This window comes from Sanguibacter biliveldensis (assembly GCF_033798665.1).
In the GTDB taxonomy this organism is placed as follows: Bacteria; Actinomycetota; Actinomycetes; order Actinomycetales; family Cellulomonadaceae; genus Sanguibacter; species Sanguibacter inulinus.
This window is the reverse complement of sequence record NZ_CP138359.1, coordinates 1,321,510-1,432,277: the sequence shown is the minus strand read 5'-3', so window position 1 is coordinate 1,432,277 and position 110,768 is coordinate 1,321,510. Positions and strand designations below refer to the sequence as shown.

Sequence of the window (110,768 nt, the reverse complement as noted above, 5' to 3'; positions counted from 1 at the left end):
CCAGGCCGGACGCCCTCGCAGCGGTCGCAGCGATCGTCCGGGCCGTCGAGGTGCCGGTCTCGGCCGACATCGAGAACGGTCTCGGCGGTCCTGCGGAAGAGGTCGCGCGCACTGTCGCCGCAGTCGTCGAGGCGGGCGCGGTGGGGATCAACATCGAAGACTCGATGCGTCCGGTCGCCGAGCAGGTGACCCGGCTGGCTGCGGCCCGCGCGGCCGCCGAGGACGCGGGTGTCCCGCTGTTCGTCAACGCCCGGATCGACACGCACCGGCTCGGCGGCGTGGGCAGTCTCGCCTGGTTCGACGAGACGCTCGACAGGGCGCTCGCCTACGCCGAGGCAGGAGCGAGCGGCATCTTCGTGCTCGGCGCGCTCCAGGCCGACGTGGTCCGGGCCCTCGTCGCCGCGTCACCGGTCCCCGTCAACGTCGCCTTCGGCCCCGGTACGCTCTCCGTCGGGGAGCTCGCTGCGGCCGGCGCGCACAGGATCAGCGCCGGGTCGTCGATCGCCGAGGCCGCGTACAGCCTGGTCGGTGAGATGGCCGCGACCATGCTCGGAGACGCCTCGGCGGCTCCCGGGCGTGCCCCGACGCTGGGGTGGTCGGCGCTCAACGCGCTCGCCGAGTAACCCGAAGTCAGCCAACCCCCAGCCGTGCTCGGCGGGCGGCCGAGAGCAGCTCAGCCGAGGAGGAGCGCCAGGACGATCGCGACGAGCGGGAAGAAGCCCTGGACGGACCCGGCGCGGAGCTTGGTGCTGTCGCTCGTGATGAGCACGAGGGCTGCGGCGACCATCGACCCTGTCGCGAAGAGCAGGATCGACGAGCCTGCCACAGCGGCCGTGCCGTCGGCCGCGAGCGCGAGGACAGCCCCGCCGATCGCCCCGACAGCCAGGAACAGGTTGTACCAGCCCTGGTTGTAGGCCATGGAGCGTGTGGCGAGCGCCTCGTCCTCGGAGGTGCCGAAGGTGCGCCGGGTAGCGGGCGCGGTCCAGCGCAGGCTCTCGAGCACGAAGATGTAGACGTGCACGAGCCCCGCCAGGACGGCGAAGACTGCGGCGGCGACAGGCAGGTTCTCGAGCACTGTGGTTCTTTCGTCAGGAGGATCCTCCGCCCGGACGGGCGGACGGCACGTGGAGCACGGCCGTGCGGCGGTGCCGCTGCGCCCAGGGTACGCCGGACGCCCGCTCGTCGGAGGTGCCCGCGGCGTCGTGGTGACCGCTCCGGGCGGACCTGGGCCCCGCCAAGACCTTCCCGCGCCGGTCCGTCGTCGCTAGATTGCGTCTGTACCCAGCCGTCGGCCACGGCGGGGCCACGTCACCCCCGAGGAGGCACCATGCGCTATCTGCTGCTGATCTGCGACGACCCGACCGGTGAGCCATACGACGCCGACGGCGACGACGCCGGAGCGTGGGTCGAGCGCCTGCAGGCAACCGGGTCCTACGTGCTCGGTGACCGCGTCCGCCCCGAGGACGACGCGGTGTCTGTGCGGGTCCGAGGAGGGCAGTGCACCACGACAGCCGGACCTGTCACCCGGGGCAGCGAGCGGGTCGTGGGCTTCGACGTCATCGACGCTGCCGACCTGGACTCCGCGGTCGCAGCGGCCGCTGCTCACCCGATGGCCCGGTTCGGGGCCGTAGAGGTGCGTCCGGTGTGGCCCTGGGGGTGAAGACATCTCCCCTGGCCGACGGCGCACCCGGTCAGGCCAGCGTGAGGAACATCTTCTCGAGCTCGTCGACCGTGAGCCTCGCGGGCCCGGACGTCGACTCGTCACCGTCCGGCTCGTCGCCCTCGCTGATGCACTGCCGCATCGCTGTCGAGATGATGGCGAAGCCGGCACGGTCGAGCGCGCTGGAGACGGCCGCGAGCTGCGTGACGACCTGACGGCAGTCCCCGCCGCCCTCGACGGCGGCGATCACGGCCGCGAGCTGGCCGTGGGCGCGCCGGAGGCGGTTGGCGACCTTCTTGACGGCCGCTGCGTCGTGCAGCGCCGCAGCGGAGGTCTCAGGACCGTCGGTCTGGGTCTGGCTCATGCTCTCAGGGCCTCTCGGGGTAGGAGTGGGGGCCGGCTCATGCTCTCACCCCTGCGGCGACCGACGCTGCGGTGGCGTGCTCGCCAGCACGGCGGGAGGCCGTCCCGGCGGCCCAGGTCTTCCACCCGCCGTCGAGGTTGCTGACCTCGTAGCCGAGCTGCGTGAGCAGACGAGCCGCGGTGTGACCTCGCTGCCCGACCTGGCAGTGGACGATCAGCGGGCCTGCCGGCAGGTCGTGGAGACGGCTGCGGAGGTCGTCGAGCGGGACGGACAAGGCACCAGGGATCGCACCGCGGACGTGCTCGTCGGCGGTGCGCACGTCGACCAGCGTGGCTCCGTCTCGCCGCTGCTCGTCGAGCTCGTGCCACTGGACCGTCGCCACGACACCGTCGGCGACGTTCTCCGCGACGTACCCGAGGAGGTTGACCGGGTCTTTGGCGGAGCCGTACTGCGGGGCGTAGGCGAGCTCGAGGTGGGCCAGGCCCCGCGCGGTGATGCCGCCTACCATGGCGGTCGCGATGACGTCGATCCGCTTGTCGACCCCGTCCGTCCCGACGATCTGCGCCCCGAGGATCGCGTCGTCGGCGGGGTCGACGAGGAGCTTGATCGCCATCGGCGCCGCGCCCGGGTAGTAGCCGGCGTGGGAGGACGGGTGGGTGTGCACGACCCGGTGCGGCCGCCCCGCCGCGGTGAGCCGCTTCTCGTTCCAGCCGACGGTCGCGACCGTGAGCCCGAGGATGCCGATGATCGAGGTCCCGAGAGCCGGCAGGGCGTCGTCTGGGTCCAGCCCGGCGATGTCGTCAGCGGCAGCACGTCCGTGCCGGTTCGCCAGTCCCGCCATCGTCACGAGCGTCGGCTCGGCCGAGATCGCGTCGACCTTCTCCACACCGTCTCCGACAGCCCAGATCGACGTGTCGCTGGTCCGCTGGCGCCCGTCGACGGCGATCCCGCCGGTCGGCCCGATCGTCAGCCCGGCCGCGACAGCCAGGGTCGTCTCTGGCGTGACACCGGAGGCGTCGACGACCAGATGAGCTGGCAGACGGGAGCCGTCGCTGAGGTCGACGTGACCTGCGCCGCTCGCGACGACCGTCACGCCGGTCCTGACGTCGACACCGGCCCCGCGGAGTGTCTCGACGACAGGCTGCGCCATCTCCGGGTCGAGCGGGGAGAAGATCTGCGGCCCGCGCTGGACGAGAGTCACGTGGACGCCCCGTGCCCGGAGGTTCTCGACAGCCTCGAGGCCGATGAACCCGCCTCCCACCACGACGGCTCGCGCGTCTGCCCCGGCCGCGCCCAGCAGCGCGGCGATGTGGTCGACGTCGTCGATCGTGCGGAGGGTGTGCCAGGGCAGGTCGCCCGAGCCGGCGCGGGGGGTGGCCGACGACCCGGCGGCGAGCACGAGCGTGTCGTAGGTCTCGGTCGTCGTCTCGCCCGAGGCGAGCTCGCGCACGGTGACCGTCTTCGCCGCGGGGTCGATCGCCACCACCTCGTGCCCGACCCTGACGTCGAGGGCGAAGCGAGCAGCGAGCGACTCAGGCGTCTGCAGGAGCAGCGAGTCGCGGTCCTCGATGACGCCACCGACGTAGTACGGCAGCCCGCAGCTGGCGAACGAGACGTACCGTCCGCGCTCGAGCACCACGATCTGGGCGTGCTCGTCGAGCCTGCGCAACCGTGTGGCCGCGGACATGCCTCCGGCCACCCCTCCGATGATGAGTGTCTTCATGTGGAGCATGGTATACCCCCGGGGGTATATTGTCAGCAGTGCCGACGCCCCGTCGGCACCACCACGAGAGATGGAGCCACCATGTGCCGAGCGACCCGATGCACGACCTGCGGGAAGACCACCTGGGCGGGGTGCGGGCAGCACGTCGACCAGGTGATGCAGGGCGTCCCCACCTCCGACCGCTGCCCCGGCCACGACCAGCCCCCGGCGAAGAAGGCGGGGCTGTTCGCACGCCTGCGGGGCCGCTAGCGAGCAGGGTCACGTGCTCGTCCCCGCCGTCGGCCCCCTCGACAGGGCCGGACGGCTCTGGGCAGGGTGGCCGCGTGAGACACGTCGGACCCTCTGGACACCTCGGCAGGCTATGGTGCCCAGCAGCACCCCCTCCTGACTGTCTGACGACGCCAACCCGACCGGAGCCCGCGATGACCGAGACAGTCCCGCACATCACCTTCGTCTGCCAGAAGAACGGCGGGAAGTCGCAGATGGCGGCGGCCCTCCTGCGCGACCTGGCCGGGGACGCTGTCGTGGTGACCTCCGCCGGGACCGCGCCGGGTGCCTCGCTCAACGCTCAGTCCGTCGAGGCCCTCGCGGAGATCGGCGTGGGGGTCGGCGACGAGCACCCGAAGGCCCTGACCGCCGAGATGGTCGAGGCCTCTGACGTCGTGGTCGTGCTCGGCTCCGAGGCACAGGTGGTCGTAGGTCCCGGGACACGGCTCGAGACGTGGATCACCGACGAGCCCTCCGAGCGCGGTGTCACGGGGATGGAGCGGATGCGCCTCGTGCGCGACGACATCCGTCCCCGGGTCGAAGACCTGCACCGGAGGATCCGCTGAGCCTGACGACGGCTCCGGCGCCGTCCGATCACCGGCCGCCCCGGACGACCGACCTCCGATGACCGTCCCCGCTCCCCTGGCCCGCAGGCTCGGGACCACCGACGCGGTGGTGATCGGGCTCGGCTCGATGCTCGGCGCCGGGGTGTTCTCGGTGTTCGCGCCGGCGGCTCAGGCAGCCGGGGCGGGCCTGCTCCTCGGTCTCCTCCTGGCGGGGGCTGTCGCCTACGCCAACGCGACGGCCTCGGCCCAGCTCGCCGCGCAGTACCCGACGTCGGGTGGCACCTACGTCTACGGCCGCGAACGTCTCGGCCCGTGGTGGGGATTCGTGGCCGGGTGGGGCTTCGTCGTGGGCAAGACGGCGAGCTGCGCCGCGATGGCCCTGACCTTCGCCGCCTACGTGGCGCCCTCAGGCTGGGAACGTCCGGCTGGTGTCGCGGCTGTCGTCGTGCTGACGGCAGTCAGCTGCCGCGGCATCACCCGGACGGCCCGCCTGACGCGGGTCGTCGTGGTCGTCGTCCTGGTGGCGCTGGTCGTCGTGGTGGTGTCCGCGCTCGTGGGCGGCGCACCCCGGTGGTCGCGCCTGGACCTGACCCTCAGCCACGCCGACGGCTGGTACGGGGTCCTGCAGTCTGCGGGGCTGCTGTTCTTCGCCTTCGCCGGCTACGCACGGATCGCGACCCTCGGTGAAGAGGTCCGTGACCCCCGCCGCACGATCCCCCGCGCTGTGCACATCGCCCTGGCCGTCACGGTCCTGGTCTACGGGACTGTTGCCGTCACGCTGCTCTCGGTCCTCGGACCTGACCGGCTGGCCGCCTCGGCCACGCCGCTCGCCACCGCCGTCCAGGCCGGTGGGTGGACCTGGGCGGTCCCCGTCGTGACCGTCGGAGCAGCCGCGGCAGCCCTCGGCGCTCTGCTCTCCCTGCTCGCCGGCGTGGGGCGCACGAGCCTGGCGATGGCGCGCCACGACGACCTGCCGCGGTGGCTCGACGCGGTCGACCCCCGTCACCAGGTGCCGCTCCGCGCCGAGGTCACGCTCGCCGTCGTCGTGTGCGTCCTGGTCCTCATCGTCGACCTGCGCGGGGTGATCGGGTTCTCGTCCTTCGGTGTGCTCGTCTACTACCTGGTCGCCAACCTCGCCGCCTTCACCCAGCGGCAGCAGGACCGCCGCACGCCCCGAGGGCTCCAGGTGGCTGGAGCCCTCGGGTGCGTGGTGCTCGTCGCGACGCTTCCACCGTCGTCCGCGGTGGCCGGCACCACCGTGCTGGCGGCAGGCGTCGTCTACAGGCTGTGGCGCACGCGGGCCCGCGCCCGTCCGCAGCAGTGAAGGCTGACCCGCTGCGTCAGCCGGCGTAGCCCTCGACGTAGGCGTCGACCTCGGCGAGGAAGCGGGCTCGGTCGGCGTCCGAGACCCACGACGCCTCGAAGGAGTTCTTCGCGAGGGTCACGACCTCCTCGCTCGTCAGGCCCGCCTTCTCGACGAGGGCGACGTAGTTCTCGGCCACGTAGCCGCCGAAGTACGCGGGGTCGTCCGAGTTCACCGTGACCTTGACGCCCGCCCGCAGCAGCTGGGCGATCTCGGTGGCCTTCATGTCGTCGGTGACGAAAGAGTTGGACACCGGGCAGCACGTCAGGCCCAGGCCGCGCTCGCGCACGACCTCGACGAGAGCGGGGTCTTCGACGACGTTGGTCCCGTGGTCGATCCTGTCCACGCCGATGTCCTCGAGCACCTGGCGGATGTTCTCGATGCTCCCCACCTGGTCGATGTCGCAGTGCATCGTCAGCCTGTAGCCGAGCTCACGGGCGCGGGCGAAGACCGCACCGAACTTCGACGGCGGGTTCTCGCGCTCGTCAGAGTCGAGACCGACGCCGAGGATCTTGTCGGCGAAGGGCACCGAGGCCTCGAGGGTCTCCGCGGCGCTCTCGGCCGAGAAGTCCCGGAGGAAGCAGAGGATCAGGTGGGCGTCGACGCCGAGCGCCGCACCGTCGACAGCGGCCCGGTGGTAGCCGTTGACGACGTCCGCGAAGGGCACGCCTCGGCTCGTGTGCGCCTGCGGGTCGAAGAACATCTCGACGTGCGTGACACCGTCCGCGGCCGCCCGGCGCACGTACGCCGTGGCGAGGTCGTAGAAGTCCTGCTCGGTGACCAGGACGTCCATCGCCGGGTAGTACACGGCGAGGAAGCTCGCGAGCGAGTCGAAGACGTAGCTCGCCTGGACCTCTTCGACGGTGCTCTGGGCGAGCTCGATGCCGTTGCGGCGCGCGAGCTCGAGCTTGAGGTCGGGCTCGAGGGTGCCCTCGAGGTGCAGGTGGAGCTCGGCCTTGGGCAGGCCGGTGACGAACTCACGGGTGGGGGAAGCGGGCAGTGCCACAGGGGGGTCCTCTCGGTCAGGGGGTCCTCCCAACTTATCCCTGCGGAGCCCCGTCGCTCATCCCTGCGGAGCGCCGTCGACGCCGTCGAGGTACAACCACCGGCGGGAGCCGTCGTCGGCGCGGACGAACCGGCTGACCTCGGTCTGCGTGCTCCGCTCGCCGTCGTGGCGCGAGTGCGCACGGAAGGCCACGGTCCCGGTCTCGTCGGTCTCGCCGCCGTCGACCGTCTCGAGCACCCGCAGCCGGGTGAACACCGTGTCGGGGTCGAGGTCGAGGGTCTCGGGCCGGGTCTGCGGGTGCCAGGAGGCGAGGAGGTGGTCGACGTCCCCCACGACGAAGGCCGTGTACCGGGACCGCATGAGGGCTTCGGCGGTCGGGGCCTGCACAGCCCCGGAGTGGACGGGCGCGCAGCAGGACTCGGCGAGGCGCCCGGTGCCGCAGGGGCACGGGCTCGAGAGGTCGAGGGCAGGGCTCATGGGACCAGTATCACCGCAGGTGCGCCCGGTGACGAGAGGTCTGCGCGGGTCCAGGCCTCAGAGATACATCCCCGGGCGCGGGCGCTCGGGGGCCACCGGGAGATCGCCGGGCACGTCCTGCGGGGTGATCGTCCGGATGTCCTGCGGGGTCGGTGCGTCGAGGGCGACCACGCGCTCGGCCTGGATCGACGCGGCCTCCTCGAAGACGTTCCGCACGAAGCGCCCGTTGCCAAATCCTGCCGGGCGCGGGTGCGGCAGCAGGGCCCTGATGCGGTCTTCGACGCCGTCGGCGAGCACGAAGCCCTGCTCGGCCGCCATCCCGCGCAGGATGGTCAGGAGCTCGTCGTCCGAGTAGTCGTCGAAGACGAGGGTCTTGGGGAACCTCGACGCGACCCCGGGGTTCGACTGCAAGAACCTGTGCATCTCGGCTGGGTAGCCGGCGACCACGACGACCACCTCGTCGCGGCGGTCCTCCATGAGCTTGATGAGGGTCGCGACGGCCTCGGCGCCGAAGTCGCGGTGCGAGTCGGCAGGCATGAGGGCGTAGGCCTCGTCGATGAACAGCACACCGCCCGACGCCCTCTCGAACACCTTGCGGACCTTGGGGGCGGTCTGCCCGATGTACTCGCCCACGAGGTCCATCCGGCTGACCTCGACGAGGTGGCCTCGCGAGAGCAGCCCGAGCTGGGCGTAGGTCCGGGCGAGCAGACGCGCGACGGTGGTCTTGGCGGTCCCCGGGTTCCCCGTGAAGACGAGGTGACGCGAGCGGCCCGAGTCGGGCATGCCCGCCTCGGCGCGCAGCTGGTCGGCGCGCGCCTCGGCCTCGAGCCGGCGGACCTGGACCTTGACGGGTTCGAGGCCGACGAGCCTGGCGAGCTCGCCCTGCGGGTCGCCGATCTCCACGGCGTCCGGCAGCAGGTCGTCGGTCTCCTCGTCCTCGGTCTCGTCGCTGTCGCGCAGACGCATCGGGCGCCCGGGGACGGGGTGGCGCACAGGCTTGACCCTGCGCGCGAAGTCTTCGAGGAGCGGGTTGCGGGCGCGGCTGCTGCGCGCCGTGTAGGTCTCCTCGACGTCCTGGATGAAGTCGACCAGGCTCGGCGAGGCGGACGCGACGGGAGCACCGGGCAACCCGGCGAGAGACACGGCCGTCTGGCTGGTCGACGCGAGCCACGTCCGGCACACGTCGATCTCGCCACGGAGCAGACCGCGCGCCACCCAGTCCCGGGTGCTCGACAACCAGACCTGCTTGTCGAAGGACGCCTGCCGGTCCGCCATGTCGGCGTTGACGGCGTCGGCCCGCTCGCGGCCCAGTGCGACGGCGGCCGCCGCGGGCAGCGCGGTCCGGCCGTCGGCGAGGGCGATCGAGGCGAGCACCTGGTCCGAGGTCTGCGAGCGCTCGAGCATCGAGGCGAGGTGGTCGTGGACGACCGTGAAGCCGGCGACGGACCAGGAGAAGGTGTCGGCCCACCCGCCGAGCTCGGGCAGGACGGCGCGCTCGTCGTCGGTCAGGAGGTCCTGGCGCCAGAGGCGCGCGAGGTCGGCGTAGGGGCTGAAGGCGTGCAGCCTGCGGAGCTCCCGGTCGTCCATGACACGCTCGAAGATGCCGCGGAGCGCGTCGCGACGCGCAGCGAAGGGCTCGACGTCGTCGAAGACGGCGAGGGCGTCGACGCTGGCCTCGAGGGCGTCGAGGCGCGCCTCCGGGTCTCGTCCGGCGTGGTCGAGGAGGCGGAGCGGCCAGTCTGTCGCCGACGGGAAGTACCTGTAGACGGGGCTCTCCCCCAGCCTGGACACCGGAGGCAGGTGGTCGGCGATGACCTTCTGCGGGAAGGTCGGCTCGGTGCCGGACAGCAGGGCGCTCCACCCGCCGAGGCGCTCCCCGAGGACGAGCAGGTAGATGGCCATGTGCGGGGTCCCGACGGGCCAGTCGTTCCACGCGGTCTCCCGGCGCCCGACGCGCTCGTCGTCGACGAGGGCCTGGACGTGCGCGCGGGCGGTCTCCCACCAGCCCTCGGGGAGAGGCCACGGGGTCGACCCGATGACGTCGAGGTGCGGCCGGGTCGACTGGAGCACGGCGAGGTGCTCAGGAAGGGCCAGGGAAGGCACGGGACTCCTCGGTCGAGTTCAGATGTCCTGCAGCATAGCGACGGCGGGCGCGACCCTGCTCCGGACCCACTCGGGTCCGCTCGTCGGGGGTGTGGCCACGATGACGGTCTCCACGCCGAGCGCCGCGTAGGGGCGCAGGCTCTCGGCGAAGGCTGCCGGGTCCCCGGCGTGCAGCTCGTCGCCGCTGTGCATCATGGTCACCCGGATCTGCGAGACGTCGCGGCCGACGTCGTCGCAGTGCCTCTTGAGGACGTCGAGCTTGTGCGCGATGCCCTCCGGGGTCGTGGCGAAGAGGTTGCAGGCGTCGGCGTACTGCGCGACGAGCCGCAGGGTCTTGCGCTCTCCCCCGCCGCCGACCATCACCTCGGGGTGGGGCGTGCTGAGGGGCTGGGGCGAGCAGAGCGTCTCGGCGAGCTGGTAGTGCTTGCCGTCGAAGGGGCCGTCGTCTGCTGGGTCCCACATCTGGTGGCAGATCTGCAGCGTCTCCTCCAGGCGCTCGAACCTCTCGGCGAGCGGCGGGTACGGGACCCCGAGCGCCAGGTGCTCGCGCTCGTACCAGGCGGCCCCGAGACCCAGGGTCGCCCGGCCACCCGAGAGCACGTCGAGGGTGGTCGCGATCTTCGCGAGGAGGCCGGGCTGACGGTAGGTGACGCCCGTGACGAGCGCTCCGAGCTGTGCCTGCTCGGTGCGCCCGGCGAGGAAGCCGAGCGTCGTGTAGGCCTCCAGCATGGGGTCGCTCGCGGGGAACCCGGCGCTCTCCATCTGGAAGTAGTGGTCCATCACCGACACCCACGAGACCCCGGCCGTCTCGGCCTCGGCTGCGGTCCCGGCGAGCTCGGCGCGGAGACGGGCGGGCTCGACGGCGTCGAACCGCCAGAGGTGGACTCCCAGGCGCATGCGCTCTCTCCAGACCGTGAGGGTGACCCGGCGGCGGACGCGCCGTGCCGGAGTCCATCATGTGCCTGGTCGCCGGGGCGCGCCACGGGAGCGATGCCCGGGATCGCCCAGGTCGCCAGACGGGGCTGCCTGGTGGCCGAGAGGCAGAGAATGGGCGCCATGACCTCGTCGCCGGCCTCAGGCCCCGCAGACCTCGCACCCCCCGCCCGCACGGCGCGCTTCGGCACGGCGCTCGCCGTCGCGATCACGAGCGGCGCCGTCATCGCCGTGCAGGGAAAGCTCAACGGCGAGCTCGCGACCCGCGGTGCGGGTGCCCTCGTGTCGTCGTGGTTCGCCTACGTCGGGGCCTTCGTCATGGCCGTCGTGCTGCTCACGGCGCTCGGGCGTCTCGGACCCGCGGTGCGCGCGCTGCGCGGTGCGCGGTGGTGGTGGTTCGCGGTCGGGCTGTGCAGCGTGCCACTGGTCATGTCGATGGCCGTGGGCATCCCGGTCGTCGGGGTGGCCCTCGCCTCGGTCTGCTCGGTCGCCGGTCAGACGGTGTCCGGGCTGGTCCTCGACTCGCGCGGGGTGGGCCTCGACGCACCGATCCGACTGACGGTGCGTCGCGCGGTCGCCGGGCTCGGAGCGCTGGTGGGGCTCGTCGTCGCGGTGCTGTCGAGCCCTGGTCCGAGCACCGGGACCGTGCTCGCCGCGATCGGCACGGGTCTGTTCCTCTTCGTCGGGGGTCTGCTGCTGTCTGTCCAGTCCGCCGGCAACGGCGTGGTGGCCGCCCGCACGGGCGACCCCCTCGTGCCGACGGTCGCCTCGGTGGTCGGCGGTCTCGCCGGGATCTCCCTCGTCTGCGCCGTGGCCGCAGTGGTCGGCGGGCTGTCGGAGGTCACGCTGCCGCCCCTGAGCACCGACTGGTGGGTGTACCTCGGCGGGCCGCTCGGGGCGATCATCACGGTCTCGGCCGCGTACTCCGTCCGGACGCTCGGTACCTTCGCACTGACCCTGTCGATCGTCGGTGGGCAGCTGGTCATGGCCCTCGTGCTCGACATCGGCGGCGGGGTCGGCGCGAGCTGGTCGACCATCGTCTCGGTGCTCATCATCGCGGCGTCGGTGTCGCTGACCGTGACACGGTCGCGTGCGGCGGGGACGGACGACCGCGTGGCGTGACCCTCGGCACCTGCGCAGCGGGAACACGACCCGCGCTCGCTCTGTTGACGCAAGCATGACGCTCCCTCTCTCGATCCTCGACCTTGCCCCGATCGCTCCCGGAGAGACGGCCCGCGACAGCTTCGCGGCGTCTGTCGCGCTCGCCCAGCAGGCCGAGAAGAGCGGCTACAGGCGTGTCTGGTACGCCGAGCACCACAACATGGCGTCGATCGCCTCGAGCGCCACGTCGGTCCTCATCGCCCACGTGGCGAGCCAGACCTCGACGATCCGCCTCGGCGCGGGCGGCGTCATGCTGCCCAACCACTCGCCGCTGACCATCGCCGAGCAGTTCGGGACCCTCGAGGCGCTGCACCCCGGACGGATCGACCTCGGTCTCGGGCGCGCTCCGGGCGGCGACCAGGCGACCTTCCGGGCCCTGCGCCGCGACCCTGCAGCCTCGGACCAGTTCCCGCAGGACGTCGTCGAGCTCCAGGCCTTCCTGTCCGGTGACTCGCGCGTCCCCGGGGTCAGCGCGACCCCGGGTGCCGGCTCCCACGTGCCGCTGTACATCCTCGGGTCGTCGCTCTTCGGTGCGCACCTCGCCGCCGCGCTCGGCCTGCCGTACGCCTTCGCCTCGCACTTCGCCCCCGACGCGCTCCACGCAGCGGTCGCCGCGTACCGCAGCGAGTTCCGCCCCTCGGAGCAGCTGCAGCAGCCCTACGTGATCGCCGGGCTCAACGCGATCGCCGCGGACGACCACGACGACGCGCTCGAGCAGCTGACGCTCGCCCGCCGGTCGCGGCTGCTCATGATGCTGCGGCAGAGCCGGCAGATCCCGGTGACCCAGACCTTCAGCGACGACGAGCTCGACATGCTGCTCGACTCCCCGGCCGGTGCGCAGGTCGCGAGCATGATGACCTACACGGGTGTCGGCACCGGGGCCGAGGTCGCCGACTACGTAGCCCGGTTCGGTGAGAGCGTCGGCGCCGACGAGCTGATCGTCGCGCACGCCTCGCTCGCCACCCCGGCACGGCTGCGCTCGGTCGAGCTCCTCGCCGAGGCGTACGCCACGGTGCCTGCCTGACGCAGCTGTCCCGTCACCGCTGAGCGGTGCGCCCTGCTCCGATGGAGCCGCCTCGGAGCGACAGGCTCTGCGCACTCTCCCCCTTGAGGCCCTGCTCCCCCTGCCGGAGCAGGGCCTCTGGTCATGAAAAGGGCTCGTCGTGACCGTGGCTGGCTGCCAGGATGGCGCGATGACGTCTGCCATCCCGATCAACCTCTCCACCTGGCCCCGGCGACAGCACTTCGAGCACTACAGGTCCGTCGTCCCGTGCACCTACGCGATCACGGTCGAGCTCGACGCGACGGTCTTCGTCGAGACGCTGCGGGCGTCGGCCCGGAAGAGCTACGTCGCCCAGGTGTGGGTCCTCGCGACCGCCGTGAACCAGCACGACGCCTTCCGCATGTACCTGAACTCGGACGGCACCCCGGCGACGTGGCCCGTGGTCCATCCCTCGTTCACGGTCTTCAACCCGGAGCTCGAGACCTTCGCGAGCATCTGGGCACCGTACGACACGAGCTTCGCGACCTTCCACGACACCGCAGCAGCACTGCTCGCGGAGCACCGTACGGCGAACGAGATGTTCCCGCAGGGGCCGGCGCCGCAGAATTCCTTCGACGTGTCGAGCCTCCCGTGGACGTCCTTCACGGGGTTCACGCTCGCGGTCCAGCAGGGCTTCGACCACCTCGCGCCGATCATCACCCTCGGTCGCTACGTCGAGCGGGGGGGCAAGGTCCTGCTCCCGGTCGCGCTCCAGGTCCACCACGCTGCTGCAGACGGGTTCCACGCGTCGCGTCTGCTCGGGACAGTCCAGGAGCTGCTCGACGACCCCGCCTGGGTCGACTGACCTGCTGCTGCCGGGCCCGCTCTGCGAGCCCGGCGCCGTCGACGCACGGCGCCAGTCAGCGCCCCCGCGACCGGTCCAGCGTGTCCCTCTCGCGGCGCGGGAGCCGGTCCGCCACGGTGTCGTAGGAGTCGCGGACGAGCTCCTCGACCAGGCTGGCCGTGACACCGGGCCCCGGGGCGACCGACACCCAGTGCCGCTTGTCGAAGTACCGGGCCCGGCCGACGCTCTCGTACTGACGCACGAGGGCGCCGGCGTCCTCAGGGTCGACCTTGACCGTCACGAGCGGGTCGTCGGGGTTCTCGGTGACGACGGCGAACACCCTGCCGCGGACCTTGTGCACCAGCAGGCTGTCCGTGAACGGGTACCCCTCGGTGACCCCGTCGAGCGCACGCGCCACCCGGTTCGCGACGGCCTCGAGCTCGGGCCCTCCCAGGCTCACGAGCCCGAGCCGAAGGTCGTCGGGTCGACAGGTCGGAGCCTGCGGGGCAGCCCCTCGACGACCAGCAGGTACGACTCCGTGACGAGGTCGTCCACGAGCTCTTCGTCGAGGTCACCGCCGGGGTGCAGGGTGATCCAGTGCTTCTTGTTCATGTGATAGCCCGGGCTGACGTCCTCGTGTGCCTCCCGGAGGCTACGGGCATCAGCGGGCGCGGCCTTGAGGACGACGATGGGCTCCTGCGTCACGGCGGTCGCCAGCATGAACACCTTGCCGCGCACCTTGTACACGTCCCAGTCCTCACCGAAGGGATGGGTGAGCCCCGCCCCGGGCAGCTCCTGCGCCCGCTCGGCGGCGCGCTCCTGCAACATCGTCCCGTGCACAGACCTCACCTCTCCAGCTGCTCTCCGCTCCCGGACCTGCCCCACGGTACGCACAGCCTCAGACACCGCGGACCGTGGGTCGCGAGAGGGACGGAGAGCCGCTGCGTCCTGCCTGCGATCCCTCGGGGCTACACCCCGACAGCAGCCGGCCTCCACATCGACATCGGACGAGCACCGGGGATCCCGTCGATCGGTGCGACCTCCTGGAAGCCCTCCCGTGCGTACAGCCGACGGTTCCGCTCGTTCGACGACTCGAGGTAGGCGGGCGACCCCTCGGCGTCGATCCGCGCCAGGCGTGAGCCGAGCAGCGCAGAACCGATCCCGGTCCCCCGCGCGGAGGTGGCCGCGCCGATCTGCGCGAGATACCAGTGCTGCGCAGCCGGGCGGTGCGCGGCCATCCGGCTCTGGACGCGGACGGCGTGCCGGAGCCCGCGCAGCCCGAGCGCGGCGACGAAGGCCGGGAGCTCGAGCACCTGGCTCAGCAGGTGAGAGCGAGTGCCCGGAGGCTCCCAGACCGCCACGCCGACGATCTCGCCGTCATCCCGGCGGGCCAGGTCGACGCCTCCGAGCGGTAGCGCACCGCTGCGGAGCACGGGGGCGAAGAGCCGGACGAGGAGGTCCGCCGTGGGTAACGGCCGTCCTGTCACGGCAGCCAGGACGGCGTCGCCGGCGAAGGCCTCGGCGAGGACTGCGGCGGCTGCGGGGACGTCGGCGGGGGACGCCGGGGTGATCGTGGGCATGGTGCTCCTTGCGTCGAGGGGTGGCTCTACCTAAACTTGGTCACGCGACCAAGTCAAGCGACCAAGTCTCATCGACACGGTGTCTTCACGACCCAGGGCGGGCACGTGAGACGCCCACCGCGACACGACGGGAGAATGACCTGCATGGCAGCAGAGAAGACGTCACGACGCCGGTCCGCGCAGGAGCGACGCGACGACCTGATGGACGCCGCGATCCTCGTGATGAGCCGGGGCGGGGTCGCGGCCGCGACCACCCGAGCGATCGCCGAAGAGGCCGGTGTGCCCCAGGGCATCTTCCACTACTGCTTCAGGTCGAAGGACGACCTCGTCACGGCGCTCTTCGAGCGCGAGATCGCGCGGTCGACCGACCGCACCGGCAGCGCGCTCTCCACCTTCCCCGACGTCCGCCGCGGCGTCGCAGCTGCGCTCGAGGCGCAGCTCGCGCTGGTGCGCGCCGACCCGGACTACTACCTCGCGATGGCCGAGCTCTCCCTCACCATCGCCCGGACCCCCGCCGGCCCCGCCCTCGCCGTGTGGGAGCAGGAGCAGTACCGCACCCGCGCCCAGGCGGGCCTCGAGGCCTGGTCGGCCGAGCACGGGCTGACCTGGTCGGCGCCCCTCGACCACGTCGCGTCCTTCCTCGTCGCCCTCGGCGCCGGGGTGACGAGCACCTGGCTCGCCGACCGCGACGACGCACGGGCCGAGAGCGCTGTCGCGGTCGCGACCCAGGCCCTCGACGCCCTCGCGCAGCGCTGACGACACGAGCCCGCGTGCCGTGATCGCTCACGTCCCCACAGGGACCGTCCATCGCCGGACTAGCTCCTCGACGTGACCCGCGTCAGTCCGTGGCCTGCCGCGGCCGCGGACCGCTGAAGACGCGCGTCGACCGCTGCCTGCCGGTCAGGCTGGTCAGGCGGTGACAGCGCGCAGGAGCCCGGCCACGAGGTGGACGCGTCCGACCACGGTGTCGACCAGCACGTGCTCGGTGTCAGCGTGCGCCCCGCCCCCGACAGCACCGAGCCCGTCGAGCGTCGGGATGCCGAGAGCGGCCGTGAAGTTGCCGTCGCTGCCACCGCCGACCGAGACCCCGCGGATCCCGGGCTCGAGCGAGGCCGCGAGCGCGAAGAGGTCTGTCGACGTCTCGGGGGTCATGGGCGGGCGGGCGACAGAGCCCGTGACGGCGAGCACAGCCTGCGGGTCGCGCGGGGTGAGCGAGGCGAAGGCCGCCTCGACGCGTGCTGTCTCGTCCGCAGTCTCGACCCGGACGTCGACGACGATCGTCGCCGCGTCGGGTACGACGTTGCTCTGACCTCCCGAGCGCAGGACCGTCGGTGTCACGGTGGTCCCGGCCTCGGGGCGGTTCAGCGCCGCGATCTCCAGCACCTGGTGCGCGGCCTCGACGAGCGCGTTGACACCTGCTTCGGGTTCGAGGCCGGCGTGCGACGCCCGCCCGGTGACCGTGACCTCGAAGGTGCCGCAGCCCTTGCGCCCGACCTTGAGGTCGCCGCCGTCCCCGGCACCCTCCAGCACGAGGACAGTCCCGCAGGCCTGGGCCCGGTCTTCGAGCAGCGCCCTGGACGTGAGGCTGCCGTTCTCCTCGTCGGCGGTCACCAAGATCTCCACTCCGGACCTGTCGTCGAGCAGGGCCACAGCGTGGACCGCCTGCACGAGCCCGCCGAGCATGTCGAAGACCCCCGGGCCGGTGATCTTCCCGTCCGCCACGGTGAAGGGGCGGCGGGCGAGGGTCCCGAGCGGGAAGACGGTGTCGTGGTGCCCCAGCACGAGGACCCTCGGTTCTCCGCCGCCAGACCAGTGGACGTGCGGGCCGGCCGGGCCGTCGACGAGGACGGCCCGGCCGCCGAGGCGCCGCTCCAGGAGGTCGGCGACGACGCGCGCCGAGATGGTCAGAGACTCGACGTCCCCCGAGGGTGACTCGACCTCCACGAGGGTGCGGAGGTCGTCGAGGATCGTGTCGAGCGAGACGGCGAGAGTCATCGGATCACCGTAGTGGTGTCAGCAGCTCTCGCCGGACACGGAGTCTGGACCGCAGAAGGGCGGCTGTGCCTCGGGCGCGGTGTCGGCTGGCCCCTGCTCGATGAGGGTGGTGCGCCAGACGACCGTCCCGTCGGCGTCGATGCTCTGCGCCTCGAGGAGAGTCCCGTCGCTCGGGTCGAGGATGTACAGCTCTCGGTACCAGTTGTCCTCGAGCTGGTCTCGCTCGACAGCCACGCCCGGTCGCCCAGCAGCGTCTGTCATGTCGCCCAGCAGCTCGACGTCGGGGATCGAGGCTGCGACGTTCCAGGCAGCACGTCTCAGCGACGGGGAGGCAGGACTCTCGAGCAGGAGCTCGCCGATGCTCTCCCACAGCACGTCGTCCACGTCTCCCCCGCTCGTCTGGGCCACCTGCCTCAGGTACGAGCCGAGCTCGCCCGCGTCGGTCGGGAGGGCCTCGAGCTCGTCCCAGGTGATCTGCTGGTTCGAGATGAACACTGCAGGGCCGCCGAACGACTCCGGTTGGATCGTCCTGACCTGCTCGCCAGGAGCACCGTCGTCGGTCACCGGAATCCCGTCGATGATGATGCTGTCGGCCGTCCGACCCAGCCAGACCTCCCGCGGGAACTCCCCGGTCTCGGGGTACTCGACCTCGGAGACCACGTGCCAGTACTCAGCACCGGCTGCCTCGTCGACCTGCTCGCCGGCTCCTTCCGCAGCGGCGAGAAGCACGGACTCGGCCGACGCCGGGGTGGCGACGACGAGGGGCACGGCGATCAGCGCGGCGGTCACCGCCGCTGCACCGGCCAGGATGCTTGCTCCCCATCTGCGGGGGCGGCGGTTGCGTCGCACGGCGGCGACACGTGCGCCCGCCCCGGCGATCGCCTGGTCGAGCTGGCGGCGTCCGGCGAGGAGGGACTCGGTGGTGGGGTCTGCGACGTCGCCAGCGGTCTTGGCCAAGGTGTCGAGATTCATGATGGTCCTCCGTCAGACAGCAGAGATGGGAGTGGTGCTCAGGACGGTCCGGGCACGCTGGCGCGCCCGGGTGAGCCGGGTCCGGACCACGGTCGGGTCCACGCCGAGGGTGCGGGCCGCCTCAGCGGCGCTGAGCCCTTCCCAGGCGACCAGCAAGAAGGCCTCGCGCTCGGCGGGGCTCAGCGATGCCAGGGCCAGCCGGAGCTGGTCCCGGGCGGAGCGTGCGTCGACGCGGTCGTCGACGGCGTGCCAGTCGACGCCGACGTCGGCGTCGACGACAGCGCTGGGACGCTGCCGCCGGAGGTAGGAGCGCACCACGTTGCCGCTGATCCCGTACAACCAGGGCAGCGCAGACCCGCTGTCGTGCGGCTTGTAGCGCACGCGGGCCTCGAGGGCGGCCACGAAGACGTCTCCGACGAGGTCTTCGGCAGCGGCATGCCCGGCGCGCCGGGCGATAAAACGAGACACCGCGACGGCGTGGCGCTCGTAGAGCAGGCCGAGGGCCTGCGGGTGCAGGACCGATCGGGCCAGCAGCTCGTCGTCGGTCGACTCGTTGGTCTTCATGTCTGGTCTATGCAGCGAGCGTCAGAAGCGTGACACCCGACGTCCAGCTCGCTGCGGTCCTGCGCCCGGGTCTCGCCACTCCCTGCCGAGACCCAGGTCAGGACGATCAGCTCGAGAAGTCCGCCACGAGGTCGTCGTACTCCTCCGACGTGATCGCCTCGAGCGCACCGTAGGCCGTGCCCGCGAAAGACGACTGCAGGCTGTCGATCTGCCAGTCGTCCCCGTAGCGCAGGACCCCGACGCCACCGAGGTACGTCTCGCCGTCCAGCTCGTAGAGGACGACGTACTCACGGCGCTCGTCGGCCCCGACGAGCTTGGCTGCCTCGGCGAGGTTCTCGTCGAGCTTTCCGGGGCCCTTCACCTGGTCGATGCGTTGCGTGGTCAGACCTGCGAGACGAGCGGAGTCGAGTCCGTCGACGATGTCCTGGGCTGAGACGTCACCCTTCTCGAGCGGGGTCGTGGAGTTGAGGTCGACGTCCGGCAGCAGGAGGCTGATGGTCATGCGGCGGTACTGCTCGGCGGCGGCGCCGGCGCGGGTGGTCTTCGCGAGCTCGACGAAGAGCTCGTCGTCGGACGGGAGCGACGAGGTGTCGGCGGGCGTGAAGGCGCGCAGCCTCTCGAGCGTGCCGACGAGGTCGAGGTTCTCAGCCTGGGCATCGGTGGCCCACGCGGCGAGAGCACCGGCTGCGTCTCCCTCGGCGATCCGCTCGGTCGAGGTCTCGACGGCTTCCTCAGGCGTCGCGAATCCCTGCTGCTCAGAGTCCCCGGCGCCGACGGACCTGACACCCAGCAGCACCCCGAGGACCACGGCGACGACGGCCAGGACGGCGACCAGGACCCAGGGCAGCGCACTGCCTCGGCGAGGCCCGGCGGGCGGTGCGGGGGGACCGGGGACCTGGGCGGGCTGTCCGTAGGCGGCACTCGAAGACGTCATGCTGCTGGACGCTACCCGCCCCGGGCTGCGGGCACGATGGTGACCTCTCCCCGGGGACCTGAGCCCCGCACGACCGCACACGCTGCGAGGACACGCGTCGAGGCCCCTGCCGACCACGCGGGCTACGAGCCGGAGCGCCCGGCTCCTCTGGTCAGGTGCGGGCGTGCCAGGTCGGTGTTGTCGAAGACCCAGGTGGCCCTCCGGCGCGGGTCAGCCTCGGCGAGGTACAGGCGCTGACCGCCGACGTACCGCCGGTTCGACGCGGCCTCGGGGTCTGGGTCGTGGGAGCCCTGCAGCCGCGCGTTGCCCCGCGGGACGGTGACAGCCAGCGGTGCGTCCACCCAGACCACGGCGTCCCAGACGTCGGCGAGCTCGGGCCGCTGCAAGAAGATCCCGTCGACCAGGAGGATCCCGGCAGGCGGGACCTCGAACGCCGGGACGGTGACAGGCTCGTCGAGATCCACGTCCCAGACGGCCGGGACCACAGGCTGCCCGGCGCGCAGGGGGTCGACGACGGCAGACCTGAAGGCCTCGTAGCGGTACGACCCGCGGTAGAACCCCTCGGCTCCGAGACCCGCAGCCCGGCGCTCTGCTCGTGGTCTGTGGAAGCCGTCGATGCTGACGCGCACCAGGGGGCGCTCGTGGCGCGCTGCCGACAGCCCGGCGAGCTCGTGGGCCAGGTGTGTCTTGCCGACCCCGTCGACGCCGTCGAGGGCCACCAGCACACGCTCGCCGGGGCGCACGAGCTCGATCTCGTCGAGCAGGGCGGACACGACGGGCGATCGGTGGTCTGGGACGTGCATGCGCACGACTCTACGAACGACGACCGGCGGCGAGGCGGCGCGTCCACCTGCCGTGCGGACGACCACGGCACCGTCGTCGAGAGGCCCCCGGGGAATACCGGACGACCTCTCACCCTTGTCGCCCTCATGAAGGCAATCGTGTACTCCAGCACAGGTCCCTCGTCCGTCCTCGGCCTCGTCGACCGTGAGGTCGCCAGCCCCGGCCCCGGGGAGGTGCGCGTGCGGGTGGTCGTCTCCGGCGTGAACCCGACCGACTGGAAGGCGCGCACCGACGGCGACCTCGCCTTCCCCGAGGTCGTCCCGAACCAGGACGGCGCAGGGGTGGTCGACGCTGTCGGCGACGGTGTCACCGAGCTCTCCGTGGGGGACCGCGTGTGGCTCTACCTCGCAGCTCACCGTCGTCCGACCGGGACGGCTCAGGAATTCACGGTCCTGCCCGTCGACCGGGCCGTCAGGCTGCCCGACGGGATCGACCTCGACGTCGCGGCCAGCATGGGGGTGCCGGCGATGACGGCCCACCGCGCGCTGACGGTCCACGAGCACGGTCCCGCCCGCCTCGCACCCGGCGCGCTCGAGGGGCGTGTGGTCCTCGTCCAGGGTGGCGCCGGCGCCGTCGGGCATGCCGCGATCCAGCTCGGCGTGTGGGCCGGGGCGACGGTCATCACCACGGTCAGCAGCGACGCGAAGGCCGAGCTCGCCCGCGCCGCGGGCGCGCACCACGTGGTCCAGTACCCCGACGACGCTCTCGCCGACCGCATCCGTGAGATCGCGCCGGAGGGCGTCGACCACGTCGTCGAGGTGGCCCCGGCGCAGAACGCGGCCCTCGACGTGGAGGTGCTCGCCAACCACGGCAGCATCGGCTACTACGCCAACAACAACGGCGACGACTTCAGCGTCCCGATCGTCCCGAGCTTCATCAAGAACGCGCGGTGGCAGGGGCTGCTCCTGTACACGGTCGGCGACGAGGCGCTGCACGCCGCTGCGCAGGACGTCACGGACGCGCTGCGCGACGGCGCACTGCCGGTCGGTGAGGCCGCAGGCCTGCCGATCACGTGGTTCCCGCTCGAGGAGACCGCCGCGGCGCACGACGCGGTCGAGTCCGGCGTGACCGGGAAGGTCCTTATCCGGGTAAGCGACTAGGCACTCGCGTAGCAGCCCTGCCCGGCCTCCCTATTGCGAGGCCGGGCCGGTATCCAGCCGGTCAAAAACTACCGAAACGTCATCCGGAGAGATATTCGATCACCGCAATTATGGCGGCATTCCGGATCTGCCTGGCGCGAACGTCACCGACATAATGAAGCGTCTTGAACTTTGCTTCTGATGCGCCAAGCACCTGACCAATGGTGTCGAGATTCAACTCTTGAAGCTTTTGCTTCTGAAAGTACGTGAGGTCGAGAATCTGGGCAGAAGCATCCAGCCTCGCTTCCAATGCCGCATTTCCATCGCGATTCAATTGTTCGAGTGGGACATCTTGAATCGCTCGGTATGCAGAATGATTCGCCCCGAACTCTTGCATGCGCTTTATACTGAAAGATCTGCGGATTCTACTACCATACGACAACGGATCTGAATCTTGAGCGAAGCCGCATCCGAAATTGACCATATACCGCGTGCCAACCTCACTGCGCGTCGCCCGAATGCCGGAAACACCTTCCTGAAGGATTCCGCTGTAGCAGAGCAACCGTAGAGCTTCTCGCACGGCTTGTGGCGCATCACGATGGATCCAAATCGCCGACGACGTCTCGTTATCCCGTTGGTTTCTTGCGTGGAGAGCCGGAAGCACCTCAGACTCCAAGAACGTCCTCCCCCAGTCGATCAGTTGGCGATGACCCGGATAACGGTCCGCTAATGCCGAGTGCTCTGACCAGATCTCCTCACGGTAGTACTCCCGAATGCTAGCCTGAACGCGCGTGGCATTTATCGGCAAACTCCTCGATAGAGTCTTCAAGAGGATTCGAGGATTGCCCGTCGCGGCGAAAGACAGGGTGTCGAAAATGTCGCCGCGATGCTCGATTTCGCGCCGCAAACTCGGGTCTTGTTTCAGCACAATATCACGCATCGATGGCGCGTAGCTATCATCTCCTACAAGACGCTCGACATCCAAAATTGTAGCGTCGTGGCTTGGCTGAAAAGACTCACCATAAGCCGTTGCCCCGGGATAAACCGAAGCCTTGACTGACAAGTAAGGGCTTCGCAAGTCTCGCATCAGAGTAAAGAACTGCCGCTGCTGCTCCGGGATGAAAACGTGAGCGGCCTCATCCACCAGCAATGCGATCCTCGACAAACCCTGCTCTTCACAGAGATCTTCTATCGCATGGCGAAGGGCCTCGGGATCGGGAACACCAGCAGCCCCGGTCACTTGTCCGCCCCCCTGCCAAAACTCTTCGTAAGCCGCCTCAACATCTCCAGCGCCGCTCCCGGACTCGCCCGAGACCAGGCGAACCAGAGAAGAATTACCGCTCGCAACGAGCCCGTATGAAGTAAGCGCTCGAGTGACACTCGTTGCAATCTTTGAAACCATCCAGGGAAGAAAACCCTCCGGGGTTTGGCGGATAAGCCCTGCGCGCGCAAAAGTCACGTAAACTGGCAATATTCGGTCTGCAGTAAAACTGGCTTTCATCTCGGATTCTGCAACTCTAAGCAAGAAGGACTTGCCAACGCCTCTGCTACCCCTCAATACAATCGGAGAGCGGCCCTTCAACTTATCTACTATGGCCCGGTCTTTCGCCGTTTCAACGAAGTACTTCTTGAGCTCTTCGAGCTTCAAGTCTTCGGTTCGGAAGAATAGTTCCTGTGACATCAGTTCCCCGTAAGTCCGACGTATTCACGGATACCGCTCAGATGGCTGAAATTACCGACCAGTACATCCGAGAGGTTCTGGTTTTCGCGGGCATCTAGCTCGATCCCGTACCGAACAAATAGCAAAAAGAGAGCGGAAATTGACGCCTTATGGGCGGTCTCACACCAATCATCTAGCACCTCACCACTAAACTCAATCGTATCTGGAATCAACCTTGAAACCCGGTCTTTTCCATGCACAAACTGGGAGCAGTGCCTGTAGGATGCCTCAGCATCTTTCGAATAGGTCAGCGCGGCCTCGGCCATCGATGGAAAGAACTCTTGAACGAAACTCCGCGAGAGGACGCCGCCATCGCTACTGAGTGCAGCGGACCACGAAAAATCACTTCGGTCCGACATCCATCGTCTCCGCTCGAACTCGTTGACCGAAAAATAGACGGCCGCAAAGGTTAACTCCAGGAACAGGCGCAGCCCAACATAGGCCTGCCTGTATAACCCGCTCGCTACGCAGTATTGGGAGAAGGCCAACTCTCGACGCGCGGACTCCAGCTGGCTGCGCACCGGTCCATTGACCTCGGCAATCCATGTCCCGAAGTCCGAATCGATTTGGTGCACCGCCCCCAAACTCTCCCGTCGGTTCTCTAGGGTCTCAGCCACGCAGGCTTGCGTGGCCTGAGCGACATCACCGAGTTGGGTCTCATAAAAAGAACCGCTGATCTTGAACTCAGTCTCTTCTGCTTGACTCACGCTTCGCCCCCAGGATTGTTTGGATTATGATATCGTCTACCTCCAGACTTTCTTCGAGATGTTGCGGGTGAAATTTCAAATTGGGTTCCGCGTCATCGCTCACCCAGTGGGCGACTCTCCGATCAGCCGACGTTTAGTCCCGACGTACTGAGCGACGGAACGATATTCAGAGGCACACCCCTTGATGCGCCTCGCGCCATCGTCGTGGGAGACGACCTCAGCCAGCCGAGTAGACCGTGTTGACGAGCACGACGTACAGCGCGGTCCCGCCGAGGATCGACAGCAGCGCGTTGCGACGCCACAGATGCAGCCCGACGGTGACGACGAGGGCGAGGAGCTCGGGCACACCGTGCCACCTGTCGCCGAGGGAGACGTCCTTGAGCGTGTAGACAACCAGGATGAGCATGATCCCCACGGGCATGTACCGGCCGAGGAACTGCACGAAGGCCGACTCGCGCAGCGGCCCGATCACCAGGAACGGCAGGGCGCGCAGCCCGAAGGTCACCACGAGGATGGTCGCGAGGGCCGCCAGGACGTAGCCGTCGTCAGGCACGGGCCACCCGCTCTCCGCGAGCGCGCCGGAGCGCGAACCTCACGGTCAGGGCCGCGAGGAAGAGCAGCATGCCCACCACGAGCATCTCGTCGCGGGCGACGAGCAGTGCCACGAGGGCGGAGCCGATCGCGAGCATCGGCGAGGTGAGGTCGCGATTCTGGCGGAAGGCGTCGAGGGCGAGGACCGTGAACAGCGCGGTGAGGGCGAACCACATGCCCTGCGGGACCTGCGGCAGCGCCCGGCCGAGGAGCGCCCCGGCGACTCCGCCCGACACCCAGTAGGTCTGGCAGAGCACCTGCATCCACACGATCCTGGCGGTCGTCCGCTCGGCTGCGGGGATGTGGTGGGCGAGGGCGTAGGCCTCGTCGGTGAGGGCGTACATGCTGTACGTCTTCGCGAGGGGGCCGCGGACGGCGTGCAGCGGGAAGGACAGGGCGTAGAAGACGTGCCGGAAGTTCACGAGGACCGTCGACAGGGCGATGCTCGCGAGCGATGTCGCGGCGACGACGAGCCCGATCGCGAGGAACTCGAGCGACCCTGCGTAGATGAAGGTCGAGAAGAGGGGTGCCCACCACCAGGAGAGCCCGGACTCGATGACGAGGAGCCCGAAGGCGACCCCGAGCGGGACCATGGCGACACCGACCGAGATCGTGTCCTTGAGCGCTGCCGCGAGAGCGTTCGCGGGGACGGGAGTGGTGTCAGGCTCGGGTGAGAGCTCGTCGGGGTTCGCGGGCACCGCACCACGGTAGCCGCGGGCTGACTGGAGGACGGCAGGTGTCCGGGCCCCGAGCAGGACGAGCCACACGAGGCGCACGAGGCGCACGATCCGCACAGGGGTTCAGCCGAGGTGCGCCTTGAGCGCGAGGAGATGGTCACGGGTGAGCGTGGCGGCCGCCGTCCCGTCGCGGTCCGCGATCGCCTGGACGATGCGCAGGTGGTTCTGATGGTCGGCGTCGCCGCCGTACTCACCGCGCAGCCGGAGCAGGTCGATCATCGCCTGCCGGCTCCGGGGGGTGAAGGAGTCGAAGAGCTCGACGAGGATCTCGTTGTGCGCTGCGGCGACGATGCTCCTGTGCAGGGCGGTGTCGGCGTCCACGTGGATCTCGATGCTCTCCTGCCGAGCCGCCCTCTCACGCGCCGCAGCCTCCATCGCCTGCAGCTCGTCGGACGTGCGGCGCTCGGCTGCCAGGACCGCAGCCTCGACCTCGATCGCGATGCGCGCCTCGATCACGGCGGCGACGTCCGCCCGCCGGACCACGCGGTCCCAGTCCTCGGGCTGCTCGAGCGCGGTGACGAAGACACCGGCCCCCTGCCTGCTCGCGAGCACACCCCGGCCGGCGAGGTCCCGGATCGCCTCGCGGACCGTCGACCGTCCGACCCCGAGCTGGGGCGCGAGCGTCGTCTCGCCGGGGAGCTTCTGCCCGAGCGCCCACTCTCCGCGCCGGATGCGCTCGAGCAAGTGGTCGGCCGCCTGCTCGGCCAGCGGTGTGCGGTTCAGCTGCGTCATGGCACCATCTTCTCGCACTCCTCAACTTCTCTACTTGTCTGAGGAGTTGTGCTAGCGTCACGAGCGTGGCTCCTCGTCTCCTCCTTGGTCGCCGCGGCGAGGTCTGATCCGACCGGTCCCTCGCCGCGGGGCTGCGACGCGCGCCGGTCGACCACATCACGACCCGAAGGACCGACCATGAGCACCACCTCTCGTATCTCGACCCCCGCAGGCCCCGTCCCCGACGGCTCCCCAGCCTGGAACCGGCAGCGACGCTCGCAGATGCCCTCGCACCGCTACACCGACGCCCACTCCCGTGTCGAGGTCCCGCTCCAGGAGCGCAGCTGGCCGCTCCACAGGCTGACCGCAGCACCGCTGTGGGTGCCTGTCGACCTGCGCGACGGCAACCAGGCGCTCGCCGAGCCGATGGACCCGGCCCGCAAACGCCGGTTCTTCGAGCTCATGGTCCAGATGGGCTACAAGGAGATCGAGGTCGGATACCCCTCCGCCTCGCAGACCGACCACGACTTCGTGCGGCTGCTCGCCGAGAGCGACATCGCCCCGGAGGACGTGACGATCGTCGTGTTCACCCCGGCTCGCCGGGACCTCGTCGAACGCACCGTCGAGTCGGTCCGCGGCATCCGCAACCCCGTCGTGATCCACATGTACACGGCGACCGCCCCGACCTGGCGCGACGTCGTGCTGCGCCGTGACCGCGACTCCTTGCGCGAGCTGATCCTCGCCGGGGGCCGCGACGTCCTCGAGCTCGCCGGGCACCTGGAGCACGTGCGTTTCGAGTTCTCCCCCGAGGTCTTCAACCTCACCGAGCCCGACTACGCCCTCGAGGTCTGCGACGCCATGACCGGGCTGTGGGACGCGACCCCTGACCGTCCCGTGATCCTCAACCTCCCGGCGACCGTCGAGATCGCGACGCCGAACGTCTACGCCGACCAGATCGAGTACATGCACCGGAACCTCGCGCGGCGCGACGCGGTGATCCTCTCCGTCCACCCGCACAACGACCGCGGCACCGGGGTCGCGTGCGCGGAGCTCGCTGTGCTGGCCGGGGCGCAGCGGGTCGAGGGCTGCCTGTTCGGCAACGGCGAGCGTACGGGCAACGTCGACCTCGTCACCCTCGCGCTCAACCTCCACGCCCAGGGTGTCGACCCGATGATCGACTTCTCGGACATCGACGAGATCCGTCGCACCGTCGAGCACAGCAACCGCATCGAGGTCCACCCGCGCCACCCCTACGCCGGCGACCTCGTCCACACGGCCTTCAGCGGGACGCACCAGGACGCCATCAAGAAGGGCTTCGCCGAGCACAGGCAGCGCGCAGCGGCCGAGGGTCTGGCAGAGGACCAGACCCCGTGGCGGGTCCCCTACCTGCCGATCGACCCGGCCGACCTCGGTCGCAGCTACGACGCTGTGATCCGCGTGAACTCGCAGTCGGGCAAGGGCGGCATCGCCTATCTGCTCGAGTCCGACTACGGCATCGAGCTGCCCAGACGCCTCCAGGTCGACCTCGCCGGACGCGTCCAGCAGCATGCGGACTCGACAGGTCTCGAGGTCGACGCACCGCAGCTGCTCGAGATCTTCGAGCACAGCTATCTGCCGTCGGCCGACGGCCTGCTCGAGCTGCTCGACCTGTCGACCGAGACCCGCGACGGCACGCGGACCCGGGTCGCGCTGCGCATCGCGGGTGTCGAGCGCAGCGGCTCCTACGAGGGTGTCGGACCCGTCGAGGCTGTGACGTCGCTGCTCGGAGAGCACGGGATCGACGTCGAGATCCTCTCGCTCCACCAGACCTCCCTGCGGGCCGGCGCCTCGAGCGAGGCCCTGACCCTCGTCGAGCACGTCGGCCCTGCCGGGACGACCTGGTCCGGTGGGCGGCATCGCTCGGTCCTCACGGCGAGTGCTCACGCCGTCCTCGGCGCGGCGCGGGTCGTGATGGCTGGTCAGGGCACCTCTCCCCAGGCAGAGCAGCCCATCGCCCTCCAGCCGGTGCGCGGATAGCGTCACCCGCGTCAGACTCTCGCCCGACGGAAGGCCCGCTCATGCCCGCACACCACCCGCTCCGCGCCACGGCGCTCCTCTCGATGCTCGCGGTGGCCTGCGGGGTCGTGCTGTCAGGGTGCTCGGGCTCGTCGGACCCCGGACCGGGCTCGTCGGCGATGACCGGGACTCTGCGCTACGAGACCGGTTCGGTGCCGCCGCCGTACCACTACGAGCTGACCCTCGAGCTCACGGACGACGAGTTCACGCTTGTGTGGTCCGGCTACGACGACGAGGTAGGCCGCACGACGGGCACCCCCGTCGACCTCGACGCGGCACGCGAGATCCTCGACGGGTCCGGCCTGCTCGAGGGCGACGACGACACCGGCGACTGCACGGGTGGCGCCCAGGCCGAGGTCGACCTCGTGGTCGACGGCGACGAGGTGCGCACCTCGGGCGGGACCTGCGGCGGCGAGGGCGGGGCGGGTGACGTCGCCGACGCGATCCGGGCTGTCGCCGGCGACGACGTGGTGGACGACGCGATCGACGAGGTCGAGAGCGCCAGCTGACCTGCACGGTCCGTGAGGTCTTCGCGGTCACCGGCTCAGAGGTCGGCGAAGCTCCCCGTGTACCCCAGGAAGAGCGTCGTGCGCCGCGTGAGCACGTCGGCCAGGCGCGCCCACGCCGGGGTCCCGGCGAAGCCGTACACCTCGGCCAGGTCGGTGACGAGGACTGTCGCCCGGTCAGGGTCTAGCGGATGGTCGCGGAGGAACCCGACCCAGGACGCGCCGACCCCGAGCGGCCTGTAGCCGTACCTCTCACGGAGGTGCCGGGCGACGGCGTGGTTCTGGAACACGTCCCAGTCTTCGCTGAAGTAGCCGTTGGGCAGGCCCGCGATCGCCGCGGTCGGGTCGGCGACGGGGACGTGCAGGACGAGGACCACGTCGTCGAGGACACCCTCCGGGGCGTCGTTCACGGTGACCAGGGCCTCGATGTCACCCTCAGCACCTTCCAGCGTGCCCCGCAGGTCGCTCCACGCGACCCGCAGGCCGGGGGCGGCGAGCTGAGCCGTGGTCCGGTCCAGCTGCCGCCGCTCGCGGACCTCGTCGGCGTACGGGTCCTCGAGGAAGTCGAGGTCGTCGGTCGAGATCTCGAGGCTGTCGCTCTCGGTCGCGTGCATGCTCGTGTACAGCGCCTGGTCGAGCTGGTCGAGGGTGACGAAGACCGCGACGTCAGGGTGCTCCGCCTGCTCTGCCCGGACCAGGTCGAGCAGGTCGTCGACCGCTGTGACGTCGCGGACGACGACCCGGGTCAGCACACTCTGGTAACGCGGTGGCAGCGACCCGGGCGTCCGGTCGGTCTGCACGTCAGGCCCTGGCGGCGTCGCGGTGCGCGGTGAGCGCCTCGACCATGAGGTCGTGGTCCTCCTGGTCGGTCAGACCGGAGACCACCGCGACCCCCACGAGCGACCCGCGCACCCGGAGCGGGACACCGCCGCCGGCGAGGACATGGACGGCCGGGTCGAGCCCGAGGCGCGGCTCGGCCTGGGTGACGCCCTTGCTGCGGAACCGGAGCCTGACCGCGAGCGACGGGGCGTCGAAGCGGCGCACGACAGCGTGCTTGCGGTCCATCCAGCTGTCGTTGTCGGCGCTCGTCCCGGGCCTGGCCGCCTGGAAGACCCGCTGGTCGCCGAGCCAGATCGCCACCGTGATACCGAGGGCGCGCTCGGTCGCCAGGGCGACCACGCGCTGCCCGAGGTCCCACGCCTCGTCGTGCCCGAAACGCTCGAGGTCGAGCTCGCGGACCTCAGCCAGGATCTCCTCGGCGCGAGCCAGGTCGGAGAGGGAGTCGTCGGTCATGCCAGGCCTCCCTCGGCGCTGATGCGCGGCACAGAGCCGGCGACGTGGGCGGTGGGCAACGGCTGCTGCGCGACGAGCATGGGTCGTCCTCGGTCTCGGGGATGGGTCGGGCCACGAGCACTCTACGGCTCGCCCGGCACGGGGTCGAGGGATCGCGAGCGCAGTCGCGACCGCAGGCAGTCAGGCAGGCACAGACGCAGGTGCAGGTCGTGGTCACGACGAGAGGCGTGGTCGACGACGTGGCCGGATGCCCCGCAGGCGGACCGCGGGTACGTTCGCCCCATGGGACGGATGGTCGACACGTGGCGCTCTCACCTCCTCACGACCTTCTCCGGAGACGACGCCGGCAAGCCCGCCTGGGTGGAGAAGATGGCCGACGGCGACGACGCGGGGTTCTTCGGACCCGGGTCGGCCGCCTGGGCCGTGCACGGCGGGACCGCGACGCTCATCGCCGGGATCCGGGCCCTGCTCCTCCAGACCCTCCACCCTGGCGCGATGGCCGGGGTGCACGACTGGTCCCGCTACCAGGAAGACCCTCTCGGCAGGCTGTCGGGGACCATCCGCTGGTTGCTCACCGTGACCTTCGGGGACACCGCGCAGGCCCGGGCGGAGTCGACCCGCGTCGACCGCTACCACAACCGGGTCGTCGGTACCTACGTCGCGGCCGACGGGACCGAGCACCCCTACACCGCAGGTGACCCGGAGCTGTTGTCGTGGGTGCACGTCGTGTTCACCGACGCCTTCCTCACGTGCGACGAGATCTGGGGTGGGACCATCCCCGGGGGCGCTGACCAGTACGTCCGCGAGTGGGCGACGGCTGGTGAGCTGGTCGGGGTCGTCGATCCGCCGCGGTCGAAGGCCGAGCTGACAGCGGCCTTCGAGACCTTCCGACCGTCGATGAAGAGCGACGAGCGCGTCGCCGAGGCTGTGCGGTTCATCCGCAACCCGCCGTTGCGCCGGACCATGATGCCCGCGTACAGGATCCTCTTCGCCGGGGCCGTCGCGTCGATCCCGGCCGAGCAGCGCCGCATGCTCGGGCTGCGCCGTCCGTGGTGGCCGGCCATCACCGCGAACCGCGCCGTGCTGTGGGGGGTGGGGATGATCCTCGGGAGGTCCTCGACCTCGGAGGACGCGGCGCGGGCGAGGCTCGCGCGGCTGGCGAGGACAGCGGCCGACGACCCGACGTGAGGACTGGCGCGGGCTACGGGATGTCGAGCGGGTCGACGAGCAACCCGACCCTCTCGTCGACGTAGGCCGCGACGTCACGCACCGCGCTGTCACCGAGGGCGGCGTTCCACCGCACGACGAGGGAGCCGTCGGGCGCGAAGACGACCGGCCCCTCGCCCGACCGCAGGGAGGCGGCGTCGAGCGGGATCTCGCGCCAGCCGTGGTTGACGGTCTCGCCCGTCTCGAACTTGCCGCGCAGGGCGGCCGCCCGCAGGTCGCGGCGTTCCTCGGCCGACTGCGACTGGTAGTTGCGTACCCCGGCCTCGCGAGCCCGGACGATCGCACCCGTCGCGTAGAGCGTCCCGTCGCGCCCGAGCATGAGGGCCCCCAGCCGCCACGCCCGGCCGACCGGGCGCAGCACGGGGTTGCGCTTCACGAGCAGCACCCGGTGCGCCTCGACGTACTCCGCGAGCGGCTCGTCGCGCGCGTCAGCGGCCTCGAGCCGGACGACGGCGCGACGCAGGACCTCTCGAAGGGCGTCGACGGCTCTCTGGTCGTCCTCGTCGGCGGCTGACGTCTCGCTGCTGGGCACCCGACCATGATGCCGTGAGGGCCGTGGCCACGCACGACGCCCGCGGAGATCGTCCGGGGTGCTAGGACACACTCGAAGGCGTCATCGACGAGCTAGGGTTCGACAGCTCCGACGTGACGAGTTAGGCCAGCCTAAGATCGCTCCATGATCTCCGCCTCAACCTCTCGACGACGCGCTGCCGCTCTCGCGGCGGTGCTCGCGCTCACCGTCTCCGCCTGCTCGTCCTCCGAGGCCTCGTCGGGCGCAGGCACGACCAACGCCGAGGCACCAGCCCAGCAGCAGACCGGCGCGTCCGCACCGGCATCCACCGAGGATGGCTTCGTCACGCCCCGGACCATGCCCGAGGGCCTCGGCAGCGGCGCCCCGGACGGGGCGTTCCCCCGCACGGTGGTGCACGTCGCCGGAGAGACGACGATCGACTCCGCGCCGGTGTCGGTCGCCGTCATCTCGACAGGACAGGCCGACGCTCTCCTCACCCTGGGTGTCGTGCCGGCAGGGTCGACGGCGGCTGACGGGGCCGAGATGATCCCGCAGTACCTCTACGACGCCTTCCCCGACGACGCCGCAGACCTCGACGAGGTCGCGCCGCTCGGCAGCAGGACCGAGCCGAACCTCGAGGCCCTCGCGGCGCTCGCCCCCGACCTGGTCGTGCTCAACTCGGCCGGCAAGGAGTCCGCCGGGCTGTACGAGACGCTGAGCGAGATCGCACCGACCGTCGTCACGCAGGGCACTGGGTTGTACTGGAAGCAGGACTTCCTGCTGCTGGCCGACGCAGTCGGGCGTACCGAGCAGGCGCAGACCTGGCTCGACGCCTACCACGCAGACACCGAGGCCTTCGGCGAGACTGTCGAGGGCGACCCGACGGTGTCGCTCCTGCGGACGAACGGGGACCGCACCCGGGTGTTCGGCGTCGCGTCCTTCGCCGGGTCTGTCGTCGAGGACAGCGGCCTCGCCCGCCCGGAGAGCCAGGCCTTCACCGACGAGACCTCGATCGACCTCAGCCCGGAGCAGCTCGCGCTCGCCGACGCAGACCACCTCTTCTACGGGGTGCAGGGCGGCGACCTCACCGAGCTCATGTCGTTCCCGCTGTGGCCCTCGCTCGAGGCTGTCACCGATGACCGGGCGACTCCCGTCGACGACGACCTCTTCTTCCTCAACACCGGGCCGACCGCAGCGCGAGGCATCCTCTCCATCCTCGAGGAGACCCTCGCGGGCTGACCGTCAGGGCAGCGCACCCTCGACCGGCGCGAGCGCCTCGGCGAGCACCTCGCACAGCGAGGTCCGCACAGCGCCGGACCTCGACCACTCCCCCACGGCCGCGACCAGGGCCCCCGCGTGGGCGGCACCCGCGACCTCGGCGCGGAGCGGATCGACACCTTTCGCCACGGCGAAAGACGTGAGCACGACCGCGACGTCGCTCGCGCGCACCGCGGCCGAGCGCCGGAGCTCGTCGGCGAGGCCCATCGTGTCGGCGTGGGTGAAGGCGAGCGACACGTTGTCGGGGCGCAGCGCCCCGGCGACCTCCATCAGGGCGGCCCGTGCCGTCCCGCGCACTGTCCCGTCGTCGTGACGCGGGTCGGCCAGCGACTCCCCCAGCGTCGCGACAGTCGCGTCGAAGGTCGACCACAGGAGGTCGCTCTTGGCGCCGAAGTAGTTGAAGAAGGTGTTGCGGCTGACACCCGCACGGGCTGTGATGTCCGCCACGGAGGTGGCCGCGTAGCCGCGCTCGAAGAAGAGCTCGCCGGCCGCTTCTTCCAGCATCGCGCGGGACGAGGCACGCGGACGGCCGGCTGCGCGGGTGGAGGGAGTGACGGGGCTCATGGGGTGATCGTAGCGACCGGACCTGAAGCGTGACTTATTGTGGGACGCAGTCCAAAAACTCGTGCGGCGATGCTCACCCCGTCCGCACCCGTGCACCGCCGCACATCCGTGCCCCGTCTGCTGCTCATTCCTTGGAGACTCATGCTCGCCGCCCGACGCGCCCTCAGCCGGCGCGGAGCCGCCCTGGCCGCCCTCGTCCCTGCCGCAGCTCTCGTCCTCGCCTCGTGCAGCAGCGACGACTCGTCGTCCTCCGCCGAGCCGCAGGAGGGCGGCACGCTCGTCTACGCGACAGGCGACGCCGAGCCCACCTGCCTCGACCCGCACGTGGGGGGCAACTACCCGCAGGCGATGCTCACCACCCAGGTGCTCGAGCCGCTCGTCGGCCGCGACGCCGAGGGCGAGATCCTGCCCTGGCTCGCGACAGGCTGGGAGATCAGCGAAGACGGTCTCACCTGGGACTTCACCCTCGCCGAGGGCATCACCTTCACCGACGGGACGCCCTTCGACGCCGAGGCCGTCAAGGTCAACGTCGAGCACCTGCAGGACCCGGCCACGCAGTCCTCGACCGGGTACCTCGCGCTCGCCAAGGTCTCCGAGGTCGAGGTCGTGGACGCCACCCACGCCCGCTTCCACCTCACCGAGCCCGACTCTGCACTCGCCGAGTCGCTCAGCCAGCCGTGGCTCGCGATCGAGTCGCCGGCAGGGATCGCCCGCGGCATGGACGCCAACTGCGCCGCACCCGTCGGCACAGGGCCCTTCGTGGTCGAGAGCTGGACACCGCAGCAGCAGGTCGACCTGGTCCGCAACGACGACTACGCGACGTCCGCCCCCGAGGCGACCCACGAGGGCGCCGCGCACCTCGACCGCATCGTGTGGCGGTTCATCCCCGACGCCGCGACCCGCTACGCCGCGCTGCAGTCGGGCGAGGTGCAGGTCATCGACAACCCGCAGCCCGACGCGATCGCCACAGCACAGGCCGGCGGCGACATCAGCGACGTCGACGCGCCGCGCCCGGGATCGGTCAACCGCCTCGAGCTGAACTCCGGCCAGGCGCCCTTCGACGACGTCCGCATCCGCGAGGCCTTCGTCCGCGCGGCCGACGTCGACCCCGGCATCGAGAGCCTCTACGCCGGGACCGTGACGCGCTCCTACTCGCCGCTGTCGAGCAGCGAGCCCATGGCCGTCTCGGACGACTCACTCTTCGGCACCGACCCGGCAGCCGCCGACGACCTGCTCGACGAGGCCGGCTGGACCGAGCGCGACGCCGAGGGCTACCGCACCAAGGACGGACAACGGCTCACCGTGCGCTTCCCCGTGAGCACCAACCAGTCCGTCGCGGCCGAGCAGTCGCTCTTCGAGCAGGTCCAGGCCAACGCCAAGGCCGTCGGCTTCGAGGTCGTCATCACGCCCCTCGACCTCAGCGGCTGGTACGAGGCCCTCGGCGCGAACGAGTACGAGATCGTCTCGGCCCCGTACACCAAGGTCGGACCTGACGTGCTGCGGATCCTCTACCACTCGAGCGGGATCGTCCCGGCGCCGAGCGGCTACTTCGCCAACCACGCGCAGGTCTCCGACCCGGCCCTCGACGAGATCCTCGACCGTGCGGCCGAGGTGACCGACCCCACCGAGCGCGCCGAGCTCTACGCCCAGGCACAGCAGACGGTCCTCGACGGCTTCTTCATCCTGCCGCTCTACGACCAGCAGAACCACTACCTGACGCGCGGCGTCGAGGGCGTGCGTACCCTGCACACTGTCGGCACGCCGACCTTCCTCGACACCCAGCTCACCTCCTAGGAGCACCCGCACCCCCATGAGCGTTCTCCGGTGGGCCCTCGGTCGGGTCGTGGCTGCCGCCCTCGTCGCGTGGGTCGTGACGACAGTCGTGTTCTTCGCGCTGCGGGCGGCGGGCGGCGACCCGACCGAGGCGATCCTCGGAGGCCCCGGGTCGCAGGCGAGCGCCGAGGCCGTCGAACAGGCACGGTCGGACTACGGCCTCGACCGACCGCTGGTGGTCCAGTACCTCGTGCAGATGCAACGGATCGTCACGCTCCAGCTCGGCGACTCCTACGCACGCAAGCAGCCTGTCGCCGACCTCGTCGGGGCCCAGCTGCCCTCGACGATCCTGCTCGCTGTGCTCGCCCTCGTGCTCGCCTGGGTGATCGCCCTCGCGCTCGCGACCCTCTCGACCCGCTCGCGCGGACCTCTCGGCCGAGCGGCCTCGGGCGTCACGCAGGCCGGGGAGATCGTCGCGACGGTCGTCCCGCACTTCTGGCTCGGGGCGGTGCTGATCCTCGTGTTCTCCTCCACCCTCGGGTGGTTCCCGGCGACGAGCGTCGGGGCGTCGCCCGCCGGGCTGGTGCTGCCGGTCGTCACGCTCGCGGTGCCTGTCGCCGGTTTCCTCGGGCAGCTCATGCGGGACGGCCTCGACGAGGCCGCCGCGTCACCCTTCGCGACGACGGCGCGGGCGCGCGGGGCCTCGGAGTCCCGTGTGCTGTGGCGGCACACGCTCCGTCACGCGGCGCTCCCGGCGATCTCGCTGTCCGGGTGGGCCTTCGGCTCGCTGCTCAGCGGGGCCGTCGTCGTCGAGTCGCTCTTCGGCCGGCCCGGGCTCGGGCGGCTGCTCCTCGACGCGACGTCGTCGCGCGACGTCCCCGTGGTCGTCGGGACCGTGCTCGTCGTCGCCCTCACCTACACGGTTGTCATGACGATCGCCGACGGGCTCGAGAGGATCGTCGACCCCCGCCCGCGCGGAGCAGGTCGCGACAGCACCGCCGACCGCTCGGCCGCACCCGAGAAGGCGATCGTGTGACCCCCGCGTCCGGACGCCCTCCGATCGGCGCTAGCTCGCCACCCGGGAGCAAGATCGTGACCCCTTCGTCCGGACGCCCTCCCGCCGGGGCGAGCTCGGCACCCCGGAGCGAGATCGTGACCTCCACGTCACGATCTCGCTCCGACGGCACGATCTCGAAGGACCACGGGGCGGTCCAGCCGGAGCACGGCACGGCGTCGCAGGACTATGGAGCTGAAGCAGAGGAGAAGCAGGTGACACAGGTGCGCGGGGCGACCGGGCAGCGAGACGGTGCCCGGACCGGCCTGCGTCGGGCGCGCCTCGGGGCCTTCGGCGTCGCCGGGGTGCTCGCCCTGGCCGTCGTGCTGCTCATGGCCGTCGCGACGGTGTGGCCGGGGCTGATCGCGCCCGGCGACCCCGATGCGATCGCTCCGCGCGACGCCTTCGCCGCGCCGAGCCTCGCGCACTGGTTCGGGACCGACGAGTCCGGTCGTGACGTCTTCACGCGGGTCGTCCACGGCACCCGTCAGTCCCTCGGCATCGGAGCCGCTGCGACGGCGATCGGGGTGGGCATCGGGCTCGTCATCGGCATGCTCGCCGGCCTCGGGCCGCGCCTGGTCGACAGCGCGCTGAGCCGTGTCATCGAGGTGCTGTTCGCGCTGCCGTCCCTCGTCCTCGCGCTGCTGCTCGTCTCCGTGATGGGCGCGGGCGTGACGCCGACCCTCGTCGCCGTCGGCCTCGCGACGGCGCCGGGCTACGCCCGCATCTTGCGGTCCCAGGTGCGCTCTGTCGCCGCGAGCCCCTACGTCGAGGCTGCCAGGCTCGAGGGTCAGCCGGCGCTCTTCGTGTTCTTCAAGCACATCGCGCCCAACACCCTGTGGCCGCTCGTCGCGGTCGCGACCCTCGGCGTCGGGCAGGCGATCGTCTGGGTGTCGGCGCTGAGCTTCCTCGGCCTCGGCGCGCTGCCGCCCTCCCCAGAGTGGGGCGCCATGGTCAACGGAGGCCGGGTGTACCTCGTTCGCGCCTGGTGGCTGACGCTGGCCCCCGGCCTCGCGATCACCGTGACGGCGGCCGCGCTGACGGTCCTCGGACGACGCCTCGGACGGGTGGGAGCAGCATGAGCGCCAGGCCGGAGAAGACGACGCGAGACCGCGCCGCGGCGGAGACGTCGACTGCTGACCTGCCAGCCACGGCCAGGTCGGCACGGCTGCCTGCCCGGGTCGGCTCGGTGGAGCGGTCCGGTCCGGCTGGACCGCTCGCCCTCGACATCCGTGGGCTCCAGGTGTCCTTCGCCGGGGTCGGCGCCGTGCTGCGCGGTGTCGACCTCACGGTCGCGCCCGGTGAGTGCGTCGCCGTGGTCGGCGAGTCCGGCTCGGGCAAGTCGGTCCTCGTGCGGTCTGTCCTCGGGCTCGCCTCCGAGGGCGGCTCGACCGCCCGGGTGGCCGCGCAGACCTTCACCGTGGGTGGGCGTGACGTGCGGCGGCTCTCCGAGCGTGGGTGGCGCTCGGTCCGCGGGTCCGAGGTCGGGCTCGTGCTCCAGGACGCCCTCCAGTCGCTCGACCCGCTGCGGACCGTCGGGGCGGAGATCGGCGAGACCCTCGCCCTGCGCAAGGTGCCGCGCGCCCAGCGCCGCGACCGCATCCTCGCGGCCCTCGACGCGGCCGGTCTCGACTCCCCCGAGCTGCGCATCGTGCAGCGACCAGGTCAGCTGTCGGGCGGGATGCGCCAGCGCGCCCTGATCGCCTCGGCTCTGGTCGCCGAGCCGCCGCTGCTGGTGCTCGACGAGCCGACGACGGCCCTCGACGCGACTGTCGCCGCGCGGGTCCTGGCCACCCTGGCCGCCCTGCGCGACGCCGGGACAGCGTTGCTGCTCGTCAGCCACGACCTCGCAGCGGTCGCCCAGGTGGCCGACCGCGTCGTGGTCCTCAGCGATGGCGAGGTGGTCGAGGAAGGTCCCACCGCGCAGGTGCTCGACTCCCCCGTGCACCCTGAGACCCGACGCCTCGCGGCAGCCGTCCCGCGCGGACCCAAACCGGGAGCTGCGAGCACCTTCGGTCCTGTCGTGCTGTCAGGGCGTGGGCTCGGGCGGACGTTCCGGACCCCTGGCGGCGGGCACGTGCGGGCCGTCGACGGTGTCGACGTGGAGCTGCGACGCGGCGAGGCCCTCGGGATCGTCGGCGAGTCCGGGTCGGGCAAGACGACCCTCGCCCGCCTGCTGCTCGCGGCGGACGCACCCGACACGGGCACGGTCACCCTCGACGGGGAGGCGTGGAGCGAGACCGGGCACCGCGAGCGTCGCACCCGGCGCCACAGGGTCCAGCTGGTGCCGCAAGACCCGCTCGGGTCTTTCGACCCGAGGTACACCGCCGGACGGATCCTGCGTGAGGCGCTCTCCCGAGGGCGTTCGACCGCGACACCCGTCGAGCTGCTCGACGCCGTGCGGCTGCCGCCCGAGGTGCTCGGCCGGCGTCCGCGCAGCCTGTCCGGCGGCCAGCGTCAACGGCTCGCGATCGCCCGTGCGCTCGCCCTCGAGCCCGACGTCCTCGTCTGCGACGAACCCGTGTCGGCCCTCGACGTGACGGTCCAGGCCGAGATCCTCGGGCTGCTGCTCGACCTCCAGCGCAGCCGCGACCTGTCGATCGTCTTCGTCTCCCACGACCTCGCCGTCGTACGACAGGTCTGCGACACGGTCCTGGTGATGAAAGACGGTCGCGTCGTCGAGCGCGGACCCGTCGAGGACGTCTTCGCCGACCCCCAGGACCCCTTCACCCGCGAGCTGCTCGCCGCCCGACGAGGCGCGGGGACGTAGACGAGCTCGCACCTGCGACGCCGAGGTCGTACCTGCGACGCCGAGGTCGCACCTTCGACGCCGAGGTCGTACCTGCGGCGCCGAGGTCGCACCTTCGACGCCGAGGTCGCACGGACACGCCGGATCTCGTCTACCAGGCCTGAGTTCCGGCGTGTCCGTACGACCTCACGGGCAGAGATGCGACCTCGTCGACCGCGGGCAGCGCGGGCAGCGCGGGCAGCGCGGGCAGCGCGGGCAGCGCGGGCAGCGCGGGCAGCGCGGGCAGCGTCGGGTGCCGTCGGGTGCCGTCGGGTGCCGTCGGGTGCCGTCGGGTGCCGCGGCCAGCGTCGGGTCAGACGAGGGGCTTCGCCATCTTGACCGAGGTGGTCTCGTAGCCGAGCGACTCGTAGAGCCCGCGAGCGCTCGTGTTGAACCCGAAGACGCTCAGCCCCAGGGTCGTCGCGCCCTGTGCGCGTGCGTAGTCCTCGCCGAGCAGCATCGCCTGACGGCCGTAGCCCTCACCGCGGTGCTCGGCGTCGACGACGACGTCCCACACCCACCACGCTGCGGGGTCGTCGGAGGTGTCCGGACCGATCCAGAGATACCCGACAGCGCCACCTGCCGCGTCGACGAGATCGAACACTGCGTGCCCGCCTGCGGGCAGCCCGCCAGGGAAGTCCCGGTCGAGGCTCTCGCGCGCCCGGCGACGGGCGTCTTCAGGTGTCGCTCCGAGGGCGACAAGATCCGTCGCGTACTCCGCGGCGCTCCTGTCGAGCCATCGTGGGAGGTCCTGCGGGGCGAGGGGGCGGAGCGAGATCGTCACCCGAGGATTCTCGCAGGCCCACGTGCCTGCCAGCAGCGGCGGTCGACTGCCGAGGCCCTCAGCGTCAGGCGCCTGCTGCCTGTCCGGTGCCTGCTGCGGGGCTCGGCGGCCGCCCTGTCGGGAACGGTTCCTGCGGGTCGTCGTCACCCCGGGTCAGGAACGACATGAAGACGTGCGCGACGACGACGGAGACGATCACGAGCGGCATGACCGACAGCCCTTGGGACAGCAGCAGCGTCGCCAGCAGCACCGAGACGAGGGGCATCCGGAGCATGACGACGCACATCGCGCCGATCCCCATCGCTGCACCGGCCACCGTCTGGAGCCCTGGCGCGTGGGACAGAGCGATCCCGCCCGCAGCCCCGATGAACATCCCGGGGAACACCGGCCCCCCACGGAAGACACCGAGCGACAGCGCATAGGTGAGGCTCTTGAAGAAGACGAGGAGCACGAGGGCACCGACGGAGTAGCCGGAGGTGTGGACCAGGAGCGGCCCCAGCGCGGTCTCGCCCGAGAAGAGGACAGCCTCAGGGCTCCGGTCGGAGACCGCGCCGTACGCCATGGCGACGAGCCCGACGAGAGAGGCCACGACGACAGGCGCCAGGACCGGCCGCCCTGCGCCCCGCGTGCGGACGAGCCTGGAGAGCCTGCGCACACCGATGCCGAGGAACGGCGCGGCCAGGCCGATGACGACAGCCCACCCGAGCTGTGGCACGTCGGGCCGTACGAAGTCCGGGAGGCCAGGGATGGCCAGCGATGCGGTCCCGAGCCCGGTGACGGAGCCCAGCCCCACGATGACGAGCGCGCCGACACCTGAGGCGAGCAGCCCCGGGACGAGCATGAAGCCGAGCGCCGCGCCTCCGGTCGCGGAGGCCTCCATGAGGAGGAACGCGCCGAGCAGCGGAGACCCGAGGAGCAGGCTGATCGCGGCGAAGGCGCCGGCTGCGCCCAGCACGGCGACGGCCTGCTCGTCGTCGCCACGCCTCACGAGGCTCGGGGCCCACGCGGCCAGCCCCGCCCCGAGGGCGATGAGCGGTGCCTCCGGTCCGACGACGGCACCGAGGCCAAGACTCGCCAGCGCCGCCAGCGCGATGCCAGGGATCTCGCGAGGCCGCGGCGGAGGTCCCGCGTGGAAGCCGTCGGCCGGAGAGTCCCCACCCTTCCCGGGGAGGTACCGGACGCACAGCCCGACGATCAGCCCCGCCAGGACGAGCGGTGGCACAGGCCACCAGAGCGGCACCGGGTCCAGCCCGAGCGCCGACGGGAGGTCGTGGTAGACCCAGTGCTGCATGTGGTGGACGAGCTGCAGGTACGCGAAGGCGACCGCCGACACGGGCACGCCGACGGCCGCTGCGAGGAGGAGGAGCTGGCGGTACCGCCGAGAGTGCAGGCTCGGCAGAGGCTGTGGGGCCGGCGTCAGGTGTGACGGCATGATGCCCATGGTGCTCGTCGCAGCGTCCGCGCTCATCACCCACCAGGGATGAGGAGCCGAGGCGTCGGCGGCGCCACGGATCAGTGGCGGTGAGCTCCAGCGCCTGTTCTGCGGTCACCCCGCGCGGGACCTGGCGAGGTCGTGCCGGAGCGGATCGTGGCTCACCCGGCGCGCCTCAGAACGTGAGCGTGACGTCCTCGGCGGTGCAGGCACCGGCCGAGTAGGTGATCGCGTCCATCATCGTGCTCATGGTCTCGTCCTCGGTCCCGCCGGAACCCGCCTCGAGCGCCAGCAGCGACAGCACCGCGAAGAGCCCGTAGGTCTCGGTCGGAGCCGTGTCCTTCTCGTCCTCGGCGCGGAGGTAGATGTCGTCGTAGGCGTCGGTGTCTCCGGGCTCGACCGCGCGCAGGTCCGAGACGATCGTGTTGAAGCTCTCGCAGGAGGTCTTGATCTCCTCTGACGTAGCACCCTGGACACCGAAGTCCTCCGGTGCGTCCCCTGTCGCGTCGTCGTCGTCCGAGCTCGCGCCGTCGCTGCTGTCCGAGAGCTCGTCACCCTCGCCCGTCGTCTCCTCGGTGGCATCGTCCGTCGTGCCGGTGCCTGTCGAGTCGTCCTGCGTGACGTCCGTGGTCACGTCGCCCGATCTCGAGTCGTCGGACGAGCACGCGCCCAGGGCGAGCACCAACCCTGCGGTGAGGGCCGTGGCGGTGAGAGAGCGTGCGATCTTCATGGGCTGGGATCCTGACGACGGGGCCGCGGAGTCGTACCGCGACCAGCTGAACGGTGCCCCCAGAACGTACCTGCCGCGCTACGGCAGCGGGCCGCCTGGCGATGGGGAGTTCTCCCGGTCCCCATCGCCTAGGCGCGCGGGGTCGGGGCGAGGGCCACGAGTGGCGCATCGCCTGCAGCACTTTTGGTCAACCGGTTGACCAAGCCGGCATCGGCGCATTACGGTGTGCGCAACCGCTTAACCACGATGACGAGGTAGCAATGGACCAGCGAGGGTTCTACCGGCCGGACGGCGCATGGGTGGGGGATGTCATCCCCTGGCAGGAGGACGGGGTCTTCCACCTCTTCTACCTGCACGAGACGCGCCGGGCACCGGCCGACGGCATGCCGTGGCACAGGGTCGTCACCGACGACCTCGTCACCTTCCGCAGCACGGGCGAGGCACTCCCCTCGGGAGGCCCGACCGCCGCGGACTTCAACGTCTACACGGGCAGCATCGTCGTCGACGCCGAGGGGACGCACCACGCGTTCTCCACCGGGCAGAACCCGGCGGTCGTCGGTGCTGACGGAAGAGCGCTCCAGCTCGTCATGCACGCGACGAGCCGTGACGGCATGCGGTCCTGGCAGGGTCACCCCGCAGAGACCTTCGGTGCGTCACCGGGCTACGAGACCGGAGACTGGCGTGACCCCTTCGTCTTCTGGGACGCCGAGGCCGGTCTGTGGCGGATGCTCGTCACGGCCCGCCACGACCACGGACCCGACCGCCGCCGCGGTGTCGTCGCGCAGTGCGTCTCCCGCGACCTCAATACCTGGGAGCCCGCGGCACCGTTCTGGGACCCACGTAGGTACGTCGCCCTCGAGTGCCCCGAGGTGTTCCAGTGGGGCGGCTGGTGGTACCTCGTGTACTCCGAGTTCAGCGACGCCTTCACCACGCGCTACAGGATGGCCCGCTCCCTCGACGGCCCGTGGGTCGTCCCCGAGCACGACACGCTCGACGGTCGGGCGTTCTACGCCGCCAAGTCGGCGGAGCGCGACGGTCGACGCCTGTTCTTCGGCTGGATCGCCTCCCGCGAGGGTGAGGCCGACGACGGCGCATGGCAGTGGGCGGGCACCATGTCCGTCCTCGAGGCCGAGCAGCGCGCTGACGGCACGCTCGCCTTCCACCCCACCCAGGAGCTGCGCGACACCTTCGCCGACCCTGCCGACGTCGTGCCAGCCAGGACCGTGCTGAGCGCACCCGACGGGTACACGAGCGTCGTCTCGTCCGAGGACGCCCCGTCCGCGTTCAGGCTCTCCGCCCGGTTCGACCTCACCGAGGGCACCCGGGAGGCCGGCCTCCTGCTGCGCGCGAGCGCCGACGGGGACGAGGGCTACGTGCTGCGCCTCGAGCCGCACCGGCACCGGCTCGTCCTCGACAGGTGGCCGCGCCAGCAGACCGGGACCGAGCAGTGGCACATCTCCGGGGACGTGCCCTTCGTCGTCGAGCTCGAGCGGCCGTGCCGGCTCGACCCTGGTGAGCACGACCTCGAGGTGATCGTCGACGGCGACCTGTGCGTCGCCACGGTCGACGACGCGACGGTGCTGAGCACCCGTCTGTACGACCGCCCTGCGGGACGGGTCGGCGCCTTCGTCGGAGAGGGCACAGCCACGCTCTCCCACCTCACCCTCGCCCCCCGTGCCACACCCCAGCCCGCGAGCCCGCTGGACGACGCCGCGACCCTCGACGGCGACGTCCTCGACGGCGACCTCCTCGCCGCCACCACCTAGACATCCCCACCTGCCGCCCGACCACCCCCCTCGATCAACGGAGATTCGACCATGGTCACCAGGAAGCGCACCGCAGCACTCCTCACAGCCGCCGTCACCGCCGCCGCCCTCGCACTCAGCAGCTGCGGGGGCGCGGCCGGCGGAGCCGACCCCACCGACGTGAACCCCGAAGGAGAGATCGAGCCCCGCGAGATCTCCTGGCTCCTGTCACGGCCCGCTGACGGCGGTGTGATCACCGCGATGGAGCAGATCGCCGACGAGTACGCGGCCGACCACCCGGGGTTCTCGCTCAACCTCATCACCACACCCGACAGGCCGTCGTACATCCAGAAGTACGAGACCCTCGCCGCGGCGAACAAGCTCCCCGAGCTCTTCGACACCGACGCCACGCCCTTCGCGCAGAAGCTCGCGGGCCAGGACCGCATGGTCGACATCGACCTGCTGCTCGCCGACCTCGGGCTCGACGACGACTACCGCGAGGCGGCGCTCAGCTACCAGCGCTTCGACGACGGCTCCCTGTACATGGTCCCCTTCGAGTTCCAGCTCGAGGTGTTCTGGTACAACACAGCGATCTTCGAGCAGGCCGGGGTGAGCGTCCCCGCCACCCTCGACGACTTCCCGGCGATGTGCACAGCGCTGCGCAGCGCGGGGGTCACCCCCATCGCGCTCGACGGCCAGGACCAGTGGCCCCTCGAGAGGTACATGGCCTACTACCCCTTCCGCACGACCGGGGCCGACTTCATCCAGGACCTCAAGAACGGTGACGCGTCCTTCGCCGACCCAGCCGGTCAGGCAGCAGCCCGGTGGCTCGCCGACCTGGGCGAGGCAGGCTGCTTCGCCGAGGGCTTCTCCTCGACCGGATACGCCGACGCCCAGGCGCTGTTCACCTCGGGCAAGGCAGCCGTCTACAACATCGGCACGTGGGAGCTGGGCAACCTCGCGACCGATGCGCTCGACCCCGCAGTGCAGGGCTCGGTCGACTACTTCACCCTGCCGACGGTCGAGGGTGCGGTCACCGCTGAGAACGAGTACGTGACCCCGTCGGGCATCGGCATGGCGGTCAACGCGCAGACCTACGACCCGCTCGTGCGGGACTTCCTCGGCTACGCCCTCGAGCGCTACCCCGAGATCTACGCAGCGACCGGCGCGCTGTCCCCGACGACGACCGCCCAGACGACCATCCCGGCGGACGCGACAGACCTCTACTCCCGTCTGGTCACGCAGGCAGACGAGGTCGGCACCGCGATCGCGATGCCCTGGGACACCCAGCTCGACCCCGCGACCAACACCCGCCTGCAGCAAGAGCTCACCCTCCTGGTGCAGGGCGACATCACGCCCGAGGAGTTCACCACGACGATGGACGCGGCCCTGGCGGAGAACCTGCGATGACCGGGCTCGCCCACGCCGGGGCGGGCGCTGCGCCCGCTGGCCCGGCGCAGGAGGCGGCGGCCGTCCGCAAGCCCGCGCCGGTCCGCTCCCGCTCGCGCACACCGATGCGGACGTCGATGCTCCCGCGCCGCTCGCGCCTGTCGGTGCTCGTCTTCCTCGTCCCGCCCCTGCTGGTCTACGCCCTGGCCGTCCTGCTGCCGATCGGGCAGTCGCTCGTCCTGAGCCTCTTCCGCTGGGACGGCATCACCGACATGTCCTTCGTCGGCATCGACAACTACGTCAAGATGCTCACCCGCGACGACGTCTTCTGGACCTCCTTCCGCAACGCTCTCGGCTACCTCGCCATCTGCCTGGTGCTCCAGCTCGGCGGCGCCCTCGTCGTCGCGGGGCTGCTCACAGCGCTCCCCCGCGCCCGCGAGCTCGTCAAGACCCTCTACCTGCTGCCCGCGGTGATCTCGACGGTGGCCATCGCGCTGCTCTTCCAGCGCCTCTACTCCCTCGAGCCTGTCGGCCTGCTCAACCAGGCCCTCGCCTGGGTCGGGCTGGAGAACCTGCAGACAGCGTGGCTCTCGGACGTCAGCACGGTGCTCGCCGCCGTCTCGGTCCCCGAGGGCTGGCGCTTCACAGGGCTCTACATGCTCATCATCTACGCCGCCCTCATCGCGGTGCCGAGCGAGCTCGAGGAGGCCGCACGCCTCGACGGCGCGTCGTGGTGGCAGATCTTCTGGCGGATCCGGTTCCCGTACATCCGCCCCGTGTGGATCACCACGACCGTCATGGCCACGACCTTCGCGCTGCGCGGCTTCGACATCCCGTACCTGCTCACCAACGGCGGCCCCGGGCAGTCCTCCGAGCTCTTGACGACCTACATGTACAAGACCGCCTTCGTCCACACCGACTACGGCTACGCGAGCGCGATCTCGGTCTTCATCGTCCTCGAGTGCCTCGTCGCCGTGGGCCTGATCTTCCTCATCTTCCGTCGAAGGGACGACTCGTGACCGCGACAGTGCTCACCGCGCCCGCTGCACCCACCCCACCGGCCCAGCCCGCCCCGCGCCGGGCACCCGCCCGCTCGTCGCGGCTGCGTGTGCAGCGCGCCCTGCTCACCGCGACGGTCGTGCTCATCGTCCTCGTCCAGGTGTACCCGCTCGTGTGGCTGCTGCTCACGAGCTTCCGCACGGCCTCCGACTTCGCCGGGGGCAACCCCTTCGCCCTGCCGTCGGACCTCACGCTCGACAACTACTCGCGTGCCTTCGCCACCGGGAACCTCGGGCTCAACGTCCTCAACAGCCTCATCGTCACCCTCGGGGCGAGCGCGCTCATCGTGGTGGCCGGCATGATGGCGGCCTTCGCCCTCCAGGTGCTCGGCTTCCGGCTCAGCGGCTTCGTGCGGGCCCTGTTCCTGCTCGGGATCATCGTGCCAGTGCAGATCGCGCTCGTACCGCTGTTCATCGACTACTCCCGGGTGGGGCTGCTCGACACCCACCTGTCGATGATCATCCCGCTCGCCGCCTTCGCCCTGCCGATGGCCGTCTACCTGTTCTCGTCCTTCTACGAGTACATCCCGCGGGAGATGTACGAGGCCGCGTCGCTCGACGGTGCAGGCCCGTACAGGATCTTCGGGCAGATCACCCTCCCGCTGTCCCTCAACACGATCATCACCGTGGTGCTGGTCAACTCGATCTTCATCTGGAACGACTTCATCTTCGCCAACACCTTCGTCCTCTCCGACGGGCTCAAGACGATCCCGCTCGGCCTGCAGAACTACATCGGCGCGATGGGGAACACTGACTGGACGGCGACCTTCGCAGCCGTGTGCGTCACCGTGACGCCGCTGCTGCTGGTGTTCCTCGTGCTGAACAAGGCCATGATCAACGGACTCGAGAGCGGGGCGACCAAAGGATGAGCACGGCAGGCAGCAGCAAGCACGGTGCGCCGGTCACGATGCGGGACGTCGCCAGGCTCTCCGGCGTCTCGGTCTCGACGGTCTCCCACGTCGTGAACGACAAGCCTGGCGCCCGCATCGGCAAGGACGCCCGGCGGCGGGTCCAGGAGGCCGTCGAGCAGCTTGGGTACCGCCCGAACGTGCTCGCCAAGACCCTCTCCCGTGGGACGTCGGCGTTCATCGGCCTGGTCGCCGACGAGATCGCCACGACCCCCTTCGCAGGCCAGATCATCCACGGCGCGCAGGACGAGGCGTGGAAGCACGGCTTCGTCCTGCTGGTCGCCAACACCGACGGCAACGCGGCCGTCGAGGACGACGCCATCGCGATGATGCTCGAGCACCAGGTCCGCGGGATCCTCTACTCGAGCTGGTACCACCGCGAGATCTCCGTCCCCGAGGCGCTCCACCAGACCGACACGATCTTGGTCGACTGCTTCGCCCACGGCAGCGGCCTGCCCGCCGTGGTCCCCGACGAGGAGCAGGGCGGGCGGACCGCGACCGAAGAGCTCCTCGCCCACGGGCACCGGCGGATCGCCTTCCTCAACACCACGACCCCGTCCCCCGCCCAGACCGGACGTCTGGCCGGCTACAGGTCCGCGCTCGAGGCCGCGGGCATCGGGTTCGACCCGGCGCTCGTCCTCCCCGTCGCACCCGACCAGGGCGGCGGCTACGCCGGGACGTCCCACGTCGTCGACTCCGGTGCGAGCGCCGTGTTCTGCCACAACGACCGCGTGGCGATGGGCGTGTACGACGGCCTGCGCGAGCGCGGGCTGCGCATCCCCGACGACGTCGCCGTGATCGGCTTCGACAACCAGGACGTCATCGCCGCCCACCTGCGTCCCACCCTGTCCACGGTCGCGCTGCCGCACTACGAGCTCGGCGCCGCGGGCGTGCGCATGCTCCTCGGCGTCGACCCTGCCCCGGACGACGAGCCCCGTCTCGTCGCCTGCCCGCCGGTGCTCCGGCACTCGGTCTGAGGAGAGGATCCCGTGCAGACGACGAGCACCGGCGCACCGCGCCCCAGCTTCCACTTCACCCCACGGCAGCACTGGATGAACGACCCCAACGGGCTCGTGCACCACGGGGGCCTGTGGCACCTGTTCTTCCAGCACAACCCTGAGGGTCCCGACTGGGGCAACATGAGCTGGGGCCACGCCACCAGCCCCGACCTCGAGCACTGGACCGAGCTCCCCGTGGCGATCGCCCACCGGCCCGGTGAGCAGATCTACTCCGGCTCCGTCGTCGCATCGCGCACGGGCGACGACGTGCTCACCGCGTACTACACGAGCGCCTACGACGACGGCCACCAGGCGCAGTCCCGCGCGACCAGCGTCGACGGGGGCCTCACCTGGGACCTGGACCCGACCAACCCGGTCCTCGACCGAGGGACGACAGCCTTCCGGGACCCCAAGGTGATCCGCTACGACGACGGCGGCACCCCGCGCTGGATCATGCTGACCGTCGAGGCCGACGACCGGCAGGTCCTGCTCTACTCCTCGACCGACCTGGTGACGTGGGAGCACCTGAGCACGACGGGCCCCTTCGGGGCGACAGGCGTCGTGTGGGAGTGCCCTGACCTGGTCAGGCTGCCGCTGGACGGAGACGCCGACGACTCCCGGTGGGTGCTGCTGCTCAGCACCAACCCCGTCGGCGAGGACCCTGATCCCGCGGGCTCGTCGATGCACTACGTCGTCGGGCACCTCGACGGGACCTCCTTCGTGCCCGAGGTCCCCGAGGTCCGCCGGCTCGACCACGGGCGGGACTACTACGCGGCCGTCACCTTCGACGACGCCCCGGACGGCGAGGCCGTCACGATCGGCTGGATGAGCAACTGGCACTACGCCCGGGTGTTCCCCTCGGCACCGTGGCGGGGCGCGATGTCGCTGCCGCGCACTCTGGCGCTGCGGACGGTCGACGGGCGACCCACGCTCGTGCAGTCGCCGCCGGCCTTCGTCCGCGGGTACCTCGACCGCGTGCTGCCGACGGCGCTGCTGGTCGACGACCAGCCGGCTGATCTGCACCTCTCCGGGCACTCGCTCGTCGAGCTGCGGTGGGACCCCTCGGCCACCGGCGTGGTCAGCATCCGGCTGCGGGGCGAGGAAGACGCCTTCGTGGACCTCATGCACGACCCTCACGGCAGGACGCTGTCCCTGACCCGGGGTGGACCAGCAGCTGAGGCCGTGCACCCCGACTTCCCCTCGACGAGCACGGTCCCGCTGTCCGGCGACGGCCCGGCCCGGCTGCTCCTGAGCCTCGACGGCCCGCTGCTCGAGGTCTTCGTCGGCGACGGCGATGCCACGGCGTCGAACCTGGTCCTCCTCGGTGCCCGTGGTGTGACCCTGAGCCTCGAGGCGGCACGGCCCGGCACCCTGCACGCCGCCGTGGTCGACGTCAGCGCTCACCGGGAGACCAGCATGCCCGTCCCCGCCGCCGCACTCGGCTGACCACAGCCGCGCTCGGCTGACCGCAGCCGCGCTCGGCCCAGCGCAGCCGCTCCAGCACCCCCACGACGCCGGTCCGCCGGCCGCAGCACCCACCGATCCCCCTGCACAGCACCGCACCGAGGGGCCGATCCGTCGCGCCCACCACCTCCGAGAGGAACCCGCAATGATGCCGTCCATCTCACGCCGCACAGTGCTCCGAGGAGCCGGGACCGGGGCGCTCGCCCTGGCCTTCGGCAGTGCCCTCACCGGCACCGCCCGGGCAGCGCAGGGCTCGCTCCGCGCCGTCTACCACATGACTCCGCCGAGCGGCTGGCTCTGCGATCCGCAGCGCCCTGTCACCACGGGCGGGGCCTACCAGCTGTACTACCTGCACTCCGGCCAGAACAACGGACCCGGAGGCTGGGACCACGCGACCACGACCGATGCTGTCACCTTCACCCACCACGGGACCGTGATGCCGCTGCAGCCCGACTTCCCCGTGTGGTCAGGCTCGGCTGTCGTGGACACCGCGAACACCGCCGGCTTCGGCGCCGGGGCTGTCGTCGCGCTGGCGACGCAGCCGACAGACGGTGTCCGCAGGTACCAGGAGCAGTACCTGTACTGGTCGACCGACGGCGGCTTCAGCTTCACCGCGCTGCCCGACCCTGTCATCGTCAACACCGACGGGCGTGCCGCCGTCACGCCCGCCGAGATCGAGAACGCCGAGTGGTTCCGCGACCCCAAGATCCACTGGGACTCCGCCCGGGCCGAGTGGGTCTGCGTGATCGGACGCCTGCGCTACGCCGCGTTCTACACCTCGCCGAACCTGCGCGACTGGACGCTGCGCCGCAACTTCGACTATCCCGACCACGCTCTCGGAGGCATCGAGTGCCCCGACCTCTTCGAGATGACGGCCGACGACGGCACCCGCCACTGGGTGCTCGGGGCCAGCATGGACGCCTACGGCGTCGGCCTGCCGATGACCTACGCCTACTGGACGGGGACCTGGGACGGCGAGCAGATGGTCGCCGACGACCTCACCCCGCAGTGGCTCGACTGGGGCTGGGACTGGTACGCGGCGGTCACCTGGCCGTCGCTCGACGAGCCCGAGACCAAGCGGCTCGCGATCGCCTGGATGAACAACTGGAAGTACGCCGCCCGTGACGTCCCGACCGACGTGAGCGACGGGTACAACGGGCAGAACTCGGTCGTCCGCGAGCTGCGGCTCGCCCGCCAGCCTGGTGGCTGGTACAGCCTGCTCAGCACCCCCGTCCCGGCGTTGAGGGACCACGTCACCGCGACCACCACCCTCCCAGACCGCACCGTCGACGGCAGCGTCGTCCTCCCGTGGGAGGGACGCGCCTACGAGCTCGAGCTCGACATCGCCTGGGACAGCGCGACGAACGTGGGCGTGTCCGTCGGCCGTTCAGCCGACGGCTCGCGCCACACGAACATCGGCAAGCACGGCGCCGAGCTCTACGTGGACCGCGGGCCGTCCGACCTCGCCGGGTACTCGCTCGCGCCCTGGTCGCGAGCCGCCGCCCCGATCGACGCCGACGCGCGGTCGGTGCACCTGCGCATCCTCGTCGACACCCAGAGCGTGGAGGTCTTCGTCGACGCCGGCCACACCGTGCTCTCCCAGCAGGTCCACCTGACCGCGGCAGACACCGGCATCTCGCTCTACACGGACGGCGGCTCCGCAACCTTCACGGGCATCACCCTGCGGTCCTTCGGCGACGTGGCCTAGCGGCGCGAGGCGGCGACGGGTCGTCTGCGTGCCCCGCAGACGACCCGTCGTCGCATCAGCGCACCTCGGCGACCACGTCCCGGATGGCCTCGACGACGATCTCGGGCTGGTCACGCATCACCAGGTGCCCGCTCTCGGCAGCGACCACCAGCCGGCTCGCGCTCGAGAGGTCGAGGAGCCGGCGCTGCCCGTCCTGCCAGATCGCCTCGACCTCCTGCCCGGCCTCGGTGCTGAGCCCGGCCGCCGCGTAGTCCTGAGCGACGCCGCGGGCGACGACCACCAGGGGCAGTCCTCCCAGATCCTGGCCGCGGACGGCGTCCTCGGTCGAGCCGACGAGGTCCGCCTCCTCCTGGCGCACCCGGAAGAACTCCGGGTCTGCGACGACGTCGACGAACCTGTCCTGGTCCTCCGGATCGACGCTGCCGGCCAGCAGGGTCCCGGCGAAGAGCCGCATCGCCCCGGTCTCGGTGAGCGCCGACAGCAACCAGACGGGCGGGTTCCCTGCGAAGCCCTCGGCCTCGAGGATCGGCGCCGTCCGGGCCGCGTCGTCCTCCGGGCGGGCGTCGACGAGCACGAGGCCCGTCACCTCGTCCGGGTAGCGCTCGGCGAAGAGCCGGGAGAACAGACCGCCCATCGAGTGCCCGACGAGGACGTACGGACCGTCGAGGCCTGCTGCCGTGAGGGCGTCGTGCAGCTCGGCGACGATGTGCTCGCCGGTCCGCGAGGTTGTGGCCGGCTCGCTCCACCCGGTGCCTGCTCTGTCGTACGAGACGACCGTCGCGACGTGGGCGAGCCCCGCCGGGACGTCGCGCCACGACAGGCTGGTCTCCCCGCTGCCCGCCTCGAGCACGACGACGGGTGCCCCGGCGGGCCCCGGGGTCACCTGGAGGTGCAGGGACGTCGTCCCGACGTCGACGAGCACACCCGGAGCCGGGAACCTGTCGGCCGCCCCGGCCGAGGCGACCCGCTCGTAGACCACCCCGGCGAGGACCAGGAGGACGAGCACGACAAGAAGCCCGGTGACGGCCCTCGTGAGGCGGCGCCCGAGACTGCGGCGAAGACGGGAGGGACGGGGAGCGCGGGCAGGACGGGGAGGACGTAGGGCGTGTGAGGTCGACATCCCTCGATCGTGGTCGCCGGGGTGCCGTCCTCGCGTCGGCTGACCAGGCGACCCGATGTCGCCCGATCGGCCGACAGGCCGGCGGACCCGGCGCCCGGCAGGACCTCGGTCACCGCGACCGCGGCGCCCTCAGGTGACGACCTCGCCCGATGCCCGCGGGCTGGGGTCCCGGGGGCCTGCGACGACCTCAGGACTTGAGGGCCTGAGCCAGCATCACGAGGATGCCGCTCGGACCACGCAGGTACGTGAGCCTGTACAGGTCCTCGTAGGTGGCGACCCCGCGGAGCGGGTAGCAGCCGTGCGTCGCGGCGATCGCGAGGGCAGCGTCGAGGTCGTCGACCGAGAAGGCGACCCTGTGCATGCCGATCTGGTGCGGCAGCGTCGGCTCGGTCTCGAGGGCCACCGGGTGGATGTACTCGAAGAGCTCGAGGCGCCCCTGACCGTCGGGGGTCTCGAGCATCGCGATGCGTGCGTGGTTGCCGTCGAGCCCGACAGCGGTGTCAGCCCACTCGCCGCTGACGGTGTCCCGGCCGATCGCGGTCAGGCCGAGGTCGGTGAAGAAGGCGACCGTGGCGTCCAGGTCTCGGACGGCGATCCCGACGTTCTCGAGCTTGATGGTCATAGGGGAACGCTAGCGCCGTCAGCGCGCAGCCGACAGACCCAGCCTCGGTCGCGGTCTTACCTGCCGACGTCGGGCGTCAGAGCATCCCCGTGAGCACCCCGCCGTCCGCTCGGACCGTCGCCCCGTTCGTCGCCGACGCGAGAGGGCTCGCCAGGTAGGCGACGAGCGAGGCGATCTCGTCAGGGTCGATGAAGCGTTCGAGGAGCGTCGTCCGGTTCTGACCGATGATCGAGGCCTTGACCGCGTCTTCGGGCGCGGACTGGGCTGCTGCGACCGACCGGACCACGTCTGCGACACCGTCCGAGTAGGTCGGGCCGCCGAGGACGGTGTTGACCGTCACGGCTGTGCCGCGGGTGCGCTTGGCGAGGCCGTTGCCGAGCGCGATCATCGCGGCCTTGGTGACCCCGTAGTGGATCATGTCGGCCGGGACGTTCACCCCGGACTCGCTGCTGATGAACACGATGCGGCCCCGACCGCGCTCGAGCATCCCCGGCAGCACCTGACGGGAGAGCCGTACCCCGCTCATCAGGTTCACCTCGAGGTAGCGCATCCACTCGTCGTCGGTCACCGACTCGAGCTCCGCGAGTCCGAAGAGGCCGACGTTGTTGACGAGGACGTCGACGTCTCCGAGCTCGTCGACGAGCGACCTCACCGACGCAGGGTCGGTGAAGTCCGCGACGATCCCGCGGTGATCAGCGCCAGGGTGAGCGCGTCGCAGGTCGGCGACGACAGCGTCGACAGTCTCCTGGGTGCGCCCGTTGACGACGACCCTCGCGCCTTCGGCGGCGAGCCTCGACGCCACGGCACGGCCGATGCCCCGGGTCGACCCGCTGATGAATGCCGTCATGCCGTGCAGCTGCAGATCCATGAGCTCTCCTCTGACTCTCCCCGACATGACTTGCCTGGGAAAGTCAGACTACGGAGATTTGCTTGCCTGAGCAAGTCCGTAGACTGGGCGCATGCCCGCCTCCTCGTCCGGTCTCAGCCGTGATCACCTCGCCGCCTGGGCCTCCTTGGCCACCGTGCTCGAACGCCTCCCGACAGCACTCGACGCCCAGCTGCGGCGGGACCACGACCTGAGCCACTACGAGCACGGGCTGCTCTACGCGCTCGACAGCTCGACCGAGAGGTCGCTGCGCATGAGCACACTCGCCGGCTATGCCAGCAGCACGCTGTCCAGGCTGTCGCGGGCGATCTCCCGGCTGGAGACGAAGGGCTGGGTCCAGCGCTCCCCAGACCCGACCGACGGTCGCTTCACCCTCGCGATCCTCACGGACGAGGGGCACGACCTCGTCGTCCGCTCGACACCCGCGCACCACGCCCTCGTCGAGGAGCTCGTCTTCGCCCCGCTCTCCGAGGCACAGGTGCACCAGCTCGCGACCATCAGCGCGGCGGTCGCGACGACCATCGACCCGACTGCCGCCTGGACGCCGCCGGAGCACGGCTGAGGAAGACCTCCGAGCACGCGGGACCACGTGCGGCTCGGCGACCATGAGCAGCTCGCCATCATGTGCGGCTCGGCGGCCGCAGGTCCTGCCTCTCGGAGCGTCGCGACCTCGCGGTACGGTCTGCGGATGACCACTCCCCCCGACGACGCGCGACGCGGCTCTCGCACCGTCGAGTGGTGGGACCGCCAGCAGGTCCCGCTCTACCTTCTCGCCATCGCCATGGGTGCGGCCATCGGCTCGGCCCTCCCTCAGGTGGCGTCGACGCTCGAGCAGGCGATCACCCCGGCACTCGCGCTGCTGCTCTTCGCGACGTTCTCGGGCGTCCCGCTCATCGAGGTGGGCCGGGCCTTCCGGGACCTGAGGTTCTTGACCACGGTCCTCCTGGCGAACTTCCTCGTCGTGCCCGTCGTGGTCTTCGGGCTCTCGCGGTTCGTCGCGGACGACCAGGGGCTGCTGCTCGGTGTGCTCCTCGTGCTCCTGACCCCGTGCGTCGACTACGTCATCGTCTTCACGGGGCTCGCAGGCGGAGCACGTGCGAGGCTGCTGGCTGCCGCTCCCCTGCTGATGCTCGTCCAGATGCTCCTGCTGCCGGTCTACCTCTCTCTCTTCGCAGGTCCTGAGGTCCTCGAGGTCGTCGACGTGCGCCCCTTCGTCGAGGCCTTCGTCGTGCTGATCCTCGTCCCCCTCGCAGCGGCTGCCGGAGTCCAGGCCCTCGCCCGGGGCCGGCGGGGACAGCGTGACCGTCGAACCATCGGGGCGATCGCCGGAGGAGCCGTCGAGAGGGCGACGGCCGCAGCGATGGTCCCGCTGATGATGCTCACCCTCGTGGTCGTCGTCGGGTCGCAGATCGCAGCCGTCGGTGCCGAGGTGCGCTTCCTCGCGCGCGTCCTGCCGCTCTACGTGGCCTTCGTCGTGGTCGCCGTGGCCGTCGGAGTCCTCGCGAGCCGCGTCGCACGCCTGGACGTCCCCGCAGCCCGGGCCGCAGTGTTCTCGGTCGCGACCCGCAACTCCCTCGTCGTCCTGCCGCTCGCGCTCGCCCTCCCCGAGAGCCTCTCGATCGCACCCCTCGCGGTCGTCACGCAGACCCTCGTCGAGCTCGTCGCGATGGTGGTCCTCGTGCGGGTCGTGCCTCTCGTGGTCCGGGACACAGGAGCCACGCACTCACGCTGACCCCTCCCGCCGCGTCAGCGGCTGGAGGCAGGCCTGAGACCGTCGAGCAGCACCTGGACGAGGAGCGAACGGTCGTCGGGCGAGCCGAGACGCACAGCGTGCTCGATCCCGCAGACGAGGTGCGCGAGGTGGTCGACAGTGAGGTCGGCCCTGACGGCCCCGGCATCGCGAGCAGCCTCGAGCACGGAGGCGAAGGTCTCGAAGATCTCGCGCTTGGCCTCCCGGACAGACTCCGTCTCGTCCTCGGGCGAGAGGAGCACCGCCTGGAGACCACCGTCCTCGAGCTGGAGCGCGAGGGCAGAGCGCAGGTAGAGCGCGAGACCTGCTCCCGGGTCGGGGTCTGCTGCTGCCCGACGAGACGTCACGAGCATCTCGTCGAGAGTCTCGGCGGAGAGCGCCTCGACAAGAGCATGGACCGTCGGGAAGTGCCTGTAGACCGTCCCGACCCCGACTCCGGCGTCGCGGGCGACGTCGTTGAGCCGCAGGGCTGCGCGGTCGTGGGTCCGGGCGACCTCGAGGATCCGCGCTCTGCTGCGCGCGGCATCGGAGCGGAGGGCTGACATACGACCACCCTACTCCAAACGGATGGCGTATCCGTTCTTGTGCTAGCGTCCAGATGGATAAGTCATCCACTTGAGAGACGAGGACTTCATGACCTGGGACCCTTCGCGCCTGCCAGACCAGACCGGGCGCACTGTCGTCGTCACCGGCGCCACGGCCGGGATCGGCTACTTCGCCGCGGAGCAGCTCGCCGCGGCCGGTGCCGACGTCGTGCTCGCCTCGCGCTCGCAGGACAAGCTCCGACGCGCCGCTGACGCTGTCCGCAGCCGGGCGCCCCACGCATCGGTGCGGACCGTCGTGCTCGAGCTCGGGTCGTCGGCCTCGGTCGACGCGGCCGCTGCCGAGCTCGCCGCGCTCCCCCGCCTGGACGCCCTCCTGCTCAACGGCGGCGTGATGAGCATGGATCGGACCGCCACGACCGAGGACGGGCTGCCGCTCATCCTCGGGACCCACGTCGCCGCGAGCGCGAGGCTGCTGGCACGGCTGCTGCCGTCCCTCGCCGCGACAGCCTCCGCGCACGGGAGCCTGAGCCGGGTCGTCCACACCTCGACGGGCTTCGTCCAGATGCTCCGTCTGCGCACCGACGACCTGCAGCACGTGCCGAGGCTGGGGATCACGGCGTACACCAAGGCCAAGACCGCGACCGAGATCTTCGCCTTCGAGCTCGACCGCAGGCTCCGCGCCGCTGGCTTGCCCGTCGCCTCCGTGGTGACCCGGCCGGGCGTGGGGGTCGACGCGAAGACCCCCGAGCGCCCGGGGGTCCGGGATGCGACGACACCCTACCAGCGCAACCCCTACACCCCGTGGGCGCAGGGGAAGGACACCGCCGCCTGGTCAGCGGTCAGGGCGCTCACCGACCCGCAGGTGAGCGGCGGCGAGTACTTCTCGCCGAGCGGGAGGCTGCGGGGCGCCCCCGTCTCGATCCCGCTGCCGGCCAGGACCGCCGCCCCGGCCGGCGACACCGCTGAGCGCCTGTGGCGCCAGGTCGAAGACCTCGCGGGCGTGACGATCGACGTCGCCGACCTCGCCTCACGTCCAGCTCCGTAGGCACCGCACCAGGTCAACGGCCCCCGGTGAGCCTCCTGCTGCGCTGGGCGACCCCAGCGGTCCCGTAGGGGTAGTCGTCGACCTGCGGCGCGCTCGCGTCGGTCAGCCGGGTGGTCTCGTCCTCGGTCAGCACGAGGTCGGCTGCCGCGAGGTTGTCGCTCAGCTGCTCGACGGTCCGGGCACCGAGGATCACCGAGGTGACGGCCGGCCTGTCGGCGAGCCAGGACAGCGCGACCTGCGAGGCGGAGACGCCACGGGCGTCGGCGATCTCGCGGAGCGTGTCGACCACGCGCCAGGTGCGCTCGTCGTCGTTGCGGCCCTGCCACGCCTCCATGCCGCGCTGCGGGTTCTCGCCCAGACGCGTCGCACCCGAGGGCGGGACGTCGCGCTCGTACTTGCCGGTGAGCCATCCGCCCGCGAGCGGCGACCAGGGCAGCAGCCCGATCCCGGCGTCGAGGGAGGCGGGCACGACCTCGTGCTCGATGTCGCGGACCAGCAGGTTGTACTGCGGCTGGAGCGTCACGGGCGCTGCCCAGCCGTGGGCGGCGGCGGTGTGCACGGCCTTGGTCAGCTGCCAGCCGAGGTAGTTGGAGAACCCGTAGTACGAGATCTTGCCGGCCGTCACGGCGTCGTCGAGGAACCTCAGCGTCTCCTCGAGCGGGGTCACGGCGTCCCAGGCGTGCATCTGGTAGAGGTCGACGTGCTCGACCCCGAGCCGCCGCAGCGACGCGTCGAGGGCGTCGCGCAGGTGGCGCCTGGAGAGCCCGAGATCGTTGGGGCCCTCCCCCATGGGGAAGCGGCCCTTCGTCGCCAGGACGACCTGCGAGGCCTCGGTCGGGTGCGTGGCGAGCCAGCGCCCGATGATCTCCTCCGAGGCACCGCCGCTGTAGACGTCGGCGGTGTCGACGAAGGTGCCGCCAGCCTCGACGAAGGTCTCGAGGATCGCGCCGGAGGTGGCTTCGTCGGCCTCCGAGCCGAAGGTCATGGTCCCGAGGCAGTGGCTGGACACGACTGCGCCGCTGCGGCCGAGGGTGCGGTACTGCATGGAGGACTCCTGTGTCGTCGAAAGTGTGGGACCCGTCCAGCCTCTCCCGCTCGTCGCAGGACCGCCAGCGGGCCGAGGTCCGCCCGCGTAGACTCGGGCGACCAGCCGCGCGCCAGCGGCCGAGAGCCGGGGGGCACGCATGAGACGACCGCAGAACCGATCGATGCACCCGTGGGGCGCCTGGATCGGTGTCGCGTACATCGCCCTCGGCGCCTGGTGGTTCGTCGACGGCGCGACGACACTGGGCGCGTGCTTCGCGGTCCTCGGCATCGCATCCATCGTGGTGCACCGCCGACGCTCCGCAGCCACCACCGCGTCGGAGGCACCACGGTGAGCAACCTCCCGCGCATCTCCACGGTCCCCGTCGAGGCCTGGACCGGCCCCGAGGACGATCCTGTCCCCGTGTGGCGTCGGATCGCCTCCTTCGCCGCCCCCTTCGCCGTGGTCGCGCTCGTCTGGGCCTTCGTGCCGTGGGCTGCGCCGTGGCTCGTCGTCGCTGTGGTCGCCGTCGTGGCCGTCGTCCAGACCGTCCGCGACGTCCGCAGGGCGCAAAGACGAGGCCGCCGCGCCTCCTAGTCAGCGCGAACCCGGAGGCGAACAGCCACCGCTGCTCGAACACCTGTACGATCGGTGGATGACCAGCAGACCGCTGCTGCACGCCGACGCCGACGCGTTCTTCGCCTCGGTCGCCCTGCGCGGGCGACCCGACCTCGTGGGTGTGCCGGTCGCCGTGGTCGCGCACGTCTTCGTCGCGAGCGCGAGCTATCCGGCGCGTGCTCTCGGCGTCACCAGCGGCATGCTGGCCGACGAGGCACTGCGACGACACCCGGGGCTGGTGCTGCTCGACGTGCCGCGCGCGGAGGTCGAAGAGGTCGGCGACGCCCTGTTCGACCTCTTCCACGAGTGCGCCCAGGCGGTCGAGCCCGGGTCGGTCGAGGAGGCCTTCCTCGACGTCGGGACCGACGACTGGGACGAGGCCGTCGAGGCCGGCCGCACGCTCAGGCGCCGTGCTGCCCACGAGCTCGGCATCCCGGTGAGCGTCGGGGTCGGTCGCACCAAGCTCATGGCGAAGCTCGCCTCGCGGGCCGCGAAGCCCGACGGGCTGCACGTCATCAGCCCGCAGCAGGAGACGTCGCTGCGCAGCTCCCTCGCCCTCGCCGACGTCTGGGGCGTGGGGGCGACGACCCGAGAGCGCCTGGCCCACCTCGGCGTGGAGCACCTCGCCGACCTCGACACCGTCCCACGCGCCATGCTCCAGCAGTCCTGCGGCACGGCGATGGCACGCAGGCTCTGGCAGATCCGCGAGGGCACGGACGACGCGACCGTGCGCACGGTCGAGGCCCGGTCGACCCTCACCGCCGAGGGGTCGACCTCCGGCTACGGTCGCGCGGACAAGAGCACCGGGCAGGTCGTCGACGCGTGCGTCGAGAGGGTGTGCCACCGGGCTGCCCGGGCCGGGCTCGTCGCGACGGGTCTGGCTCTCGCGCTGCGGTCGGAGGGAGCCGGGGCGGCGACGGTGCTGCGACGAGGTGGCGATGCCACGGCCGACCCGAAGGTGTGGCGCACGGTCGCGCATGATCTCCTCCGGCCTGACGAGGCACCGGCGGCCACGACGGTCAGAGCCACGCTCACCGGCCTCCTGCCGTCAGACCGGGTCCAGCCGACGCTCTTCTGAGCCTCGGTCAGGAGATCGTCAAGGTCACATCGCTCCTGGGTCTGGGCCGCATCGGCACGACGAGGCCCCGACCGCGACGGTCGGGGCCTCGTCGTGCTGCGCCGTCTCGCTCGTCCGCGAGATCTCAGCCGGTCACGGGCATGTCAGGGCGTCGAGCCCTGCACGGTGTCGCGCGACTCCTGGGCCTGCCCCTGGACGGACTCCTGGGCGTGCTGCGCCTGGTCCTTGACCTGCTCGGCACCGTGACGAGCCTCTTCGGCCACGTTCTGGGCCCCGCTCGTCGCGGTCTGCTTGACGCTCTGCGCACCGGCAGCGGCGGTCTCCTTGACTGCTGCGGCGGCCTCGGTCGCCGGCTGCTGGAGGGCGTTGCCGATGTCCCGAGCAGCGTCCTTGACCTCCTGGGCGGCGTGCTGGACGCCCTCGTCCTCCTTGACCGTCCGGACCGCGTCCTTCTCGGTCCGGCTGGCGGGCAGCATCGCAGCGGCGAGCATGCCAGCCCCGAAGGCGACCAGCCCGGCGGCCAGGGGGTTGCCCTGCGCCTTGCGGCGGACGTCGCCGGGAGCGTTCCTGGCGGCGTCAGCGGCCGAGCTCCCCGCGTCGCGGACGCTCTGCGCAGCGCCGTGCGCGGCGTCGCTCGCAGAGTCGCCAGCACCCGATGCGGCGCCGAAGACCTTGTCCTTGACGTCGCTCACGGCGGAGCGCACCTTGTCAGTCTGGCGCTGGGCGATCTTGGAAGGGCTAACCTTCTCCTCCAGGTTGTCGACGTCCTCGCTGAGCGCAGCGCGGGTCGCCTCGATGTCGGCGCGGATCTGGTCCGGGTCGTTGGTCGTCATGATCGTTCCTGTCCTTTGAGCGCGTCGGGGATCTTCTTGAGGGAGTCCGCGGTCTGCGGGAGGCCCTTCGTCTTCTGGAGCTCCTTCTTGCCTCGGAGCGCCAGCACAGCCGCGATCACGGCCCAGATGAGCGTGACGATCAGCGCGGCCCAGCCGAGGGCCGGTTCGCGGTCGCCCTCGCCGAGGAGGGCACCGAGCACCCACCAGAGCGTCAGCGAGAGGAAGAGCAGCACGAAGTGCGCCGCCCAGGCCGCTCCACCGAGCAGGCCCGCGCCCGTCCCGGCCTTCTTGGCGCTCTCGGTCGCCTCGGCCTTCGCGAGGGCGACCTCTTGCCGGATGAGCGTCGACAGGTCGCGGGTGACCTCGCCGAACAGCTGGCCGACGCTGGCGTCCATCGGGTCGTGCGGTGGCGGCGGCGGGGCGGCAGCCGGTGGTACCGAAGGAGGGGTGGTCATCGCAGCTCACCGCCGTCGAGCGTGGTCGCTCCGGGCTGAGAAGAGGTGGGGACGTGCCCCGCGGTCCGAGTCCCGTCAGCGCTCGTGGTGCCCGTGCCGTAGCCCGACTCGGTCCCGTGCTCGCTGCCGGCCCCGTAGCCGGCCTCGGCGGTCGACCCGCTCGGGACCGCCCCGCCGGCGTAGCCCGTCGTGCCGTAGCCGTCGACGGACGGTGACGGCACCGGGGGCACCCCGCCGTCTGACGCAGCCCAGGCCGAGGTCCCCTCACCCGAGGTGGCGGTCGACGACCGTGCACCGCTCGTGCTCGTCCCCGAGGTCGAGCCCGTGCTCGTGCTCGTGCTCGTCGAGGAGCTGCCCGAGTCGTCCTTGAGGCTGCGGGCCACGCGACCGGCGACCAGGCCGAGCCCGGCTGCGATCGCCAAGAACGTCCCAGGGGACCGACGCGCGAACCGCGAGACGTCGCCGAGCACCTCCTCGGGGCTGCGGTCCTCGAGCCAGGTGCTCGCGGTCGAGAGGTACCCGGAGGCTCGGCGCGCGAGGTCGCTCGCGATGCCCGGGTCGTCGCTGGCCGACGCCATGGTGCTCAGCTCGTCCGAGACCGTCTTGGCGCCGAGGGAGAGCCGCTGCAGCTGGACACCGGCTCCCTCCGCGAGCTCGGACCGGCTCTGCTGCCACAGGTCACGGACCTGGGTCTTGGCCTCGGCCAGGGTCTCCTTGACACGCTCGGTCGCCTCGGCCGTCGTGTCGTGGGCCATCGACTTCTCGGCGTCGAGCACGGAGCTGGCCGCACCCTTCGCGGACGACGCGAGGTCGGAGGCCTCGTCCTTCGCCGTCCCGGCGACCGACGCCGCCTCGTCCTTGGCGGTCTCGGCGACGTGCGCCGCCTTCTCACGGGCTCCGCCGGAGCTGTCGTCGCTGGAGTCACCGTCGGTGTCGCCGGACCCGTTGGTCGTCGCCACGTCGACAGCCCCGTCCCCCGGTGCGAGCTCGTCGATCGACGGCTCTTCTTCGAAGCGCGTGCCGCCGAAAACGGTGTCCTCCGGGGCGGTGTCACGGTGAGCACCGCCGTAGCCGTCACCGCCCGGGGCCGTCGGGGCTGGCGGGACAGAGCCGTATCCCGCCGAGGTCTGAGGCTCCACGGGGTCGGTCGGGTACCGCGGGCTGCTGTAGGGATCCGTCATGATCGTTCCTCTCAGGTGTGCAGGCGATGCTGGAGAGGAGGCGCCCGGGACCAGCCCGGGCGCCTCGGTCAGGTAGCTGTCAGGTCAGGACTTCTCTGACGGCGGGATCGGTCCGTAGACCGGCTGGACCTCGGCCATCTCGATGTCGGCCGTCGCCTGGATGAGCGAGAGCAGCTCGGGGTCGAGGCCGGGTGCGAACTCTTCGAAGCGCTCCTCGGCGATCGTCGAGGGCACGCCCTCAGGGGCCTGCTCGGTCGCGTCGAGCTCGGTGCCGTCGTTCGACGGCGACATGCCGCGGAAGATCTTCCCGGCCTCGGAGAGCCCGGTGAGGTCGAAGGTGTACTGCTTGCTCTGCAGACCGAGGTCCACGAGCTTCTTCACCTCGGGGAACTTCTCGGCGTTGGTCTTCGGGATCGGCAGCAGCTTGCCCCAGTCCACACCCAGGGTCTCGAGGGCCTTGGCGTAGGCGTTCTCGTGGGCCTGGTCACGGACGATGAGGTACGAGATCGTCGAGCGCGCCGTCTTGTTCTCGGTCATCTCGTAGATCCGGCACTTCTGCAGGCGTCCCGTGGACTCGAGCATGAGGTTGTACAGCAGGTCGAGCACGAGGTTGCCGGAGTTGTAGACGTAGCTGCCGCTCCACGGGTTGCCCGCAGAGTCGACGGGCAGGGCGCCCTGCGCGGCCACGAGGTAGTGGTGGATGTTCCCCTCGTCGAGAGCCATCCGCAGCGGGATGTCGCCGCCGCCGCCCGGGGAGTCGAGCGGGTCGGTCTTCTTGCCGTTGTAGCGGGGAGAGCCGTCGAGCAGGCGGGAGATGGTCGTCCCGATGAGCTCGACGTGGCTGATCTCCTCGGTGCCGATGCCCTGGAGCAGGTCGCGGTAGGGCTTCCCAGCAGCACCACGGAAGTTCATGCTCTGGAACAGGTACTGCATCATGGTCCGCATCTCGCCGAACTGGCCGCCGAGTCCCTCCTGGAGGGCGTTCGCTGCTGCCGGGTCGGGCTCGTCGGGGATGATCTCGTGGATGAGTCGCTGGACGTGCAGGTACACGGTGGTTCCCTTCGTCGTGCTCCCGCGGCCTGCCGGGGGACGAGCGCACGAGGGTGCGCTCGACCACCCCGGTGGCTCGAGAGAGTCGGGGTGCTGAGGGTGGGAGAGGTGGTGCTGATCAGCGCGCTGCGTCGCGTCGCTCGGAGCCTCGCCGCCGTCATGACGAGGGATGACCGGCTGCCCTGTCCGGGTCCAGCGGGTCTTCACCCACTGTAGGACCGGCGGTGGCTCTGCGCGCGGCGAGGCCCGCGCGCACCCCGACGAGGTCGCTCGTCGACGAGAGGAGCCAGGTCCGCACGGTGCGGTGACCTCGCGACCCAGCACGGTCTGTCGCGAGGACCGCTGCGTGGGTCCCGGCGGAGCAACCCGTGGGATCATGCTCGGGTGCGTATCTTCGTCGCCGGCGGGTCCGGTGTCCTCGGCCGAGCCGTCATCCCTCTGCTGGCGGGGCAGGGGCACGAGATCACCGCCACCTCCCGCTCGTCGAGCAAGGCTGGTCTGCTCCGTGGCCTCGGCGCGACCGCGGTCCCGCTCGACGCCTTCGACCGCGAGGCGACCATCGCGGCCGTCGCCGGGGCTCGCCCGGACGCGGTCCTGCACCTCATGACCGACCTCGGCACCGGAGACTCGGCGAGCAACGCCAGGCTGCGGACCCTCGGCACGAGGAACCTCGTCGACGCCGCCCGGGCGAGCGGCGTCTCCAGGTTCGTCGGCCAGAGCATCGCCTGGGTCTACCCACCGGCGACCGACCCGGCGACCGAGACGGACCCGCTCGACCTGGACGCCGCGGAGCCTCGCCGGACGACTGTCGCCGCCGTCACCGAGCTCGAGGGCGCGGTCCGGGAGCTGGCGGGCGGGGTGGTCCTCCGGTGCGGCCAGCTGTACGGACCTGAGACCTGGTACTCCCGCGACGGGCGGTACGGCCACGCCGCACGTGACGGTGAGCTTGTCGCGACGGAGACCGTGACGTCCTTCGTCCATGTCTCGGACGTCGCCCGGGCAGTGGTCCTCGCCCTCGGGTGGGAGGGCGGGGTGTGGAACATCGTCGACGACGAGCCTGCATCCGGGGTCGAGTGGGCCACGGGCTTCGCGCGCGCTCTCGGTGCGCCTGCACCTCGGCAGAGCACCTCCGGAGACGTCGGCCGCCCCGTGTCCAACGCTCGCGCCACCCGCGGCGGGCTCGCCCTCGCCCATCCTTCCTGGCGCGACGGCTTCACCACTCTCTAGGCCCTGTCGCACGCCCCGGGCGGCTGGGCACGGTCTGAGGCTCGCGCGTGACCGGGCGAATCTGGCGCGTCAGTCGATCGACTCCACGAGGCTCGGGTCCGTCGGGTCGGCCTTCTGCGTCGAGTTCACCCTGCGGTCGACGCGGTGCGTGGTCATGGTCTGCGCGACCTCGTCGGAGGAGGCTGTGACGCGGTCGGTCATCGTCTCCTTGTCCGCGAGAGCATCAGGGCTCAGCCACTCGCCCCAGAGGTCGGGGAGCACGAACACCGGCATCCTGTCGTGGATCTCGCCCGAGGCGTCCCGGGCCTCGCGGGTGATCACCGTGTAGGTGAGCGCCCACTCCCCCGATGCCGGGTCCTTGCGGGCGGCGTAGAGCCCTGCGGCGGCGAGCGGTCCGTCGGCGTGGATGTAGTGCGGCTGCTTGCCGCTCGGGGTGGTCTCCCACTCGTAGTAGCCGGTCATCGGCACGAGGCAGCGCTGGCTCGTGAACGCGGAACGGAACATGCCCGAGGTCGCCACGGTCTCGAGCCGCGCGTTGATCGGTCGTGGTCCGGAGTCCTTGGCCCACCCTGGACGCAGACCCCAGCGGGCGTAGTCGACCTCGCGGTGCAGCTCGTCGTCGAGCAGCCGCTCCCGGACGACCGGTGCGGGGTCGCTCGGCGCGACCGAGAAGAGGCCGGCCCAGTCGTAGGCCGTACCGGGGTTCGCGTCGAAGAACGCCATGAGGTCGTCGATCGCGATGTCGCTCGCGTACCTGCCGCACATGCTCCTGAGCGTAGGACGCACCGTGCCCACGGTCCAGGCCTCAGGATGCACGTTTCTTCACGATGTTGCACGTTCATGCGCTATTCTTCGAGCATGACGACCTCACTGATGATCGTGATCGCCGGCCCCTACGCCTCTGGGACCGGTGGCGACCCTGCTCTCGTGCGCCGGAACCTCGACAGGCTCGAAGAGGCGGCCTGGCCTCTCTTCGAGGCGGGCCACCTGCCGATGATCGGCGAGTGGGTAGCACTCCCTGTCCTCGCCAGCGCGGGCGCGAGCGGGCCTGACCACCCGCTCGCGGCCCAGGTCATGTACCCGACGGCCGCGCGGCTGCTCGAGCGCTGCGACGCTGTGCTCAGGCTCCCGGGTGAGTCACGGGGTGCCGACCAGGACGTGGCGATCGCCCGCGAGCGCGGCATCCCCGTCTACACAGACCTCTCCGAGGTCCCCGGGGTCGGGGCCCGCCCTGCAGGCACTGTCACTCTCTGACCCCACCTCGTGCCGGCGCGGCGAGGACCGTCGCCGGTGACGACCGGGGCGTGAGCTCGACCCGGTGAGCCCCGCAGGTGCAGCGGACGTACACGACCAGCCCTTCGCTCGTCGTGTGGGAGGACAGTCGGGACCACTCGTGGGTGTGCATGGACCCATGTTGATGTCATGAGTCAGGGGCATTCAACCATTACAGTCGAGAGATGATCTTCGATCACGACCACCAGGTCGGTCCGCTGCTCGCAGCGGCTCTCGTCAACGCGGACGGCGAGGAGAGCCTCGAAGGGCTGCTCGTGGAGCACCGCATCCGCCGCCCCGCCCTGTCACCTACCGACGCTCACGAGGTCGGCGCCTGGGCGGTGCGCCTGCGGCAGGTCTTCGAGGCCGAGAGCCCCGACGACAGGTGCGCCCGCGTGAACGCGCTTCTCGCCGAGATCTCGGGCGCGCTCTACCTCTCGACGCACGACGGCACCCCGCCGCACCTCCACCTCGCGCCCGACACAGACGGCATCACGGCACGGGTGCGCGCTGTCACCGCGGGAGGTCTGGCCTTCTTCATCGCCTCGGCGCACGGGCGACGCTTCGGCCTCTGCGCCCGCGAGCGCTGCGACCGTGCGTTCGTCGACGTGTCGCGCGGCGGACGCCAGCGCTACTGCAGCGCCCGCTGCGGCAACACCGACGCCGTCGCGCGGCACCGTCGAGCGCACGGCTGAACCGAGCATGCGGATCACGCCCCCGGGTCTTCGCCCTCAGCTGCCTCGCTCAGGGGTGAGGTCCAGCCGCCCGGCGGGCGAGGCACCTGAGCACCTCGTCGTAGACCTCCCCGTCGATCCGCCCTTCTCGCAGGGCAGCATCGAGCGTCTCGAAATAGCTCGTGGCCAGGGCCAGGTGGTCGTCGGCGCAGTCGGCCCGGCGGGCCTCCTCGAAGGGCCACGCCGCGAGCCGCGCGAGCCTCTCGTCGGTCGGGTCCTCGCCGACCCCGTCGACGAGCTTCTCGAGGTCGTCGCCGCACGGACCTGGCACGCCGCTCCGGCTCCGTCGTCCCGTCTCGCCTCGAGAGGTCATCGCACCGGTGCATCCCGGCGAGACGCTCCGCGGAGCCCCACCAGCGCGTCGACCACCAGGAAGGCCACGAGGCTCAGACCCACGAGCGGCAAGAACGTCCCGAGGGCAGCCGCACCGACGAGCGCGACGACCACGGCCCACCACGGGGCGCGCCGCAGCACCCCGCGCTCGGGCGGCTTGCCGACGCGACGGGGCCCGCGCCTGGGGCGGCGCTGCCACCACATCACGTAGCCCCACACGACCATCGCGGCGATCGCGGACCCTGCGACGAACAGCACGAGCTGGTTGGCGAGGCCGAACATCGACCCCATGTGCAGGTCGATCCCCCACCGGCTGAGCTTCGCGACGAGCGAGAAGTCGTCGAAGTCCACCCTGTCGACCACCTGCATGGTCTGCCCGTCGATCGCGACGGCGTCGACCTCGGTCGGGTACGACCTCTGGATCTCCTGCACCACCCAGGCTGTCCCTGCCTCGGTGGGTGGTCGGATCTCGACGAGCCCGGTGTCCACGTTCACGTCCTGCGCGATCGCGAGCACGGAGTCGAAGGCACCTCGGCTGACGGCAGCCGGGGCGACAGTCCCTGCTGGTGCGCCGCCGCCGTGGTGGCCCGCGTGCTCGTCCGGAGCATCACCACCCGCACCGCTGAGGTCTGTGCTCACCGCCGGGGTCGTCCACCCCACAGCTGCCCGCAGGTCCGAGACGTTGCCGCCTCCGTGCTCGGACCAGGTGATGCCCGTCGCGGAGAGGAACAGTGCGACCCCCACGACCCACAGGCCCGTGGTCGTGTGCCGCGACCTCGTCCTGGCATAGCCCGGGCCCGCCACGGCCGGTCGCCGCGCCGTCTTCAGGTGCGTCTTCATCAGCTGCGACCTCTTCAGCTGCGACTTCTTCCGCCGGGCACGCCAGCGCTGCGTCCCCCACAGCGCCAGGCCAGCCACCGCCACCACTCCCAGCCAGGACGCCGCGAGCTCGCTGTAGAGCCGACCCGGCTCCCCCAGGTGCAACGACCTGTGCAGCTGGGTCACCCACGTCCGCACGGGCAGCGCACCCGAGGTGCCGTAGGCGGTGAGGTCACCACGGATCTCGGCCGTCGCCGGGTCGACGAAGACCGCACGGGTCTCGCTCGCCCCGAGGTCGTCGCCCGCGTACATGACCCGCGTCGTGTCTCCGGGCTCAGGCGCCGGCCGGACGGCGACCAGCTGCTCGTCGGGTCCGACGTAGGCGTCGGCAGCGAGGATCTGCTCGCGCAGCGCGAGCTGGCTCGCCGCCGCCGGGGCGTGCAGCTCGTGGTCGTACACCGCCTGCTCGACCTGCGGGGTCAGCGCGTAGAGCGCGCCGCTCGCCGCGGCCACCAGGACGAAGGGACCGACGAACACCCCGGCGTAGAAGTGCAGCCGCAGCAGGAGCGGCGAGAGCCAGCCCGCACGGCGGGGCTGGCGTGCAAGGTCCGTCCCTGACGGCCGGTCTGCCGACGGCGCCCCGTCGAGCAGGACCGGACCTCGAGGCTCACCGGCGTCACCGGTCGCGCTCACGAGCCGTCACCGTCCCCGTCCCCGTCCCCGTCCCCGTCCCCGTCCCCGTCCCCGTCCCCGTCCCCGTCCCCGAGCAGCGTCTCCCCGACGAACCCGCCCTCGGAGCACCCTGGCGGGATCGCGAAGACCGCCGACCCGATCGGCGTGGTCCACTCGTTGAGCAGGTCGAGCTCGTCGAGCCTGCGCTGGAGCGGGACGAACTGCGCGTCGACGTCGGCCTGGAAGGAGACGAACAGCAGACCCGAGCTCGAGACCTGGTCGCCCGTCGGGGCGTCGTCGTAGTTGTAGCCCCTGCGGAAGATCCGCTCGGATGTGTCGTCCGAGCGCGCGCGCCGGACGTGCGAGAACTCGGGGATCACCGGGAAGCCGATCTCCGTGGTCGCCTCGAAGTCGGGCTCGTCGTGCTCACGGGTCCCGGTGAGCGGGGCGCCTGTCGACAAGAACCGCCCGGTCGACTGCTCCCGCCCGCTGCGGTCGAGACGGTCCCAGGCGTCGAGGTCCATGCTGATCCGCCGCACCACCATGCTGGTGCCCCCCGCGAGCCACCCGTCGCCGATCCAGACCAGGTCGTCGAAGTCTGCCGTCGTCGGAGCAGGGTTGACCGTGCCGTCGACCTGGCCGAAGAGGTTGCGCATGGTGGTCCCGGACCTCTCCGAGCCGTGCGCGCGCCGGAACCCCGACTGGGTCCACCGCACGGTGGTCAGGCTCCGGGCGTCCTTGAGCAGCATCCGCTGGGCGTGGGCGACCGTGAAGGCATCGTCCGCGCCGATCTGGAGCAGCAGGTCGCCGTCGTTCCAGACGTCCTCGAGCCTGTCGACCCCGAAGGCGGGCAGCGGGCGCAGCCACGTCGGCAGCACCCCGGTCGAGGACCCGTCAGGCATACCCCGCCGGACCAGCTCGGGTCCGAAGCCGAAGGTGACGGTGAGCCGGGCCGGGACCTGCGCGAGCTCAGGCTCAGAGTCGGCGAGGGCTGGCGCCCCCTGGGTGAGCCTGGCCGCGTCGTCGGAGAGGATCCGCAGCAGGCGGCGCAAGCCGTCGCGGTCTACCTCGGGCCGCAGGTCGAGCGCCACCAGGGTCACGTGCGCTTGGGGTGGGGTCTCGATGCCCGCCTGGTGCGTCCCGTAGAACGGGACGGTGAGCCCTCCGTTGAGGGCCTGCTCGGCTTCGGAGGTCTCAGAGCCGCGGCCGTCGCGCCGGACGAGGGTGTCGGTGCCGATCGCAGCGACGGCCCCGATCCCGGCGACAGCCCCTCCGAAGAGGAGCTGCCGCCGGGTGGGACCACCGCGACCGGGCTCGTTGGCCTGGTCGCGGCCCATCACTCGTCGCCTGCGTCGGGTGCGTCCGTGGCGCCCGGGGTCGTGGTGGCGTCGCCTGAGTCGCCGTGGTCCATGCCCTCCATGCCTTCCATGTCGTCGCCGCCCTCGTAGCTCTCGTTCGCGCCCGCGTAGTCCTTGGCGGGCGCCGTGAAGTCGAGGGTCGACTCGTCGGAGAAGGTCAGCGTGAAGGTCACCTCGTCGCCTGCGACGACAGGCTCGACGAGGTCCATGAGCATGATGTGGTTGCCGCCCGGCGCGAGCACGAGGTCGCCCCCGGCGGGGACGGTGAACCCGCCGTCCTTCTCGCGCATGACCATGGAGCCGCTCTCGTTCTCGACGGTCTCGTGGAGCTCGAGCGCAGTCGAGGCAGGGGTCGTGACCGAGACGACGGTGACGTCCTCGGGCCCGGAGTTGGTGATGTCGCCGAAGGCAGCCGACATGCCGCTGTCGGCCGCCTTGACCCACGGGTCGTCGACGGACACCGAGTCGGCGGCAGAGCCGCTCGTGGCAGACCCCGTCCCTGACGGTGCGGAGTCAGCGCTGCTGCACCCGGCGAGCGCGACGAGCGCCGCGACCGAGAGCGCGACTGTCGGAAGGTGGCGTCGGCCGGGGGTGGTGGGACGGGTCGACGAGGAGAGACGGCGGGTGATGAGGAGACGTGCAGACATAGGAGTTCCTTCAGTTCAATTCGAGGGGAGCCGGACGGAGACGTCAGAGCGACGCGTCGTCGGGCGGGGAGGGGTGGCGGCGCGAGGGGCGCACGGCCACCCAGAAGACGAGCGATGCGGCCAGAGCACCCAGGACTCCGACGACGACAGGCCGCACCCAGCCCGGACCGGCCTCCGGGTCCGCGGCCGAGACGGCGACCTCGGGCTGCTCGCCAGCCGAGCCGGCCGCCGGCTCCGCGTCCGAGCTGTCGGACGGGTCCGCCGGAGCAGCCGACCCCGTCTCGGAGCCCGAGGCCGGAGCGGCGTCACCCACGGAGAACGGGATGACCCCGGTGATGGGGTGCCCGTCGGAGGAAACCACCCGCCACCGGACCTCGTACGACCCGTCAGGGACGTCGTCGGCGAGCTCGGTGACCACGTCGGGGCCGTCGAGCACAGGGTCGCCGACGGTCCAGGTGGTCCCGGCGTCGTCGGCGACGATCACCGCAGGGCCGATGGCCAGGATCTCGTCGGAGAACCTCAGCGTCACCTCGGTCGGGGCGACGTCGAGGCGCTCTCCCACACCGGGAGAGCTGTCGAGCAGCTGGTCGTGCGCGGCTGCCGGCTGCGCGGCGACCGCGACGAAGAGCGCGAGGAGCGCTCCTGTCCCGGCCGTGCGCGAGGCAGCACGGGATGAGCGTGCAGTCATGGGGGTTACGACCTTCGTCGAAGGTCCGCGAGCACCAGCGGGCACCCCGTCGAGCACGACGACCAGGCCCGTCGCCCGGAGGGCAGCGAGCAGCACCACCACGGCAGCTCGGTGGCGAGCACCGTCACCGAGGGTGACGAGCGCAGCACCGACGTCCAGTGGCAGGCAAGGAGTCGTGAGAGACGAAGCGTCCGGCAGGCAGGCGCGGAGACGTCAGGAGTCAGCACACCCCGCGCCGTCGAGAAGACGGGCGGGTGCTGACAGGGGGGTCTCAGGCCAGCGCGAGCGCCGGCGGACCGCGCCTGACGACGCACGACCGCACCACGGAGAGCGGTGCCGGGACCCAGACACCCTCGTCGCCCGACAGCGCGGCCCGCGGGTGCGCGGGCAGCACCAAGAGCCTGACGACAGGCAAGAGCAGGAAGGACACGAGACGGTCGGCCAGCCCCGTGAGCCGGGCGAGGACGACCTCACCACGGCGGAGCGTCACGACGGTCAGGGCGGCCGCAGCAGCGTGCGCCAGCATCATCCAGAGACCGCCGTGACCGGCGTGGCCCGCGTGGGTCGCAGAACCAGCCGCAGAGCCGACGGACAGGACGACGGGATCGACACCGTGCCCGGCGTGCGGACCAGCACCGCCCACGACGGCGACGGTCGCGCTGCTCGCGGCACCCACGACGAAGAGCGTGTGGAACAGCAGCTGGCTCAGCGCGACGGAGACCGACAGCCGCAACCACGAGCGTCGCAGGCCGGCGAGGGCGATCGAGGCCGAGGTCGCGAAGACCAGCGGGACGAGGACCCCGAGCGGACCGGGCATCGCGCCGCCTGCGAGCACGTGGGAGGCGAGGGCGACGAAGGTCGAGAAGACTGCGGCGAGCGCGCCGCGGCCGAGGCGAGCCGGACGCGAGACGGAACGGGCGGGCACGCCTAGCACCTGCTCCCCGGTCGTCTGCATGACCTAGATCCTAGGGGACGCTCGAGGAGACAGGAGGGACCGAGAGCGCCCAGCTGTTCATCGCGTCGAGCACTGACCGGAGCTGTCCGCCCACCTCGGTGAGCTCGTAGACGACCCGTGGCGGGATCTCGGCGTACGCCGTCCGGGTCACCAGCCCGTTGCGCTCGAACTGCCGGAGCCGGTTGGTGAGCGTGTGCGCGCTGATCCCGGGGAGGCGGTCTCTGATCTGAGTGAACCGGAGCGGCCCGTGCAGCAGCTCGCGCACGATGAGCGTCGCCCAGGGGCCGTCGAGCAGGACGAGGAACCGGGCGACCCCGCACTCAGGGGCTTCGTCGACATCTCTCACGAGGTCGATCGTAGTCCGTCGGTGCAGTTGACGTAACCGATGCATCGCATGCACTAATGGCTCCCATGACCTACATCGTCCACGGCGCCACTGGCGCCCAGGGAACCCCCGTCGCCTCCCTCCTCTCCGCTGCCGGCCACCACGTGACCGCCGCAGTCCGCACCCCGAGCACCTACGCGGGCCCCGGCGCAGCTGTCGCCGTCGACCTCTCCGACACCGCCTCCCTCGTCGAGGCCTACTCCGGGGCAGAGGGCGTCTTCGTCCACCTGCCGATCGGCTCCCCCGACCAGCAGGTGGCCCACGCCCGCACCATCGCCGACGCGGTCGACGCCGCGCGCCCGGGACGCGTCGTCCTGTCGACCAGCGGGTACACCCTCGACGACCCCGCCAGCGCCGTGAGCATCCTGGCCGAGCGCCTGTCCGCCTCGGGGGTGTCGAGCGCCGTCGTCCAGCCCCGCCTGTACCTCGAGAACCTGCTGCTGCCCGTCGTCGTGGGCCCGGTCCAGCAGGACGGCGTGCTCGGCTACCCGGTCCGCGAGGACTACGCGGTGTCGTGGAGCTCGCACCTCGACGTCGCCGACGTCGTGCTGCGCCTCCTGGAGGACCGGGCGATCACCGGGATCGTCGGTGTCGGCGCACTGCCCGGCCTGCTCGGGTCGGACCTGGCCCAGGGCTTCGCCGAGCACCTCGGACGCCCCGTCCGCTTCGAGGCCATCACCCCCGACGCCTTCGAGCAGCTCATCACGCCCCTCTTCGGTCCTGCCGCGTCGTCGGTCGTCGACTCCTACAGGTGGCGCGCGACGCAGCCCCACGAGCTGGTCGACGAGGAGACCAGCGCGCAGCGCCGGCTCGGGATCACGCCGCGGACCGTCGCCCAGTGGCTGGGTGACATCGGCGTGTGAGCCGCGAGCGCCGAGGCGCGACGCACGAGAGCGGGGTCCTGGACCGTCGGCCCAGGACCCCGCTCTCGTCGGCTCGGCAGCCCCTGCGGGTCTCAGCCCGCGTGCTGCGCTCCGAGCATCGCCGAGGCGACGAGGTTGTCCTTCTCCAGCACGGTGCCGTCCGTGACCGCAGCCGCCCACACGTCGGTCGAGGCGACGGCCGCGAGGTTCGACTGGAAGATCGCCATGAGCGTTGTGTGCACGGTCTCGGCCGAGACCGACCCGACCGAGTTCGCGATGTGGATCGCGCCCGTCGCGTCCGAGAGCACCTCGGCGGCGAGGCCGTGCGTCTCGGTCTCGGCGACCGAGGCGAGGATGCAGTTGTTGGTCATGTACCCGGCGAAGGTCACGGTGTCGACGTCGTGCTCGCGCAGCCAGTCGACGAGGCCGGTCCCGGCGTAGACCGTGCCGTACTGCTTCGTCACTGACGTCCACGCCGGGGTCCGGCGCCGCTCGATCTCCGGGTGGATCTGGTACCCCGGGGTGGTCGGGTCGAAGACCGGCGCACCCTCCCCCGCGACGTGCTGGACGGCGACCACCGGGATGCCTGCGGCGGTCGCGGCGTCGACCGCCTGGGCGATCCGGGCGAGGGAGTCCTCGCGCGGGGGGAACTGGATCTCGAGGGGGCCGTCGAAGTAGTCCTGCTGGACGTCGACGAGGACGAGTGCGCGACGAGGGGTGCTCATGGTGTCTCCTGGGTGCTGGTGGGGGTGAGGACTGGGGGCCCGGTCGCTCAGGCTGAGGCGACGGGCCGCGACACCCTCGATCCTGCCGCCCGGGACCTTCACCCACCACTGGCCCGTATGCTGACTTCCGATGAGATCAGGCCACGATCGGAGACCTCCTGTGCGCATCGCCGTCTATGCCTTCGACGACATCACGATGTTCCACCTCGCAGTCCCCCAGATGGTCTTCGACGAGGTCACCCGACAGGGCCTGGGTGAGTGGTCGACCGTGCTGTTCTCCGAGCGCGCCGGCCGCGTGCGCACCGCCGAGGGTTACACGGTGTCCGGCATCGAGGGCATGCGCGCCGCGAGCGCGGCCGACGTGGTCGTCGTCCCCTCCTGGCTCGCCGACGGCCGCTCCCCCAGCCCGGCGCTCCTGCGGCTGCTCACCCAGGCCCATGCCCGCGGAGCCACCGTCGTCGGTCTGTGCCTCGGCTCGATGGTCGTCGCCGACTCCGGTCTCCTCGACGGCCGCAGCGCCGTCACGCACTGGCACGCCGTCGACCAGCTGGCCGCCCGGCACCCCGGCATCGCTGTCGACGCCGCGGCGCTCTACGTCGACCACGGCGACGTCCTCACCTCGGCCGGGACGGCCTCCGGGCTCGACGCCTGCCTCCATCTCGTGCGCACACGCCTGGGCGCCGCTGCCGCCAACACCGTCGCGCGGTCCCTCGTCGTCGCCCCGCACCGCGAGGGCGGGCAGTCCCAGTACATCGAACGGCCCGTCGCACAGCGCGCGGCGCCAGACCCTGTCGCGGCAGCCTGCGAGTGGGCGCTCGAGCACCTCGACGACGACCTGAGCGTCGACAGGCTCGCCGCGGTCGCCCACATGAGCCGGCGCTCCTTCGTGCGGATCTTCCGCGCCTCGACGGGCACGGCCCCGGCAGCCTGGGTCCGCTCGCGGCGTCTCGACGAGGCCCGCAGGCTCCTCGAGACGACGGACCTCGCGGTCGAGCGGGTCGCCGCAGCGTGCGGTTTTGGCAGCGCTGTCACGCTCCGGCAGAACTTCGCGAGCGCCTTCGGCAGCACCCCGACCGGGTACCGCCGCCGCTTCGACGCCCGCGTGCAGCCGCCGGGACCGTCGAGCCGACGGGGTGCCCTCGACTCCCTGTCTCCAGGGGCGGCGACCCAGGGACGGTGACGCGGGGCCTGGTTATCATCGGCCTGACGAGCGGCGACGAGCAGTGACGGGGGCGGCATGGAGCAGGAGATGTCAGGACCCGTCCCACCCTCTGGCCTGCACGGGATCTTCGAGGGCGTCCTCTACCCGCTGCGGTTCCACAAGGGCGGCTGGGCCTTCAGGTCGGACCACCCGGCAGCGGGCTTCATGGCAGACGGTGACGTGTTCGTCCGGATGATCGCGGCAGACGACCACGTCGAGTGCTTCGGCTTCAGGCACACCGGCATCTACAGGGGTCTGGAGGTCGCCGTGCTGCCGCGCCCCACCGGCGACCTCGCGCTGGTCTCGACCGACAGGACGGCGACCGACCAGGGCTTCACGGCTCACGAGCTGCGGCGCGGTGGCACGGACTGGCGCACGACCGTCCGAGCCGGCGACCCGGGTCTGCGCGTCACGAGCGTGCGCAGACCGCTGCCCGTGCCGTGGGCCGACAACCCCGAAGAGGTCTTGCCACCCCGCGGCGGCGGCCAGTCTGCAACCGCTCGAGGAACGCGCCCGGACGGTCCGGCCCGCGGCCTGAGCCCCTCGGCCTTCCGGAAGAACGGTCTGTACGCACAGCGCGAGAGCGCCGAGTACAGGCTGGTGCGCCAGAGGGACGGATGGGTGCTGCACACAGACCGCCCCGAGGACGGCTTCACCCGTCGGCACGACCGCTACGTCCGGGCCGTCGCACCAGACGAGCAGCTCGAGTGTTTCACCCTCGCCCACACCGGGGTCTTCCACGGGCTGGTGGTCCGCGTCGACCCCGGGAACGCCGGACTCGTCCAGCTCTCGACCCGCGACCGTCGTGCCCTCGAGGACGGGTTCATCCCCTTCGGCTTCGAGCGTCGGGAGATCCAGGAGTACGTGCGGACCGTCGCGGTCGACGACCCCGGCCTGAGCATCACGACCACCCGCACCCCGGTGCCCGCCCCGTGGACTCAAGACGCTCCACGAGCAGCGGGCACCACCCTCCCGCCCAGCTGGGGAGCCTTCACCCACGCTCTCGCCGAGACCTTCCGTGACGTCTCCGACCGTACCTACCTCATCATCATGTCGGCGTCGGACCCCAGACGGTACGTCCAGCTCGCCGGCGGGCCCACCCTGCTGCACGCCGAGGCCCCCGGGACCGACGTGGTCGCCGACGCCGACGAGGACGCCCTGCACGCTGCGGACTGGGCCCCGCCCGGACCTGCGCAGCCGAGCTGGACCTGGGAGCTCGAGCAGCCGGCCGCGGGCACCGGGCTCACGGCCCTCGCCGAGCGCTGCGTCAAGGCGCTGCGCCACGCCTACGGCATCAGCGGTCCGAGCGCGCTCGTGTACCGAGCCTGGCGCGACCCGGAGACCATGCTCCCCGGGGAGACGTGGTCGGCCGAGCACATGGAGACCTACGACCGGGGTTCGAGCGCGCTCGAGCTGCCCTCCCTCGGCCTGCCGAGCGTCTGACCTGGCGTCACCCCGTCCCTGATAGTTTGAGGGTTGACAGTTAGATCTCTAACTATTACTTTCATGAGCATGGACCCCGACGAGACCCGCCCCGACCGCAGCCTCGAGCTGGTCCGCTGGATCGGCTGGGCACAGCGCAAGGCGGGCGACGACTGGATCCGCGAGCGCGACCTCAGCCACCAGCAGGCCTTCGTGCTCGGCTACCTCGCACGGTCCCCCGGGGCCATCCAGCGAGACATCGCCGAGGTGAGCCGCACGAGCGCGGCGAGCGTGTCGAGCCTGCTCCAGGGCCTCGAGCGCCGCGGTCTGGTCGAGCGCCGCTCAGAAGACGGTGACGAGCGTCGCAAGCGTGTCTACACGACCCCGGCAGGCGAAGACCTCATCGCCGGTTTCGACGAGGCCATGCTCGCGGCCGACGAGAAGATCTTGGCGCCGCTCGACGACGACGAACGGACCACGCTCCACACCCTGCTGACCAAGATGACTGCCGAGCTGCCGCGCCCCTCGCGCGACTGACTCCTCAGCCCCTCCCAGGGCGACCGTCCTGACGGACGAGGTCGACCCTCTCTCCGGCGAGCCCTGACCCCTCTCTGGGGCGAGCGCCGCCGTCTCACAGACCCCACACGCATCTTCGCCGCGCCGGCGCTCGTCGGCGTGCGCTCGAGCCTGCCCAGGAAGAGGCCTCTCATGAGCACCGACACCCCCACCAGCAACCGCTGGTACCTCTCGACCGCACCGGTCCTGCGTGCACTCGTGCACCTGTGCATCCCCATGGCGGCGGCGATGATCGTCAGCGCCGTCTACAACGTCGTCAACGCCGGGTTCATCGGCTCCCTGCACGACAGCGCCCTCCTTGCCGCCGTGACGCTCGGCGCCCCTGTCCTCGCCCTCGTCATGGCCGTCGGAGGCGTCTTCGGCGTCGGCGGCGGGGCTCTCGTCTCGCGGCTCCTCGGGGCCGCGGAGCACGACCCGGCGAGCGCGCAGCAGATCAAGCACGTCTCGTCCTTCGCCGTCTGGGGAGCGGTCCTGACCGGCGCGGTGGTGGGTGGTCTCGGCCTGCTGCTCCTCGACCCGCTCGTCACGCTGCTCGGCGCGGACGCCACGGCCGCCCCCGCGACGCGGGCCTTCGTCGGGGTGATGCTCGCCTTCGTGCCGGTCCTCACAGCGGCCTTCTGCCTCGAACAGCTCGTCAGGGCCGAGGGCGCAGCGCGCCAGGTGATGACAGGGCTGATCTTGTCGACGGTCCTCAACGTCGTGCTCGACGTCCTGTTCATCCTCGTGCTCGACCTCGGGGTCGGCGGTGCGGCGCTCGCGACGGGTCTGTCCAACCTCGGGCTCGTCGGGTACCTCGGCCTCTGGCTGCACAGGCACAGCGAGCACACGAGCCTCGCCCCGCGCTGGTTCACGCTCTCCCCTGCTGTGCTCCGCCCGGTCTTCGGCGTCGGGGTCAGCGAGCTGTTCCAGGCGTCGTTCCTCGTGGTCACGGCCCTGGTCCTCAACAACCTCGCCTCGGCCTACGGTGACGACGCCCTCGCTGCGATGGGGGTCGCCGTGCGCATCGCGCAGGTCCCGGAGTTCCTGGTGATGGGCGTGACCCTCGGTGTGCTGCCGCTCTTCGCCTACGCCTACGGCAAGGGCGACCGCGAGCGCCTCAGGTCGGCCGTGCGGGTCTCCGCGCTGACCGTCGCGGGGCTCGTGCTCGTCGCCGCGACGGTGGCCCTCCTGCTGCGCGAGCAGCTCGTCTCCGCCTTCACCGCCGACAGGGCGGTCCTCGCGATCGGCGTCACGGTCCTCACAGCCCAGGTGGTCGCGATGATCGTCAACGGTTTCACGGGGCTGCTCACCTCGCTGTTCCAGGCGACCGGGCGGGCCGTCCCGGCGATCGTCATGTCGACGTCGCAGGGCGTGCTGTTCATCCCTGTCGTCCTGCTCGGCAACCTGTGGTTCGGGCTGCCGGGGATCATCTGGTCGCTGACGGTGTCGGAGGGGATGGTCCTCGTGCTGGGTGTGGTGCTCTGGGTGGCCTACCGCGGGTCGATCGACCGAGGGCTCGCCGAGGGCAGCGACGAGCGCGCCGAGGCCGCGCTCGAGCAGGCCGAGGCGTAGCCGGGAGCCTCCCAGCACGCAGCCCGGAGACCTCTGACGCGCGGGCTCCCGGGCCCCAGGGCTCAGGAGCCCGCGCAGTCTTCGGCTCGTCCCCAGCCTGCCTGCGCGGCCCCGGCCGCGAGATGTGCCACTCTTCCGGTGTGGAGAACTTCCCGGGGGGCCAGAGACTCGAGGCGCGCGCCGAGCAGATGATCGCGCTGTTCGGCTCGTCGGCCGTCGGTGTCGCGACGGGGTCGGTCGACAGGGTCCTCGAGGCCAACGACGAGATGCTCCGCATCTTCGGTCGCACCCGGGACGACCTCGCCGCAGGGCTCTCCTGGATGGATGCGGGCCGGCCGGCCGACGCCGAGCGCGACGCCGCAGCCTTCGAGCACCTGCGCCAGGACGGCAGCACCGTCGTCGTCAAAGAGCTCTTGAGGCCCGACGGCGTCGGCGTCCCGACCCTCGCCGTCCTCGTCGCGACAGGCCGCGGCCCGCTCCGGTGGGTCGCCGTCGTCGTCGACCTGTCGGGCGACGAGCGCCTCAAGCACCTGGCCTGGTCCGAGGCCGCGATCGTCTCGACCCTGCTCGAGGACGCCCCCGTCGGCTTCGCCTTCATCGGCACGGACCTGCGCTTCGTCCGGGTCAACCGCGAGCTCGCAGCGATGAACGGCTTCACGGTCGCCGAGCACGACGGTGCGCACGTCTTCGACCTCCTGCCCGACCTCCGCGAGGGCGCCGAACCGCTCCTGCGCTCGGTCCTCGCGGGCGGCGAGCCCATCCGGGACGCCGAGATCGTCGGGTCCACCCCCGCCGAGCCTGGCGTGGTGCACACCTGGCTCGAGTCGTTCTTCCCAGTCCGCACGGGCGACGGCCCGGTGCTCGGCGTCGCCGCGATCGCGCGGGACGTCAGCCGCGTCCGCGCGCTCCAGGACGAGCTCGCCGCCACGACGCTCAGGCTCAGCCGCGCCCTCCACGAGATGCAGGACACGCTCCAGCCGACGGTCCTGCCCTCGGCAGCCGGGTACACGGTGACGATCAGGCACCTGCCCGCAGACTCCGAGGTCGGTCTCGGCGGGGACTGGTACGACGTGACCCGCACGGCTCACGGCCAGCTCGTGGCGAGCATCGGCGACGTGGTCGGGCACGGCGTCGAGGCCATCGGCGCGATGGCTCGCGCCAGCTCGGCGCTGCGCGCCTACGTGCACGAGGGGCACTCCCCCGACCACGCGCTGGCCCACCTGGACAGGCTGCTCGGCGCCACCCGTGAGGCGATGGCCACAGCGGCCGTCGTGAGCGTCTCGGTCGAGGACGGCCTGGTCAGGTACGCGCGCGCCGGTCACCCCTACCCCTTGGTCCTCAGCCCGGACGGGGCCGTCTGCACCCTCCGCGACGCCCGCGGCCCCATGCTCGGTGCCCTGCCCGACGCCACCTACAACCCTGCCGAGGTGGTCCTCGAGCCCGGGCAGACCCTCTTGCTGCACACCGACGGACTCGTCGAGCGCCGCGGCGAAGACCCGGCCACGAGCGCCCGGCGGCTCGCCGACGCCCTCACCGAGGGTGCGTCCCTCGGCGTCGAGGCCCTCGCCGACCTCGTGCTCGAGCGGTGCGTGGAGCCCGGTCTGCGCCGCGACGACGCCTGCCTGCTGGTCGTCAGGCGCGACCTGGTCTAGCGTCGCCGGCCGAAGCCGCGACGAGGGCCGCCCTGACGAATGCAGCGTCCACGGTGTGCGCCCGACTCAGGCACACTGGTGAGGGCTCACCTCTAGCAGCCCACACCCCATCACGAAGGACGAGGACCCTCATGTGCCAGCCGGTGACGTGCGCACGCTGCGGCAAGACCACCTGGGCCGGGTGCGGCCTGCACGTCGACGAGGTCATGGAGCACGTCGCACAGGCTGACAGGTGCCCCGGGCACGACGAGCCCGGGTCCGGGCCCTCCGCGAGCGCCTGACCCGGACGGCACCCGCGTGAGCACCCCGGAGCACGACCGCGAGTCCCACCACGGCGGCGCCCACCTCGACCGCGCCACCCCTCTCCGCCCTGAGGGACAGGTCGGCGACGACCGCAGACGTGACGCGGCAGGACCGTCCGTCGGGGTCGTCGTCACAGCCTTCGACCAGGGACGTCAGGTCTGCGAGGCTGTCGACTCGATCCTCGCCCAGACCCACGCGGTCAGCGAGGTCGTGGTCGTCGACGACGGGTCGACCGACCCCGAGAGCGTCGCCGCCCTCGACGATCTCGGCGCGCAGACGCACAGCTCACCGACGGTGCGGGTCCTGCGCCAGGCGAACTCCGGCGTGTCAGCCGCACGCAACGCCGGGATCGCAGCGCTGAGCACAGAGGTCGTCGCCGTGCTCGACGGAGACGACCTGTGGGAGCCCACCTTCGTCGCGTCGACCCTCGCCGCCCTGGTCCAGGACCACGACGTCGTCGCGGCCTCGTCCTGGCTCTCGATGTTCGGGGTCGCCGCAGGGGGCGTCGAGCCTGCAGGCGGGTCCGTCGAGGCATTCCTGCCCAGGAACGCCGCGCCTGCCTCCCTCCTGATCCGCCACGAGGACTGGCAGCAGGCCGGCGGGTACGACGAGACGATGACCCAGGGATTCGAAGACTGGGACTTCTACCTCCGGCTGCTGCGCCGGCCCGGCACCCGGGTCGAGGTCGTCCGCGAGCCGCTGCTGCGCTACCGCACCCACCCTGCCTCCGCGAACGTGCGCAGCATGGAGGCGCGCGTCGCCCGCTACGCCCAGGTGCTCTCGAACCACCGGGACACCTTCGCCGCGCACCTCGAGGCGGCGCTCCTCGGGCTCGAGGCGACCTCGACAGCCCGGCTCGCCGCGTGGGAAGACCTCGTGGTCGCCGACCCGTCGGTCGAGGTCGGCCCGGTGACCTTCGGTGACGGCGGCATGGCGTCTGCCGTCCGGATCGCGACGGCACGCGCGCGCACGACCTCCTGACCACGCTCGGTCGTGCTGCCCGGTCGTGCCACGCCCGAGCGTGCCGCGCTCGACCCCATGACCAGACCCGCAGGTCGTGGCGTCGCAGCCCTCGTCCTCGACTATGCTTGGTCACCGGTCAGGCAGTGGCCGTCAGAGTGAGAAGTCTGAGGAGCACTGTCATGCACGCCCGTCCGACCAGCAGGCGCGAGTCGCCGGACGCACCCCCCAGCACCGAGGGTCCCGTCGAGGTCCCAGCGGCCCCAGAGACCGACCGTCAGCTCGCCGGCACGTTCCGGCTCGAGCTCCCCGCCGAGCGGTGGACGTGGTCGGACGAGGTCTACCTCATGCACGGCTTCGACCCGGGTGACGTCGTCCCGTCGACCGACCTCATCGTCTCGCACAAGCACCCCGAGGACTCCGCGCACCTCGTGGGACTGCTGCGCGAGGCCGCAGCGGGCCCCACACCCTTCAGCTGCGTGTACAGGATGCTCGACGCCCGTGGCTCGAACCGGGTGCTGGGCATCGTCGGGAGCGGGCGGCGGGACGGCGGCACCGACGAGGACGGCGGAACCACGACGACCCTCGAGGGCTATTTTGTCGACCTCACCGACAGCTACCGCGAGGCCGTCCAGCGCGAGGCGACGGCGTCGATCCTCGCCTCGTCGCTGAGCCGGTCGACGATCGAGCAGGCCAAGGGCATCGTCATGGCCGCACTCGGGGTCTCGGGCGACGAGGCCTTCGCGGTGCTGCGACGGTTCTCCAACGACTCCAACACCCCGCTGCGCGAGGTCGCCGACCACCTCGTCTCCGGGTTCCTCACGACCCCCTCGGTCCCGCTGCTCGACGACGTGCGCAAGCACCTCGCCCGGGTCGACCCCAGGCGGGAGCTCGCGACCCCCGAGGGCGACCCCGACGTCTGACCGTGTCCCGGTGGTCTGTGACGCTCTGAGCAGCACAGACACCGTCCAGCACGGCCTGGCCTCTCGCGGTGCGTCCCCGCGCGCAGGCGTGTAGCGTCAGAGCACGGGTCTAGCAGGCGGCTCGGACACCACCCTCACCGGAGGTCCGCCGTCATGCCTGTCGCCATGAACGAGTCCACCCAGCAGAACGCCCTCCAGCAGGGTCTCGCCGTCGGTTGCCGTGCCCTCGGCATCACCGAGATCACCGCGGACTGGGACAGCGTCAAGCAGTCGTTCAGGCGCGCCTGGCTCACCTGGGACCACGCCCACACCATGCCCGCGATCCGTCACGACCTGGTCCACAGCTCGATCCGGCCGGCCCTCGTCAGGAGCAAGACCCGCCCAGGCAGCCTCATCGCCTCGTGGAGCTGCGAGGGCTCGCTGCGACCGCTGGTGCGCGAGGACATCGCCCCGGGGGCGCTGCCCGAGCTCCTGGCCCTGGTCACCGCCATCAGCCTGGAGGACTGGATCGAGCTGACCCGTTCGCTCGTCGCAGGCCTGGACGACCACGACGTCGTCCACGAGGACTACTCCCGGCAGGCGACGTCCGGCACGCCAGAACCGGCGATCTGACGCCTGCCTGGGGGCCGGGCTGTCAGCCCTTGTCTGGCGCAGCGCTGCGCGCGCCCGAGGGCGTGTCGACGCCCGGGATGAGGCGCGTCGCGACGATCTGCTGCGCGACGTCGGTGAGCTTGGTGTTGGAGTCCTGGGAGATCCGGCTGAGCACCGAGAAGGCGTTCGGCGCCGAGAGCCCGTAGCGCTCCATGATCACGCCCTGAGCCTGACCGATGAGCGTGCGGCTCGCGACGGCCGACTCGAGCTGTTCTTCGGTCTGGGCCGCCTGGAGAGCGGCTGCGGCGACAGCGGCGAAGGTCCCCGCGAGCGCCTGGTCGGCGGCGCTGAAGGCACCGGGCTCCGTGGCGTAGAGGTTGAGCGCACCGTGCTTGGTCTCGGTCGTGTAGAGCTGGAGGCAGAGCATGCTCCGCACCCCGAGACGCTCGGAGACGGCTGGTCCCCAGCGAGGCCAGCGCGAGTCGGCGACGACGTCGTCGGTCCGCACGACCTCTTCCGACCGCACGGCGTCGAGGCAGGGGCCCTCGTCGAGCTCGTACTGCATCTCGTCGCCGAGGCGGACCGCCTGGTCGGTCGCGGCGGCCGTGGTGATCTCGCGCCGGGTGATGAGCGAGATCCCCGCTGCGGCGCACCCGGGGACCATGCTCACGGCGAGCTCGACGATCCCGTCGAGCGTCTCCTGGACGCTCGGCTCGACCGCGAGCAACCTCGCGGCGGCAGCCACCCGGTCAGGGAGATCCACGTCGCCAGAGGTGGCTCGGTCGAAGGTGTCGTCGAGGCTCGTCTCGTCGGAGACTCTCTGGTCCTGGGTGCTCATCGGGATCCTCTCTGGCTGGCCGTCCCGGTGCACGTGCCTGGGCCACCGGGGGCCTGCGCCGGGACGGCACGTCCGTCGGACCAGCGCGAGTCTGCCCACGATACCGTCCCCGCAGCACCCCTTCCAAGAGACCGCCGTCCGGATCCTCAGTCCCGCCGCTGCGCCTCACGGAGCACGGCGTCCGCGACCTCGCCGAGAGAGCGCGTCGCGGCCCGCTCGACGAGGGCGTCGTAGGCGGCGTCCATGTCGAGGCGCTCGGTCTGGGCGAGGACGCCCTTCGCCTGCTCGATACGCACCCTGACCTCGAGAGCCTCGCGGATCCTCGCGTGGATCGCGCTCGTCTCCCCCAGGCCCGGCCGGGCGATCGCGACCGTCGCGAGGTCAGCGAGGCTGTGGGCGACGGAGAGGTCTTCCTCGCTCCACGGGTCCTGCCCACGGCCGAAGAGGTTGAGACCGCCGATAGCGTCCCCCCGCCAGGCGAGCGGGATCGCGTGCACGGACCTGAACCCCGCCGCGACCACCGCCGCCCCGACCTCGGGCCACCGTCGGGCGATCTCGTCTTCGCCGACCGCCGTCACTGCCGTGCCCAGCTCGATGGTGTCGACGCACGGTCCGCTCTCGTGCATGGCCTGGTACAGCTCGAGCTGGCTCGCCGTGTGCGACGTCGCCGTGAGCAGCTGCAGGCCTGTCGACTGCTCGCTGACCAGGATCGCCGCCGCGTCGACCGGCAGCACGCGCAGGCACTCCTGCGTGAGCCTGGAGACCACGTCGGTGATCTCGCGGTCCTGGACCAGGAGCGCCGTCATCTCGGCGAGCACCCCTGCCGATGTCGGTGCACTCATGATCGCTCTCTTCCTGTGCTGTCGTCGTCAGAGGCAAAGTTGAGCCGTCGTGAGACCAGGTCGTCGGAGACCGCCTCGATCGTGGTCCCCTGAGCGTAGGCCCTGGCCCTGATGAGGGTGAGCGCGTCCTCCGGCGACACCCGGAGCTGCGCGACCACCATCCCCGTCGCCTGGTGGACCCGCGCCCGGGCCGGCCAGGCCACGAGGTCGGTCGGGTCTGCGTCCATCGACTGCAGGAGCGCCGCCCCGACGATGTCGGCGAGGGTCTGGGCGTCCTCGGGCGGCCTGCTGAGCGCCCGGCGGCGCGAGGTGTACACGGCCAGGACCCCGAGGACCTCGCCGGCCACCCGCATCGGGTACGCCGAGATGGTCACGTCTCCGGCGGCCTGACGGAGCTCGTCCATCACCAGGGACGGGGCGGCCGAGGCCGTGACGACGCTGACCTCGGCGAGGTTCGCCGTCTCCCGGGCGCTGCGTGTAGGACCTGCGTCGAAGATCTCCTGGACCGACTCGATCCTGCGCGCCACGGTGTTGCTCGCGGCGAGCGGGAAGGCCGGCATGGAGTCGGGCGTGAGGACGATCGACCCGCCGTCGGCCGAGAGCATCATCACCGCGGCGCGGCACAGCCTCACCGGCAGGGAGTCAGAGGGCGGGACCTGCGACATGTACGTCGCGAGCTCGGCGAGGATGCTCACATCGTCCACTGGTGCCTCCACAGCGCCTGCCGGCCCGGTCCATACGCCGCGACCTGGCGCAGCGCACCGTGGGTCGCAGGACGCGCTCACCTCAGGAGGGTATCCCAGCGGGGCCTCCTCCTCGGGGCACTCCTGTGGATGCAGGCCCGTTCCGGTGGAGCACTTCACCCCCTGGTGCCACACTGTGCTCAGGTGAAGCAGATCGCCGCTCGTGCACCCGTGGTGCGCCGGGTGGCCTGCGGCCGCGCGGCTGCCCCGAGGCGCTATCTCCCCTGCTCAGGGCCTCGCGCCCGCGCCCCAAGGAGCCCACCTCATGGCCTACCCCACCCGCGTCGGCACAGCCGCCCTCGCGTTCTCCCTCGTCCTCGCCGGCTGCGCCCAGGGCACAGGCTCGAGCGGCGAGGCCCCGGAGTTCAGCCCCGACGCCCCGCTCGAGGGCGAGCTCTCGATCATGGGCTTCGGCACGGGCGACGAGATCGGCCAGGTCCGGTACGACCGTGCCGTCGCCGCGCTCGGCGACGTCGACGTCTCGCTCTCCGAGGGTGCGCTCGACATCCAGGCCTTCCTCTCGGCCGTCGCGTCGGGCAACCCGCCCGACCTCGTCTACGCGAGCCGCGACCTCATCGGCTCCTTCGCGTCGCGGGGCGCCGTCGTGCCGCTCGACCAGTGCGTGGAGGCCGAGGGGATCGACGTCGACGCCTTCGACCAGGCGGCCGTCGACCAGGAGACCTTCGCCGGGTCCCTGTACGGGGTCCCCGAGTTCAACACGGTCCAGGTCGTCATGGCCAACGCGGTCCTGCTCTCGGCGGCGGGGGTCACGGTCGACGACGTCGACGGCTCGGACCGGGCAGCGGCGACCGCCGCGAACGACGCGCTCACCCGCCAGGACGGGGGCAGGCTCTCCGTGATCGGCGTCGACCCGAAGCTCCCCGAGTTCTTGCCGCTGTGATCCCACGCGCTGGGCACCGACCTCATCTCGGCCGACGGCCGCACCGCGCAGCTCGACGACCCGGCGGTCCTCGAGGCTCTCGAGTGGGCCATCGACCTGTACGACGCGCAGGGCGGGTTCTCCGGCGTCAAGTCCTACCGTGACTCGGCGGACGCCTTCGGGGCGGGCAACCAGCTCGCGACAGGGGCCCTCGGCGCGATGCCGATGGAGCACTGGTACGTGAACGTGCTCAACGAGTCGTCGCCCGACGCGCCCCTGACCTTCAGCACCGTCAAGGACGCCGAGGGCGAGCCGATCGCCTACGCGGGCGGTTCGGCCTGGGCCGTGCCGACAGACGCCGAGAACCCCGCGGCCGCGTGCGCCTTCGCCCGCCTGATGACCGAGACCGACGCCTGGACCGAGGCCGCACAGGCCCGTGCGGACGCCAGGGCGGAGAGCGGCACGCTCTTCACAGGGCTGCTCACCGGCAACACCGAGGCCGACCAGCTGATCCGTGACGAGCTCGTCCCCGCCGACGCCCCGGCCCCCTGGTCCGAGGCGATCGAGGCCACCTACGAGGCGAACGAGCACCCTTTCAGCCTGCCGGCCAACCCCGCAGACAACGCCTTCAAGACCGCGTGGCAGGACGCCGTGAACCGGGTGCTCAACGGCCAGCAGGAACCCGCCGAGGCACTCGCGCAGGCGCAGACCGAGGCGCAGGCTGCGCTCGACGATGCGTGGGCCACCTGGGACGAGCGCTGACATGACCGCGCCCAGCACGCTCCGGACGCTCGGCGGGACCTCCCGCCGGCGGCGTCCGGCGAGCACGACCCGGGAACGCCGCGAACGGCGCACCGCCCTGTGGTTCATCAGTCCGTGGATCGTCGGGTTCCTCGTCTTCACGGCGTGGCCGATCATCTACAGCCTGTACCTGTCCTTCACGGACTACGACGTCATCAACGACCCGCAGATGGTCGGGCTCGAGAACTACCAGCGGCTGCTCGACGACCCCAAGATCGCCCTGTCCCTGCGCAACACGCTCGTCTACACGGCCCTGCAGGTGCCCGCGTACGTGCTCGTCGCGCTCGCCCTCGCCCTGCTGCTCAACGAGGCCGGGCGCTCGGCGGGGTTCTTCAGGACGGCGTTCTTCCTGCCGAAGATGACACCGCCCGTCGCGGCGGGCGTGCTGCTCCTGCTCCTGTTCAACGGCCAGTACGGGATCGTCAACGAGGTGCTCGGCTGGTTCGGCATCGACGGACCGGCGTGGACCACGGACCCGGCGTGGATCAAGCCAGGGCTCGTGCTCCTCAGCCTGTGGAGCGTCGGCTCCTCGGTCATCATCCTGCTCGCGGCGCTGCGCGACGTCCCGACCGAGCTCTACGACGCCGCCCGCGTCGACGGGGCCGGGTACTGGCGCCGGACGGTCTCGGTGACGATCCCGATGATCAGCGGAGCGCTGTTCTTCGTCGTGGTCATCAACACCATCGGGGCCTTCCAGATCTTCACCGAGGCGTACACCGCGTACTTCGGTGCCGGGAGCTCGTCGTACTCCAACGATGCAGCCCTGTTCTACGTCATCTATCTCTTCCAGCAGGGCTTCGAGTTCCTCGAGATGGGCTACGCCTCGGCGATGGCGTGGCTGCTGTTCCTCATCATCATGGCCGTGACCGCCGTCCAGCTCGTCGTGTCCAAGCGCCTCGTCCACTACCAGGGAGAGCGATGACCACCCCCGCAGTCGCCGACAGGTCCGGCGCCGACGAGCACCCTGAAGAGGGCATCGGTGCCGCCGTCCTCGGCCCTCCTCCCCAGGCTCCGGTCCTCGCGCCGGCGGGGACGTCCCGCGAGCGCCCACGCCGACGCACCGGACGGATCGCTCTGCGCACCGCGGTGGTCGCGACCCTCGTCCTGCTGACGGTCGTGTTCATCTACCCGTTGGTGTGGCTGCTCAGTGCCTCCTTCAAGCCGCGGTCCGACGTCTTCGACAACCGGCTGATCCCGAAGACCTTCACTGTCGAGAACTACCTCACGGTGTGGCAGGAGGCGCCGATCGCCCTGTGGCTCGGCAACACCCTCGTGGTGACCGCCCTCGCCGCGGTCACCGTCACGCTCACCAGCGCCCTCGTCGCCTGGGGCTTCGCCTTCTACAGGTTCCGCGGGCGCGGGCCTCTGTTCACGCTCGTCCTCGCGACGATGATGCTGCCCGGGGCGGTGACGCTCATCCCGACCTTCCTCATCTGGAACCAGCTCGGTCTGGTCGGGACCAACGTGCCGCTCTGGGCCGGGAACCTCTTCGGCAGCGCCTTCTACATCTTCTTGCTGCGCCAGTTCTTCCTCGGGCTGCCACGCGACCCCTTCGAGGCGGCGATGCTCGACGGGGCCAGCAGCTGGACCATGTTCTGGCGGATCGCCCTGCCGCTGTGCAAGCCGGCGATCGTGCTCACCTTCCTCTTCGAGGCGCAGGCGTCGTGGACCGATCTCATGCGTCCGCTGATCTACCTCCAGGACTCAGACACCTTCACGATCCCCCGCGGGCTCAAGGCCCTCGTCGACCAGTTCGGCACTGGCGGAGAGTCGCAGTGGGAGGTCGTCGTGACGGCCGGCGTGCTCACGACGGTCCCGATGATCCTGCTGTTCTTCCTCGGCCAGCGGTACTTCGTCGACGGGGTGGCCACGACGGGCTCGAAGGGCTGACGCGCCGGAGCTCGGCTACTCGGACTCGACCGCCGCCGTGCTGTGCGGGGTGCCCACGGGCTTGGACTCCGACGAGCCCCGTGGGCGCAGGAAGATCGAGAAGGCGACCATGCACCCGACGGCCAGCAGCTCCGACTGCCAGTTCTGCAGGCTGCGGTTCCAGAAGTCCGCGGAGCCGAGGTATCCCACGAAGGACACGGGCGGCTGGCCGTGGGTCGCCTGCTCGTCGTTGTAGACGACAATCCCCGCGACGGCCTGGGCGAGCCACGAGAGCACGAAGATCGCCCCCATCACCAGCAGCAGGGAGTTCGAGTAGACCCAGCCGCGCGCCCCGCGGACCTTGGCCCACGCTGGTGAGTCGGGGCGTGCGTGCTCCCCCACGAGCTGCTCCTCGTCCGTGCCGGTGCCCACGTCCCCAGGCTTCTTGGACTCGGGCGATCCCTTCTGCACGAGCCAGACTGTCGCCCAGATGAAGAGGAAGAACTGGAGGAACTCCGACTGCCAGTTCTCGGCCACATCCACGACGAAGTCTGAGGACGTCACGAAGTCCAGGTACGAGACCGCCGCGGCCCCGTGCTCGAGCTGTTCCTCGTTGAAGGCGGCGAGCCCGGCGACCGACTGGCCGCCGAGGGCGAGCACGAAGGCCACAGCGAAGAAGATGCTCAACCCATGCTGGCGCAGCCGCGCCACCCCGCTCAGCCGCGCTGGGGCCGGCGTGGCCGTGCTCTCGGGCTACGGTGCACCTGCGGGTGAAGACCCGAAGGTCCCTCGCAGGCACCCTCGCCAGGTCGCTAGCGTCGAGCCATGGGGACACCACGCCGCTGGGCAGCAGAGATCGCGGAGACACCTCAGGAGGATCTCCCACGATTCCTCCGGGAGCACTCCGGACTTCCGGGTCCACGGGCGAACCTCGCCCTGGTCGAGGCTGTCGCGCAGACCGTCCCTGAGGGTGCGCTCCTCGACCTGGCCTGCTCTTCGGACGAGTACCTGCGGATGTGCGGCACGGCTGGGCTGGGACGGCTCCTCGCCGACGGTCCGGCGAGGACCGAGGTCCTGACCCTGCTGCGCGAGCGCGCTGCCGATCCTCTGTGGCGGGTTCGGGAGGCAGCCGCCATGGCGCTCCAGATCGTCGGCGACGCCGACGGCACGGACCTGAGGTCCGTCGTCGCCGACTGGGTCACGGACCCAGACCCGCTCGTGCGACGGGCCGCCGTCGCCGGGATCTGCGAACCCCGTCTGCTCACCGACCCCGCGACGAGACGCTGCGCGCTCGACACGTGCCGCACGGCGACGGCCTCGGTCCGCGCGGTCCCTCGAGATCTGCGTACAGACCCCGACCTGCGGACCCTGCGCCAGGCGCTCGGCTACGCCTGGAGCGTCGCGATCGTCGCAGCTCCTGAGGAGGGCCTGCTCGACCTCGACACCCTCGGCGCGGACGACGACCCCGACGTCGTGTGGATCCTGCGCAGCAACCTCTCGAAGGCACGGTTGCGCAAGGTCCTCGATCGGCGCTCCTGAGGCGAGGACGGTCGCCCGGCGACGGTCTGCCCGTCGGACCTCCGGCCTCGCAGCCGCACGTCGCGCTCCGTCGACCGGGCTGGACCGCGCGTGACGTGACGACGGCCCACCACGCGCATCGCGTGGTGGGCCGCCGTCGAGTCCTTGCAGGGCTGGTCAGCCCGCGTGCTCGGCGTTCTTCGCGTCGCGCCAGGCGAGCCAGTCGGCGACACCCGAGATGTCGTAGTCCGGGCCGGAGATGCCGATCGTGAAGAGCGTTGCGCCGAGGGCGTGCTGCTCCTCGACCTCCTCGACGCTGCGCTTGCCGATCTCCGTCGAGATCTCGATCTCGGTCACGTCGCGGCCGACCACCCGGGCGTGCTCGGCGAGGATGCCGAGCTTGCGCTCGAGGGTCTCCGCGTCGCTGAAGCTGTGCCAGATGTCGGCGTGCTGGGCGACGATCCGGAGCGTCTTCTTCTCGCCACCGCCACCGATGAGGACGGGGATCTTGCGGGTCGGCGCCGGGTTGAGCCTCCCCCAGCGGTCGGCGATGGTCGGCAGGTCGCGGGCGAGGGCGTCGAGGCGGGTGCCCACGGTGCCGAAGTCGTAGCCGTACTCGTCGTAGTCACGCTCGAACCAGCCCGAGCCGGTCCCGAAGATGAACCGGCCCTGGCCACCCTTGGCACTGATGTGGTCGATCGTCCGGGCCATGTCGGCCTGCAGGTTGGCGTTGCGGTAGCTGTTGCAGTTGACGAGCGCGCCGATCTCGACACGGCTGGTCTGCTCGGCGAGGGCGGCGAGCATCGTCCACGACTCGAAGTGCAGACCGTCGGGCTCACCCGACAGCGGGAAGAAGTGGTCCCAGTTGAAGAGGATGTCGACACCGAGGTCTTCGAGGGCACCCGCGGTCTCGCGGATCTTCTCGTACGAGGCGTGCTGGGGCGCGATCTGCACGCCGATGCGCACGGGACGGCGCGGGCCGCCTGTCGGCTGGGCGTTCTCGGTCGAGGATTCCGAGGTCATGGGGGCTCCGATCAGGTGGCCAGGACCACCGGGCGAGGAAGATGGCGCCAGACAGGCGTCGCAGGTCGGGACGGGTCACGGCTGCCTCGCCGTCGACCCTCGCGTCAATCTACCCCGTGCAGGTGCCGCTGGCTCAGGGATCCGTCGCCTAGTCTGGCGCGCGCTGCGCTGTCGGCTCACGAGCCGATGTCGCGCCGGGCCGGCGTACCGGCCACGGACGGCCCGGCTCCGCGCGAGCCCTCCACCTGCGGGCTCGGACAGGTCACGCCAGCTGCAGCCCCGTCAGGCAGGTAGCGCTGTCCGCCGTCGTGCTCAGAGGAGCCTCGACCGACCGTCCGTCGACGGTCAGTGCGACCGTCCCGGTGAGGTCGCGTGGCAACCAGACACCGACAAATCCGTTCGCGTAGGTGGTCGTGGTCTCCTCGAGCACGACCTCCCCCTGGTCGTCGCGGACGAGGATGTCGACGTCTGCGTTCACCAGCTCACCCTGGCAGGTGGTGAGGCTGTGGAAGAAGCAGTCGTGCGTCTGGTCGACGTACGGTGCCATCGAGACGTAGAGCTCGTCGGCGGGCATCGGCAGCGTGGTCTCGCGCGTCCCGTCGGACAGGACGACCTCGTCGGTCCGGATCGATGCCATGAGGTCGGTCGGTCGGTCGTCGCCCCCCAGCCTGTCGAGGTGGTCGATCACCTCTCGGGTGTCCATGCCGTCGAGCCCGAAGTCACGCAGCAAGGACGAGGCGTCTGCCGCTGACGGCGCACCGGTCTCGGAGTCGGAGGACGGGGTGCCGGACGACGAGCACCCTGCGAGCAGGAGGGCGACGGCGACGGGCACGGCGGCAAGGCGTCGAGAGATCATGCGTCCCATCATCACCCGCGGGCGCGCAGACGAGGCTAGGAGGAAGGTCCTGTGGCACCATGCCTCGTCCCGGCGCCCGTGCCCGAGGTCACCAGACGGGTGGGTGGCGGTCGGGCCAGCGCAGGCTGTCCTCGAGCTGCGCGGCGACGGCGAGGAGCGTGCGCTCCCCGCCGGGCCGGCCGACCAGCTGGATCCCCATCGGCAGGCCTGCTGGAGCGTGCTCGTCGGGCGCCGTCCAGTAGGTCGGGACGGTGATCGCCGGGAGCCCGCAGACGTTGATCATCGACGTGTACGGCGTGTACTCGCACTGCTGCGCGAAGTTCCGCTCAGGGTCCGTGGCGTCGTACCAGCCGATCGGCCGCGGCGTCTGCGCCATCGCCGGGAGCAGGAGCACGTCGTAGGCCTCGACGCGGGCGACCATCGTGCGCTCGAAGACCGCGAGCGCCCCGAGGGCCTCGACCAGCTCACGAGCGGTGACAGCCCGGCCGCGCTCGACCAGCCACTGCGTCAGCGGCTCGAGCAGGGCGAGGCGCTCGGGCTCGTCGATCGGCACGGCTGCCGCACCACCCATCCACAGCGTCCTGAAGGCCGCCGCGTAGGTCGGGTCAGGGTCCCAGGCAGGAGCGTCCACCACGTCGTGCCCGAGCGCGCCGAGCGCAGTCGCACCGGCATGGAGCGCGGTCTTCGCCTCGTCGCCGAGCGCGATGTCGTAGGCGCCGTCCCACGAGCTGAAGGTGCTCAGCCCGATGCGGAGCGGGCGACCCTCGGGTGTCTCTCCGCTCTCTGCGGCGGCCAGGTACGACCCGGCGGGCGCAGCAGGCGTCCGCAGAGTCCGCGGGTGCGGCACGTGGTCGTCTGCGGTGCGAGGCAGCATGCCCTCGAGCAGCAGCGCGGCATCGGCTGCGGTGCGAGCGATCGGTCCGTGCACCACCAGGCCACCGAGCGACTCCACCCCTCCCCCGGCCGGCAGGAGACCACGGGTCGGCTTGAGGCCGACGAGTCCGCAGGCCGCGGCAGGGATCCGGATAGATCCGCCACCGTCAGACCCTGGTGCCACGGGCAGCAGCCCGGCGGCCACTGCGACCGCGGCACCACCGCTCGACCCCCCGGCGCCCCGGGTCAGGTCCCAGGGATTGCGAGCGGGCGGACCGACGAGGGTCTCGGTGTACGAGGGGAAGCCGAGCTCGGGGGCGGCCGTCTTGCCGAGGGACACGACGCCTGCGGCGTCGAGCACCTGGGTGATGTCGCTGCTCACCTCGGGGACGTACCGGAAGGGCCTAGAGAAGGCGCGCGACCCGAAGCCCGTCGGGACACCTGCGCGGTCAGAGAGGTCCTTGTCGCCTATCGGCAGGGCCCAGAGCGGGGCGTCGGTGACCGCTGACGGCGGACCCTCCGCCGCCAGGTCCGCGGCTCGTCGCCTGGCAGCCTCGGGGGTCACGGTGACGAAGGCCCCGAGCTCCCCGTCCAGCCGGGTGATCCGACCCAGATAGTGCTCGGTCACCTCTGAGGGTGAGAGCTCGCCGGAGCGGAGCTGGCGGCTGATCTCGGTCGCGGTGCGCTCGTGCAGGCTGGTCATCGATCCAGCATAGGTCCGCGTTCCAGAACCCTGGCAGAGACCTCTTCGCCGACCGAGGAGCGAACCCACCGCACTCGCGATGCTCTTGTTTTGCGACGGACTACGGCAGCTGTCCTCGCACTCCCGCTCGCCCGGCTCATCCGCCTCTACAGGGCGAGCGAGACTGCCTCCCGGATCTCGGCGATCCGCTTCTCGTTGCGCTTGTAGTGTGTCCACTTGCCGACGCGAGTCGAGGTCACGAGGTTCTCACGCTCGAGCGATCGCATGAACGACGAGACGGTCGACTGTGCGAGCTGCGCCTTGTCCGTGATCTGACTGACGCAGATGCCGTACACGTCGGGGTCCGCGATGCCCTGCTCCACCGGGAACTGACCTCGCGGGTCGCGCAGCCACTGCAGGATCTTCAGGCGCATCGGGTGTGCAAGGACCTTGAGGACTTCGACGAGGCTGGAGAGATTCTCGGTGGGTGCAGAGATGTCCTCGGTAGGCGGTGTCATGACCCTCTTCTCTCCGAGAACGATCCATCGTGATACTTCGATGATTTTAGCACCGTTCAACCCGCCGACAGGCGGCGGGCTGGCCCGGTCACCGTCATGTGCATCGCGTCGCATACGTCGGCCGGCGCCTGTCACGTGCGCGGAACGTCGACCGAACTGCGACTATCGGGGCGTTCTCGTCTCTCGGCTCCGGTTGGGAGCCCGGAGACGCAGAGCCCAGCTGATGAGTGCGTGGTCGAGCATGTAGAGCCGCCCTCCTTCCTCTCGACCACCGTCCGACAGACGTTCGATCACCCAGCTGTAGGGCGACCTGCCGTCGTAGTCCGGATGAGGGGTGTGGAGCAGGTCGCCGCGTCCGAGCTCAGTCAGCACGTTGAGGGCGTAGCTGAAGGGGTACGGCCTGTTCGCACGACCTTCCGGCGTCACTTCGAGAGAGCGGAAGGCTCCGAGCATCCGGTTGATCATGGTGTCGGTGATGAGATCGACTCGGCCCGAAAGATATGCCAGCTGGATCAGGTAGGCGTAGGAGATGCCGTAGAGAAAGTAGTCACGGCCGGGATCGATGTCTGGCCACAGTCCGACCACCTGCTCAACAAAGGCGTTGAGGTCGGGCAGGTAGGCCTCACGCTGCCCGAGGTTCTCGAGCGCCATCACGTAGTAGAGCGCCATGTGGGTGCGCTCGACGGGTTCGAGCTCTGCCATGAGGTCAGTGGCCTCTTGCAGTCGGTCCGTGCCGGAGAAGACGTACCGATGAGGGTCGCTCAGCGTGCTGAGCGCGCTGAGCATAGTCAGCAACGGATAGGCCTTGATGAAGCCCTCGGACATGGAGCTGGGGAAGGTCGGGTAGAGACCTATGTCATCGACCGCGTCCATCGTTGCCAAGATGGAATCGGCTGTCCCGTTCGAGGCTAGGGAGTCCTCCCGGCCCAGGAGCGCGATAGCACCGATGAGCATGGCACCGCCTCGTCCCCGGAAGAACGGGGTGGGGACGTTCTCCAGTGCAGCCAGAGCCTCCGAGATCCTGTCGCGCTCACCGCTCAGCAGGTCGGCGAGCCCAGCACGGTCGAAGGCGAGGAACATGGCTGTTGACGCAGACACCCTCTCGTAGTCTCCGTGACGCCCCTGGTTCTCGTCCTGGATCGCGTCGGGCTTGATCTGATCCACCGCAGCGAGGACCTGCCGAGCGACGTCGCGTGCCACCTCACCGAGACGCAGGTCGAGCTTGGAGAGGGTGTCGAGCAGGATCGTACCGGCAATCGCTCGTGAGTAGGGGTTCTCGATCGCCCGGACCGCCGACGCAACGACCCCGAGCCGGGGACCACGGTCGACGGCCGCGTCAGTGCCGCGTGGCCGGACCGTGGTGAGGATCAGGTCGACCAGTGCAGCAGAGAAGGTGGTGTAGTCGTCCGCGCCGTCGAGCTTGTCGCTCAACATCGTGACGGAGCGTTCGATGAGCTCGTCTGTCGCTCGGTCATAACCGATGGGGTACTGGCCGAGCCCGATACCTCGCACGATTCGACTCCAGGGGGTCGCGATGAGGCGCGACTCTTCAGAGAGATCGTCGAGACCGGAGGTCGGCGGGCGAAGAACATACGACATGGCTCAGGTCCTCGTGGTAGTTGAAGGATCGGGCTGCTCAGGCACGACAGTCGGCGCGAGGTCAGTCATGGCCGGCAGACCTAGGAAGTCCGTGCGTGTTCCCTCGAGCATCTCTAGAGCCCAGTTGAGCCACTTGAGACCTTCGCAGTAGATCGCCAGCGGCCGGCGCTGGACCTCGGGAGAGTCGATGACACTGCCGTCAATCTCTGAGGCGAAATGGAACGGGGGCATAGCAGTGAAGTGGGTGCCCATGACGAACACAAAGCGGATCACCCAGTGAGGATCGTCGACCTGGTGCTGGGACTTCGTCCGGTCATCACTCTGGTAGACGGATCTCATGACCTGGGCGAAATAGTCCTCGATGCCGTCCGGGGCCGTCGGATCGACAGCGAGCCCGAGCTCGGTGACGTCTCTGACCCTGTAGACCTTCTGGAATGGATTGTTTTCGTGGAAACGGACATCGATGCGCGGTGTGCCGACACTGGCTTTGGTGAGCTCGAGATCGAAGTACTCGTTGTGCATCTCGTCGTAGTGCCCGATCGAGTTGTGCCAGGGCTTGTTGTCGTACATGGGGTCGTCGAGGGTCTGCGCGCCCTCGGAACGGAAACCGATCGCCCGCGGGTCGAGGAACTTGAGACCGATGCTGCTGGGGGTGATGGCCGCCAGAGCCTCCGTGACCTCAGAGGCAGGGGCACCCTCGCGGATGAGTTGTGCCGCGCTCTGAAGCGGGACGATGTCTCCGATCTTGATGTTCTCTGTGTTCGTGTCTCCGATCACGAGCGAATGCACTCGCGCCTCGAGGCGCTGCGCATAATCAGCATTTCCACGGAAAGCGCTCAGTAGGCTGCGGTAGTTGCGGTATCGCCGACCGTTGATGATGATCTCGTCGGTGTCGAGCAGTTCAGGGTTGAACGTCTTCGGGGCCGTCTCGCGGCACAGCTGCAGCCGATCCTCGATCTTCCGGAAGTACTGCTCCTCGAGCGTGGCTCCAGGCGAGGGAGTACGGCGATGGCTGTGCACGTCATGATGGAGGAAAGTCATGATCTGCTCGTAGAGCTTGGCGATGACCGCAGCAGGTGGGCGGTGCCGTCGGACGAACTGTCCGACTTCCAGACCCTCAATGAACGTCATCTCATAGATGAGCTCGCGGCTGATCCGCGGGTCACCTCCGGCCTCGACAGCCATCACTTGACGTTCGATCACATTCTTGACCCCCGGCAGGAAACCGTCGAGCGCGTCGGGCAGAGCTGCGAGGTACTCAGCCTGACGCTTCGCCTTCGTGAAAGGCGGAAGCATCACGCCAGTCCCCTCAGCGTCCCAGCGCGCAGTGGACAATGCCTCGCTCAGGACCTTCCGCACGAGCAGCTCATCGTTGCCTTCTCGTCGGAAGAAGATCGTCATGGACTCACTGCCACCGGCACCGAAACCGACAACCTGCTCCCCGGGATGGATGTAGGAGTTGATCGCGCTGAAGAGCATGTTGCGGGTCTGCGCGAACTCTCGCACGGCCCGGTGCGCGCTTGTCGCGCTGAGCAGCGCGTGGGACTCGGCGGCATCCAGATCACTGTTGAGCCCGTGGCCCCACAGCTCTTCCGGAGTACGCACCAGAAGAGTGTTCCGAGGATGGGGCGAGGTGCTCACGCGGTGGAGCTGGTTCCCATAGGCCAGACCTATGACGGTCGCCGAGGCTTGCAGCCGGACCGGGCGTAGAGGCTGCCCACCTGTTGCGAGCTCCAGGAAGGCCATGGTCTCTCGACGCAGGCCGCCCCGCGTGAGGACGGACGAGCCTGCCGTGGACAGCAGAGGAAGCTCGGAGTCTTGGATCTTCTCGCACATCGCGACGACGAGCTCGGGCAGCCGTCCCGAGGCCTGGGAGGGTGTGTGCAAGACGTGCGAGAGGAGCTCGACCGCGTCGCCAGGCGCGACAGCATTGCCGATGACGAGAGAGGTTACCCATCCGAACAGATCGGTCGCCTCGAGGAAGACGTGACCGTGGGCGAAGAGCCCGGGCCGGTGCTGCTGCAAGAGATGGAACATTGCCAGCTGGAAGACGACGTGCTCGACGGCTTCGGTGCGAGCGACAGTCTCAGCCAGCCCGGCAGGTTCTCTAAGGGAGCTGTCGGCCTGCATCTGGCGGTCGACGGCATCTCGGGAGCGCTGGACGAGCGGGTCGCCCCGCAGACCTGTCCGCACGGCGTGACGGATCTGGGTGCCCACCCGTCCTCGAGCAGGTCGCTCGAAATGGATGATGAGCACTTCCGTGTCGAGAGTCGGAGCGATCTCGTCGTCGCGGATCGACCCGTCCTCAGCAAGAACGCGTAGCTCGAGGTAGCCGCGTCCGATCTCCCCTGGATCACCTAGCAGTCGCTTGCGCACTCGCGCACCGAGCACCACCTCGCCTGGTTCGACCCGGTCACGGTGGGCGAGCGTGTACTGAAGCGCTTCCCGGAACCGGGTCGACGCTGGACCGATGACCTTCTCGGGGTGCCGGATGGAGTCGAAGGCAAACGCATGAGCGGTCTTACGGAGATACGCGTCGAACGCCGGTTCCCGAGACGAGAAGATCGTCAGATCACGGAGGACCGCGACGTCCGCAGCGTGGAGGTCCCCGCTCCCGCGGTGGTCGAGCTGCCGCACGGTTCCGTGAAGCTGGCGGGCAAGACCGGCCATGCGCACGAGATCGCGGGCTTGCACACCGTTGCTGATGGTGATCGCACCAGCGCGCACAGCATTGTCCCGGAGGAGCTGGGAAGACTTGGCACCGCGGCCGATCTCCGTGACGACGTCGGGCCGAAGCTCGTCGATCAGCTCTGTGGTGTGGTGAGAGTCCATGACCTCGTCGGCCATCGCGAGCACCGCGTTGCGGACCTGGTCTCCGGTCAGCAGGAACCCTGCTCCGCTGTTCGAGATCAGCGGCGTGTGCGGATCGGAGAACACGATTCCGTGCCCCTCGATGAACCTGTCAAGAGCCTCCCGTGCCCCGCTCATCCGCCGGGAGTGCGCCAGGAAGGTCGTGGCCTCCTTCAGCTCCTCAGCCGTCACCTCCGGAAAGGCCCCCAGGACCCTGACGAACGTGGGCATGGCCGATGCGTTCACGTAGATGTTGAACTGACGAGGCGAGTACCGCTTGTGCAGCTCGACCGCGGTGCCGTGGAGCTGTTCGAGAGACTCCAGCAGACGCGCGACGTCGTCTGAATGGCCGCGTAGGGCGATGACGTGAGCCGGCTCGGAGACTGGCAGCGCATCGGCTGGGTAGCGAGGCACATATCGACTGAGATCGATTGCTGACGCCTTCCGAGAATGCTCGTTCGATGCACCGAGGAGTATCGGCGTGAACGCGTAGGCCAGCAGCGCGCCATCACTCACGCTCAGGGAGCCGCCCGCCACAGCAGCGACCAGCATCCCGAAGCTCTCCCCCGTGTAGGCGGAGAACTGCAACGCTCCGTCGCGCCGACTCTGGTGCTCCAGGTCGCGATAGATCGCTACGTTGTGCGTGAAGAAGGCGGCCCCGACATACCCCTGTCGTTCGACCGGATCCTCGGGCAGGCTCGTCGCGTCCGTCGCCAGAGAGAGCGGGGTGTGAACCTGCCCGAGTGCGTGGGCCGCTGCTTCATAGACCTCAAGGGCTGCAGTCGAGCCAGCACCGACGGTGCGCTGATCGATGTCACGGTATGCCGACCGGCTCCCGAGCCCTGGGAAGAACACGACTGTGCTCAGACCGTCCGGTTCGACGGACGGCACCCGCCGTCGTCGAGCATGTGAATTCGTCGTGGAACGTGAGAACCGGTCTTCCCTCAGCGGAACAGTGCTGTTGCTGCTCATCGTCAACCCCTACGTGACGTCATGGTTCTCGGCCGCGGTCGATTCCCCGGATGGCCGAGCGATGGATGCGGATCGCGAGCGTCCGGTCAGGTCAGGTCAGCGAGGCGCCCCGGACGCCACGTCGCCGCGATGACCGTCGTGGCCCTCGACATGACCGCTGACGGGACGGACAACGGGCTCCTCGATCGGAGCGCCGGGCATCGGAGCCCGTGCTGCACGGCGCCTGCTCGCGATGCTCGTGGGCAACAGGACGAGGAACGCCCCGGCAGCCAGAGCAGCACCGACCCACAGCGGCGAGACGAACCCGAGGCCTGCGGCGATCGCCAGGCCGCCGATCCAGGCTCCGATAGCATTCCCCACGTTCAACGCTGCGATGTTCGTCCCGGAGGCGACAGTGGGAGCGTCACCGGCGAAGTGCATGACCCGGAGCTGCAGGCCTGGAGCGGTCGCGAAACCCACAGCGCCGAGCAGGAACATGGCGATGAGCACGGCCCACCAGATCGTGGCGCTCAGAGCGAAGGCCACGAGCACGAGGACCAGGCCCGCAAGGATGCCTAGCAGCGACTGGTCGAGGGCGCGATCAGCCAGCCTGCCGCCGATGATGTTGCCGACGAAGGTTCCGACCCCGAAGAGCAGCAGCAACCATGGGACTGAGCTGGTCGCGAATCCGCTGACCTCGGTCAGAGTGAAGGCGATGTAGGTGTAGGCACCGACAACTCCACCGAAGGTCAAGATGCTCACCATGGCAGAGAGCAGCACCTGCGGGCGACGGAGGGCTCCGAGCTCAGTGCGCAGCCCCGCAGTCTCGGAGGCTCGTGACCTCTCGACGAGGAACTGGATGCCGAGGAACGTGATGATCCCGATTCCTGTGATCGCCCAGAACGTGGCGCGCCAGCCGAGCTGCTGACCGACGAAGGTCCCGAAGGGGATGCCTACGACGTTGGCGACCGTGAGCCCTGCGAACATGAGCGAGATGGCGCCGGCCTTCTTCTTCTCCTCAACCATGCTGGCTGCGAGCACGGCGCCGATACCGAAGAAGCCTCCGTGACACAGAGCAGCGATGATGCGTCCAGCCAGCATGACACCGTAGGTCGACGCGAGGGCCGAGATCAGATTCCCCACGATGAACAGGACCACGAGGCTCAGGAGGACCTTCTTGCGCTCGGAGCGGGAGAAGGCGGCGGTGATCGCGATCGCACCGAAGGCCACGGCAAGGGCGTACCCGGACACCAGGTAGCCCGCGACGCTCTCGGTCACCGAGAAGTCCGTCGCGATCTGCGGGAGCAGGCCCACGGGACCGAACTCTGTCAGTCCGATCCCAAAGCCTCCCAACGCTAGAGCGATGAGCCCAGCTGGTAAAGCGGCTGTCTTCTTCTTCGTCACGATGACGTCCCTTCTTGGTGGCGCTGCCCTGTCGGACAACGCATCGAAACATCGGCATATCCGGGCGAGAGGATGTAGGACGGCACGACCCCGCAGCGCACCCCTCTCCACCGGGACCACGGAAGGTCGATCACGTGCCGCACGGCACCTGTGACATACCGGTCGTCAACCCATCGACATATCGGAGCGTAACGATGTGTTGAAGAATGGTCAAATCGGAGATGTCCGATTATGTCGGCTCCAGGCTTGCCGGCCACGCAGGGCGGATCGACAGCCGTCAGGAGGCGGGCCGTGCAGCACCTTCTCTGGCAGTTCGTCGACGGCTTCCGCGGCGCCGCCCTACGACGGACTTGCTGGCCGAACAGCAAGCCTCCACAGCTTCTGCACGAACGGCCTTCTCCGGCCGCCACGAGCGCTCTCACCGGGCTGCAGCGTCCTGCTCCGCGCCGTCACGGAACGCCCTGCCACGTGCGTCGCACCAGTCTTTGGGCGCCCCCCAGAGCGCGCCCGCGCTGCCGGGTCCACCACTAGCGTCGCGCGCTCCGCCCCTAGGATCGAGCCGATCGACGCCGGGCGTGAGTCACATCACACTCGTCGGTGAACGTCTCCATCGACGTCGACCCAGAACGACAAAAGACCCGGCCGTTCCCGGCCGGGTCTTTCATCTTCGGTGGAGCTGAGGGGACTCGAACCCCTGACCCCCTGCATGCCATGCAGGTGCGCTACCAGCTGCGCCACAGCCCCAAGAACTTCGGAAAGTTCCTGTCCCCGTTGCCGAGGCGTTGCTATCTTAGACCGAAGTTGGCTCCAAGTTCCAATCGGGTCCAGCGTTCCAGTGATCCAGCGGAAAACCGGCCCCGACGTTGTGCGCGAGGAGCCTCCACGGGGTCGTCGCCGCAGGTCCGGAGCGCTCGACGTGGCTCCAGTGGACGTTGTGCAGGCCGTTCAGCCCGCGCCACGCTTCCGGGTCGAGCCCGATGAGCGCGGTGACCCCGATCGTGATCGCGGCCCCGTGGGAGACGATCACGAGCGTGTCGTCAGCCCCGAGGTCGGCCCCGTGCTCGTCGACGGCCGCGAGCATGCGTGCGGCGACCTCCGTGCGGGTCTCGATGCTCGCCCCGGCGGGCTGCTCGCCGCGTCGCCACTGGGCGAACTCCTCGGGCCAGCCCTCTTCGATCTCGGGACGGGTCAGGCCCTCCCAGTCACCGAAGCTGCGCTCACGCACGCGCGGGTCGATGACGAGCTCGTGCCCGCCCACCCGTGCGTAGTGCTCCGCCGTCACCCTGGCGCGCACGAGGTCAGAGGCGACCACGCGGGAGCAGGCGTGGAACGTGGCCAGAGCACGGGCACCGTGCTCTGCCTGCCACTGCCCGACCTCGTCCAGGGGGATGTCGACCTGGCCCTGCAGACGGCCGGCCGCGTTGTACGCGGTCCGCCCGTGCCGCAGGAAGACGACGGAGCCGGCACTCATACGGTGTCGTCGCGGCTGTCGGCCGGCGAGGGGTAGCCGAAGTCGTCGGCGTCGTACTCGGGGGCGTGGCCGTCTCCACCACGAGCGTCCTCGGGGAGCTCGATGACCGGGCAGTCCTTCCACAGGCGCTCGAGGGCGTAGAAGACCCTGTCCTCCTGGTGCTGGACGTGGACGACGATGTCGCCGAAGTCGATGAGGACCCAGCGCGACTCGCCCTTGCCCTCGCGCCGGATCGGCTTCACGCCGAGGCCGTGGAGCGCCTCTTCGACGGAGTCGACGATCGCCGACACCTGTCGCTCGTTGTTGCCGGAGGCGATGAGGAACACATCGGTCAGGACGAGCTGCTCGCTGACGTCCAGGGCGATGATCTCGGCCGCCTTGCGGTCAGATGCGGCTCGGGCCGCGGCGATCGCCAGCTCGACGGCACGTTCGGTTGCAGGCACAGCTCTCCTTAGAGGACTTCTTCGATGACGGTGACGCCGGAGGCGTCGTCGACGGTCCAACCAGCCTGGTCCGCCCAGGCCTCAGGGACCAGGGCTGCAGGCGCAGCTGTCGACGATGCTGAAGACGGTGCAGGCAGCGCAGATGCTGCCCCGCTCTCGCCCTCCAAGGCGACTTTCCAGAGTATCAGCCCGAGGACGAAGGCCAGGGCGACGAGGATCACGTAGTGCAGCCACGTGTACTTGTGGTCCGAGTCGTCGTAGTCCTCGTCTTCCTCGTCGTCATGCTCCTCGCGGACGGCCGGGCCGGAGGTCGTCGCTGAGCCTGCTCCGGCGGTGATCGCGTCCCATTGCGGAGCCTGCGTGAAGGAGTCCGCACCGTCGGCGAGGCCGGGCGGGACGTCACTGCCGGACGACGGCTCGGTCGTCGACCCAGCCGCACCGGCAGGTGCGGCTGCTGCATCCGCCACATCAGCCGAAGAGTCGGCTGTCGAGCCGGGCTCGGCCGTCACCACGGCGTCCTCAGAGGGCTGCGTCGCAGGCGACACCGTCGGCACAGGCGCCCAGGGGACGTCCGCGGCAGCGACAGGCGCCCACGACGAGGTCCGCGAGACCGACCCCGGCGCGGCGGGGACCGAGGCCGCCTGGGCAGGGATGCCCTGGGCGGCTGGCGGCTGCGTCCGGCCGTTGGCCGGCCGGGCGGACGGAGGGGCTGAGGCCGCGAGGCGCTGCGAGAAGCTCATCGTCGACCCAGCGGCATCTGCCGACGGCGCGGCTGCTGCCGGGCGCGATGCGGGAGCTGCAGGCCTGGCGGCACCAGGCGCCGTGCCCTGGCCCGTGGGCACGGGGCGCGAGGCGGTCAGCTCGCCGGTCTCGTCGACGGTACGGATCTTGCCCGTCTGGTGCGGCGGGACGATCATCGTGCCGGTGTCGGTCAGACCGCCAGCCTGCTCACGCAGCGAGCGGCGCGACAGGGCTGGCTGACGCTCCTGAGCGGTCGGGCGCTGGACGGTCTGCGGGGCGGAGGCCGGCCCAGCGGCAGGCGAAGGGGTCGAGGTCTCCCCCGCGGCGGTCGGTCGAGCCGGTGCCTGCTGAGGGGCGGGGGTCCGCTGCGGTGCCGGGCTCCGCTGCGGGTCGCCGACCCGTGCTGCGGGGCGCGCGGTCCCGGCAGCCTGCGCCGCCTGTGCGGGGCGTGAGGCCCCGGCGGGCGTCCCGTCCTCAGCCGGAGCGGCCGTCGTGGCGGTCGGTCCGGAGGTGACAGATGCCGGACGGGGTGTCGAGGCCGCAGGCGGGCGCGGCGACCCCGCCTGCGCGGGCGCTCGTGCTGCGCCAGCAGGACCGCCCGAGGGCTCGGACGCCGGGTTGACGGCGGGCTGCGCGTAGGCCGGCGGACCGGTCTGCCCGGCCTTGAGCGCCGCCTCTGCCTCGGCCCGTTCGCGGAGCTGGCGGCGCGTGAGTGGTGCGCCGTCCGCTGGGTTCGTCATGATGCCACCTTCACAGCCGACTCTCGGTACAGACGGTACTTCGTGATGTACTGCACGACGCCGTCCGGGACGAGGTACCAGACGGGGTCTCCTGCACGGGCGCGCGCCCGGCAGTCGGTCGAGGAGATCGACAGCGCCGGAATCTCCAGCAGGCTGACGTGCTCGCTCGGGAGGCCGACGACCGACAGCACGTGCCCCGGACGGGTGACAGCCACGAAGTGGGCCATCTCCCACAGCTCAGGGGCGTTCTTCCACGTGGCGATCTGCTCGATCGCGTCGGCGCCGGTGATGAAGAACAGGTCCGCGTCGGGACGCTGCGCGCGCAGGTCTCGGAGCGTGTCGACCGTGTACGTGAGACCAGGACGGTCGATGTCGACACGGCTCGTGGTGAAGCGAGGGTTCGACGCGGTCGCGATGACCGTCATGAGGTAGCGGTGCTCCGCAGGGCTGACGTCCTGCCCCTGCTTGAAGCTCGGCTGCCCTGTGGGCACGAACACGACCTCGTCGAGGTCGAAGCGTGCGGCCACCTCGCTCGCCGCCACGAGGTGCCCGTGGTGGATGGGGTCGAAGGTGCCACCCATGACACCGACACGCTGGCGCTCAGAGGTCATCAGCTCGACGTCCTGACGACGGTCAGTGACGGGTCCACACGCTGCGGAAGGCGTAGGTCACCAGGAGCAGGCCGGTGAGGATCACGAAGGTCGTGATGCCGAAGGCGACGGGCGGGATCGCCAGGTGATTCACGACCTCGTGCTCCTCTGCGGCTGCCAGCACTGTTGCGAACACGTCATCCTCCATCGGGTCGGGCATCGGCGGGTCGAGGGTGCGTCCCGCTGCTCACACGTCGTGAGCATCGCTCAGACGCCCAGTCTCTCATGTCATCCATCGGCACAGGACGTCTCGACCTTCAGCCTGGAGAGGCACCAGGTTCGCACGGCAGGACGTCCGCGCAGGTCGCGCGGCGGGTCAGGAACGGATGTGCCCGTCGCCGTTGACGACCCACTTGGTGGTCGTCAGCTCGGCGAGCCCCATCGGTCCGCGCGCGTGCAGCTTCTGCGTCGAGATGCCGATCTCCGCACCCAGCCCGAACTGCCCGCCGTCGGTGAAGCGCGTGGAGGCGTTGACCATGATGGCCGCCGAGTCGAGCTCCGCGACGAAGCGCTCCGAGGACCGCAGGTCCTTCGTGACGATGGCCTCGGTGTGCCCCGAGGTCCAGGTCCGCACGTGGTCGATGGCCTCGTCGAGGTCGGCCACGACCCGCACGGCGAGGTCGAGCGAGAGGTACTCCGTGGCCCAGTCCTCGTCGGTCGCCGGGACGACGGTGACCCCCTCGGGGGCCAGCGCGGCGGTGAGCGGGTCGGCGTGTACCACGACGTCGGCGGCACCCAGCGCGGCGAGCACCCCGGGCAGCAGCGCCTGCGCGGCGTCGGCGTGCACGAGCAGCGTCTCGGCGGCGTTGCAGACCCCGACCCTGTGCGTCTTGGAGTTCAGCACGATCGCGATCGACGTCTCGAGCTCGGCCGACGCGTCGAGGAACACGTGGCAGTTGCCCACCCCCGTCTCGATGACGGGGACCGTCGACTCGCGGACGACGGTCTGGATGAGGTCCGCTCCCCCGCGCGGCACGAGCACGTCGACGAGGCCGCGGGCGTGCATGAGGGCGACGGCGCCGGGTCGCCCGTAGGCGTCGATCGACTGGACGAGGTCGGCCGGGAGCCCCTGCGCCGTGAGGGCGTCGGCGAGCACCCGCACGATCACCTCGTTCGAGCTGGCTGCGGCGCTGCCGCCGCGCAGGATCACGGCGTTGCCGCTCTTGAGAGCCAGACCGGCAGCGTCGACCGTGACGTTCGGTCGCGCCTCGTAGATCATGCCGACGACGCCCATCGGGACGCGCTCCTGCCGCAGCCGGAGGCCGTTGGGGAGGGTCGAGCCGCGCACGACCTCGCCGACGGGGTCGGGCAGGGCGGCGAGCTCGCGCAGGGCGTCGGCGATCGCGCCGATGCGCTCGGGGGTCAGGGCGAGCCTGTCGAGCAGACCGGGCGAGGTGCCGTTGGACCGTCCCCTGTCGAGGTCGATCTCGTTCGCCGCCACGATCTCCTCGGCGTTCGCGACGAGGGCGTCAGCGAGGGCGCCGAGGGCCGCGTCCTTGGTCCCACGGGTCGCGGTCGCGAGCGTCCGCGAGGCGATCTTCGCCCGGCGGGCCGTCTCGAGGACGGCCTCGGTCACGTCGTGGAGCGCTGCTGCGTCGGCTACCTGAGTCATCCCCCCAGGCTAGCCACCCGCGGTCGTGGAGTCACCCACGTCCCGCTGGGTGGTCCGGCCGAGACGGGTGACCGGGCACCGACCGGGTCAGACCTTCCGCGGCCGACGGACGAGCACCAGGTCGTCGCGGTGGACCACAGCCCGGTCGTAGCCGGCCCCGAGGGCGTCACGCAGGTCCCCGGTGGTCTGGCCCATCAGGCCGGGGATCTCGGCGGCGTCGTAGGCCGACAACCCACGGGCCACCACCCGACCCTCGGTGTCGACGAGCTCGACAGGGTCGGCGGACTCGAACTCGCCCTCCACACCGGTGATCCCTGCGGGGAGCAACGAGGCGGAGCCACCGAGGACGGCCCGCACGGCACCGTCGTCGAGCACGAGCCGGCCACGGCTCTTGGCCGCGTAGGCGAGCCAGAGCCGCCGTCGCGTGGTCCGTCGGCCGGTCGCGTGGAACCAGGTGCCCACGGGCGACCCGTCGAGCGCGCCCTGGACGTTGGACGACCTGGTGAGGACCACGGGGATCCCGGACTGCGTCGCGATCGACACCGACTCGAGCTTGGTGAGCATCCCGCCCGTGCCGACCGAGCTGCCCCGACCTGTCACCTCGACGTGCTCGATGTCCGCAGGGCTGCGGACCTCAGGGATCTGGCGGGTGCCGGGCCGGGAGGGCGGTCCGTCGTACAGGCCGTCGACGTCGGTCAGGAGCACCATGGCGTCGGCGCGGACGAGGTGCGAGACCAGGGCGGCGAGGCGGTCGTTGTCGCCGAAGCGGATCTCGTCGGTCGCCACGGCGTCGTTCTCGTTGACGACGGGCACGACCCCGAGGTCGAGCAGCCGCTCGAGAGAGCGCTGGGCGTTCTTGTAGTGACCACGCCGGACGGTGTCCTCGGCCGTGAGCAAGATCTGCCCGACCCGGATGCCGTGCGCGGCGAAGGCCTCGGTGTACCGGGCGACGAGCAGCCCCTGACCGACCGACGCGGCCGCCTGGGCTGTCGCGAGGTCGCTCGGACGCGAGGTCAGGCCGAGCGGGCCGAGGCCCGCGGCGATCGCACCCGACGTCACGAGGACCACCTGGTGGCCGGCTGCGTGCCGTGCGGCGATCACCTCGACGAGGTCGCGCAGCGCCTGCACGTCGAGCCGCCCGTCGGCCGCTGTGAGCGACGACGAGCCGACCTTGACCACCACGCGTCGAGCAGAACCCATGAGCGAGCGGGGCGTCACGGGGACCTCCCGAGGCGCCAGAGCCCCGCGCGGCGGGGCCGGCGGGGCTGCAGGTGCGGTCTGGAGGTCGTCGCTCGAAGTTCCGGTGTCGCTCACCGGACCATTCTCGCGCAGGTGGTCAGTCCTTGGAGGGGCTGTCCACAGGAGCGTCTGCGTCGATCTCGGGGTCGGTCCAGATGCCCTGCTCGCGCTCGGTCCACAGCTCGGCGCGGGCCTCGGCCTTGGCGTCCATGCGCTCGGTGTACTCGCGGCGCTTGTCGCCACGGGTCGGGCGGTTGGACTGCGACTCGGCGAAGCGCGCATCCGTGCCTCGCGGGCCGCCGAGGAGCTCGGCACCCGTGACGAGGGTGGGCTCCCAGTCGAAGATCACGGCGTTGTGCTCGGGACCGATACGCACCTCGTCACCCGCGACAGCGCCAGCCTTGAACAGCTGCTTCTCGACGCCGAGGACCGCGAGACGGTCCGCGAGGTAGCCGATGGCCTCCTCGTTGGCGAAGTCCGTCTGGCGGACCCAGCGCTCGGGCTTGGTGCCGCGGATCTCGAAGTACGTCTGGCCGCCGGACTCCTTGCGCTGGACGGTGAACTCGGAGCCGTCGGCAGCCTTGGGCCGGATGATCGTGCGGGCCATGCTCGGCTTCGGGGCGAGCTTGCGGGCACGCTCGACGTACTCGGCGAGCACGTAGGTGAGCTGCTTGAGCCCTTCGTGGCTCGCTGCCGAGACCTCGAAGACCTTGACGCCGCGCGCCTCGAACTCGGGGCGGACGAGCTCGGCGAGGTCGCGTGCCTCGGGGACGTCGATCTTGTTGAGCACGACGACGCGGGGCCGCTCGTTGAGCGGGACGCGGGTGCCGTCGGACTGGAGGTCGGGCGCGTAGGCCGCGAGCTCCTGCTCGATGACCTCGAGGTCGCTCAGCGGGTCGCGGCCCGGGTCGAGGGTCGCGCAGTCGAGGACGTGCACGAGGACAGCGCAGCGCTCGATGTGACGGAGGAACTCCAGGCCGAGACCCTTGCCCTCGCTCGCGCCCTCGATCAGCCCGGGGACGTCGGCGACCGTGTAGCGGGACGAGCCCGCCTGCACGACACCGAGGTTCGGCACCAGGGTGGTGAAGGGGTAGTCGGCGATCTTGGGCCGTGCGGCCGAGATCGCGGCGATGAGGCTGGACTTGCCGGCGCTCGGGTAGCCGACGAGCGCGACGTCGGCGATGGTCTTGAGCTCGAGGACGACGGACGCCTCCGAGCCGGGCTCTCCGAGCAGCGCGAAGCCAGGGGCCTTGCGGGCCTTCGAGGCCAGCGCGTTGTTGCCGAGCCCGCCGTGACCGCCCTCGGCGACGACGTACTCCGCGCCCATGCCGACGAGGTCGGCGAGCACGTTGCCGTCGGTGTCCTTGACGACGGTCCCGTCGGGGACCGACAGGATCATGTCTTCGCCGTTGGCGCCCTGACGGTAGTCACCCATGCCCTGGGTGCCCGAGGGGGCGCTGCGGTGCGGCAGGTGGTGGAACTCGAGGAGGGTGGTGACCTGACCGTCGACGCGCAGGATCACGCTGCCGCCCATGCCGCCTGCACCGCCGTCAGGGCCGGCGAGGGGCTTGAACTTCTCGCGGCGGATCGAGGCGCAGCCGTTCCCGCCGTTGCCGCCTGTGGCGTGCAGGACTACGCGGTCTACGAACGAAGCCATCGGTCAACCAATCATCGAGCGAGCTGCCGCGAGGGCAGTGTGGGGCGTGCATGAGCAAGAGGGGCGCACCGAACCGGTGCGCCCCTCTTGCGGAAGATCTAGGAGTCTGAAGCTCAGACGCCAGCCTCGACGATGTCGATGACCTTGCGGCCACGACGGGTGCCGAACTGGACCGCACCGGCGGTCAGAGCGAAGAGCGTGTCGTCCCCGCCACGTCCGACGTTGTTGCCGGGGTGGAAGTGGGTGCCGCGCTGGCGGACGATGATCTCACCAGCGCTGACGACCTGACCGCCAAAACGCTTGACACCGAGACGCTGTGCGTTCGAGTCGCGACCGTTGCGCGAGGAGCTCGCGCCTTTCTTGTGTGCCATGGCCGAACCTGCTTTCCTGCTGAAGAGTGTCTGACGAGTTCGTTCGCAGGAGGCCAGGCCTACCGCGACGAGGAAATCACTTGATGCCGGTGACCTTCAGGCGGGTCAGCTGCTGACGGTGACCCTGACGCTTGCGGTAACCGGTCTTGTTCTTGAACTTGAGGATGGTGATCTTCGGGCCCTTCTCGTCCCGGACGATCTCCGCGGTGACCTTGACCTTGGCGAGGTCTGCTGCCTTGGTGGTCACCTTCTCCCCGTCGACCAGAAGCAGCGCGGGAAGTTCGATGGACTCGCCAGCGTCGCCGGAAAGTCGGTCGACGACGACGACGTCGCCCACGGAAACCTTCTCCTGGCGGCCACCGGCCTTGACGATCGCGTACACCACG

At 70.7% G+C, this 110,768-nt stretch carries 111 protein-coding genes, 1 tRNA gene and 1 pseudogene (1 of these 113 running past the window's edge); 46 read left to right on the top strand and 67 right to left on the bottom strand.

Annotation, left to right across the window (positions count from 1 at the left end; genetic code table 11):
- On the top strand, nt 1–623 hold the 3' portion of the coding sequence (locus SANBI_RS06185; RefSeq protein ID WP_319159978.1) for an isocitrate lyase/PEP mutase family protein. It extends 187 nt beyond the left edge of the window; only the last 623 of its 810 coding nucleotides appear in the window; its start codon lies beyond the left edge, outside the window; the stop codon is at nt 621–623.
- A gap of 50 nt (nt 624–673) precedes the next feature.
- On the opposite strand, the gene SANBI_RS06180 is transcribed toward SANBI_RS06185, so the two are convergent.
- Nucleotides 674–1,075: a DUF1304 domain-containing protein gene (locus tag SANBI_RS06180; RefSeq protein ID WP_319159976.1), complete on the bottom strand. Its 402-nt coding sequence runs from the start codon at nt 1,073–1,075 to the stop codon at nt 674–676.
- Between the two features lie 252 nt (nt 1,076–1,327).
- Between SANBI_RS06180 and SANBI_RS06175 the strand changes: the two genes are divergently transcribed.
- Entirely contained in the window at nt 1,328–1,660 is a 333-nt protein-coding gene (locus tag SANBI_RS06175) for a YciI family protein (protein ID WP_319159974.1), read from the top strand.
- 31 nt (nt 1,661–1,691) lie between these two features.
- Here the strand turns inward: SANBI_RS06175 and SANBI_RS06170 are convergent, their stop codons facing one another.
- The gene (locus SANBI_RS06170) at nt 1,692–2,024 is read right to left on the bottom strand and encodes a metal-sensitive transcriptional regulator (protein WP_319159971.1); all 333 of its coding nucleotides are present in this window, start codon (nt 2,022–2,024) and stop codon (nt 1,692–1,694) included.
- Nucleotides 2,025–2,061: 37 nt separating this feature from the next.
- Nucleotides 2,062–3,747: an FAD-dependent oxidoreductase gene (locus SANBI_RS06165; RefSeq protein ID WP_319159969.1), complete on the bottom strand. Its 1,686-nt coding sequence runs from the start codon at nt 3,745–3,747 to the stop codon at nt 2,062–2,064.
- Between the two features lie 422 nt (nt 3,748–4,169).
- Here SANBI_RS06165 and SANBI_RS06160 point away from each other — a divergent pair, with 422 nt between their 5' ends.
- Nucleotides 4,170–4,580, top strand: coding sequence for an arsenate-mycothiol transferase ArsC (locus SANBI_RS06160; protein WP_319159967.1), 411 nt, complete (start codon nt 4,170–4,172; stop codon nt 4,578–4,580).
- A gap of 58 nt (nt 4,581–4,638) precedes the next feature.
- Nucleotides 4,639–5,904 (top strand): APC family permease, encoded by a 1,266-nt coding sequence (locus SANBI_RS06155; RefSeq protein ID WP_319159964.1) that lies wholly within the window; start codon nt 4,639–4,641, stop codon nt 5,902–5,904.
- A 16-nt stretch (nt 5,905–5,920) separates the two neighbouring features.
- Here the strand turns inward: SANBI_RS06155 and add are convergent, their stop codons facing one another.
- The 4 genes from add to SANBI_RS06135 are packed head-to-tail and all read right to left on the bottom strand — an operon-like array spanning nt 5,921 to nt 10,426.
- A complete protein-coding gene (gene add, locus SANBI_RS06150) occupies nt 5,921–6,949 on the bottom strand; it encodes an adenosine deaminase (RefSeq protein ID WP_319159961.1) in 1,029 nt (342 codons plus the stop codon).
- A 57-nt stretch (nt 6,950–7,006) separates the two neighbouring features.
- Nucleotides 7,007–7,426, bottom strand: coding sequence for a YchJ family protein (locus SANBI_RS06145; RefSeq protein WP_319159958.1), 420 nt, complete (start codon nt 7,424–7,426; stop codon nt 7,007–7,009).
- Between the two features lie 57 nt (nt 7,427–7,483).
- Nucleotides 7,484–9,529, bottom strand: coding sequence for an AAA family ATPase (locus tag SANBI_RS06140; RefSeq protein ID WP_319159955.1), 2,046 nt, complete (start codon nt 9,527–9,529; stop codon nt 7,484–7,486).
- Nucleotides 9,530–9,547: 18 nt separating this feature from the next.
- Nucleotides 9,548–10,426 (bottom strand): LLM class F420-dependent oxidoreductase, encoded by an 879-nt coding sequence (locus SANBI_RS06135; RefSeq protein WP_319159952.1) that lies wholly within the window; start codon nt 10,424–10,426, stop codon nt 9,548–9,550.
- 159 nt (nt 10,427–10,585) lie between these two features.
- Between SANBI_RS06135 and SANBI_RS06130 the strand changes: the two genes are divergently transcribed.
- From SANBI_RS06130 to SANBI_RS06120, 3 genes are all read left to right on the top strand, one after another.
- The gene (locus SANBI_RS06130) at nt 10,586–11,584 is read left to right on the top strand and encodes a DMT family transporter (protein ID WP_319159951.1); all 999 of its coding nucleotides are present in this window, start codon (nt 10,586–10,588) and stop codon (nt 11,582–11,584) included.
- Between the two features lie 55 nt (nt 11,585–11,639).
- Nucleotides 11,640–12,647 (top strand): LLM class flavin-dependent oxidoreductase, encoded by a 1,008-nt coding sequence (locus SANBI_RS06125; protein WP_319159949.1) that lies wholly within the window; start codon nt 11,640–11,642, stop codon nt 12,645–12,647.
- 169 nt (nt 12,648–12,816) lie between these two features.
- The gene (locus tag SANBI_RS06120) at nt 12,817–13,470 is read left to right on the top strand and encodes a CatA-like O-acetyltransferase (RefSeq protein ID WP_319159947.1); all 654 of its coding nucleotides are present in this window, start codon (nt 12,817–12,819) and stop codon (nt 13,468–13,470) included.
- 55 nt (nt 13,471–13,525) lie between these two features.
- Here the strand turns inward: SANBI_RS06120 and SANBI_RS06115 are convergent, their stop codons facing one another.
- From SANBI_RS06115 to SANBI_RS06105, 3 genes are all read right to left on the bottom strand, one after another.
- Complete coding sequence (locus SANBI_RS06115) at nt 13,526–13,909, bottom strand: MmcQ/YjbR family DNA-binding protein (RefSeq protein WP_319159944.1); 384 nt, start codon at nt 13,907–13,909, stop codon at nt 13,526–13,528.
- Entirely contained in the window at nt 13,906–14,289 is a 384-nt protein-coding gene (locus tag SANBI_RS06110; protein ID WP_319159941.1) for an MmcQ/YjbR family DNA-binding protein, read from the bottom strand. The genes SANBI_RS06115 and SANBI_RS06110 overlap by 4 nt, the downstream gene beginning before the upstream one ends.
- Nucleotides 14,290–14,417: 128 nt before the next feature.
- Nucleotides 14,418–15,029: a GNAT family N-acetyltransferase gene (locus tag SANBI_RS06105; protein WP_319159938.1), complete on the bottom strand. Its 612-nt coding sequence runs from the start codon at nt 15,027–15,029 to the stop codon at nt 14,418–14,420.
- A gap of 144 nt (nt 15,030–15,173) precedes the next feature.
- Between SANBI_RS06105 and SANBI_RS06100 the strand changes: the two genes are divergently transcribed.
- Nucleotides 15,174–15,785, top strand: a complete 612-nt coding sequence (locus SANBI_RS06100) for a TetR/AcrR family transcriptional regulator (protein ID WP_319159935.1) — start codon at nt 15,174–15,176, stop codon at nt 15,783–15,785.
- A gap of 153 nt (nt 15,786–15,938) precedes the next feature.
- On the opposite strand, the gene SANBI_RS06095 is transcribed toward SANBI_RS06100, so the two are convergent.
- From SANBI_RS06095 to SANBI_RS06075, 5 genes are all read right to left on the bottom strand, one after another.
- Nucleotides 15,939–17,024: a M20/M25/M40 family metallo-hydrolase gene (locus SANBI_RS06095; protein ID WP_319159933.1), complete on the bottom strand. Its 1,086-nt coding sequence runs from the start codon at nt 17,022–17,024 to the stop codon at nt 15,939–15,941.
- 18 nt (nt 17,025–17,042) lie between these two features.
- On the bottom strand, nt 17,043–17,996 hold the full coding sequence (locus SANBI_RS06090) for a CU044_5270 family protein (protein ID WP_319159931.1): 954 nt from the start codon (nt 17,994–17,996) through the stop codon (nt 17,043–17,045).
- Nucleotides 17,997–18,008: 12 nt separating this feature from the next.
- Complete coding sequence (locus tag SANBI_RS06085; protein WP_056131375.1) at nt 18,009–18,560, bottom strand: RNA polymerase sigma factor; 552 nt, start codon at nt 18,558–18,560, stop codon at nt 18,009–18,011.
- Nucleotides 18,561–18,666: 106 nt separating this feature from the next.
- A complete protein-coding gene (locus SANBI_RS06080; RefSeq protein WP_319159928.1) occupies nt 18,667–19,494 on the bottom strand; it encodes a hypothetical protein in 828 nt (275 codons plus the stop codon).
- A gap of 122 nt (nt 19,495–19,616) precedes the next feature.
- A complete protein-coding gene (locus SANBI_RS06075; protein ID WP_319159925.1) occupies nt 19,617–20,297 on the bottom strand; it encodes a nucleoside/nucleotide kinase family protein in 681 nt (226 codons plus the stop codon).
- 126 nt (nt 20,298–20,423) lie between these two features.
- Here SANBI_RS06075 and SANBI_RS06070 point away from each other — a divergent pair, with 126 nt between their 5' ends.
- Nucleotides 20,424–21,437, top strand: a complete 1,014-nt coding sequence (locus SANBI_RS06070; RefSeq protein WP_319159923.1) for an NADPH:quinone reductase — start codon at nt 20,424–20,426, stop codon at nt 21,435–21,437.
- A 79-nt stretch (nt 21,438–21,516) separates the two neighbouring features.
- On the opposite strand, the gene SANBI_RS06065 is transcribed toward SANBI_RS06070, so the two are convergent.
- The 5 genes from SANBI_RS06065 to SANBI_RS06045 all read right to left on the bottom strand — a co-directional run bounded on the left by SANBI_RS06065 (nt 21,517) and on the right by SANBI_RS06045 (nt 25,903).
- Nucleotides 21,517–23,064, bottom strand: a complete 1,548-nt coding sequence (locus tag SANBI_RS06065; protein ID WP_319159921.1) for a hypothetical protein — start codon at nt 23,062–23,064, stop codon at nt 21,517–21,519.
- A gap of 32 nt (nt 23,065–23,096) precedes the next feature.
- Nucleotides 23,097–23,843, bottom strand: a complete 747-nt coding sequence (locus tag SANBI_RS06060; RefSeq protein WP_319159918.1) for a hypothetical protein — start codon at nt 23,841–23,843, stop codon at nt 23,097–23,099.
- A gap of 217 nt (nt 23,844–24,060) precedes the next feature.
- Nucleotides 24,061–24,396 carry a branched-chain amino acid transporter permease gene (locus SANBI_RS06055; protein ID WP_319159916.1) on the bottom strand — a complete coding sequence of 112 codons (336 nt, stop codon included), beginning with the start codon at nt 24,394–24,396 and terminating at the stop codon, nt 24,061–24,063.
- Complete coding sequence (locus SANBI_RS06050) at nt 24,389–25,210, bottom strand: AzlC family ABC transporter permease (RefSeq protein ID WP_319159914.1); 822 nt, start codon at nt 25,208–25,210, stop codon at nt 24,389–24,391. Before SANBI_RS06050 ends, SANBI_RS06055 begins: the two co-directional genes overlap by 8 nt.
- Nucleotides 25,211–25,234: 24 nt before the next feature.
- The gene (locus SANBI_RS06045) at nt 25,235–25,903 is read right to left on the bottom strand and encodes a FadR/GntR family transcriptional regulator (RefSeq protein WP_319159912.1); all 669 of its coding nucleotides are present in this window, start codon (nt 25,901–25,903) and stop codon (nt 25,235–25,237) included.
- A gap of 177 nt (nt 25,904–26,080) precedes the next feature.
- On the opposite strand from SANBI_RS06045, the gene SANBI_RS06040 reads away from it, so the two are divergent.
- Together SANBI_RS06040 and SANBI_RS06035 are read left to right on the top strand one after the other, a co-directional pair.
- Nucleotides 26,081–27,898: a 2-isopropylmalate synthase gene (locus SANBI_RS06040; protein ID WP_319159910.1), complete on the top strand. Its 1,818-nt coding sequence runs from the start codon at nt 26,081–26,083 to the stop codon at nt 27,896–27,898.
- Nucleotides 27,899–27,939: 41 nt separating this feature from the next.
- Entirely contained in the window at nt 27,940–28,446 is a 507-nt protein-coding gene (locus tag SANBI_RS06035; RefSeq protein ID WP_319159905.1) for a hypothetical protein, read from the top strand.
- 35 nt (nt 28,447–28,481) lie between these two features.
- On the opposite strand, the gene SANBI_RS06030 is transcribed toward SANBI_RS06035, so the two are convergent.
- Nucleotides 28,482–29,243: a hypothetical protein gene (locus SANBI_RS06030; protein ID WP_319159903.1), complete on the bottom strand. Its 762-nt coding sequence runs from the start codon at nt 29,241–29,243 to the stop codon at nt 28,482–28,484.
- Nucleotide 29,244: 1 nt separating this feature from the next.
- Nucleotides 29,245–29,736, bottom strand: a complete 492-nt coding sequence (locus tag SANBI_RS06025) for a heme-degrading domain-containing protein (protein WP_319159901.1) — start codon at nt 29,734–29,736, stop codon at nt 29,245–29,247.
- 282 nt (nt 29,737–30,018) lie between these two features.
- Here SANBI_RS06025 and SANBI_RS06020 point away from each other — a divergent pair, with 282 nt between their 5' ends.
- A complete protein-coding gene (locus tag SANBI_RS06020; protein WP_319159899.1) occupies nt 30,019–30,924 on the top strand; it encodes an oxygenase MpaB family protein in 906 nt (301 codons plus the stop codon).
- 13 nt (nt 30,925–30,937) lie between these two features.
- Here SANBI_RS06020 and SANBI_RS06015 read toward each other — a convergent pair whose 3' ends face one another.
- The gene (locus SANBI_RS06015) at nt 30,938–31,495 is read right to left on the bottom strand and encodes a hypothetical protein (RefSeq protein WP_319159898.1); all 558 of its coding nucleotides are present in this window, start codon (nt 31,493–31,495) and stop codon (nt 30,938–30,940) included.
- A gap of 144 nt (nt 31,496–31,639) precedes the next feature.
- Here SANBI_RS06015 and SANBI_RS06010 point away from each other — a divergent pair, with 144 nt between their 5' ends.
- Nucleotides 31,640–32,713: an iron-siderophore ABC transporter substrate-binding protein gene (locus SANBI_RS06010; RefSeq protein ID WP_319159896.1), complete on the top strand. Its 1,074-nt coding sequence runs from the start codon at nt 31,640–31,642 to the stop codon at nt 32,711–32,713.
- A 3-nt stretch (nt 32,714–32,716) separates the two neighbouring features.
- On the opposite strand, the gene SANBI_RS06005 is transcribed toward SANBI_RS06010, so the two are convergent.
- Complete coding sequence (locus SANBI_RS06005; RefSeq protein WP_319159894.1) at nt 32,717–33,316, bottom strand: TetR/AcrR family transcriptional regulator; 600 nt, start codon at nt 33,314–33,316, stop codon at nt 32,717–32,719.
- Nucleotides 33,317–33,457: 141 nt separating this feature from the next.
- On the opposite strand from SANBI_RS06005, the gene SANBI_RS06000 reads away from it, so the two are divergent.
- From SANBI_RS06000 to SANBI_RS05985, 4 genes are all read left to right on the top strand, one after another.
- The gene (locus SANBI_RS06000) at nt 33,458–35,110 is read left to right on the top strand and encodes an ABC transporter substrate-binding protein (RefSeq protein ID WP_319159892.1); all 1,653 of its coding nucleotides are present in this window, start codon (nt 33,458–33,460) and stop codon (nt 35,108–35,110) included.
- A gap of 16 nt (nt 35,111–35,126) precedes the next feature.
- Entirely contained in the window at nt 35,127–36,125 is a 999-nt protein-coding gene (locus tag SANBI_RS05995) for an ABC transporter permease (protein WP_319159890.1), read from the top strand.
- Nucleotides 36,126–36,358: 233 nt separating this feature from the next.
- Nucleotides 36,359–37,225 carry an ABC transporter permease gene (locus tag SANBI_RS05990; protein ID WP_319159887.1) on the top strand — a complete coding sequence of 289 codons (867 nt, stop codon included), beginning with the start codon at nt 36,359–36,361 and terminating at the stop codon, nt 37,223–37,225.
- On the top strand, nt 37,222–38,913 hold the full coding sequence (locus tag SANBI_RS05985) for an ABC transporter ATP-binding protein (protein ID WP_319159885.1): 1,692 nt from the start codon (nt 37,222–37,224) through the stop codon (nt 38,911–38,913). The genes SANBI_RS05990 and SANBI_RS05985 overlap by 4 nt, the downstream gene beginning before the upstream one ends.
- Before the next feature lie 331 nt (nt 38,914–39,244).
- Here SANBI_RS05985 and SANBI_RS05980 read toward each other — a convergent pair whose 3' ends face one another.
- The 3 genes from SANBI_RS05980 to SANBI_RS05970 all read right to left on the bottom strand — a co-directional run bounded on the left by SANBI_RS05980 (nt 39,245) and on the right by SANBI_RS05970 (nt 41,877).
- Nucleotides 39,245–39,715 (bottom strand): GNAT family N-acetyltransferase, encoded by a 471-nt coding sequence (locus SANBI_RS05980; protein ID WP_319159883.1) that lies wholly within the window; start codon nt 39,713–39,715, stop codon nt 39,245–39,247.
- A gap of 64 nt (nt 39,716–39,779) precedes the next feature.
- Entirely contained in the window at nt 39,780–41,147 is a 1,368-nt protein-coding gene (locus SANBI_RS05975) for a chloride channel protein (protein ID WP_319159880.1), read from the bottom strand.
- 175 nt (nt 41,148–41,322) lie between these two features.
- Entirely contained in the window at nt 41,323–41,877 is a 555-nt protein-coding gene (locus SANBI_RS05970; protein WP_319159878.1) for a hypothetical protein, read from the bottom strand.
- Nucleotides 41,878–42,137: 260 nt separating this feature from the next.
- Between SANBI_RS05970 and SANBI_RS05965 the strand changes: the two genes are divergently transcribed.
- From SANBI_RS05965 to SANBI_RS05935, 7 genes are all read left to right on the top strand, one after another.
- Nucleotides 42,138–43,643: a glycoside hydrolase family 32 protein gene (locus SANBI_RS05965; protein ID WP_319159876.1), complete on the top strand. Its 1,506-nt coding sequence runs from the start codon at nt 42,138–42,140 to the stop codon at nt 43,641–43,643.
- A 51-nt stretch (nt 43,644–43,694) separates the two neighbouring features.
- Nucleotides 43,695–45,032, top strand: a complete 1,338-nt coding sequence (locus tag SANBI_RS05960; RefSeq protein ID WP_319159874.1) for an ABC transporter substrate-binding protein — start codon at nt 43,695–43,697, stop codon at nt 45,030–45,032.
- Between the two features lie 116 nt (nt 45,033–45,148).
- Complete coding sequence (locus tag SANBI_RS05955) at nt 45,149–46,030, top strand: carbohydrate ABC transporter permease (protein WP_056133887.1); 882 nt, start codon at nt 45,149–45,151, stop codon at nt 46,028–46,030.
- On the top strand, nt 46,027–46,938 hold the full coding sequence (locus SANBI_RS05950) for a carbohydrate ABC transporter permease (RefSeq protein ID WP_056131322.1): 912 nt from the start codon (nt 46,027–46,029) through the stop codon (nt 46,936–46,938). Before SANBI_RS05955 ends, SANBI_RS05950 begins: the two co-directional genes overlap by 4 nt.
- Entirely contained in the window at nt 46,935–47,954 is a 1,020-nt protein-coding gene (locus SANBI_RS05945) for a LacI family DNA-binding transcriptional regulator (protein ID WP_319159871.1), read from the top strand. The genes SANBI_RS05950 and SANBI_RS05945 overlap by 4 nt, the downstream gene beginning before the upstream one ends.
- A 12-nt stretch (nt 47,955–47,966) precedes the next feature.
- Nucleotides 47,967–49,421, top strand: coding sequence for a glycoside hydrolase family 32 protein (locus SANBI_RS05940; RefSeq protein WP_319159867.1), 1,455 nt, complete (start codon nt 47,967–47,969; stop codon nt 49,419–49,421).
- 163 nt (nt 49,422–49,584) lie between these two features.
- Nucleotides 49,585–51,147 carry a glycoside hydrolase family 32 protein gene (locus SANBI_RS05935; protein WP_319159864.1) on the top strand — a complete coding sequence of 521 codons (1,563 nt, stop codon included), beginning with the start codon at nt 49,585–49,587 and terminating at the stop codon, nt 51,145–51,147.
- A gap of 55 nt (nt 51,148–51,202) precedes the next feature.
- Here SANBI_RS05935 and SANBI_RS05930 read toward each other — a convergent pair whose 3' ends face one another.
- The 3 genes from SANBI_RS05930 to SANBI_RS05920 form a co-directional block, all read right to left on the bottom strand.
- Nucleotides 51,203–52,153 (bottom strand): alpha/beta fold hydrolase, encoded by a 951-nt coding sequence (locus SANBI_RS05930; RefSeq protein WP_319159862.1) that lies wholly within the window; start codon nt 52,151–52,153, stop codon nt 51,203–51,205.
- Between the two features lie 301 nt (nt 52,154–52,454).
- Nucleotides 52,455–52,889, bottom strand: a complete 435-nt coding sequence (locus SANBI_RS05925; RefSeq protein WP_319159859.1) for a VOC family protein — start codon at nt 52,887–52,889, stop codon at nt 52,455–52,457.
- Between the two features lie 76 nt (nt 52,890–52,965).
- Nucleotides 52,966–53,757: an SDR family NAD(P)-dependent oxidoreductase gene (locus tag SANBI_RS05920; protein WP_319159857.1), complete on the bottom strand. Its 792-nt coding sequence runs from the start codon at nt 53,755–53,757 to the stop codon at nt 52,966–52,968.
- 91 nt (nt 53,758–53,848) lie between these two features.
- Between SANBI_RS05920 and SANBI_RS05915 the strand changes: the two genes are divergently transcribed.
- Nucleotides 53,849–54,337, top strand: coding sequence for a MarR family winged helix-turn-helix transcriptional regulator (locus SANBI_RS05915; protein ID WP_319159854.1), 489 nt, complete (start codon nt 53,849–53,851; stop codon nt 54,335–54,337).
- Between the two features lie 126 nt (nt 54,338–54,463).
- Nucleotides 54,464–55,507 (top strand): arsenic resistance protein, encoded by a 1,044-nt coding sequence (locus SANBI_RS05910; protein ID WP_319159853.1) that lies wholly within the window; start codon nt 54,464–54,466, stop codon nt 55,505–55,507.
- Nucleotides 55,508–55,521: 14 nt separating this feature from the next.
- On the opposite strand, the gene SANBI_RS05905 is transcribed toward SANBI_RS05910, so the two are convergent.
- On the bottom strand, nt 55,522–56,070 hold the full coding sequence (locus tag SANBI_RS05905; RefSeq protein WP_319159851.1) for a TetR/AcrR family transcriptional regulator: 549 nt from the start codon (nt 56,068–56,070) through the stop codon (nt 55,522–55,524).
- Between the two features lie 88 nt (nt 56,071–56,158).
- Here SANBI_RS05905 and SANBI_RS05900 point away from each other — a divergent pair, with 88 nt between their 5' ends.
- Entirely contained in the window at nt 56,159–57,115 is a 957-nt protein-coding gene (locus SANBI_RS05900; RefSeq protein WP_319159848.1) for an SDR family NAD(P)-dependent oxidoreductase, read from the top strand.
- Between the two features lie 13 nt (nt 57,116–57,128).
- On the opposite strand, the gene SANBI_RS05895 is transcribed toward SANBI_RS05900, so the two are convergent.
- Entirely contained in the window at nt 57,129–58,160 is a 1,032-nt protein-coding gene (locus SANBI_RS05895) for an aldo/keto reductase (RefSeq protein WP_319159845.1), read from the bottom strand.
- 163 nt (nt 58,161–58,323) lie between these two features.
- Between SANBI_RS05895 and SANBI_RS05890 the strand changes: the two genes are divergently transcribed.
- Genes SANBI_RS05890 through SANBI_RS05880 form a run of 3 tightly spaced genes read left to right on the top strand, consistent with a single transcriptional unit; the run spans nt 58,324 to nt 59,835 of the window.
- Nucleotides 58,324–58,494: a hypothetical protein gene (locus SANBI_RS05890; RefSeq protein WP_319159843.1), complete on the top strand. Its 171-nt coding sequence runs from the start codon at nt 58,324–58,326 to the stop codon at nt 58,492–58,494.
- The gene (locus tag SANBI_RS05885) at nt 58,491–58,736 is read left to right on the top strand and encodes a hypothetical protein (RefSeq protein WP_319159840.1); all 246 of its coding nucleotides are present in this window, start codon (nt 58,491–58,493) and stop codon (nt 58,734–58,736) included. Before SANBI_RS05890 ends, SANBI_RS05885 begins: the two co-directional genes overlap by 4 nt.
- A gap of 58 nt (nt 58,737–58,794) precedes the next feature.
- Nucleotides 58,795–59,835 carry a DNA polymerase Y family protein gene (locus tag SANBI_RS05880; RefSeq protein WP_319159838.1) on the top strand — a complete coding sequence of 347 codons (1,041 nt, stop codon included), beginning with the start codon at nt 58,795–58,797 and terminating at the stop codon, nt 59,833–59,835.
- Between the two features lie 143 nt (nt 59,836–59,978).
- On the opposite strand, the gene SANBI_RS05875 is transcribed toward SANBI_RS05880, so the two are convergent.
- The 4 genes from SANBI_RS05875 to SANBI_RS05860 form a co-directional block, all read right to left on the bottom strand.
- The gene (locus SANBI_RS05875; RefSeq protein WP_319159836.1) at nt 59,979–60,668 is read right to left on the bottom strand and encodes a DUF3618 domain-containing protein; all 690 of its coding nucleotides are present in this window, start codon (nt 60,666–60,668) and stop codon (nt 59,979–59,981) included.
- The gene (locus SANBI_RS05870; RefSeq protein WP_408669741.1) at nt 60,665–61,123 is read right to left on the bottom strand and encodes a phage holin family protein; all 459 of its coding nucleotides are present in this window, start codon (nt 61,121–61,123) and stop codon (nt 60,665–60,667) included. The genes SANBI_RS05875 and SANBI_RS05870 overlap by 4 nt, the downstream gene beginning before the upstream one ends.
- Nucleotides 61,120–62,304: a hypothetical protein gene (locus tag SANBI_RS05865; protein WP_319159834.1), complete on the bottom strand. Its 1,185-nt coding sequence runs from the start codon at nt 62,302–62,304 to the stop codon at nt 61,120–61,122. The genes SANBI_RS05870 and SANBI_RS05865 overlap by 4 nt, the downstream gene beginning before the upstream one ends.
- An 84-nt stretch (nt 62,305–62,388) precedes the next feature.
- Nucleotides 62,389–63,354 carry a manganese catalase family protein gene (locus SANBI_RS05860; RefSeq protein WP_319159832.1) on the bottom strand — a complete coding sequence of 322 codons (966 nt, stop codon included), beginning with the start codon at nt 63,352–63,354 and terminating at the stop codon, nt 62,389–62,391.
- A gap of 384 nt (nt 63,355–63,738) precedes the next feature.
- Here SANBI_RS05860 and SANBI_RS05855 point away from each other — a divergent pair, with 384 nt between their 5' ends.
- Entirely contained in the window at nt 63,739–64,581 is an 843-nt protein-coding gene (locus tag SANBI_RS05855) for an NAD-dependent epimerase/dehydratase family protein (RefSeq protein WP_319159830.1), read from the top strand.
- Between the two features lie 69 nt (nt 64,582–64,650).
- Here the strand turns inward: SANBI_RS05855 and SANBI_RS05850 are convergent, their stop codons facing one another.
- Nucleotides 64,651–65,346, bottom strand: coding sequence for an SOS response-associated peptidase (locus SANBI_RS05850; protein WP_319159829.1), 696 nt, complete (start codon nt 65,344–65,346; stop codon nt 64,651–64,653).
- Between the two features lie 93 nt (nt 65,347–65,439).
- Between SANBI_RS05850 and SANBI_RS05845 the strand changes: the two genes are divergently transcribed.
- Together SANBI_RS05845 and SANBI_RS05840 are read left to right on the top strand one after the other, a co-directional pair.
- Nucleotides 65,440–65,835, top strand: coding sequence for a DUF4406 domain-containing protein (locus SANBI_RS05845; protein ID WP_319159827.1), 396 nt, complete (start codon nt 65,440–65,442; stop codon nt 65,833–65,835).
- Nucleotides 65,836–66,038: 203 nt separating this feature from the next.
- The gene (locus SANBI_RS05840; RefSeq protein WP_319159824.1) at nt 66,039–66,548 is read left to right on the top strand and encodes a CGNR zinc finger domain-containing protein; all 510 of its coding nucleotides are present in this window, start codon (nt 66,039–66,041) and stop codon (nt 66,546–66,548) included.
- A gap of 49 nt (nt 66,549–66,597) precedes the next feature.
- On the opposite strand, the gene SANBI_RS05835 is transcribed toward SANBI_RS05840, so the two are convergent.
- From SANBI_RS05835 to SANBI_RS05805, 7 genes are all read right to left on the bottom strand, one after another.
- The gene (locus tag SANBI_RS05835) at nt 66,598–66,858 is read right to left on the bottom strand and encodes a hypothetical protein (RefSeq protein ID WP_319159822.1); all 261 of its coding nucleotides are present in this window, start codon (nt 66,856–66,858) and stop codon (nt 66,598–66,600) included.
- A gap of 38 nt (nt 66,859–66,896) precedes the next feature.
- Complete coding sequence (locus SANBI_RS05830) at nt 66,897–68,432, bottom strand: PepSY-associated TM helix domain-containing protein (protein ID WP_319159818.1); 1,536 nt, start codon at nt 68,430–68,432, stop codon at nt 66,897–66,899.
- A complete protein-coding gene (locus SANBI_RS05825) occupies nt 68,429–69,748 on the bottom strand; it encodes a Dyp-type peroxidase (protein WP_319159816.1) in 1,320 nt (439 codons plus the stop codon). Before SANBI_RS05825 ends, SANBI_RS05830 begins: the two co-directional genes overlap by 4 nt.
- A complete protein-coding gene (locus SANBI_RS05820; RefSeq protein ID WP_319159814.1) occupies nt 69,748–70,416 on the bottom strand; it encodes a copper chaperone PCu(A)C in 669 nt (222 codons plus the stop codon). The genes SANBI_RS05825 and SANBI_RS05820 overlap by 1 nt, the downstream gene beginning before the upstream one ends.
- 43 nt (nt 70,417–70,459) lie before the next feature.
- Complete coding sequence (locus SANBI_RS05815; protein ID WP_319159812.1) at nt 70,460–71,104, bottom strand: copper resistance protein CopC; 645 nt, start codon at nt 71,102–71,104, stop codon at nt 70,460–70,462.
- Nucleotides 71,105–71,375: 271 nt separating this feature from the next.
- Complete coding sequence (locus SANBI_RS05810; protein ID WP_319159810.1) at nt 71,376–72,059, bottom strand: hypothetical protein; 684 nt, start codon at nt 72,057–72,059, stop codon at nt 71,376–71,378.
- A gap of 10 nt (nt 72,060–72,069) precedes the next feature.
- On the bottom strand, nt 72,070–72,405 hold the full coding sequence (locus SANBI_RS05805) for a winged helix-turn-helix transcriptional regulator (protein WP_319159808.1): 336 nt from the start codon (nt 72,403–72,405) through the stop codon (nt 72,070–72,072).
- Nucleotides 72,406–72,470: 65 nt separating this feature from the next.
- Between SANBI_RS05805 and SANBI_RS05800 the strand changes: the two genes are divergently transcribed.
- On the top strand, nt 72,471–73,307 hold the full coding sequence (locus SANBI_RS05800; RefSeq protein WP_319159806.1) for an SDR family oxidoreductase: 837 nt from the start codon (nt 72,471–72,473) through the stop codon (nt 73,305–73,307).
- Between the two features lie 92 nt (nt 73,308–73,399).
- On the opposite strand, the gene SANBI_RS05795 is transcribed toward SANBI_RS05800, so the two are convergent.
- Nucleotides 73,400–74,032 carry an isochorismatase family protein gene (locus SANBI_RS05795; protein WP_319159804.1) on the bottom strand — a complete coding sequence of 211 codons (633 nt, stop codon included), beginning with the start codon at nt 74,030–74,032 and terminating at the stop codon, nt 73,400–73,402.
- A 160-nt stretch (nt 74,033–74,192) separates the two neighbouring features.
- On the opposite strand from SANBI_RS05795, the gene SANBI_RS05790 reads away from it, so the two are divergent.
- The 8 genes from SANBI_RS05790 (at nt 74,193) to SANBI_RS05755 (ending at nt 83,232) form a co-directional block, all read left to right on the top strand.
- Complete coding sequence (locus SANBI_RS05790) at nt 74,193–75,212, top strand: GlxA family transcriptional regulator (protein WP_319159802.1); 1,020 nt, start codon at nt 74,193–74,195, stop codon at nt 75,210–75,212.
- A gap of 69 nt (nt 75,213–75,281) precedes the next feature.
- The gene (locus SANBI_RS05785) at nt 75,282–76,676 is read left to right on the top strand and encodes a TY-Chap domain-containing protein (RefSeq protein WP_319159800.1); all 1,395 of its coding nucleotides are present in this window, start codon (nt 75,282–75,284) and stop codon (nt 76,674–76,676) included.
- A 63-nt stretch (nt 76,677–76,739) separates the two neighbouring features.
- Nucleotides 76,740–77,192: a MarR family winged helix-turn-helix transcriptional regulator gene (locus SANBI_RS05780; RefSeq protein WP_319159798.1), complete on the top strand. Its 453-nt coding sequence runs from the start codon at nt 76,740–76,742 to the stop codon at nt 77,190–77,192.
- Between the two features lie 171 nt (nt 77,193–77,363).
- Entirely contained in the window at nt 77,364–78,782 is a 1,419-nt protein-coding gene (locus SANBI_RS05775) for an MATE family efflux transporter (RefSeq protein ID WP_319159796.1), read from the top strand.
- A 140-nt stretch (nt 78,783–78,922) separates the two neighbouring features.
- Nucleotides 78,923–80,434, top strand: coding sequence for a SpoIIE family protein phosphatase (locus SANBI_RS05770; protein ID WP_319159794.1), 1,512 nt, complete (start codon nt 78,923–78,925; stop codon nt 80,432–80,434).
- A 297-nt stretch (nt 80,435–80,731) separates the two neighbouring features.
- On the top strand, nt 80,732–81,718 hold the full coding sequence (locus SANBI_RS05765) for a glycosyltransferase family A protein (protein WP_319159792.1): 987 nt from the start codon (nt 80,732–80,734) through the stop codon (nt 81,716–81,718).
- Nucleotides 81,719–81,879: 161 nt separating this feature from the next.
- The gene (locus SANBI_RS05760) at nt 81,880–82,620 is read left to right on the top strand and encodes a PAS and ANTAR domain-containing protein (protein ID WP_319159789.1); all 741 of its coding nucleotides are present in this window, start codon (nt 81,880–81,882) and stop codon (nt 82,618–82,620) included.
- A gap of 153 nt (nt 82,621–82,773) precedes the next feature.
- Nucleotides 82,774–83,232: a hypothetical protein gene (locus tag SANBI_RS05755; protein WP_319159787.1), complete on the top strand. Its 459-nt coding sequence runs from the start codon at nt 82,774–82,776 to the stop codon at nt 83,230–83,232.
- 22 nt (nt 83,233–83,254) lie between these two features.
- On the opposite strand, the gene SANBI_RS05750 is transcribed toward SANBI_RS05755, so the two are convergent.
- The 3 genes from SANBI_RS05750 to SANBI_RS05740 all read right to left on the bottom strand — a co-directional run bounded on the left by SANBI_RS05750 (nt 83,255) and on the right by SANBI_RS05740 (nt 85,595).
- A complete protein-coding gene (locus SANBI_RS05750) occupies nt 83,255–84,049 on the bottom strand; it encodes a GAF and ANTAR domain-containing protein (RefSeq protein ID WP_319159782.1) in 795 nt (264 codons plus the stop codon).
- 146 nt (nt 84,050–84,195) lie between these two features.
- A complete protein-coding gene (locus SANBI_RS05745) occupies nt 84,196–84,891 on the bottom strand; it encodes a GAF and ANTAR domain-containing protein (protein WP_319159781.1) in 696 nt (231 codons plus the stop codon).
- Complete coding sequence (locus SANBI_RS05740) at nt 84,888–85,595, bottom strand: GAF and ANTAR domain-containing protein (RefSeq protein ID WP_319159779.1); 708 nt, start codon at nt 85,593–85,595, stop codon at nt 84,888–84,890. Before SANBI_RS05740 ends, SANBI_RS05745 begins: the two co-directional genes overlap by 4 nt.
- A 304-nt stretch (nt 85,596–85,899) precedes the next feature.
- On the opposite strand from SANBI_RS05740, the pseudogene SANBI_RS05735 reads away from it, so the two are divergent.
- From SANBI_RS05735 to SANBI_RS05725, 3 genes and pseudogenes are all read left to right on the top strand, one after another.
- A pseudogene (locus tag SANBI_RS05735) lies at nt 85,900–87,276 on the top strand (ABC transporter substrate-binding protein).
- A gap of 1 nt (nt 87,277) precedes the next feature.
- Nucleotides 87,278–88,237, top strand: a complete 960-nt coding sequence (locus SANBI_RS05730) for a carbohydrate ABC transporter permease (RefSeq protein ID WP_179912550.1) — start codon at nt 87,278–87,280, stop codon at nt 88,235–88,237.
- The gene (locus tag SANBI_RS05725) at nt 88,234–89,205 is read left to right on the top strand and encodes a carbohydrate ABC transporter permease (protein WP_319159775.1); all 972 of its coding nucleotides are present in this window, start codon (nt 88,234–88,236) and stop codon (nt 89,203–89,205) included. The genes SANBI_RS05730 and SANBI_RS05725 overlap by 4 nt, the downstream gene beginning before the upstream one ends.
- Before the next feature lie 15 nt (nt 89,206–89,220).
- Here the strand turns inward: SANBI_RS05725 and SANBI_RS05720 are convergent, their stop codons facing one another.
- Complete coding sequence (locus SANBI_RS05720; protein ID WP_319159773.1) at nt 89,221–89,895, bottom strand: DUF6766 family protein; 675 nt, start codon at nt 89,893–89,895, stop codon at nt 89,221–89,223.
- 114 nt (nt 89,896–90,009) lie between these two features.
- Between SANBI_RS05720 and SANBI_RS05715 the strand changes: the two genes are divergently transcribed.
- Complete coding sequence (locus SANBI_RS05715; RefSeq protein ID WP_319159771.1) at nt 90,010–90,723, top strand: HEAT repeat domain-containing protein; 714 nt, start codon at nt 90,010–90,012, stop codon at nt 90,721–90,723.
- 156 nt (nt 90,724–90,879) lie between these two features.
- Here the strand turns inward: SANBI_RS05715 and SANBI_RS05710 are convergent, their stop codons facing one another.
- From SANBI_RS05710 to rplU, 18 genes are all read right to left on the bottom strand, one after another.
- Nucleotides 90,880–91,725 carry an LLM class F420-dependent oxidoreductase gene (locus tag SANBI_RS05710; protein WP_056131211.1) on the bottom strand — a complete coding sequence of 282 codons (846 nt, stop codon included), beginning with the start codon at nt 91,723–91,725 and terminating at the stop codon, nt 90,880–90,882.
- Nucleotides 91,726–91,987: 262 nt separating this feature from the next.
- The gene (locus SANBI_RS05705; protein WP_319159769.1) at nt 91,988–92,581 is read right to left on the bottom strand and encodes a CueP family metal-binding protein; all 594 of its coding nucleotides are present in this window, start codon (nt 92,579–92,581) and stop codon (nt 91,988–91,990) included.
- Between the two features lie 88 nt (nt 92,582–92,669).
- Nucleotides 92,670–94,157, bottom strand: coding sequence for an amidase (locus tag SANBI_RS05700; RefSeq protein ID WP_319159767.1), 1,488 nt, complete (start codon nt 94,155–94,157; stop codon nt 92,670–92,672).
- 146 nt (nt 94,158–94,303) lie between these two features.
- Nucleotides 94,304–94,654: an ArsR/SmtB family transcription factor gene (locus tag SANBI_RS05695; RefSeq protein ID WP_179913172.1), complete on the bottom strand. Its 351-nt coding sequence runs from the start codon at nt 94,652–94,654 to the stop codon at nt 94,304–94,306.
- A 162-nt stretch (nt 94,655–94,816) separates the two neighbouring features.
- Complete coding sequence (locus SANBI_RS05690; RefSeq protein ID WP_319159765.1) at nt 94,817–96,166, bottom strand: hypothetical protein; 1,350 nt, start codon at nt 96,164–96,166, stop codon at nt 94,817–94,819.
- 90 nt (nt 96,167–96,256) lie between these two features.
- Entirely contained in the window at nt 96,257–100,075 is a 3,819-nt protein-coding gene (locus SANBI_RS05685) for a hypothetical protein (RefSeq protein ID WP_319159762.1), read from the bottom strand.
- Between the two features lie 96 nt (nt 100,076–100,171).
- Entirely contained in the window at nt 100,172–101,458 is a 1,287-nt protein-coding gene (locus SANBI_RS05680) for an MFS transporter (protein ID WP_319159760.1), read from the bottom strand.
- 671 nt (nt 101,459–102,129) lie between these two features.
- A tRNA-Ala gene (locus SANBI_RS05675) sits at nt 102,130–102,202 on the bottom strand.
- 46 nt (nt 102,203–102,248) lie between these two features.
- Nucleotides 102,249–102,929 (bottom strand): histidine phosphatase family protein, encoded by a 681-nt coding sequence (locus SANBI_RS05670; RefSeq protein ID WP_319159758.1) that lies wholly within the window; start codon nt 102,927–102,929, stop codon nt 102,249–102,251.
- Nucleotides 102,926–103,372 carry a ribosome silencing factor gene (gene rsfS / locus SANBI_RS05665; protein WP_056131202.1) on the bottom strand — a complete coding sequence of 149 codons (447 nt, stop codon included), beginning with the start codon at nt 103,370–103,372 and terminating at the stop codon, nt 102,926–102,928. The genes SANBI_RS05670 and rsfS overlap by 4 nt, the downstream gene beginning before the upstream one ends.
- Nucleotides 103,373–103,380: 8 nt before the next feature.
- On the bottom strand, nt 103,381–104,853 hold the full coding sequence (locus SANBI_RS05660) for a hypothetical protein (protein ID WP_319159754.1): 1,473 nt from the start codon (nt 104,851–104,853) through the stop codon (nt 103,381–103,383).
- Nucleotides 104,850–105,464: a nicotinate-nucleotide adenylyltransferase gene (gene nadD, locus SANBI_RS05655; RefSeq protein WP_179913177.1), complete on the bottom strand. Its 615-nt coding sequence runs from the start codon at nt 105,462–105,464 to the stop codon at nt 104,850–104,852. Before nadD ends, SANBI_RS05660 begins: the two co-directional genes overlap by 4 nt.
- A 22-nt stretch (nt 105,465–105,486) precedes the next feature.
- The gene (locus tag SANBI_RS05650) at nt 105,487–105,639 is read right to left on the bottom strand and encodes a hypothetical protein (RefSeq protein ID WP_156382718.1); all 153 of its coding nucleotides are present in this window, start codon (nt 105,637–105,639) and stop codon (nt 105,487–105,489) included.
- 180 nt (nt 105,640–105,819) lie between these two features.
- On the bottom strand, nt 105,820–107,115 hold the full coding sequence (locus tag SANBI_RS05645; protein ID WP_319159751.1) for a glutamate-5-semialdehyde dehydrogenase: 1,296 nt from the start codon (nt 107,113–107,115) through the stop codon (nt 105,820–105,822).
- Nucleotides 107,116–107,202: 87 nt separating this feature from the next.
- The gene (gene proB / locus SANBI_RS05640; RefSeq protein ID WP_319161196.1) at nt 107,203–108,315 is read right to left on the bottom strand and encodes a glutamate 5-kinase; all 1,113 of its coding nucleotides are present in this window, start codon (nt 108,313–108,315) and stop codon (nt 107,203–107,205) included.
- Between the two features lie 136 nt (nt 108,316–108,451).
- Entirely contained in the window at nt 108,452–110,011 is a 1,560-nt protein-coding gene (obgE, locus tag SANBI_RS05635) for a GTPase ObgE (RefSeq protein ID WP_056131187.1), read from the bottom strand.
- Nucleotides 110,012–110,124: 113 nt separating this feature from the next.
- The gene (rpmA, locus tag SANBI_RS05630) at nt 110,125–110,382 is read right to left on the bottom strand and encodes a 50S ribosomal protein L27 (RefSeq protein WP_056131185.1); all 258 of its coding nucleotides are present in this window, start codon (nt 110,380–110,382) and stop codon (nt 110,125–110,127) included.
- A gap of 76 nt (nt 110,383–110,458) precedes the next feature.
- Nucleotides 110,459–110,767, bottom strand: a complete 309-nt coding sequence (gene rplU / locus SANBI_RS05625; RefSeq protein ID WP_174269741.1) for a 50S ribosomal protein L21 — start codon at nt 110,765–110,767, stop codon at nt 110,459–110,461.
- Between the last annotated feature and the right edge of the window lies 1 nt (nt 110,768).

What these genes read in the sequence shown, in the direction of transcription:
- SANBI_RS06010 (WP_319159896.1), top strand. Translation starts at nt 31,640, where the DNA reads ATGATCTCCGCCTCAACCTCTCGACGACGCGCTGCCGCTCTCGCGGCG.
- SANBI_RS05895 (WP_319159845.1), bottom strand. Translation starts at nt 58,160, where the DNA reads ATGCAGTACCGCACCCTCGGCCGCAGCGGCGCAGTCGTGTCCAGCCAC.
- nadD (WP_179913177.1), bottom strand. Translation starts at nt 105,464, where the DNA reads ATGACCTCTGAGCGCCAGCGTGTCGGTGTCATGGGTGGCACCTTCGAC.
- SANBI_RS05965 (WP_319159876.1), top strand. Translation starts at nt 42,138, where the DNA reads ATGGACCAGCGAGGGTTCTACCGGCCGGACGGCGCATGGGTGGGGGAT.
- SANBI_RS05925 (WP_319159859.1), bottom strand. Translation starts at nt 52,889, where the DNA reads ATGACCATCAAGCTCGAGAACGTCGGGATCGCCGTCCGAGACCTGGAC.
- SANBI_RS05750 (WP_319159782.1), bottom strand. Translation starts at nt 84,049, where the DNA reads ATGAGCACCCAGGACCAGAGAGTCTCCGACGAGACGAGCCTCGACGAC.
- SANBI_RS05875 (WP_319159836.1), bottom strand. Translation starts at nt 60,668, where the DNA reads ATGACGACCAACGACCCGGACCAGATCCGCGCCGACATCGAGGCGACC.
- SANBI_RS06085 (WP_056131375.1), bottom strand. Translation starts at nt 18,560, where the DNA reads ATGAAGACCAACGAGTCGACCGACGACGAGCTGCTGGCCCGATCGGTC.
- SANBI_RS05730 (WP_179912550.1), top strand. Translation starts at nt 87,278, where the DNA reads ATGACCGCGCCCAGCACGCTCCGGACGCTCGGCGGGACCTCCCGCCGG.
- SANBI_RS05840 (WP_319159824.1), top strand. Translation starts at nt 66,039, where the DNA reads ATGATCTTCGATCACGACCACCAGGTCGGTCCGCTGCTCGCAGCGGCT.
- SANBI_RS06135 (WP_319159952.1), bottom strand. Translation starts at nt 10,426, where the DNA reads ATGCGCCTGGGAGTCCACCTCTGGCGGTTCGACGCCGTCGAGCCCGCC.
- SANBI_RS05905 (WP_319159851.1), bottom strand. Translation starts at nt 56,070, where the DNA reads ATGTCAGCCCTCCGCTCCGATGCCGCGCGCAGCAGAGCGCGGATCCTC.
- SANBI_RS05935 (WP_319159864.1), top strand. Translation starts at nt 49,585, where the DNA reads ATGATGCCGTCCATCTCACGCCGCACAGTGCTCCGAGGAGCCGGGACC.
- SANBI_RS05910 (WP_319159853.1), top strand. Translation starts at nt 54,464, where the DNA reads ATGACCACTCCCCCCGACGACGCGCGACGCGGCTCTCGCACCGTCGAG.
- SANBI_RS06020 (WP_319159899.1), top strand. Translation starts at nt 30,019, where the DNA reads ATGGGACGGATGGTCGACACGTGGCGCTCTCACCTCCTCACGACCTTC.
- SANBI_RS06070 (WP_319159923.1), top strand. Translation starts at nt 20,424, where the DNA reads ATGAAGGCAATCGTGTACTCCAGCACAGGTCCCTCGTCCGTCCTCGGC.
- SANBI_RS05850 (WP_319159829.1), bottom strand. Translation starts at nt 65,346, where the DNA reads ATGTGCGGCAGGTACGCGAGCGACATCGCGATCGACGACCTCATGGCG.
- SANBI_RS06025 (WP_319159901.1), bottom strand. Translation starts at nt 29,736, where the DNA reads ATGACCGACGACTCCCTCTCCGACCTGGCTCGCGCCGAGGAGATCCTG.
- SANBI_RS06105 (WP_319159938.1), bottom strand. Translation starts at nt 15,029, where the DNA reads ATGCCCACGATCACCCCGGCGTCCCCCGCCGACGTCCCCGCAGCCGCC.
- SANBI_RS05985 (WP_319159885.1), top strand. Translation starts at nt 37,222, where the DNA reads ATGAGCGCCAGGCCGGAGAAGACGACGCGAGACCGCGCCGCGGCGGAG.
- SANBI_RS05870 (WP_408669741.1), bottom strand. Translation starts at nt 61,123, where the DNA reads ATGACCACCCCTCCTTCGGTACCACCGGCTGCCGCCCCGCCGCCGCCA.
- SANBI_RS05705 (WP_319159769.1), bottom strand. Translation starts at nt 92,581, where the DNA reads ATGATCTCTCGACGCCTTGCCGCCGTGCCCGTCGCCGTCGCCCTCCTG.
- SANBI_RS05970 (WP_319159878.1), bottom strand. Translation starts at nt 41,877, where the DNA reads ATGAAGATCGCACGCTCTCTCACCGCCACGGCCCTCACCGCAGGGTTG.
- SANBI_RS06075 (WP_319159925.1), bottom strand. Translation starts at nt 20,297, where the DNA reads ATGCACGTCCCAGACCACCGATCGCCCGTCGTGTCCGCCCTGCTCGAC.
- SANBI_RS05995 (WP_319159890.1), top strand. Translation starts at nt 35,127, where the DNA reads ATGAGCGTTCTCCGGTGGGCCCTCGGTCGGGTCGTGGCTGCCGCCCTC.
- SANBI_RS05710 (WP_056131211.1), bottom strand. Translation starts at nt 91,725, where the DNA reads ATGACCTCGGAATCCTCGACCGAGAACGCCCAGCCGACAGGCGGCCCG.
- SANBI_RS05745 (WP_319159781.1), bottom strand. Translation starts at nt 84,891, where the DNA reads ATGAGTGCACCGACATCGGCAGGGGTGCTCGCCGAGATGACGGCGCTC.
- SANBI_RS06145 (WP_319159958.1), bottom strand. Translation starts at nt 7,426, where the DNA reads ATGAGCCCTGCCCTCGACCTCTCGAGCCCGTGCCCCTGCGGCACCGGG.
- SANBI_RS05795 (WP_319159804.1), bottom strand. Translation starts at nt 74,032, where the DNA reads ATGAGCACCCCTCGTCGCGCACTCGTCCTCGTCGACGTCCAGCAGGAC.
- SANBI_RS05700 (WP_319159767.1), bottom strand. Translation starts at nt 94,157, where the DNA reads ATGACCAGCCTGCACGAGCGCACCGCGACCGAGATCAGCCGCCAGCTC.
- SANBI_RS05775 (WP_319159796.1), top strand. Translation starts at nt 77,364, where the DNA reads ATGAGCACCGACACCCCCACCAGCAACCGCTGGTACCTCTCGACCGCA.
- SANBI_RS05670 (WP_319159758.1), bottom strand. Translation starts at nt 102,929, where the DNA reads ATGAGTGCCGGCTCCGTCGTCTTCCTGCGGCACGGGCGGACCGCGTAC.
- SANBI_RS06130 (WP_319159951.1), top strand. Translation starts at nt 10,586, where the DNA reads ATGACCTCGTCGCCGGCCTCAGGCCCCGCAGACCTCGCACCCCCCGCC.
- SANBI_RS05960 (WP_319159874.1), top strand. Translation starts at nt 43,695, where the DNA reads ATGGTCACCAGGAAGCGCACCGCAGCACTCCTCACAGCCGCCGTCACC.
- SANBI_RS05660 (WP_319159754.1), bottom strand. Translation starts at nt 104,853, where the DNA reads ATGACGAACCCAGCGGACGGCGCACCACTCACGCGCCGCCAGCTCCGC.
- SANBI_RS05645 (WP_319159751.1), bottom strand. Translation starts at nt 107,115, where the DNA reads ATGACTCAGGTAGCCGACGCAGCAGCGCTCCACGACGTGACCGAGGCC.
- SANBI_RS06125 (WP_319159949.1), top strand. Translation starts at nt 11,640, where the DNA reads ATGACGCTCCCTCTCTCGATCCTCGACCTTGCCCCGATCGCTCCCGGA.
- SANBI_RS05695 (WP_179913172.1), bottom strand. Translation starts at nt 94,654, where the DNA reads ATGACACCGCCTACCGAGGACATCTCTGCACCCACCGAGAATCTCTCC.
- SANBI_RS06080 (WP_319159928.1), bottom strand. Translation starts at nt 19,494, where the DNA reads ATGACGTCTTCGAGTGCCGCCTACGGACAGCCCGCCCAGGTCCCCGGT.
- SANBI_RS05890 (WP_319159843.1), top strand. Translation starts at nt 58,324, where the DNA reads ATGCACCCGTGGGGCGCCTGGATCGGTGTCGCGTACATCGCCCTCGGC.
- SANBI_RS06170 (WP_319159971.1), bottom strand. Translation starts at nt 2,024, where the DNA reads ATGAGCCAGACCCAGACCGACGGTCCTGAGACCTCCGCTGCGGCGCTG.
- SANBI_RS06165 (WP_319159969.1), bottom strand. Translation starts at nt 3,747, where the DNA reads ATGAAGACACTCATCATCGGAGGGGTGGCCGGAGGCATGTCCGCGGCC.
- SANBI_RS05760 (WP_319159789.1), top strand. Translation starts at nt 81,880, where the DNA reads ATGCACGCCCGTCCGACCAGCAGGCGCGAGTCGCCGGACGCACCCCCC.
- SANBI_RS05955 (WP_056133887.1), top strand. Translation starts at nt 45,149, where the DNA reads ATGCTCCCGCGCCGCTCGCGCCTGTCGGTGCTCGTCTTCCTCGTCCCG.
- obgE (WP_056131187.1), bottom strand. Translation starts at nt 110,011, where the DNA reads ATGGCTTCGTTCGTAGACCGCGTAGTCCTGCACGCCACAGGCGGCAAC.
- SANBI_RS06100 (WP_319159935.1), top strand. Translation starts at nt 15,174, where the DNA reads ATGGCAGCAGAGAAGACGTCACGACGCCGGTCCGCGCAGGAGCGACGC.
- SANBI_RS06160 (WP_319159967.1), top strand. Translation starts at nt 4,170, where the DNA reads ATGACCGAGACAGTCCCGCACATCACCTTCGTCTGCCAGAAGAACGGC.
- SANBI_RS06000 (WP_319159892.1), top strand. Translation starts at nt 33,458, where the DNA reads ATGCTCGCCGCCCGACGCGCCCTCAGCCGGCGCGGAGCCGCCCTGGCC.
- SANBI_RS05945 (WP_319159871.1), top strand. Translation starts at nt 46,935, where the DNA reads ATGAGCACGGCAGGCAGCAGCAAGCACGGTGCGCCGGTCACGATGCGG.
- proB (WP_319161196.1), bottom strand. Translation starts at nt 108,315, where the DNA reads ATGGGTTCTGCTCGACGCGTGGTGGTCAAGGTCGGCTCGTCGTCGCTC.
- SANBI_RS05825 (WP_319159816.1), bottom strand. Translation starts at nt 69,748, where the DNA reads ATGGGCCGCGACCAGGCCAACGAGCCCGGTCGCGGTGGTCCCACCCGG.
- SANBI_RS06045 (WP_319159912.1), bottom strand. Translation starts at nt 25,903, where the DNA reads ATGACGCAGCTGAACCGCACACCGCTGGCCGAGCAGGCGGCCGACCAC.
- SANBI_RS06035 (WP_319159905.1), top strand. Translation starts at nt 27,940, where the DNA reads ATGCCCGCACACCACCCGCTCCGCGCCACGGCGCTCCTCTCGATGCTC.
- SANBI_RS05715 (WP_319159771.1), top strand. Translation starts at nt 90,010, where the DNA reads ATGGGGACACCACGCCGCTGGGCAGCAGAGATCGCGGAGACACCTCAG.
- SANBI_RS05725 (WP_319159775.1), top strand. Translation starts at nt 88,234, where the DNA reads ATGACCACCCCCGCAGTCGCCGACAGGTCCGGCGCCGACGAGCACCCT.
- SANBI_RS05865 (WP_319159834.1), bottom strand. Translation starts at nt 62,304, where the DNA reads ATGACGGATCCCTACAGCAGCCCGCGGTACCCGACCGACCCCGTGGAG.
- SANBI_RS05810 (WP_319159810.1), bottom strand. Translation starts at nt 72,059, where the DNA reads ATGCAGACGACCGGGGAGCAGGTGCTAGGCGTGCCCGCCCGTTCCGTC.
- SANBI_RS05685 (WP_319159762.1), bottom strand. Translation starts at nt 100,075, where the DNA reads ATGAGCAGCAACAGCACTGTTCCGCTGAGGGAAGACCGGTTCTCACGT.
- SANBI_RS06040 (WP_319159910.1), top strand. Translation starts at nt 26,081, where the DNA reads ATGAGCACCACCTCTCGTATCTCGACCCCCGCAGGCCCCGTCCCCGAC.
- SANBI_RS06120 (WP_319159947.1), top strand. Translation starts at nt 12,817, where the DNA reads ATGACGTCTGCCATCCCGATCAACCTCTCCACCTGGCCCCGGCGACAG.
- SANBI_RS05780 (WP_319159798.1), top strand. Translation starts at nt 76,740, where the DNA reads ATGAGCATGGACCCCGACGAGACCCGCCCCGACCGCAGCCTCGAGCTG.
- SANBI_RS05845 (WP_319159827.1), top strand. Translation starts at nt 65,440, where the DNA reads ATGACGACCTCACTGATGATCGTGATCGCCGGCCCCTACGCCTCTGGG.
- SANBI_RS06095 (WP_319159933.1), bottom strand. Translation starts at nt 17,024, where the DNA reads ATGACTCTCGCCGTCTCGCTCGACACGATCCTCGACGACCTCCGCACC.
- SANBI_RS05755 (WP_319159787.1), top strand. Translation starts at nt 82,774, where the DNA reads ATGCCTGTCGCCATGAACGAGTCCACCCAGCAGAACGCCCTCCAGCAG.
- SANBI_RS05975 (WP_319159880.1), bottom strand. Translation starts at nt 41,147, where the DNA reads ATGCCGTCACACCTGACGCCGGCCCCACAGCCTCTGCCGAGCCTGCAC.
- SANBI_RS05815 (WP_319159812.1), bottom strand. Translation starts at nt 71,104, where the DNA reads ATGACTGCACGCTCATCCCGTGCTGCCTCGCGCACGGCCGGGACAGGA.
- SANBI_RS05800 (WP_319159806.1), top strand. Translation starts at nt 72,471, where the DNA reads ATGACCTACATCGTCCACGGCGCCACTGGCGCCCAGGGAACCCCCGTC.
- SANBI_RS06175 (WP_319159974.1), top strand. Translation starts at nt 1,328, where the DNA reads ATGCGCTATCTGCTGCTGATCTGCGACGACCCGACCGGTGAGCCATAC.
- SANBI_RS06155 (WP_319159964.1), top strand. Translation starts at nt 4,639, where the DNA reads ATGACCGTCCCCGCTCCCCTGGCCCGCAGGCTCGGGACCACCGACGCG.
- SANBI_RS05820 (WP_319159814.1), bottom strand. Translation starts at nt 70,416, where the DNA reads ATGTCTGCACGTCTCCTCATCACCCGCCGTCTCTCCTCGTCGACCCGT.
- SANBI_RS05915 (WP_319159854.1), top strand. Translation starts at nt 53,849, where the DNA reads ATGCCCGCCTCCTCGTCCGGTCTCAGCCGTGATCACCTCGCCGCCTGG.
- rpmA (WP_056131185.1), bottom strand. Translation starts at nt 110,382, where the DNA reads ATGGCACACAAGAAAGGCGCGAGCTCCTCGCGCAACGGTCGCGACTCG.
- SANBI_RS05785 (WP_319159800.1), top strand. Translation starts at nt 75,282, where the DNA reads ATGTCAGGACCCGTCCCACCCTCTGGCCTGCACGGGATCTTCGAGGGC.
- SANBI_RS06090 (WP_319159931.1), bottom strand. Translation starts at nt 17,996, where the DNA reads ATGAATCTCGACACCTTGGCCAAGACCGCTGGCGACGTCGCAGACCCC.
- SANBI_RS05900 (WP_319159848.1), top strand. Translation starts at nt 56,159, where the DNA reads ATGACCTGGGACCCTTCGCGCCTGCCAGACCAGACCGGGCGCACTGTC.
- SANBI_RS05880 (WP_319159838.1), top strand. Translation starts at nt 58,795, where the DNA reads ATGACCAGCAGACCGCTGCTGCACGCCGACGCCGACGCGTTCTTCGCC.
- SANBI_RS05920 (WP_319159857.1), bottom strand. Translation starts at nt 53,757, where the DNA reads ATGGATCTGCAGCTGCACGGCATGACGGCATTCATCAGCGGGTCGACC.
- SANBI_RS06005 (WP_319159894.1), bottom strand. Translation starts at nt 33,316, where the DNA reads ATGAGCCCCGTCACTCCCTCCACCCGCGCAGCCGGCCGTCCGCGTGCC.